Raw genomic sequence first — 112106 nt, forward strand, 5'->3', positions numbered from 1 at the left:
CTGGGGCGTGGCCGCCCTGGAGCACGCGATCGAAGGGCTGACGTGCGAGACAGCCGTGCACATCTGCTACGGTTACGGGATCAAGGCCAACACCGACTGGAAGCAGACGCTGGGATCGGAATGGCGCCAGTACGAGGAATCGTTCCCGAAACTGCAGGCCTCCAGCCTCGACATCATTTCGCTGGAATGCCATAACTCGCACGTGCCGATCGACCTGATCGAGCTGGTCCGTGGCAAGAAGGTGATGGTAGGCGCGATCGACGTGGCCTCGAGCGCGGTGGAAACACCGGAAGAAGTGGCCGACACCCTGCGCAGGGCGCTGCAGTTCGTGGATGCCGACAAGCTTTACCCCAGCACCAACTGCGGCATGGCGCCGCTGGCCCGCACCGTGGCCAGGGGCAAGCTGCGCGCGCTCAGCGAAGGGGCCAGGATCGTGCGTGAGGAGCTTTCGGCGTAGCGCTTGCCAGGGCTGTGGGCGTCCTGCCGGGTACCGACCACGCCTGACCCGTTAACTGCCCCAAGGGCCTGGCAGGCTGCCGCGGTGCGAGCGCCTGCTTGATGCGTGCCACCTCCCCTGTCCCGGCCTCGGCCAGGCGGCGCGCCTGCTGGCGCTGCTCCCGTGTGAGCGGCGGCGGCCGCGCCGCGCCTGCCGAAGGCGCGGCGCCCACAAGACAGGCGACCGCGTCGCGCAGCCGCAACCGGGGGCAAAGCCGAGCCGCGCACCAGCGCTCGGCATAGCGCCGGGCTTGCCGCGCATTCACCGCGTGCACCACCTTGGCCGGGGACATCCTGCGTGCATCCAGGTACACCTGGAAGCCGAGCACTGCGTGCGGGACGATGCTGGCCACGATGCGGCCGCTCCACCATAGATCCCAGCGCTCACCGCGTTGCACCCAGCCGGAGGACGCGGGGACTGCCGGGAGACCGCGAAGATCGGAGAAGGAATGCATGCAGGAAGGATACGGGCTGCCGTCGCAGGGGATGAGATTCGAATGGGCACGTAGCCGCGGCCGTGAATCGTTCAATGGAAACGCAACGGTGCAGTATGGTCGCTGCCCTCTCGGCACCGGCATGCATCATTGGCATGACACATCACCGGCGATCACCCGCCGGCATGCTCAACGATGCAACAGCCATTACCCCGGCGCTGGCCAGGTCGCGGCACGCAGACGCTCGGCCGGTGTCCGCTCCGTCGTTCAGATCCGCGTCGTGGCCAGGAACCGTTCACGATCCTGCTGCGTGCGCCGGCGGATCTCCTCCAGCGCCTGGCTTTCGGTCGCCTGCAGCATGGCCTCGAACAGGCGCTGGAAGTGATGGCGCATCGCATTGCGCGCGGCCACCGGATCACGTGCGCGCAATGCTTCGAAGATGGCCATGTGCTCGTCGGCACGGCTGGCGCCATCATCATGGCAGACCCGCGCATAGACTTCGGTTACCCGCGGCAACTCGCTGCGCATGCGCCAGATCTGCTGCACGAAGAACTCCACCACCGGGTTGCCGGAAAGGCGCGCGATGGTCAGGTGGAAGCGGCGGTCGTACTCGCCGGCTTCCGCGTCGCTCAGGTCGCGACGGCACAGCGCTTCGGCCAACGCCTGAAGCTCGGCAATGCCGGCATCATCCAGATTGCTTGCCGCCAGAGCGGCGGCCTCGGCCTCGAATACCGCGCGGGCAGCGGTGAGGTCGAAGGCGCTGACATCCGGCAGCCCGCCGGACGCCTGCGTCGGGCGCGGCTTCACGTGCACGCCCGAACCGATACGGATCGCAATCCAGCCCTGTGCCTCCAGTGCAATCTCCGCTTCGCGGATGGTGACCCGGCTGACGCCAAACCGTTCGGCCAGCTCGCGCTCGCCCGGCAGCCGCGAGCCCGGCGGGAATTCGCCGTCCTCGATCAGCTTGCGGAGCTTGGCAGCGATGGTCTGGTAAAGGCGGTTGGCGGACATGCGGCTGACCCTTGGCAATTCAATTCCTTCCGGGTCCCTGCCCTGCCACCGCGGCCGGCGAGGGTCCGGTTGGAGCGACGGCGCGGCCACTGGCCGCGCCGCCCTGTTCAGAACTTGTATCGTACACCGAAATACGCACGCCGCCCGTAGGTCACTACTTCGCGGAAGTTCCCATAAAGCGGCTGGTAGGCCACGCGCGGCTCGTTGGTCAGGTTCATCAACTCCAGCGACAGCGACAACTGCTTGTTCACCCGGTAGCGCAGGCGCAGGTCCACGCTGGTGTTGTCATCGTAGTAGCGGTTCTGCTGCGCGGCGTTGCCGGTGAAGTCCTGGTAGTAGTGCGAGCGGAACTTGCCGATGGCCTGGATGTTGAAGCGCCCGACGTCCCAGTAGATCGAGCCGGACAGGACGTGCCGCGAGAAGCCGCTGAGACCGGCCGGCGGCACGATCGCCGGAATGATCGTGCCATCACCGGCCAACTGCTCACCCAGCCGTGAATCCTGGGTCTGGTAGTCGGCATCGGCATGGTTGTAGCTGACCTTGAAGCCCAGCCCGTCGAACGGCTTGGGCAGGTGAGACAGTCGATGGGTGGCGGTCAGCTCGAAGCCGGTCAGCGTACTGTCCTCGTCGGTGGTTACCTGCTGCCGCACCGGCACGGTCACGCTCCGGCCGTCGATGGTGTAGGTCTCAGGCACCAGCGCGGTGGCGGTGCCGCCGTTGAACTGCTTCCAGTACACCGCGCCGGCCAGCATCGTGTCCGGGTTCGGGTACCACTCCAGGGAGAGGTCACCGTTCCAGGACATCAGCGGCTGTGCCGCCGGGTTGCCACTGGCGCTGATGTCATCCAGCGCATCGGCCAGATTGCCGTAGGTGGCATCACTACTGACGTTGATGGTGCGCCCGGCGCCCAGCGCGGCGATGTCCGGCCGTGACATAGCGCGGTATGCACCGACCCGCAGCAGTACGTCCGGGCGCAGTTCGAAGGCCGCGTTGAGGCTGGGCAGCAGCTTGTCGTTGCCCGCCTTGAACACCTGCGTGCTGTACGCACCGGTGGGTTGCAGGCGGATCGTGCCGTCACCGTTGTCCTCGATACGCAGCCCCGTACGCACGCCTTCGGAGCGAACGTCGGTCTTGACCCAGCGCAGGCCCAGGTTGCCGGTCACCGGCAAGCCGAACAGGCTGCTGCTGAACTCACCCATCAGATAGAGCGCGCGTGTCTTCTCGGTGATATCGACATTGTTCGGATCCTGGAAACCCGGATCCAACCCACTGTCGAGGCTGCCACGGAACGACTGGTACAGGCAGTCCGGATCGAAGTACGCCCACGAGGAGATCGTGTTGCCGCTGGCGGCATCCATGAAGTCATCCTGCGGGAACGGCGCACGGCAGGCCTGGTTGGCGGCGATGATCTTCGCCTTGTCGGCCGCCACGCGCTGGTCGTAGTCGGTTACCAGGGTGTTGTCGCGCAGGCGGTAGTCGGCCTGGCTGGCACGCACGCCGCCCTTGATGCGGGTGAAGAAACCGGACTCGGGCATGAAGCTGGCATCGAAGCGGCCGGCCCTGATCCTGTGGTCGTTCTCCGTTGCGCTGGACGTGACGCGCGCCGCGCCGGTGTAGGCGTCCCAGTTGTTGGGGTCGAAGTTCGGCGCCAGCGCAACACTGGGCACTTCGCCGCGCCAGTCCCAGTCATAGTCCACGTAGCCGGTGGCACCACTGCTGATGCCCGGCACGATGGCATTGTTGACGTCGCGCTGGTTGGCGCGCAGGCGGGTCATGCGCTCGCTGTCGAGGCGATTGGTGTGCGAGTACGAAAGATCGGTGGACAGTTCCCAGGCCGGGGTCGGTCGCAGGATCAGGTTCAGGCCACCCCCGGTGTATTCCTCGCCACGCCAGTAGCGGTTTGAGGTGGAATCAATCGAGGTGCTGCCATGCAGGTGGCGCACGATGCCGTCCTCGTCCACCTCGCGCCGGGTGATGCCACGGCGGGCGTTGGACAGGCTCAGTTCGCTGCGGTTCTCGTACCAGTTGCGCTCGGTGTGTTCGAAGTCGAGGTTCACTTCAACCACGTCATTGGGCCGCCACTGCAATGCGGCGAACTCGCTCTGCCGGTCGTTGCGCTCCTGCTTGAGCCGGTAGATGCGGCTGCTGGGCACCAGGTAATAAGGTGCGCCGTTGGCGATGGCCTGCGCGGACACTTCATTGCAGTTGGCATTGCTCACGTTCTGCGTGCCATCGCAGGCATACCAGGTGGAACCGCTGGTGATGCTCTCTTCCGGGTCGGTGCCATCCAGGCGCTGGAAGCCCAGCGAGATGCCCAGCTTCTGCCCGTTGCCGAACTCGAACTGGTCGATGTAGCTGGCGGTACCGCGATAGCCGATGCCGTCGTCGTCGCGGTACTTCTTGTCATACTCGGCCCAGCTGCCGCGCAGGTCCAGCTGCGCCGCACGCTTGCCGTACTCCAGTGGGCGCACTGTTTCCAGGCCGATGGTGCCAGCCACGCCGCCTTCGATGATGTCGGCACGCTGGGTCTTGTAGATGGCCACCGTGTTGATCAGCTCGGCCGGGAACATGTTGAAGTTCACCGAGCGGTCGCCGCTGCCATTGGTGATTTCGCGGCCGTTGAAGTTGGTGCTGCTGAGGAAGGCCCCCAGGCCACGGATGGAGATTTCCGAGGCGCCGGTCTTGTCGCGGGTCGAGGCGGCGCCGGTCAGGGTCTCGATCGCATCGGCCAGCGATGGCGCCGGCAGGTCGCCGATGTCATCGGCCGAGAGCACGTCGGCAATGACGGTGTCGTCGCGCTTCTTGTTGATCGAACTCTGCATCGATTCGCGGATGCCGGTGACCTGCACCTGGTCCAGCGTGGTGGGATCCTGCCCTGCCGCGTCCTTGCCGGATTGCGCGTGGGCAGCGGGCAGGCCAGCCAATGCGGCAAGCAGCGCCACGATCAGGGGTGTAGGGGACAACGAGATGCTGTGCACTGCTCCGGCGGGTCGCCGCATGGTTTCCTCCTCCCAAAGGATCGCCTGCATGGCAGGCGTGGGACGCAGCTTCGGCACGGCGACATGAAAATGTCAACCAATTGGTATGCGATTGTTCAAATGCCTTTGATCCATACCAGTTGATCGCAATTTAATGTGCTCATGCAGCATGACTTTGCGCGAAAGCTGGCTTACAACAGACCTGAAAGTGGTATGCAGGCCCACCCTGAAACGACGGCCCGGCCGTCCCTGGAAGGATTTCATGCGCATTCACTCGCTGGCGCGTCACCGATCCAATGGTTCATGGCTATTTTGCCTGACCACTGGTCTGGCAATGTGCCTGACCACTCCAGCAGCAAGTGCAGCCAGCTGGCTCGTCCACGATGTCGCGGAGTTCGCTACCGCCGCCTCGGCGCTGCAGCCCGGCGATGAGATCGTGCTGGCTGACGGCACCTGGACCGACGCCCGGCTGCTGCTGAAGGGCCAAGGCACGGCGGATGCCCCGATCGTGCTGCGCGCGCAGACCGCCGGCAAGGTCATCTTCAGCGGGCGCTCGGACCTGCGCCTGGCGGGGAGCTACCTGCAGGTGTCCAACCTGGTGTTCCGCAGCGGCTATGCGCCGGGTGATGCGGTGGTGGCATTCCGCGAGTCGAGCAAGGCCGTCGCCAGCAACAGCCGCGTCACCGGCCTGGTGATCGACGACTACACCAACCCCGATGCCAGCGACCAGGACTACTGGGTGTCGCTGTATGGCAGCCACAATCGGTTGGACCACAGCCAGCTGCGCGGCAAGACCAATGCGGGACCCACAGTCGTGGTGGTGCGCGATGCAACCCAGGGCCTGGACAACCAGCACCGCATCGACCACAACTGGTTCGGGCCGCGCCCGGCGCTGGGCGTCAATGGCGGCGAAACCCTCCGCGTCGGCACCAGCGATAGCTCACTGAGCGATTCCAACAGCACGGTGGAGAACAACTGGTTCGAAGGCTGCGACGGCGAGACCGAGATCATCAGCAACAAGTCCGGCGGCAACACCTACCGCGGCAACGTGTTCTATCGTTCCGCCGGAGCACTCACCCTGCGCCACGGCAATGGCAACCGGGTGATCGACAATGTCTTCCTCGGCGATGACAAGGCCGGCACCGGCGGCGTACGCATCATCAACGCCGACCAGACCGTCAGCAACAATTACTCCGAGCGGCTGGCCGGGTCCAGCAACCGTTCGGCACTGGCGGTGATGGATGCGCAGGCCAATCCGCCGCTGTCAGGCTATGCGCCGGTGGTGAATGCCACGATCAGCCGCAACACCTTCGTGGACGTGGCGAAGATCAGTTTCGGTGTCGGCCATGATGAGGCGAAGGGCATCGTGGTGGCCGCCAGCAACAGCCGCTTCACCGGCAACCTGATCGTCAACCGCGACAACCGGAATCCGCCCACTGCCGCCAGTTCGCTGGCCGGCATCGACTTCAGCGGCAACGTGCAGTCGCCGGCAGCCAGCACCGTGTTCCCGGGAGGCGTAGAGAGCCGTGGTGTCAGCCTGCAGCAGGCTGATAGCGGATTGTGGGTTGCCACGCCTGCCCTGCCCGCCGTGGGCGCCGATCCTGCCTTGACGATGACCGCACGCGAGGCGACCGGCGTCGACTGGTATCCCAAGGTGGGCGAAGCCACCCTCTCACGCACCCGCACTGGAGTTGATCGATGAGGTTGCAGCCGCTGTTCGTTTCCTTGGCTTTGGCCGCCCCCTTCGCCCTGCTGCCGAGCGCATCGCTGTTCGCATCCCCCACTGCTGCCGTGCGACAGGCAGATGCCGCGCCGGTGCTGGTCACCGCCGCACAATGGCAGCAGATGGCCAGCGAAGGCCGCCGCTACCCGTGGTTTGCCAAAGAGCAGGCACGCACCGAAGCAACGCTGAAGAAGATGATGAAGGCCGGCATCGACGTGCCGGTACCGAAGGACAAGGGCGGCGGCCGCACCCACGAACAGCACAAGCGCAACTACCAGGCGCTGCTGGCGGCAGGCACGCTGTACCGGCTGACCGGCGACAGGGCCTACGTGGACTATGCGCGCGACATGCTGCTGCAGTATGCCCAGCTCTACCCGACGCTGGGCCCGCACCCGGAAGGCCGTGGGCAGATCCCCGGGCGCGTGTTCTGGCAGGTGCTCAACGATTCGGTATGGCTGGTCAACGCCATCCAGGGCTACGACGCGATCCGCGACGCGCTGTCCGCCAACGACCGCAACACCATCGAATCGAAGGTGTTCCGGCCAATGGCCGAGTTCCTCGTCAGCGAGCCGAAGAACTACGACCAGATCCACAACCACGCCACCTGGGCGGTGGCCGCCACCGGCATGACCGGCTACGTGCTGCGCGACCCTGAGCTGGTGGAGAAATCCCTGCGCGGCAGCCGGAAGGACGATCAATTCGGCTTTCTTCGGCAGATCGACCTGCTGTTCTCGCCCGATGGTTACTACGAGGAAGGCCCCTACTACCAGCGCTATGCACTGGCGCCGTTCCTGCTGTTCGCCAATGCCATCGAACGCAACGAACCGCAGCGGAAGATCTTCGCGCGCCGCGACGGCGTGCTGTTGAAGGCCGTGGATGTGCTGGTGCAGTCCAGCTACAACGGCTTGTTCTTCCCGATCAACGACGCCATCCTGGACAAGGGCATCGACACCGAAGAGCTGGTGGCCGGCATCGGCATCGCCTATGCGCGTACCGGTGACGACCGCCTGCTGTCCGTGGCCCAGCAGCAGAAGCGCCTGCTCTTGTCGCCCGAGGGCCTGCAGGTGGCGCAGGCGCTGGCGGCGAACAAGACCAGGCCCTTCGACTATCGGCCGATGCTGCTGCGCGATGGCCCCGACGGCGATCGCGGCGGCCTGGCGATCCTGCGCATGAACGGCGAACGCGGCCAGGCGCTGGTGCAGAAGGACACGATGCAGGGCATGGGCCATGGCCACTTCGACAAGCTCAACTGGCTGTTCTACGACAACGGCAATCCAGTGGTGACCGACTACGGCGCGGCCCGCTTCCTCAACGTGGAAGCCAAGCGCGGCGGCATCTACCTGGCCGAGAACCGCAGCTGGGCCAAGCAGACCGTGGCGCACAACACCCTGGTGGTGGACGAGCAGAGCCACTTCAAGGGCGACTGGAAACGCGGCGAGGAACACGCGCCGCAGGTGCGCTTCTTCCAGGCCGATGCCGATACCCAGATTGCCTCGGCAACGATGCGCGACGCCTACCCCGGCGTGGTGTTCACCCGCACCCAGGCGCTGCTGCGCCATCCCGACCTGGGCCTGCCGGTCGCGCTGGACCTGCTGCAGGTGCACGGCGGCAAGGCCGCGCGCTACGACCTGCCGCTGCACTTCAACGGCCACATCGTCACCACCGGCTTCGAAGCCGAACACTTCCCCGCCCAGCGCCCGGTGCTGGGCAAGGACAACGGCTACCAGCACCTGTGGCTGGATGCACGCAGCAAACCCGGCAGCGAGCCGCGGTCGCTGACATGGCTGCTGGACGGGCGCTTCTACACCTACCGCTTCGGCAGCAGTGCGCCGGCACAGGCGCTGCTGGTGGAAAGCGGCGCGAACGATCCGGAATTCAACCTGCGCCGCGAACCGGCCCTGCTGCAGCGCGTGGACGGACAGAAGGACGTGACCTTCTTCAGCGTGCTGGAGCCGCACGGCGAGTACAACGGCACCGCCGAATACGTGCACGGCGCGGACAGCCGCATCAAGGACATCGTGCGCAGCCGGGGCAACGATGCCGAGGTGATCGAGCTGCGCCTGGCCAGCGGTGCACGCATCGCCCTCGGCGTGGCCGACGACAGCAGCGCCAAGGGCGAGCACAGCGTGAGCGTGGACGGCCATGCCTACCGCTGGAGCGGCAGCCATGCACGCATGGACCGCAGCAAGGTTGACGGCAAATGAACGGCCCTGCGGTGGTGGCCAACCTGCGCAAGGTGCCGCTACGGTCGGCCGTGCGCTGGCTGATCGTGGGCCTGATCGCCGTGGCCACGGTGATCAACTACATCGACCGCAACGCACTGGCGGTAATGTGGCCGGAAATCGCCAGGGAAGTGGGCGCCACCAAGGATGACTACGCCCTGCTGGTGACGGTGTTCATGCTGTTCTACGCCGCTGGCCAGTTCCTGTTCGGGCGCCTGTTCGACATGATCGGCACGCGCCTGGGTTTCGCCCTGTCGATCAGCGTGTGGTCGATCTCCATCGCCCTGCACGCGATCACCCATTCGATGCTCTCCTTCAGCCTGGTGCGGGCGATGCTCGGCATCAGCGAAGCCGGGGCGTGGCCGGGCGCGGTCAAGGCCAATGCCGAGTGGTTCCCGGCGCGCGAGCGCGCATTGGCGCAAGGCGTGTTCAACGCCGGCGCGTCGATCGGCGCGATCGTTTCCGCGCCGGCCATCGCCGGCCTCTACCTGTGGCTGGGCTGGCGCGGCACCTTCGTGCTGGTCGGTGCGATCGGCTTCCTGTGGCTGCTGCCATGGCTGTTTGTCTACCGCGCCGGGCCGGACAAGCATCCGTGGGTGAGCGATGCCGAGCGCCGGTTGATCCAGGAAGACCAGGCCGGGCAGCAGGCAGAGGTGGCACCGAAGGCCAGCGTTCGTGAGCTGCTGGCCCACCGGCAGAGCTGGGGCATGCTGGCCTGCCGCTTCCTGCTCGACCCGATCTGGTGGCTGTTCGTGTCCTGGCTGCCGATCTATCTGGCTGAAACCTTCGGCTTCGACATCAAGCAGATCGGCCTGTTCGCCTGGGTGCCGTTTGTCGGCGCGATGCTGGGCAGCCTCAGCGGTGGTTGGCTGTCCGGGCGGATGATCCGCGACGGGCACAGCGTGGACCGCGCCCGCAAGCTGTCCATAACGCTGGGCTGCGTGGTCATGGCTCCTGCCCTGCTGGGTGCCGTGCTGGCGAACCAGCCGCTGCTGGCGGTGCTGGCAATCGCTGCGGTCCTGTTCGGCTTCCAGGTGGCCATCGGCAACATCCAGACCCTGCCGGGCGACCTGTTCGACGGCCGCTCGGTGGGCACGCTGGCAGGCCTGGGTGGCCTGGCCGCCGTGGCCGGCACCTTGATCACCACCTGGCTGGTGCCGGTGCTGACCCGCCACTCCTATGCGCCGATCTTCATCCTCGTCGCCGCCCTGGTGCCGCTGTCGCTGGCCGCGCTGTGGTGGTGGACCGGCCCGATCCACAAGCTCGACCGCCGCGCCGGCTGAGCCTGCATCTCTCTTCAATTCCCCCGCAAACCAAGGAGTTTTCCGCATGTCGTTCCAGGACAAGGTGGCCATTGTCACCGGCGGTGGCCGCGATATCGGTCGCGCCGTTTCGATCAAGCTGGCTGCCGCCGGTGCACGCGTCTGCATCAACTACGCCAATGATGAAGCCAGTGCCCAGGAAACGCTGGCACAGATCCGTGCGGCCGGTGGCCAGGCCATCGTGCACCGTGCCGACGTCACCGACGCCACGGCCGTCGCCGGCCTGGTCGCTGCGGCACAGGCCGCGTTCGGCGAGCGCATCGACCTGCTGGTGAACGTGGCCGGTGGCATGGTGCAGCGCCGGCCGCTGGCCGACATCGACCCGGCGTTCTTCCACACCGTGATGGACCTGAACCTCACCTCGACCTACCTGACCACGCACGCGGTGGTGCCGCACATGCGCGAAGGCGCGGCCATCGTCAACTTCGCCTCGCAGGCCGGTCGTGATGGTGGCGGCCCGGGCGCATCGATCTACGCCACCGCCAAGGCGGCGGTGATGACCTTCACCCGCGCCATGGCCAAGGAGCTGGGGCCGAAGGGTATCCGGGTGAACGCACTGTGCTGCGGCATGATCGCCACCCGCTTCCACGATGAATTCACCAAGCCGGAAGTACGCACGGCCGTTGCCGGCGCCACCCCGTTGCGCCGCCAGGGTGCGCCGGACGAAGCCGCTGACGCCGCTGTATTCCTGGCCTCGGATGCGGCGGCGTTCATTACCGGTGCGAATCTGGACGTCAACGGCGGCACCTACTTCTCCTGACTGGAATCCTGCCCATGCAGCGCTGGACACTTCTGTTTTCATTGACGCTCTGCTCCGCCATGACGGCGCCCGCTGCGTGGGCCGCACCCGTGTGGGTCACTGCCTGGACGGCCGCGCCCGCGCCCGACCGCAAGGACGGAACGTCCGATGCGCCGGTTCAGTTCGCCGCGCAGACCGTGCGCCAGGACATGCGTGTCGGCAGCCGTGGCGATGCGCTGCGGCTGCGCATCAGCAACGAGCTCGGCACGGCGCCGCTGCGGGTCGAGGACCTGCGCGTGGGAGTGAAGAACGGCAAGGCCGCACCGCTGCCGGTAACGGTGGATGGCCGCGCGGTCATCGAGGTGCCGGTCGGAGCCGCGCTGCTGAGCGACCCGGTGCGGATGCCGGTGGCGGCGCTGCAGGAGATCAGCGTGAGTGCCTATTTCCCGCAGCCCACCCGCCCCGCCGTGCGCCGCACCGAGCTGCGGGTCGCAGATGGCAGGCAGACAGCCGTCGCCGACAGCGTGCGGCTGAGCTACCAGCAGAACGTGTTCTCGGCAGTGATGGTGCAGCGTGAAGATCGTCCCCAGGTAATCGTGGCGCTGGGCGATTCCATCACGGAAGGCGCCACCGCACGCCGCGGCACCTTCAACCAGTGGCCGGAGCGATTGGCGCAGCGCCTGCAGCAGGCCTGCCCGAACCGGTTCGTGGTACTCAACCAGGGCATCAGCGGCAACAAACTGCTTGACCATGGCCGCAGCCACAGCGCCCTGTCACGATTGGATCGCGATGTGATCGCGGTGGCCGACGCCGATCAGGTGATCCTGTTCGAAGGCATCAATGACATCCGCCACGGCGGTGGCGCGCAGCCGCTGCCTGGACGCAGTGCGGCGGACATGCTGCTGGGCTATCAACAGGTTGCGGCGCGGCTGCATGCGCACGGCATCCGCGCTTGGCTGGGTACGTTGACCCCGTTCGGCGGTTCCGAGCGCTACGAGCCCGTGTCCGCCGCCACCCGCACCACGATCAACCAGTGGGCACGCGGCGGCAACAGCGGCTTCGATGGCATCATCGATTTCGACGCCGCGCTGCGTGACCCGAAGGCAGCCGAATCGCTGCCCAACGAGATCACCCGCGACCATCTGCACCCCAACGACGAGGGCTACCGGCGCATGGCCGATGCCATCGATCTGCGCATGCTGGGCTGCACTACCCCCGAGTGAGAGAGAACCGATGAGCCACGTCGTTTGTTTCGGTGAGTTGCTGCTGCGCCTGGGCGCGCCCGGTCGTGAACTGCTGCTGCAGACGCCGCAGCTGCAGGTTCATGTGGGAGGTGCCGAGGCCAATGTGGCGGTCTCGCTGGCCAGCCTGGGCCACGATGTGCAGATGGCCAGCACTGTGCCCGGCAACGCGCTGGGCCGGCATGCCGTGGCCGAGCTGCGGCGGCATGGCGTGGGCGTGGCCGCCGTGCGTGAAGTGGCGGGTGACCGCATGGGCCTGTACTTCCTGGCGACCGGTGCGGTGCAGCGCGCCAGTGAAGTGGTGTATGACCGCGCCGGTTCTGCATTCGCAAACAGCAATGCCAGTGACCATGCGTGGCCCGCCCTGCTGTCCGGCGCGCACCTGTTGCATGTCTCGGGCGTGAGTCCGGCGCTGGGCGCCAACGTGGCCGAGTCGGTGCTGGGTGCGGTGCGTGCGGCTCGCGCGGCCGGTGTGCAGGTGTCCTTCGACGGCAATTATCGTCCGTCACTGTGGCGACGCTGGGATGGCGACGCAGCGGCGATCCTGCGCGAGGTCTTCGCCGAGGCCGACATTGTCTTTGCCGATCATCGGGACATCGAACTGGTGCTGGGGCTGCACTTCGCGCAGGACGATGCGGTCGCCCGAACCGAGGCCGCTGCGGCCGCTGCCTTTGCCGCGTTCCCGCACCTGCGGTGGCTGGCCTGCACCCAGCGCGAGGTGATCAGCGCCGACCATCACGTGCTCGGCGCGCTGCTGCTGGGGCGCGATGGAACCCGCGCGCAGGCTCCTCCGAGGCCGCTGCCCGGCACCGTTGATCGCATCGGCGGTGGCGATGCCTTTGCCGCCGGCATCCTGCACGGATTGCTGTCCGGGCTGGACGCAGAAAGCACCGTGCGCTTCGGACTGGCCGCAGGCGCGTTGAAGCACGCCATTCCCGGCGACTTCAGCCCTGCCCGCGAAGCTGAAGTCCGGGCACTGATGGAGAGCCACCCGTTCGACGTCCGTCGCTGATCTCCCCCCGGGAGAATCCCGCTAGAATCCAACGGGCGCTGGAATCGCGCAGGGATCGCCCATGGATTACACCGGATACACGCGCAAGTTTCCCAACAACCGCCCGCTGAATGCGTTTGAACGCGAGCACCGCCTGCTGCAGAAGAAGCGGCTGGATGTCGTGCCGTTGGCGCAGCTGTGCGTGGTGAAGATGAATTCGAACGGCCTGGTTTCGGTGGATCGCTGGTTCGCCGCGCGTGGCTTTGCAGCCCTGCTGGGCGCGATCGGCATTGCCTTTGGGCTGGGCGGCATGCTGATGCTGCTCTGGTCGCTGGTCGTGAACAGGCTACCCAACGAAAACGGCCTGTGGGAGGCGATATTCATCGGCATGGCGATGCTGGCCGCCTTCACTGCAGCGAGCATCTGGGTGGCTTGCCTCGAGCTGTTCCGCTGGACCTACTATCCGATCGCGCTCGATCGCAAGCACCGGCAGATACACGTGTTCCGGCTGGATGGCACCACCCTCAGCGTGCCCTGGGACCGGGTCCATTTCACGCTGGGCCGCGGAACCGGAACCTTCGGATGGTACAACTGGGATGTCCGCGGACTGATCCTGGACGCGGATGGCGTGACAGTACGGGAGACGTTCGCGTTCTGCATCGCGACCTCCCGCATCGAGAACGCGCATGCCCACTGGGAGTTCCTGCGGCGCTACATGGAAGAAGGACCGGCAGCCGTCGTGGACGCGGTGCACTGCTGCATGCCGCTGGACGGCAAGCGCGAGAGCTTCGCGTCCGGCAAGGAGCGCATCTTCGCCGAAGACGCGCGCCTCCCGGGTTTCATGTGGCTCACGATGCTGCCACTCAACTACCTGCACACGATCATGCGCTGGGTGGTGATGCAGACCAGCAGGATTCCGCGGTTTCCACCGGACATCGAGGCGCGCCTGACACCGGACGCCGGTGATCCCTGTGTCCGCGACGCTTCGATGAATCCACCGGACCTGCGATGACCCATCAGTGCAAAGGCAGCTTCAGTACCGACGGCGCGTTCGCCGGTGAACTGAAGGTTACCGTGCCACCCAACTGGCTGATGCCCGCATAACGCAGGTCCACCGTGTCCACCACCAGGGTCAGGCGACTGCCGGCCGGCACCTCCCAGCTGCTGGCCTCCAGCCGCAGGTCGATGGTCTTCGCCTGCCCCGGCGTGGCACCCCGCAGCGTATAGGGCTTGTGACTGATCAGCTGGCCATTGCCCAGCACGTCCTCGGCATAGAGATAGGCATACAACGTGGTGTCGGCGCGGCTTGGCGTGACCGTCATCCGCACTTCCGGCGCGCCATCCAGACGGCGCGCACTCCAGTAGATCGGCCCTTGCCAGACTCCCGCGGCGTTGCGTCCGACGAACGGCACATACGCGCCCGGTGGCAGGTTGATCATCTGCAGCGCGCCGGACGCCATCACCACGCCGGAGTTGGCGGCCGTCAGCAGGCCGCTGCCGATGCGGTAGCTCCAGCCGGTGCCGCCACCGTTCGCCACCAGTCCACCGGTGGGTTGTAACAACCCGCTCGGCGCGGTCAGCCCGTAGCTTACGGCGCCGGTAGAGGTGGCCTGCCAGTCCGGATAACGGCTCCAGCTGCCCTTCTGCGACTTCAACTGCACCGCCGGCTGGCGGTCGATGCCATTGGCCACGCCCTTGAGGTAGTGGTCGAACCAGTCGCCCACCGCGGCATAGACTTCATTGGGAATGCCGAGCGCACCGAAGGCCTCGTTGAGGGCGTGGTCGCCATGGCGCAGCTGCAGCTGCTTGGGGCCCTTCAAACGGTTGAAGAAGTCCACCAGCTGGCCCGGCGGGAACAGGCTGTCGTTGAAGGCGTTGGCGAGGAATACCGCGGGTTGGTTGGCATTGATCTCATCAAGGCTGCTGGCCGGGCTGCGCTGTGCCGCTACCGGCAGCAGCGAGTCCACCGCCCCCTGGTAGTTGCCGACCAGCACATTGCCGTTGATGGTGGCCAGCTCCGCCCCGGGGCGGCCAGTGGCCAGGCCGGCTGCCACCAGCAGGGCGATGCCCTGTGCGCTGGGCGTGTCATGGCTGTAGAGCGACGCCTGCAGGTCGGCCCAGCCGCTCAGCGCGGCAACGGCCTTGATGCGGGGGTCGCGTGCCGCCGCCAGCAGGCTGGTGCCGGCCCCGTAGGAGATGCCCGAGACACCGATCCTGGCCGGATCGGCCCGGGTGTTGGCCAGCGCCCAGTCGATCAGCGCACTGACGTCTTCGACCGTTGCGGGCCCGGCGATGTCGATGCTGCCGCCGGACTCCCAGAAGCCGCGCGAGCTGTAGCTGATGACCACATAGCCGCGCTGCGCCAGCGACTGTGCCACGCCCACGTACTCCACGCTGGGCACTGCCCAGCTGCTGGGCATCACCAGCAGCGGATAGCGGCCACTGCCGGCATCCTGGGGTTCGATGACGAAGGCCCCGAGGGGCGTGCCATCCCAGCTGGGGATGGTGCGATGGGTGGTCTTGACCGTGGCCGCCAGGACCGTGGGCGCCAGCCCGGTCAGCAGGATCAACAGCAGCAGAACCTTGCGCATCGTTGTCTCTCCCCGTCGGTGGTGGTGCAACGGATCGGACCGTACCAGTGCGAATGGTGGGCGGCACCTTGCGACGCAGCATGGCGCTTTCGAACCAGGCGCCCGGCTGGATCGATGCAGGACCACATTCAGGCGCGGTGGATCACCCACGCCACCAGGCCTGCAAGTGGCATCAATGCAAGTGTGCCAACGACGCCCAGGCATCCGGACGCCCCGCGGTGCGGCGCGGAAGCCTGTGGATGCGATCGCAGCCAAGCGGCATGACAGGCCCTGCAGTAGAAGCGCTGCTTCCCGGCGCGCCAAGCGCCACGGGTACGTTCGTCATGGAGGGCGGCGTTGCCGCAGCGCCCACACTTGAAACTGCGATGTGGCGGGCGTCTCTGCCGACGCAGCGCAGCCACGATTGCAACCCCGATCAGCGCAGCAGCAGCGCCCCCTGCAAGCAGTTCACTGTTGATCATTCGCCTTGCTCGATCCTGCGGTTTCCGGTCCTGCTGCGCAGGATATCGAGTCGTACACCCCCTGCGCTACGACGCCCTAGCACGCGCGCATGTCACCCACGCGCCGTGTGATCTGACACCTCTCCAGTGCTTGCGGGCGGTCACAGCTTCGTCTTTTCGTCGTTGACCGAAAGACGACAGCTTGTGACGCTTACGACACCGCAGGGCCTCCACAGCCCAACAACGCGGTCACGTCCCACCGCAATCCGCTGCACCCGACTCCGCACCGTCTCCCCGTGACCTCGCCCTGCCAGGTCGTGGCGGACGGCTGCGCCCTGAACTTCTGCTGGAGAACCGCAATGCGCCTTGCAAGCTTCTTCTTCGCGTTCGTCCTCAGTGCCTTCGCCAGCGCTGCCCAAGCCCAGGTCGTCACCCTCAACAAGGGCGGCTTCGTGCTCACCTACGACTGCAGCATCCACAGCGCCACCCGCTACGAATACACCCTGACCGCAGACACCGGTTCGGCCGCGCGCCCGTCCAGCTTCTACAAGGATCCGGACCTGCCGGCAGGCTGCCTCGGCCAGACCAGCACCGCCTCCTACGCCAGCATCACGTCCGGCTATGACCGGGGTCATCTGGTGACGTCCAATCACATGGACTACAACGCGACCTACATCCGCCGCGCCAACTACATGACCAACATCGTTCCGCAGGTCTCCAGCTTCAACCAGGGCATCTGGGTGAAGGCCGAGAACGTGGCCGAGTGCTACCGTGACATCGCACCGGTGGATGTCTATGGTGGCGTGGTCTACGGCGACGCCTCCAACGACTATTTCCTTTCCAGCCACGGCATCCCGACGCCGGAGTTCTTCTGGAAGACGATCATCACCCGTGATCCGAACACTGGCACGGCCAAGGCGATCAGCTGGATCATTCCCAACGAAGCCAATCTGGGCAGCCTCGACAGCTACCTGGTGACCATCGCCGATCTGGAGGAGCTGTTGGGTGCGAGCTACGTTGCGATCAACGCACCGGCCTCGCTGAAGAACATGCTGCCGGCCAGCACCTGGCCGCAGCCGGCGGGGTGTGATCTGGGCTGACCGGTCTGCCGGGAATGGGTGGCACCCGGTCCGGGTGCCACGCAAGGATGGCTGTGGGAAAATGGCGGGCAATTGCACCACCGCATTGCCCCCTGGAGCTGTAGATGTCCCGTTTCCCCTTCGATGCCGTGCTGTTCGACTGCGACGGCGTACTGGTCGATTCCGAGCCGCTGGTGGCCCGCGTGCTCTCGGAAATGCTGACCGCACGCGGCTGGCCGCTGACCCCGGCGCAGGCGGGTGAAGTCTTCCTCGGGCAGTCCGTGGCCCATCTGGCAGGGCTGATCGCAGAGCGCACCGGCAAGCCGTTCACCGAGGAATGGCTGGAGGAGTTCCGCCAGCAGCGCAACCGGGCGCTGGAACGGGATCTGGAGCCGATCCGGGGGGCGCCCGAGGCCGTGCGTGCGATCGCCGCAGCGACCGGTGGCCGCATTGCCTGCGCGTCCGGTGCCGACCTGATCAAGGTGAAACTGCAGCTGGGCAAGGTCGGCATCCTCGATGCATTCGGCGACCACGTCTACAGCGGCCAGGACATGCCGAACACCAAGCCGCACCCGGACGTCTATCTGGCGGCCGCTGCCGCGCTGGGTGTGGATCCGAAGCGCTGCGCGGTCATTGAAGACACCGTGACCGGCGCGACCGCCGGCGTGGCGGCAGGTGCCACCGTGTTCGGCTTCAGCGAGGGCGGCCCGCACCACAGCACACCCGACGCTCTGCGCGCGGCCGGTGCCCAGGTGATCTTCCAGCGCATGGAAGATCTTCCCGCACTGCTGGCGGCCTACACCGCCGACGCTGCCGCCTGACCCGGCGTCAACCCGCAGCGCCCTGCCCGGCGCTGCGGCACCTGCCGCTGTAGTGCAGCGCAAACAGGTACAACCCGGTGAACAGTTGCAGGAACAGCGGCGGCAGCGGCGCATAGGTGATCCACGCTGCAGGTTCGCCCTGCCCCAGCCCGCGAACGGCGAAGTTGGCGATCACCGCCAGGGTGAACACGATCGAGGTCCAACGATGCACGGGCCGTGCCCAGCCACCGCGGCTCATTGCCGGCGCCTCGCTTCGGAACGGGCTTCGATCATCTTCCAGCCATTGCCTGACGGGTCACGGAATCCGGCGTCGACGGCGCCATAGCGCTCGATCGGCTCCTGGGTGAATTCCACGCCCTGTGCCAGCCATTGCGTGTAGCGCGCCCGGCAGTCATCCACGGCCAGCACCAGCGGCGGCATTGCGCCCTTGGCCACCAGCTGCTGCAGCGCAAGTGCGGTAGCGGCGTCGTGGGTGGGCGGGCCTGGCACGAACAGGCCCAGCTGGAAACCGTCCTGGCCCGGGCTGCGGACCGTCAGCCATCGGTAGCTGCCATTGCGTACGTCGGTATGCACTTCGAAGCCGAGCTTGCCGACGTAGAACGCCAGCGCCTCATCCTGGTCGCGCACATACAGGCCGACCGTGTTCACAGTGTTCGTCATGGGACCTCCCTCAGGTGGGGTCCACGTTAGCAACCGCCTCGCGGCGGCGCTTCTCCAAAACTGCGATCTTCAGGTCCGGGCGCTGCGCGGCGCGTGCATGGCATTCCGGAACGCTGGCCGACGCCGCCCGGATTGCACGCTCACGCTCACGCACATTGCCCGGGCTGTCACCGGTGATGTCACGGAAGATTCGGCCGAAGGTACCCAGGCTGCTCCACCCGGTTTGCGCGGCGATTTCGGTGACCGGCAACTCGGTGTCACGCAACATCGCCACGGCCCGTTCGATGCGCCGGCTAAGGAGATAGCGGTGCGGTGGCAGCCCGAAGGCCTGCTTGAACGAGCGGGCGAAGTGCGCCGGCGACACTGCACTGACCTCGGCCAGGCGCGCGACCGGCCATTCCTCATGGCTGGCGCGGTCCATCCGGTCCTTGGCACGCAGCAGGCGCCGCAGCAGTTCGGGGCTCTGGTTCATGGCACCACCGCCTGGGCCAGGTAGTGGCGTGCCGCGTGCCGCGCCTCAGCGGCCTGCTCGACCAGCCAGTCACGCAATGCAATCACCTTGGCACTGCCATTTCGCGCCGTGGGTGCCACGAACCAGAAGCTGCGACCGTCGCTGGCGACACCCGGATGCGCCTGCACCAGCCGCCCGCTGTCCAGCTCGGCCTGGAAAAGGATCGGCGAACCAATGGCGATGCCTTGCCCGGCGATCGCGGCGCCGACATCCAGATGCTCGACGGCAAAGGGCGCGACGAAACTCTCCGGTGCCGGCGGTGGAATGTGCCCGTGCGCGGCAAACCACAGGGCCCACCAGTCCGGCCGCCCGAGCAGGGGAATCTCCAGCGCGCTGCTGCCCAGCCCACGCGCCTCGTGCAGCAGCGCCGGCGCACACAACGGTGTGAACACGCTGGGAAACAAGGGAGTTGCCTGAAGACCCGGCCATTCGCCCTGGCCATTGCGGATGGCGGCATCGAAGTGACCGGCGGCCAGATCCTGCGGCGCTGCCGACAGGTCCAGTTCCAGCACGAGCTGCCGGTGGCGGGCACGGAACGTGCCCAGTCGCGGCGTCAGCCAACTGGTGCCCAGCGTGGGCAGCACGGACAGGCGCAGTCGCGCCGCATCCATGTCTGCGGCGCGCATGAAGCTGGCGCGCAGTGCATCGAATGCCCGGGTGGCCTCCTGGGCGACGCTGGCACCCGTCGCTGTCAGTTCTACGTGCTGTGCATGGCGCAGGAACAGGCAGGTACCGGTCTGGGCCTCCAGCCGCCGCACGTGGTAGCTCACCGATGCCGCACTGGTGTCGAGCTCTTCGGCGGCACGCGCGAAGCTGCCCAGCCGCGCCGCCGCCTCGAAGGCACGGATGGCGGCAAGCGATGGCAGCTGGCGTTGGGTGACCATAAGTGTGACTTAGCCTGAGCCCCGATATCTGCGTGGTCAATCCCCCTGGTACGCGCAACGATGGAGGCACCTTCGACAGGGGATCACGCACATGGATCGACGGCAGTTCCTGGCCACCCTGGCCGCCGCGGCGGCATCTACGGCACTGCCCTCCGGGTGGGCCCTGCCCAGCCACAGCGAAGACTGGAAATGGTTGCAGGGCAACTGGCAGGTCCGGCACCGACGCCTGAAGGAGCGCCTGGTCGGCGATACCCGATGGGAGTCCTTCACCGGTTCCAGCGCGGTCTGGCTCACCCTGGGCAGACTCGGCACCATCGATGACAACGTCATGGCGCTGCCTTCGGGCCCCTACAGGGGCCTGGGCGTGCGTGCATTCGATCCGGTGTCTTCCACGTGGTCGATCTGGTGGATCGATGGCCGCAACCCTGCCCATATCGAAGCCCCTGTGCGCGGCGCTTTCAAGGGCGATGCCGGCAGCTTCCGCGGCACCGAGCGGATCGACGGGCGCCCCGTCGAGGTCTGGTTCCGTTGGCATGACATCCACGGCGAGGAGCCGTGGTGGGAACAGGCGTTCTCCGACGATGCCGGTGCGCACTGGGAAGTGAACTGGCGCAACTGGTTCCGCCGCACTGCTGCGGTCCCCACTCCGCTTCCGAAGCTGCCGGATGCACCGGGCGATTTTGATTTCCTGGTGGGCCATTGGAACGTGCGCCATCGTCGCCTGCGCGCTCGGCTGGCAGGCAGCGATGCATGGGACGCGTTCAACGGCACCCTGCACAACTGGCCGGTCCTGGGAGGATTCGGCAACGTGGGTGACAACCTGATGGACATGCCTGGAGCGCCGCTGGGAGGCATGGGCATCCGCGCCTGGAATGCGGCGAAGCGGCACTGGCTGAGCTGGTGGCTGGATGGCCGGGAGCCAACCCGGATCGGCGCGCCACTGCGTGGTGGTTTCCATGCCGGTGTCGGCCGCTTCTTCGGCGAAGACCAGCACGACGGTCGATCAATCCAGACGCGGGTGATCTGGTCACGCATTACCCCGCGCTCGGCGCGCTGGGAACAGGCGGCATCGACCGATGGCGGGCGCAGCTGGGAAACCAACTGGGTCAGCGACTTCGAGCGACAGGCATGAAGGCGCTGCTGGCCGTGATGCTGCTGGTTGCTGCGTCGCATCCCGCGTCGCCATCCAGGGTGCTGCGGATCGTCGGCCCCGCCGAGCGCTTTGCCCCGGGCGTTGCATCCACGCAATACGACGAGATTCGACTGACCTTGAGCCCGGACGGAAAAACCGCACTGTGGTTCAGCCACAACCGGCCCGGCGGGCCGGGTGGGTATGACATCTGGGTCTCCCGCAACGATGGGCAGCGCTGGCGGCCGGCGATGCCGGTGCCGTTCAACTCGCCGGGGCGCGACTTCGATCCCGCTTTTTCCGCCGATGGCCGCGTGGTGTATTTCTGTTCGGATCGCGCAGGCGGCCTGGGCGGCGACGATCTGTACCGGGTCAGCATGGGGAGCGACGGTCGATTCGGGAAGCCGGTCAATCTTGGCCCGGCAGTGAACAGCGCGGCCGATGAATTCGCGCCGATGCTCTCGCCGGACGCAGCCACGCTGCTGTTCTCCAGCGATCGCGCAGGCGGTGCGGGTGGCCATGACCTCCACGTCGCAGCGATGGTCCGTGACATGGCGCAGCCGGCACGGCCGCTGCCGGGAGACCTCAATACCGCAGCGCAGGAGTTCGATGCCACCTTCCTGGGCGACGGCCGGACGCTGGTGTTTGCCCGCGCCCTGGACTTCGGCAGTGCACCGGTACGCCAGTTCATCGCCTACGAGCGTGGAGGCCGTTATGACGCGGGCCTTGCATTGCCCTCCCCCTTGAACGAGGCCTCCGGCGACAGCTACGGCGCGATGCTGGATGGCTCGCAACCCGACACCTTGACCTATTCGGCGCGGCGCGCGGACGGTGCAGGGTTGGACCTGTACCGCATCCGCTATCGGATGATGCGCCCTTGAAGGCAGATGTTGTCGATTTTCCGCGCCCCGGTTCGTCGAGAGGATGACTCCCCCAGGAGAAAACGCAGATGGCCTCACACCAGTCCCTTGCCTGCGCCTGCGGCCAGGTACGCCTGACCGCCACGGGCCAATCCATTGCCACCGTCGAATGCTGCTGCGACAGCTGCCGCAAGGCCGGCGCCATGCTGCAGTCGATGCCCCGAGCACCGGACGTGCTGGGCCCGCACGGCCAGACGCTCTTCGTAATGCACCGCAAGGATCGCGTCAGCATCGATGCCGGGCATGCCATGCTGCGTGCCTTGCGATTGTCCAGCAGGGGCGGCAGCCGCCGCGTGCTGGCCGGCTGCTGCAATACGCCTCTCTTCCTGGAGTTCAGCGGCGGCCATTGGTTGAGCCTGTATGGCCTGTTGTGGCCGGCATCGACAAGACCTGCAGTGGAGATGCGGACCATGGTCAGTGATCTTCCTGATGCGTCTGTGCTTCCTGACGATGTGCCGAACCTGAAGACCCGGTCGCTGCGCTTCTATGCGCGGTTGATGAAGGCGTGGATCGCCATGGGCTTCCGCAGCCCACGCATCGAGGTCGCGGGAGATACCCATGCCTGAGCCAGGACGGATCGAGATCGAAAGCATCACCACGCCCGGGCACATCCAGCGCGTGGATCGCGCCAAGTACCTCGCCATGCGCCATGCCCTGCTGCGGGCGCTGCCCGCGCAACCGCCCGGCCTGACCGTCGCGCAGGCGAAACAGGCACTGCTGCCACACCTGCCCGCCGCGCTGTTCCCGGCAGGTGCCACCGCCGGCTGGTGGTTGAAGGCCGTGCAGCTGGACCTGGAAGCCAAGGGCGTGATCGAGCGCGTCGCGGGCAAACCGGTGCGCCTGTTCAAGCACCTCGCGGCCGGCTGATCAGCGCTGTGCAGGCAGTTCCAACCGGTGCTTGCGGCACAGGCGATACACCGTGACCCGCGATATCTGCATCTGCCGCGCGCACTCGGAGACGTTGTAGCCGGTCTGGCGCAGGGTCTGCAGCAGTACATCGCGCTCGGCCTGGCCGCGTGCATCGTGCAGCATCGCCGCGGGCAGGGCCGCTACCGATGCGCCCAGCTCCAGGTCACGCTCACTGATCAGCTCGCCTTCGGCCATGATCGCTGCACGCTGCACACGGTTCAGTAGTTCGCGTACGTTGCCGGGCCAGTCGAAGCGCCGCATCGCCTGCAGTGCGGCCGGTGCGAAGCCGCGTGCACGCACGCTGTGGCGCAACCGGAAGCAGCGCAGGAAGTGCTCGGCCAGCAGCTGCACGTCGGCACCGCGCTCGCGCAGCGGTGGCATCAGCAGGCGCAGCACGTTCAGGCGGTAGTAGAGATCGCTGCGGAACCGCCCCTGCGCCACCGCGTGTTCCAGTTCGACGTGGGTCGCGGCAAGTACCCGCACGTCCGCGCGCAGCGGCTGGCTGCTGCCCACCCGCTCGAAGGTCCCCTCCTGCAGCACGCGCAGCAGGCTGGTCTGCGCTTCTGCCGGCAGATCGCCTACCTCATCAAGAAACACCGTACCGCCATGGGCGGATTCGAACACACCGATCTGCCGCTTGTCGGCACCGGTGAACGAGCCACGTTCGTGGCCGAACAGCTCCGACTGCACCAGGCTGGCCGGAATCGCACCACAGTTCACCGCAATGAAAGGCCTGCCGGCGCGCCCCGACAGCGCATGCAGCGCATGTGCAGCCAGTTCCTTGCCTGTACCGGTTTCGCCGGTGACCAGCACCGGCAGTTCCACCGGCGCGAACTTGTGCAGCACCGTGCGCACCGCATGCAGCGCGGCGCTTTCGCCAATCAGCGCGTGCGGTCCGTGCCCACCGCAGGTTGCGTCGACAGGCGGATCATCCGCATCGAACTGCTGGCGCATTGCGCAGACCAGGTCCTGAAGGCCGAACGGCAGCGTGAAGCGCGCGCCACATCGCTGCAGCAACGGCAGCCAGGCCGGCGATGTGGGTCCGGCGCCCGGTGGCAGTACCGCCAGCCAGGGCAGATGCTGGTGCTGCTCGATCCACGGTTCCAGCAGCTGCAGCGACGCCGCATCGAGATGGCGCAGATCGAGTACGGCGAGCAATCGATCGCGCCCACGCAGGCCTATCGCCATGGCGGGATCGGGATGGATGCTGCGCACATACCAGCCTGCTGCCGCCAGCGCACTGCGCTCGTTCGCCAACGGCTCGCCAAACCAGAGCACGCAACGTGACGTAGAAGCCTCCGGGACCGCTGCCATGCTTCCCCCAGCATCCGGACACCGTCGGCGGACTGTCAGGCAATCGCCGGCGTGCCGCCCCCCCGCCGGGACCTCTACGGCCACCGGGGCGGCCTTTGTTGGGCGGATCCTAGCGCTTCCCTAAACGGCGGTGCAATGAGCAATGCGTCAAGAAATTCGTGGCTGAACCGGCACCGTTGCAGACGGCGGCGCCACCTGTAACACGCATGCAACAGTTGCCCGCCGCCCTTGCCCTGCGGTGCCTGGGGCTTCGAAATCCCAACGATTCCCCGACGTGCCTGTAACACCGTGGCAGCAGCACGGTCAGGTGCTGCACGGTCCCGACATTGGCGGCTGGGCACTTCCAGGTTGGCACGGTTGATGCGTGGTTCCGCCGCACCCATCGCGGGAGATCGGCATGGACGGCACCACCCTGGTTCGCGGCCTGGCCGCAGCACTGGCAATCGCCCCGCTGTTGGTTGGCACGGGCGCATCCGCGTCCGGCGCCCGCCAGGGCGTGAAGGCACAGCCGGGCGAAATCGTCCTGTTGCGGGACGTCTCCGCGCGGCCGGCCTATCGCATGGCACCACCGGGCATGGCCCTGATTGCCGACCTGAAGCCACAGCGCGAGATCGCCACCGCATTGGGCGCCGGTGGCACGACGAACGGCATGGACGAGTTGAGCGATGAGGACTATGCCGGCATGGGTGCCGGCCAGGCAGCGTCCGTCGCGACACCGGGCGGCACTACCGTTGAACGGGTCACCCAGCAGGCCCTGGGCGGCACGCTTGGCCGCGGTGGTGATGGCATGGTCGGCAGCAACCTCGGGGGCGCCATGAGCGGTCCGCTCGGTGCGGTCGGCAGCAGCACCCGCGGTATCGCCGATACCGTGCGCGGCGCACTGGCCCAGTTCCCCCTGCAGGGCACGGCCCCGGCAGGTGGAAAATGAAGGCCCTGCACGGCGTGCTTCTGCTGCTCGCTGCCGCGCCCTGGGCGACCCGGGCCGATGACTACGGCGGCATGCTCGCCTATCTCGACGTGGCCCGCATCGACGGCCACGCACTGGCCGGGGCGAATGGGGCCATCGCCGTCAACCAGGCCGCCGGCGACCTCAACGTGCAGGCCAACCTGCGGGGTATCGCCAAGGGTGATCGCGCCGACGTGGCGATCAATGCCCGGCAACTGCAGCAGGGCAACCGCGTGCTGTCCGGGCCGCTGCAGGCCACCGCGTTCATTGGCGGTGACGCACTGGCCGGTGCCAGTGGCATCGCATCCATCAACCAGGCCAGCGGCATCGCCAACACGACGCTCAACGTCGTCAGCGCGACGCTGGCCCGACAGGGCATACGCGAAACCGACGATACGGCCTTGGCCGCCGAGGGTTCCGCGTTGGCAGGGGGGCGGGACGACACCGGTTACGGCGTCGCGACGGGCACCCGCAGCGCCGGTGTAGCCAGCACCGCACTGCGGGGATTCGACGGGGTCCTGCAACTCAATCAGATCGCGGGCAACGGCAACGACACGGCCAACGTACTGGGCCTGGTCGTGCAGGACCGCCCGTGACAACCACCCAACCGATGCACCACCTGATGAGAGAGAGGGCACCATGAAAGCGACCGTCAAAAAGACCATGCTCGCCATGGCGATTGCCACTGCCTCGACCGCCGCTGCGGCCAATGGCTGGGACAACCAGAACGCCAACGCGAACATCAACCACAACCACACCGTCAGCGAGACCCGCAACGACACGCACAACCACACCGACAACGACGTGCGCAACCGCACTGTCAACGTCAACGTGCAGAAGCACAGCAACATCCAGGCCGACGAACGCAAGGAAAAGAACAACCACGGCGTCGACGTGAACCTGGAGAAGGACCTGCGCCTGAGCACCGACATCAATTTCTCCGGCGACCCGAACATCACCGGCGACATCGACCTCGACTCGGCGGCCATTGCCGTGATCGACAACCGGCAGTCGATCAGCAACAACGCCACCAGCAACAGCCTGGTCACCAACAGCGCGTCGATCGGTGACAGCGTCGGTGCCGGTGCCTCGGGCAATCTGGGCTTCAATGTCGTCTCCGGCGACAACAATGCGCAGGACAACGCGGCCTCACTATCTGCGGCCGATGCGTCCTTCAGCTTCGGCATGGCCGACGCCGAGGTGTTCGTCAACCAGGCCGGCTTCGGCAACGCCACCATGAACTCCGGTGTCACCAACGCCGCAGGTCTCAGCGGCAACGCCTTTGGCGGCGCGTCCGGCAACATCGGTGTAAACATCGCCTCGGGCAACAACAATGAGCAGAAGAACGCGCTCGCGGCGTCGGTAGCGACCACGGCGGTGGCCCAGTCGAGCATCAGCTCCAACCAGGTCTCCACCGGCAACACGGTCAGCAACGCCGGCTTCGTGCAGTCCTACACCGATACCGTGCAGGTCGGCATGCGTGGCGGCGTCAGCGGCCTGACACTGGCCTATGGCGCGGGCACCTACCGCGGCACCGGCAACGCCTACCAGATGGCCAACTACTACCTGGATACGTGGAGTGGCGAGCTGCCGCACCCGGGTGGCAACAGCACCGGCCATATCGATCTGGACAACCAGATCCAGAACGCCACGATGAACCCCAACCGGCAAGGGGTGGGCGGCCTGGGCTTCGATACGCGTGAGAGTGGCACCAGCCAGTTCGTCGAACTGGGCGTGGCTGACCTGTATGCCAGCCTCAGCGGCACGGTCAGCACCACGCGGTGGGTGAACGTCAATGCGACCAACACCTCGGCCTTGTCCGGCAGTGCCTTCTCGGGCGCCTCCGGCAACATCGGCGTGAACGTTGCTGCGGGCACCGGCAACCTGCAGGCCAACAGCCTGGCCCTGGCAGTCGCCCAGCCCAGCACCGGCGGCGGTGGTGGCAGCGGCGAGTAAGCGCAACACCCCGGCCGTCCGCCAATGGCCGGGTCCCCGGGAGCCCCTGTTCCTCCTCCCCCTTGGAACGGGGGCTCCCCCCTGCTGCCGGAGAACGTAGATGATCCGTTGCCCTCCATCGATGCGCCTGCTGGCCTGCCTGTGGCTGCTGGGCACCGCATGGGCGTGGGCCGGCGAGGTCCACTTCGCCGGCGTGCTGCCCAACGGCGCGCTGCTGCAGCAGAAGGTCGAAAGCATGCAGGAGCGGCGCTACCGCAACGTGGTGCGCCAGCACACCGATTACAGCTGCGGGGCAGCCGCATTGGCGACCATCCTGCGCCATGCCTATCACCTGCAGACCGACGAAGCGACGGTGATCGAAGGAATGATGGGGGTTTCCGATCCAGCGCTGGTGGCCGAACGCGGCTTCTCCCTGCTCGACATCAAGCGCTACGTGGAATCGCTGGGCATGCGTGGCCGGGGCTACCGCATCGATGAAACACGACTGCGCACCCTTCGCGTGCCAGGACTGGTGCTGATGGACGTGCGCGGCTTCCGCCATTTCGTGGTGCTCAAGCAGGTGCGCAACGGCATCGTGGAAGTGGCTGACCCGATCCTCGGCAACCGCAGCCTGGCGCTGCCGGAGTTCCTGGCCGCCTGGCCATCGCGCGCGGTCTTCGTGGTGATCGGCAGCGACTTCGATCGCAACACCGTTCTTCTGCAACCCAGCGAACGGCCAAGCGCCCGCGCGCTCTACGCGCGGCAAGGGCCGATCACCGATGCCGAACTGGTCGACTTCGGCTTCAGCCACGCCGACCTGTTCTGAGGAGGTACGACCATGTTCCGTCAACACGTATGGATGGCTCTGCTGCTGATGGCCCCTGCCCTGCCCCTGCAGGCCGCCGACGGCAGGACGGGGCGTGGACTCACGGAAATCCCCGACCCGGAGCTGAGCCTGATGCGGGGGCGCTACACCGTGGGTGGCAACAACGTTGCCTGGTTCGGGGTCACCATGGTGTCGCAGTGGCAGGCCAGCAACGGCACGACCCTGCAGGGCAGCCTGACCCTGGGCATGGACTTCCGTGGTGCTGGCGCGCCGAAGCTCAGCTTCCAGCCCAGCGTGAATGTCACGGCAGCCGATGCGCCGCTGCCCGATACCCACGGACGCAGCATCGACAGCAGCGGCCTGGCCAATGCCAGCGGCCTGGTGCAGAGCGTGCAGGTGGCCGGCGATGGCAATGTCGCGCGCAACGTCACCACGCTGACCGTCCGCGAGGGTGGCGTGCCGGCTGTTCTCTCTGATGGCGCAGGCAACGTCACCGCGCAGCCGGCCGGCGCCAGCGCGACGGCCGTGCTGGAAGGCAACCAGGCACACCTGCTGCTGCAGGTGGATGGCCAGGGGCTGGTGCAGCAGTGGATCCGCAATGGCAGCGTCGGCCAGGGCATCGCCCTTACCGGTGACGGCCAGATCGCCAGCAACCAGCTGCGGCTGGAGCTGGTGCGCAACGCCGTGGGCGGCAACCTGCCGTTGAGCCAGAACGTGGCCCAGGCGATTGCGTTGAACCGCGGCATGGGGCCGGGCCAGTAGCAGGGCCTGGCATTGGGGGAAACGCTCCACAACGCAGGACACGAACATGCACACCCTGATGAGGATCACCCCGTTGGCGCTGGCGGCGCTGGCGGGCACCGCCCTTGCCGTGCCGCCGACGCCTGACGATGGCGCAGACGTGCAGGCCCTGGCCAACCAGCTGGAACAGCTGAAAGCCAACTACGCACAGGAAGTGCGGCGGCTGCGCGAACTGGACATGCAGGTGCAGGCCATGCAGGCACGCTTGGGCGGGCGGGTTGGCCCAGCCTCGACCCCACCTGCCGCGCCATTGGCGCAGGCGGCGGCCGCCGCGGTTCCACCGAGCAGCGAGGGCTACGCCAGTACCGCTGCCGAGGCCCAGCAGGCCAGGCAGGAGTCGCGGCGCAGCGTGGACGACGTGAAGCAGCAGCAATCGGCCCTGTTCTCGCGTCGCTTCACCATCGAGAACAGCCTCACCTACGCCCGCTATGACCGCAAGCAGCTCACCCTCAACGGCTTCCTCGCGTTGGACGCCATCTTCCTCGGCAATATCGCCATCGAGAACGTGGAGTCCGACTCGCTGACCTATAACGTGGCGGCCCGCTGGGGCGTCAGCCCGAACCTGACCCTCAACCTGGATGTGCCCTACCTGGCGCGGCGCACCGTGTACCAGAAAGGCGGCGCCGGCGGTGCAGCGGCCGCCATCGCGCAGGAGCAGACCAACGGCAACGGCCTGGGCGACATTGGCCTGAGCGCGAACTACCGGCTGTTCGGCGAACGCGGCTGGCGCCCTGAGACCGTGCTCACGGCCGGTGTCACCGCCCCCACCGGGCGCGCGCCCTACGGCCTGGACTGGAAGGTGATCGAACGCGATGACGACGACTACATCCGCTTCGCCGTGCCGCGCGAGCAACCCACCGGCAACGGCGTATGGCAGGCCAACCTCGGCCTGTCGATGGTGAAGACCGCTGACCCGGCCATCCTGTTCGCCAACATCGGGTACGTGCACTCCATCCCTCGCGGCTTCAGCGACATCGACAGCAATCCGGATACGGTCAACCCAGGCGACGTGAAGCTGGGCGGCTCGGTGTACTTCGGTGCTGGGGTGGCCTTCGCATTCAACGAGCGGACCAGCCTGAGCCTGTCCTTCAGCGACCGCATCAGCGCCCGCGCCTCCACCCGCTTCCAGGGTGGCAAGTGGATGAAGGTGATCGGCAGTGACGCCAATGCGGCATCACTGAACCTGGGCGTGACCTATGCGTTGAACCAGCACACCACGCTGGTGACGTTGCTGGGCATCGGACTGACCCCGGACGCACCGGACTTCACGCTGGCGTTCAAGATTCCTTACATGCTCTAGCGGCCACTGCCCATGGCATGATGGGCGCTCTGCGGCCAGCGGACGTCCATCATGCGCATCGGATTCCTGGGACTTGGAGTGATGGGAACGCCCATGGCGGCCCATCTGGCTCGCGCAGGTTACGAGGTATGCGGCTGGTCGCGCTCCGACCGCAACCATGCGGCCGCGCGCACCGCCGGCATCAACGTCTGCGAGGCGGTGGACGAGGTATTCGCGGCCTGCGACACCCTCATCCTGATGCTGGCCAATGACGATGCCATCGACAGCGTGCTCGATCGGCATGGCGCGGCGTTTGGCGAGCGGGTCGAGGGCCGCCTGCTGATCAACATGGGTACCAGCTCGGCAGCGTACTCACAGGCGCTGGCCGAACAGATCCGTGCCGCGGGCGGCCGCTACGTGGAAGCGCCGGTGTCTGGCTCACGCGTGCAGGCCGAAGCGGCGCAGCTAGTGATCCTGCTGGCCGGTGCCGATGTCGACCTCGCGGCAGCCGCCCCACTGGTTGCACCGATGGGCAGGCAAACGGTGTGCTGTGGTGCAGTGCCGTCCGCACTGCGCATGAAACTGGCGGTGAACCTGTACCTGATCACCTTGGTCACCGGCTTGGCCGAAGCGGTGTACTTCGCCGAAGCACACGGCATCGAGCTTGACCGCTTCGCGCAGGTGCTCAACGCAGGGCCGATGGCCAGCGAAGTATCGCGAATCAAGCTGGACAAAATGATCCGTGGTGACTTCAGCGTGCAGGCGTCGATCACCGACGTGCGCAAGAACAGTGGGCTGGTAGCCGCTGCCGCCCATGAGGTGGGCATGCATGCGCCCTTGATCGACGCCAGCGACGCGCTGTTCGCACAGGCACTGGCGTCCGGATCGGGGGCGCTGGACATGGCGGCCGTGCTGCGGGCGGTACGGGCCGGGCCAACCGGCACTGGCCGGCGCTGATCCGGATTCATGTTCCGGCACTACTGCCGTCCTCCACCGCTGCTATATTCAGTCCAGCTCGGCAGGCATGGTGCCTGCCCTCGAATCACAGGGAGTTGGACATGGGTCTGGTACAGGCGGTGAAGGGGGCGGTTGGCGGTGTGCTGGCCGACCAGTGGAAGGACTTCTACACCGTGCCGGCGGGCCTGCCGTCCACGGCCGCCCTGTTCGCGGCGGTGCCGCAGGGCACCAATGCCGGCCGCGGCTCCAACACCAGCGGCTCGTCCAACATCATCACCAACGGCTCGAAGATCATCGTGCCCGAAGGTTACGGCCTGCTGCTGCTCCAGGACGGCGCGATCACCGCATTCGTCGCCGAACCGGGTGGCTACGAATGGCGTTCGGACGACCTGAACTCGCAGTCGATCTTCGCCGGCGACGGCCTGGTCAGCACCTTCATCAAGCAGAGCTGGGAACGCTTCAAGTTCGGCGGCCAGCCGGGCGCGCAGCAGGCGGCCTACTTCGTCTCGCTGAAGGAATTGCCGGACAACCGCTTCGGCACCCAGTCGGAAATCTACTGGGACGACGGATTCCTCAATACCCAGGTCGGTGCGATCACCCGCGGCTCGTACACGCTCAAGATCGTCGACCCGATCCTGTTCGTGAAGAACTTCGTGCCGGCCAGCTACCTGCGGCCGGGCCAGGTGTTCGACTTCACCGATCTGGACAACGCCGCTGCCAGCCAACTGTTCAATGAAGTGGTCGGTTCGCTGGCCCCGGCCTTCAGCCTGTATACCAACGATCCGGGCAAGGGCAACCGCATCACCAAGCTGCAGCAGGACTCGCTGGGCTTCGCGCAGAGCCTGTCCGCCGCCGTCGAGCAGGGTTACCAGTGGAAGTCCGACCGCGGCCTGGCCATCGTCAAGACCGCCATCGTCTCGATCGAGTACGACGCCAACACCCGCGAACTGCTGAAGACCGTGCAGCGCGCCGATGCGCTGTCCGGTTCGCGCGGCAATTCCAACCTGCAGGCCAGCGTCGCCCAGGGCATCCAGTCGGCCGGCGAGAACGGCGGTGCGGCGGGCCTGGTCGGTGTCGGCATGGCCTCGGGCATGTTCGGTGTGGGCGGCATGCAGCAGCCGGTCACCCCGGCTGCGGATGACCCGGTGGCCAAGCTGAAGAAGGCAAAGGAAATGCTGGACCTGGGCCTGATCACCCAAGGCGACTATGACACCCTGAAAGCCAAGGCACTGGGCCTGTAACAGCAGAACGCACAACCCACATGTCCGATCCCAGAAACGGCCCACCGCCGCTGCCCGGATCCGTGCCCGCGACGCCGCCGCCCCTGCCGGCGGCGTCGTTGGATGGGCCCGGTTCGCCGCAGGACGTCCCTCCCCTGCCCGGCAGCTTCCCGCTGGACACGCCGACTCTGCCACAGGCCATCCGCGATGAAGTGGAAGCGCCCGATCCTGTGGCCATCGATACCTCGGCCAGCGAGCTGAAAGACGGTCTCAACCGCTGCCCGAAGTGCGGCGCCACCGACATCCGGCCCAAGGCCGGCACCGATATCCTGGTCTGCCTGTACTGCCGTCACGAATGGCATGGCGCGCGCGTGGAGGAGGAATTCGGGCTGGGCGAGGCCATCGACCAGCTGCGCGGTACGGTCATCGCCTCCGGCGCGCGTGACATCGACGCCGACACCTCGGCGTTGATGACGTTCAAGTGCACCGGCTGCGGTGCCGAGGTCACGGTCAATACCGAAAGCACGATGACGGCGCGCTGCCACTGGTGCCGCCACGTCTTCGGCGTCAACGAACAGATCAGCAATGGCGCCGTGCCCGATGCGGTGTTGCCCTTCCACATCAAGAAGGACGATGCGGTCGCGCGCATCCGCCAGTTCGTCGACAAGCGCCGGATGTTCGCGCTGAAAGCGTTCAAGGACCAGTTCACCCCGGAAAACGTGGTGGGCGTGTTCCTCCCCTACATGATCGTCGACAGCAATGTAAGCGCGGCCGTGGCCGGCAAGGGCGAGATCAAGACGCGCGAGTACACGGTGGGCAGCGAGAAGAACAAGCGCACCCTCTACGACGCCGATGTCTACCAGGTCGAACGCCAGGTCGATTTCACCGTTGATGACCTGCCCCTGGAATCCTCGGCCGAGCGCGGCAATCTGGATACCCGGGCCAACACCAACAACATCATCAACACCATCCTGCCATTCGACACCAAGAACGCGGTGAAATGGAACGCTTCGTACCTGGCCGGCTTCACCTCTGAAAAACGCAATCTCGACGTGGAAAAGCTGCGGCCGCGGCTGGAAGACCAGCTTCTGTCGATTGCCCGCGCACAGGTGGAAGGTTCGGTGAGGCGCTACAACCGTGGCGTGCGTTGGGAACAGGAACAGCTGGAGGTGCATGGAACGCGCTGGGTGTCGATGTACCTGCCGGTGTGGTTGTACTCGTATCACCAGCCCGGAAAGAACGGCGGCATGTTGCACTACATCGCGGTGAACGGCCGTACCGGCGAAACCATGGGCAGCGTGCCCGTGCAGCAATGGAAGATGCTGCTGGCGGCACTGGCCACCGGCACCATCATTGAAGCCCTCGCAATTGCCTTCCTGGTAGCATCGACATGAGCGACGACAGTGGACTCTGGCTGTTGGCGGCAGGTCCAGCCGGCGCGACCGCGCTGTACTGGGCGCTGTACCGCTATTACCGCAACACCGACAAATCGCATTCCTTCGAGCACGAGACCGAAATCGAGGCACAGCCCGTGACCGGTTCGGACCAGCAGGTGGGCCGGGTCACCGGCACCGAGGACAAGCGCATCCGCGGTGACAACGTGTACGAGTACCGGAAACGGGTGGTAAGGGTGAAACCCGACCCGTAGCGCCAAGCCATGCCTGGCTGCGGGAGGTGCCGGCCGCGGGCCGGCATTCCTTCGGCTCTGGGCGTCAAAGGGGAGCCGGCCAGCGGCCGGCACTACCCTTCAGCGGACAGCACCTGTTCTTGGCTGGCTTGCCTCAGGGCGCGCCCTCACACCGTCTCCCACCCCACCGGTTCGATGCTCGCGCGATCCACCCTTCCGAGGATCCTGCGATGGCTGCTCTGCTTGCCCGTAGCTGCCTGTCGGCGCTGTACTTCCTGGCCCTGCCCGCCCTTGCCCAGGACGCTTCGTCCGGCTTCGGCGAACAGACCACCCACACCGACCAGACCACGCAATCCAGCAGCACCCAGACCCAGACCAGTGGTTCGATGACCACGCAGACCACCACCAGTGGCAGCTCCCAGTCCGAGTCGCGCACCGAAAGCAAGGAGATCGACGTGGGCTTCGGTTTCCACGACGACAACGACGACTGGAACCATGACCGCCACCGCGGCGACCGCGATGTGCGCGACAGCGATCTGTTCGGCAGCTGGACGCTGGGCCAGGAGAACGGCAGCACCTGCACCATCGAGCTGAAGAACAGTGAGTGGTTCGGTGGCTACAGCGCCTACGTGCCTGCCGGCTGCCCGGACGGCTTCTTCTCGGCCAACCGCTGGGTACTGTCGGGCAACCAGCTGCTGCTGACCGATACCAGCAATACGGTGTACGGGCGTTTCCGCGCGTCGGGCAGCGGGCGCTGGTCGGGGTTCCGCGAGTCGGATGGAGCCCGGCTTTATCTCAATCCCAGGGGGCGTTGACCGCGACGTGCACGCGATGGGCACGGGCAGACCGCGAAGATCAGCCGTCTACCGTGCCCCGCTGCTGACATGTCCGCTCCCACCGGTTCCCGCCTTGTCATCTATGCCGCGCTCGCGGGCAACCTCGCCATTGCGATCGCCAAGTTCATCGCCGCCGGCATCTCCGGCAGCTCGGCCATGCTCAGCGAAGGCGTGCATTCGCTGGTCGACACCCTCAACGAGGTGTTGCTGCTGTACGGGCTGCGCCGCGCCGGCAAGGCGCCGGACCCGGTACATCCGTTCGGCTATGGCCGCGAACTGTACTTCTGGAGCTTCATCGTCGCCCTGCTGGTGTTCGCTGCCGGCGCCGGTGTGTCGGCCTACGAAGGTATCCAGCACATCCGCCAGCCGGAGCCGGCCACCAACCACGCGTTGAGCTACAGCGTGCTGGGCATCTCCATCCTGTTCGAGGGTGCCTCCTGGTGGGTGGCGCTGCGCGAGTTCCGGCGTACCAAGGGCAAGCTTGGCTACTTCGAAGCCTTCCGCCGCAGCAAGGATCCTTCCACCTTTACCGTGCTGCTGGAGGATAGCGCGGCCCTGCTGGGCCTGGGTTTCGCACTGATCGGGCTCGTGGCCGCACAGATCCTGGACGTGCCGGTGCTTGATGGTGTGGCGTCGCTGTGCATCGCGGGCGTGCTTGCCGCCACCGCCTTTCTCCTCGCACGCGAAACCAAGGGACTGCTGGTGGGTGAGCCGGCCCACCCGGCGGTGGCCGATCGGATCATGGCCGTGGCGGAAACCGATCCAGACCTGCGCCGCGCCAATGGCGTGACCACCATGCAGATGGGCCCGGAACAGGTCGTGGCCATGCTCAGCGCCGAGTTCGAGGATGACCGGCGGACCCCGCAGATCGAAGCCTGCATCACCCGCATCGAAACGGCGGTGAAGCGCGAGTATCCGGAACTGGTGGCACTGTTCATCAAGCCACAGACGCCGGAGGTCTATGCCGCACGGAGAGCCGCACTGGCCGCCGGTCCTGCGCAGCAATGACACTGCGTCTGCGCCCGTTTCACCTGCCTGATGCCACAGTGCCATCACCGTTTGCCCGAGCCTGCCTCTACCGTGCCGGATTGGTTGCCTGCCTCTCTTCAGATCCTCCCGCGCAGCTTCTACCGGCGCCCGCCCGTCGAGGTTGCGCCCGAGCTGCTCAACAAGCTCCTGGTCCGTGACGATGGCCGGGCCGGTCGCATCGTTGAAGTCGAAGCCTACGCGGGCAGTGTCGATCCGGCCGCACACTCCTATCGCGGGCAGACGCCGCGCACGGCCAGCATGTTCGGTGAGGCCGGCCGCCTGTATGTCTATTTCACCTACGGGATGCACTGGGGCAGCAACGTTGTCTGCGGCGAAGTGGGTGAAGGCGTGGCGGTGCTGCTGCGGGCCATCGAGCCGCTGGTGGGCCTGGAGCGCATGCGCGAACTGCGCCCCGCTGCGCGCCGCGACCACGATCTGGCCAGCGGGCCCGGCAAGCTCTCGCAGGCCTTCGGGCTGGACCGCAGCTTCGACGGCGCTGATCTGGTGACCGGCAACCACGGCATTGTCATCGTCAGCGACGGCGTGCCGCCGCCGGAGGATCCAGTGGTCGGGCCCCGCATCGGCATCACCCGCGCTGTTGATTTCCCCTGGCGTTGGCACGTCCGTGATCATCGTCACGTATCGATACAGCCACGCCGCGCGCTCTCCCCGGCGAGGAAACGATGATGACCCCGCTCGACAAACCGCTGCGACGCGAACTGGACATCGATGGCCAGCCCTACACCCTCATCGTGGACCCCGAAGGACTGAAGCTGGTTGAAAAGGGGCGCCGCAAGGGCATCACGCTGCGCTGGCAGGACCTGGTGTCCGGTGATGCCGCGCTGGCTACCGCCTTGCAGGCATCGCTCCGGCAACACTGAGTCGGCGCGCGCGCCTCACGCCGGCATCACCCTGCCATGGCGATACATAACGCCGCACGCACTACCGTGATCCAAGACAGCCGCCGCAACCGCCCTCGCCACCCAGCCCTGAAAAGCGCCATGGACGAAGCCGAACGACTGCTCGAAATCGAAGGACTGCACCTGTTGGATACGCCCCCGGAGCCGGTGTTCGATGCCATCGTCGCCGCCGCCCGCGCCGCGACTGGCCTGACGATGGGCCTGATCACCGTGGTGGCCGAAGACCGCCAGTGGTTCAAGGCCAACATCGGCCTTGAGGGCGTCAGCGAGACGGCTCGCGAAATTTCCTTCTGCACCCATGCCATACGCCAGGACGAGCTGTTCGAGATACCCGATGCGCGCCAGGATCCACGTTTCTCCACCAATCCGCTGGTGACAGGTGGGCCGCGCATCCGCCACTACGCTGGCATCCCCCTGGGCTCGGCGCACGGCGCACGTATCGGCACGCTGTGCCTGCTCGACCCGATGCCCGGCGTGCTGTCCCCCTCCCAGCGCGAACTGATGGTGCATCTGGCGCGGGTCACCACCCAGGTGCTGGAACAGCGCAGTACCCTGATGGCGCAGGTGGGCCAGGCGAAAGCGCTGCAACGCGAGCTGAAACGCAGCGAAGACTTCCTGGAGCGCACCAACCGCGCGGCGCGGGTGGGCGGCTGGGAGATGGACCTGGTCACCAACGAAGTGCGCTGGACCCGCGAGACCAAGCAGTTGCACGGCGTGCGCAGCAACTTTGAACCGACGCTCGACACCGCGCTGTCGTTCTATCGCGAAGACAGCCGCAACATCATCCGCGCGGCAGTGCAGCGTTGCATCGACGAAGGCACGTCCTGGGAGGTGCAGCTGCCAATGACGACCGCCGACGGGCGCGCGATCTGGACCCGGGTGGTCGGCAGCCGGCAACAGGTCGACGGCCATCCGCGCCTGGTCGGGGCCATCCAGGACATCACGGACGAGCGGGCCGCGCTCGACGCGCTGGAAGCCAGCGAAACCCGCTACCGGCGACTGTTCCACTACAGCCTGGGCCTGATCTGCACCCACACGCTGGACGGGACATTGACCTCGGTGAATCCGGCGGCGGTGCAGTCGCTGGGCTTCGAGGAAAGCCAGATGATCGGGCGCAGCCTGTGTGACCTGATGCCACCGGAAAAGCGCGAGGGCTTCAAGGCCTACCTCGCCCGGATCCAGGCAAACCACACCGACGCTGGCGTGATCGAGCTGATTGCCGCCGATGGTACGCGCCACTACTGGGCGTACCACAACGTGCTCGACAACGAAGCCAGCCCGCCCTACGTGCTGGGGCATGCGCAGGACGTCACCGCGCTGAGGATGCAGGAGCAGCAGCTGCGCGACATGTCCTTCAAGGATCCGCTCACGCAGTGCTACAACCGGCGTTACCTGCACCGGCTGGATGAACTGATTGACGAGCGCTGGGCGTGCGTGATGTTCGATCTGGACCATTTCAAGCACATCAACGACACCCAGGGCCACCGCCGTGGCGATGCCGTGCTGGTCGAGTTCGCCACCTTCCTGCGCTCGCCGCTGGGCAAGGACGAGACCGTGGTAAGGCTGGGTGGCGACGAGTTCATGGTGGTGCTGGTCGCGCCAGCGAATGGCCGCCTGAGCGAACTGGAGCATTGGTACCAGGACCACGCCGCGCTTTCGCCCAGCGCGTTCTCGATGGGTGCGGCCATCAACACGCCCGGCGAACCCGTGGCCGACACCATCCAGAAGGCGGACAGCCGCCTGTACCGCACCCGCGCGCGGGTACGCCGCGAGCGGCGCGAAGACCCGGCCGCACGCTGATCACGCCCTGACCGTCACCCAGGCTGGCGCGTGGTCGCTGGCCTTTTCCTGCAGTCGTACCCAGCGGTCGACGCCGGCATCCTTCAGTCGCCCCGCCAGTATCGGATTCAACAGCAGATGATCGATGCGCAGCCCACGGTCGCGCTCGGCATGTTGGCGGAAATAGTCCCAGAAGGTGTAGATCGTGGCGTCGCCGTGCACCTTTCGCAGCGCATCGGTCCAGCCCTGCGCGAGCAGCCGCTCGAAGGCATCGCGAACCTCGGGCTGGAACAGCGCATCGCGGCGCCAGGCCTTGGGGTCGTAGACGTCGGCTTCGTTGGGAATCACGTTGAAATCACCCAGCAGCAGCGCCGGGTGCGGCAGCTCGACCAGGCTGCGCGCATGCCGGATCAGGCGTTCCATCCAGCGTAGCTTGTAGTCGAACTTCGGCCCGGGCTGCGGGTTGCCGTTGGGCAGGTAGAGGGCACCCACGATGACGCCGTGCACCGCTGCCTCAAGGTAGCGACTCTGCGTATCCTTGGGTTCGCCCGGCAATCGTCGGCGGCTCTCGACCGGCATGGTGCCCCGGGCCAGCAGCGCCACGCCGTTCCAGCGCGCCTCACCCTGCCAGAGTGCACCGTAGCCGGCCTCTTCCAATGCCGCAGCGGGAAACGCGGCGTCGGTGGCCTTCAGTTCCTGCAGGGCAACCACGTCCGGCGATTCCCTGTGCAGCCAGTCCAGCAGCTGCGGCAGGCGTGTGCCGATGCCGTTGACGTTGAACGTCGCAATACGAAGCGTTTTGCGGCGGGGCATGGATAAAGGTTCCTCGACGCAGCGGGACGAGCATTCACTCTGCGCGCCCAGGCATGCAGGGACCGTGGATGCCACGTCATGATGCGGTGCCGTCCGGTTCACGGACCGCTGCCATGTCGCGCAGCAGGCTGGTCACCCTTGAACGGTGCTGGAGCGGCCCAATGGCGGTGCGTCCGCTGCGTGCGATCTACCAGGTCGACCCCTACCTCTTCCGCGACAGCAATGGGCGCGGCTGGGGCACTCTGGATGGCATCACCGAAAAGCTGGACTACCTGCAGTGGCTCGGTGTCAGCCACCTGTGGCTGCTGCCGTTCTACTGCAACGCCGGCCGTGACGGTGGCTACGATGTCACCGATCACTACCGCATCGATCCACGCCTGGGTGACGAGGCGGCGTTCCAGCGCCTGGTCGATGCTGCCGCCGCACGCGACATCGGCATCATCGTCGAGCTGGTGATGCAGCACACTGCCAGCGCTCACCCGTGGTTCGTCGCCGCGCAGCGCGGCGACCCGGCCTGGCGCCGCTGGTACCTGTGGAGCGACCACGTGCCCGACGATGGCCTGAAGCCGATGTTCCCGCCGATCGAGGCGTCTGCCTGGACCTGGAACGCCGAGGCCGGCGCGTTCAACCGGCATATGTTCTACCGGCACGAGCCAGACCTGGAGCTGGCCCATGCGCCAGTACGCGACGAACTGCTGCGGGTGATGACGTTCTGGATGCAGCGCGGCGTGGCCGGCTTCCGCGTGGACGCGGTGCCGTACATGGCCGAGCGCGCGCGACACGCCGACCCCCGCGACGACGGGCTGTGGCTGCTGGAGGAAATGCGCGCCACGGCAGACGCGCAGCAGCCAGGCCTGCCGCTGATCGGCGAAGCGGACGTCCCCGCGTCGCGCTACGGTGACTTCCTCTGCCAGGGCCGGCGGCTTTCGCACCTGCTGGATTTCCACCTCAACAATCATTTCTTCCTGGCCCTGGCGCGCGGCGACGCCAGCGAAGTGGCCCGGGTCATGGCCGAATACGGACCGCAGGCGCCGCCGCACACCCGCATCGCCTGGCTGCGCAACAACGATGAGCTTGACCTGGAGCAGCTGGAGCCGGACGAGCGCGAAGCGGTGATGGGACGCTTCGCCCCTGAGCGTGGCATGCGAATCTATGGCCGTGGCATCCGCCGCCGGCTGGCACCGATGCTGGAGGGCGACATCGCATGGCAGAGTATGGCTTGGGCGGCATTGCTGTCGCTGGGCCAGGTACCGGTGATCCGCTACGGCGAAGAGATCGGCCTCGGTGACTGCCTGGAGCTGCCAGAGCGCAATGCCGTGCGCATGCCGATGCACTGGCACGGTGGACCAGCGGCGGGGTTTACCGATCAACCGCGGCATGCCTGGCGCGCACCACCGGCAGACGGCCCGTACGGTTACCGCACGGTGAACGTCGAGGCGCAACGCACGACGCCAGGTTCACTGCTGCTGCGGGTGCGCGAGCTGCTGCAGCAGCGCAATGCACATCCCGTGCTGCAGCAGGGTCCTCACACGCTCGACCCGCCATCTCCCGCGCTGCTGATGCTCCGCTACGGTGAGGCACCCCATCAGGCACTGGCACTGATCAACTTCGGCGACGAGCCGGTCGAGGTGGACGTGCCCCTGCGCGGTCCGTTGAACACGCTGGTGGGCCAAGGCGCCAAGCTGCAGGATCGCCGCTGTTACCTGCAAGGCCATGGCTATACGTGGCTGGCCGCCGAGGGTGCCTGAGTGCGCGGCGCAGGCAGTACGTGCTCGGCGAAATCATCGATGAAGCGTTCCTGCTCGCGGTTCACGTTGTGCAGGTAGATGCGATCGAAGCCCAGTCCCTGCAGCTCCTGCAGCCAGGCCCGATGCTGGCCCAGGTCTGCCGAGACATGCACGTGCTGGCGCACCACCTCGGCGCTGACCGATCGGGCCTGTGCTTCGAACTGTTCGGGCTGGTCCAGCCCTTCGGCCAGTTCCGGCGGCAGCACGTTGGCGCTCCACTGCTCCATCGCACCTTCCAGCGCCGCCTGTTCGGCGCGCGCGTAGGACAGCTTGGCCTGCAGGTACATCGGCTTGCCCCTGCCACCGCCGTCCTCGAACGCCGCCACCACACGCCGCAACTGCGCCAGTGGCTGGCTGATGGTGATCAGGCCATCGGCCCAGCCCCCTATCCAGCGTGCAGTTTCCTCGGTGACGGCCGCCCCCAGCAGCGGCAGGGGAAGCGCCGGGCGACTGTAGAGCCGTGCCTGGCGCACCCGGAAGCCACCGTCGTGGTCGACCTGCTCGCCGCCCCACAGCCGCCGCATCACCTCGGCCGCATCGCGCAGTGCCTTCTGCCGCTCGCGCTTGGCTGGCCACGGCTGGCCAGTGATGCGCTCGTTCAGGGCCTCGCCGGTACCCAGCGCCAGCCAGATCCGGCCCGGCGCCAACTGCTCCAGCGTCGCCGCTGCCTGTGCCACCAATGCCGGGTGCTGGCGCAGCATCGGGCAGGTCACCATGCCCAGGGTCAATGCGCTCTGCACCGCCAGCGCGCCGGCCCATACCCAGCTGTGGCCGGACTGCCCTTGCGCGGTCGTCCACGGGTGGAAGTGGTCCGAGCACATCAAAGCCTCGAATCCCGCCTGTTCGGCGCGCAGTGCCAGGCCCAGCAAAGTGGCGGGCGGGAACTGCTCATGCGATGCGTGGTAGCCGATGGTCATCACGGATGATGTGCGGGGACTGGACACGATGGCAACACCCGCCGGGCTAAAACGGCGTCATGGAAACGAACGCTTCCTGCATCGGGCATCGACGCTGGGCTATCCCCGAAGGCTACATTCCAGCCTGGAGCAACGGACCGTCACCGGAGATGCAGAGTCACGAAACCTGCTGTGTCCTCAATGCCGGCAACGAGGACGCGCATGTCACCCTGACCCTCTACTTCGAAGACCGAGATCCCGTGGGCCCGTACCGGGTCACCGTGCCGGCACGACGCACTTGTCACCTGCGCTTCAATGACCTGCAGGATCCGGCGCCGGTACCGCGCGGCACCGGCTTCGCTACCCTCGTCGAATCCGACCAGCCGATCATCGTGCAGCACACGCGACTGGATTCGCGTCAACCGGCCAACAGCATCATGACCACCATCGCCCATCCGCTGTGAAGTCCTGCGCGCACACATCCACGCCGCAACGACACCGCGCCCTCCGGCCGTTTACCGCCATGGAGGGACACTGGCCCCGGTTTCCTTCCGGAGAGTGACGATGGCCCTGCCCGACTACCCACACCCGCCCTTCCCCGCCCAACAGCAATCCTTCCCCGGCAAGACCGCGCAGATGCAGCCCCGGCCGGACCACGGCGAGGACAGCTACCGCGGGCATGGACTGCTGCAGGGCAAGAAGGCACTGATCACTGGCGGTGACAGCGGCATCGGCGCGGCGGTGGCAATCGCGTTCGCGCGCGAAGGCGCCGACGTTGCCATCGCGTTCCTCGATGGTGAGCAGGACGATGCCCGCCATGTGCAGCAGCAGATCGAACAGGCCGGGCGCAAGGCCGTGCTGGTGCCCTGTGACATCAGCGACCCGGCACAGGCGCGCTCGCTCGTGGACCGCGTGGCCAGCGAACTGGACGGTCTCGATATCCTGGTCAACAACGCGGCGTACCAGCGCTACTACGAGCACTTCGACGACATCACCCTGGATGACTGGAAGCGGACGTTCGATACCAATGTGCATGCCGTGTTCAATCTGACCCGGCTGTGCGTGCCACACCTGCGCGGTGGCGGTGCGATCATCAACACCGCGTCGGTCAACTCCAAACGGCCGACGCCCAACATCCTTCCCTATTCTGCAACCAAAGGTGCCGTCGCCAACCTGACGCTGGGGCTGGCCGGCCTGCTGGCCGAGCATCAGATCCGCGTCAATGCCGTGCTGCCCGGCCCGATCTGGACGCCGTTCATTCCCGCAGGCATGGCCGCCGAAGAGGTCGAACAGTTCGGCGCGCAGACGCCATTCGGCCGCCCCGGGCAGCCGGCCGAGCTGGCCTCGGCCTATGTGATGCTGGCTTCGGACACCGCCAGCTACACCTCCGGTGCACTGCTGACCATCTCCGGCGGCGCGGCAACACTGTGACCCCTCATGGCCGGATTGCCCGCCTGGATCCAGGATTGGCTGACCGTGGTTGTGCCGGTGGCCGAGGTGCTGGCCATCCTCGGCGTCGCGTGGGTGATGGTGCGCGCCCTGGCGTGGCTGCTGGTGCAGGCCCGGCAGCGCGGCAGGCTGGCTCCAGAGCTTCATGTGGGCCTGCGCCGCGGCGGTGCATTGCTGCTGTATCTGGCGGCCGCGCTGCTGATACTGGAGCGGCTGGGCGTTTCGCGCTCGGTGCTGTGGACCGCGCTGACCGGGTTCATGGCGGTCGGTGCGGTGGCGTTCTTTGCAGCGTGGAGCGTGTTGTCCAACCTGTTCTGTTCGTTCCTGATCGTGGCTACGCGCCCGTTCCGCATCAACGACACGATCGAAGTGCTGGAAAGCGTGGACAAGCCGGGCCTGTGCGGCCAGGTGGTGGACATCAACCTGATCTACACCACGCTGAGTGATCGTGGCGAAGGCGCGCGCGGTTGCCTGCTGCGCGTGCCCAACTCTCTGTTCTTCCAGCGCATCACCCGGCACTGGGGTGACGGCGGGTATTCCCAGCTGCCGGGAGGCGTGCCAATCAAAGGCAAGGCGCGCTGAGTAGCTGTAGAGCCGAGCGCATGCTCGGCTTGCTGCGTGCAGCGCTCGGTGCAGCGAGACCTGAACGGAGTGCAGCCGAGCGCGGGTTCGGCTCTACAGGTGCCATAGCGGGCGGCCCTATTCCGCCGTCAATGCCAAGATAGGGTCCAGCTGTGCAGCACTGTGTGCCGGGAACTAGCCGAAGCCCAGCCCGATCACAGACGAACACACCAACGCGGCCAGCACCAGATCGGCACCCATGCGCCGCTTGGCGCTACAGGAACTCCGCCATGCGTTGCAGCTCTTCGTCCAGCGCGCCACGAAACACCTTGTCGCGGGCCAGCGACTTGCCGGCATAACCCACGTTCGACACCAGCTCACCCTCGCGCACGCTGAGATTGGCCCAGCCCACCACCTGGTCGTGCCACAACACCGGCAGTGCGTAGTAGCCGTACTGGCGTTTCGGCGCAGGCGTGTACGCTTCGAACTTGTAGACCCAATCCCACAGCAACTCGAAACGGCGGCGGTCCCACACCACCGGGTCGAACGGCGCCAGCAGGCGCACCTGCTCGTCTGGCGCGTGCCTGCGCGAGCGTGGATTCTCGTCTGCCGGCCAGTACCAGGTGGTGCCTTCCAGCGTGCAGCTGGCCAGCTGCTGCTTGGCCAGCGCCAATGCCTTGCGGGTCTGCTCGGCCAGATGCGGTGCACCATAGCCCAGCAGGCGCACCAGATAGGTCAGGCTGGCCGACGGCAGCGGCGCGTATTTGCGCACCACCAGGTCGATCAGGGCGGCGGCGCGCTCGATCTGCGCTTGTTCGCTGGCATCTGGCTCGGCATGCGCGGCCACTGCATAGATGCGGGTGCCACTGTCGCGCCGCTGTACGCGCAGCAGGCCGCGGTAGTGCATGCCGTCCAGCAGGTGCGTGCTGGCATTGCTGGTGCCGCCCCAGTAGTTGGTCACCCGGCCATGCGCAAACGCCTGGTCAACCTCACGGGGGTGCACACTGCCGCGCTCGCGCACGAACGCCAGCACCTCGGCCGCGCGGCGATGGGTCTCGGCGTCCCACTCGCGCTTGGCCGCGCGCGGGTGCATCAGTGCCAGATGCTCGCGCGGCAGGAAGCCGTAGTTCACCAGGCAATCCTCTTCCACCGGCAGGCGGGTATACCGGCGCTCAAGATCGCCTGCGCGATAGCCCTTCACCCGGTGGCGCAGGGTCAGGTCCTGCGCGCGCGCCGGTGCCCTGATCGGGTCGGCCTGCACGAAGCCCAGGCGCCGGATCGCGGTCAGCAGCGTGGTCGGCTTGAACAGGGTGCGCGCCACCGCGTAGCGGCGAAGGTCATCGAGAGTGGGCGTGGCAGGCATGGCCGCATTGTAGAGCCACGCCATGCGTGGATGGGGTCACGGCAATCCGTCCCCGTCGTCCGCATCCAACAACTGCAACGACCCGATCACCAGCGCCCGCATGCCCTGCTTGAACTCGGTGATCACCTGCCCCTCCTCGTCATCCGCAATCGCGTAGATGGTGTCGGCGCCGGCGATGCAGTAGAACGCGATCGTGGCCAGCAGCCAGCGCGCCTTGTCCACCGGCAGGCCGAACACCTCGGCCACGTGGGCCTGGTGCGAGGCGATCTTTTCCAGCATCGGTGCGGTCGCCACCGTGCGCCGCAGCAGGTACGGGGGCAGCCCGGGATGCGCCTTCACCACCTCGCACAGTGACTCCACGAACACCGTCAGGTAGCCCTGCAGGCCACCCGCCGCATCGGCCGAGGCGCGGGGGATCTGCCAGCGCTGGAACACGGCTTCGGCCACCAGCCGCTTCAACGCCTCCAGGTTGGCCACGCGCTTGTACAGCGCCGCCTGGGTCACCGCCAGTTCGGCGGCCACGTTGGCCATGGTCAGGTTGGGCAGGCCCAGACGGATGCCGATGTCGGCCAGGCGCTCCGGGGTGATGGTGGGCGGGCGGCCACGGGCCGCCGCCAGGGTCTCAGGGTGCATGTTCATACCGTAGCGAGGGTGCCAGCAAAGGGACCCTCTTGTCCGCTTCATATGATTTAGTTTAATTTACTCAACTAATTAGGAACGCGTGTGGTTCGCAACCCCGCCGCCGTCCGCAATCGAGCCCATGGCTCACTTCCCGCCAGGTCCCCACCCAGCCGACAACCCTGCGCTGCGCCCTCCCCCGTGCTTGCCGTCGGCAGCGCGCCAGGCGCGCTCGCACCTGCGATTCACAGGAACCTGGCATGACCGTGCACCACCTTTCCTCTCCGCTGCAGCGTGCAGCGGCCGCCGCGACCCGCGCGCAGATGCATCCGCCAATGGCCCGGCGCTACCGGGTGTCGGCCTTGGCGCTGGGGCTGCTGGCCTCGTTTGCCGCGCTGGCCGACTCCGCGCCGTCCACCCTGCCCTCGGTGCAGGTGCAGGAACAGCGCCGGGTCACTGCAGACTATGCGGGCGGGCAAGTGGCCGCCGGCAGCCGCGTCGGCCTGCTCGGCGACAAGGACTTCATGGACACGCCGTTCAGCACGATCAGCTACACCGAGTCGTTCATCCGCGACCGCCAGGCCAAGGACCTGACCGACGTCATCGCCGCCACCGACCCCAACGTCTTCAGCAACGGCGTCACCGGTTCGTGGAGCGAGAACTACGCGATCCGCGGCTTCGCCTCCAGCACCAGCGATACCACCTTCAATGGCCTCAGCGGCATGGCGCCCTACTACCGCACTTCGCCGGAAATGTTCGAACGCATCGAGGTGCTGAAAGGCCCCTCCGCGCTGCTCAACGGCATGCCGCCGGGCGGCTCGGTCGGTGGCAGCGTCAACCTGGTCCCCAAGCGTGCCGGTGATCAACCGCTGCTGCGGGTCAGTGCCAACTTCGCCTCCGATGCGCAGTTTGGCACCCATGTGGATGTGGGGCGTCGCCTGGGCTCGAACAAGCAGTTCGGCATCCGCTTCAACGGCGCCTGGCGTGATGGTGACGGCGCAGTCGGCAAGCAGCGCAAGAAAGTACAGCTCGGTTCGCTGGCACTGGACTGGCGCGGCGAACGTGCGCGGCTGTCGGCGGATCTGTACAGCGCCGATGACCGTGTTGACGGCCCGGCACGTGGCGTCGGCCTGGCACCGGGCGTCGCCATTCCGCGGCCGCCGCGTGGCGATACGCTGATCAACCCGGACTGGGCCTACGTGGACAGCCAGGACAAGGGCGCGATGCTGCGCGGCGAACTGGACATCAACGATAGCCTGATGGCTTACCTGGCCTACGGCAGCAGCAGGACCGACTACCGCTACAACGGCTCGATCAGCGCGCAGATCCTCAATCCAGCCGGCGACTTCACCACAGTGATCGGCCAGCTCGCCTTCGATATCAGGAAGCAGTCCGCAGATGTCGGCCTGCGTGGCTCGTTCCACACCGGCAGCATCGGCCATCAATGGGCTGCCAATGTGACCCACTACCAGCACACTCAGAACGACTATGGCCGCCGCAGCGTGCCTGGCTGGGACTGGACCACCAACCTCTACAACCCAATGTGGGGCCCGGCCGCGCCGTTCGTAGCGCCGCACATCTCGCATACCGAACTGCGGCTGGACAGCATCGGCTTCGCCGACACCTTGTCCTTCGCCGATGAGCGCGTGCAGTTGACGCTCGGCGTGCGCCGCCAGCAGGTGGTCAGCGAGACCTTCAGCGTGGCCACGGGCGCACGCACTTCACGCTACGACGAGAGCGCCACCACCCCGGCTGCGGCGCTGCTGCTGAAGGCCACCGACACGATCTCCCTCTACACCAACTACATCGAAGGCCTCAGCCAGGGCGCCACCGCGCCGATGACCGCTACCAATGCCGGTGATGTGTTCGCACCGTTCCGCACCAAGCAGAAGGAGCTGGGCCTGAAGCTGGACCTGGGCACCTTCGCGCACACCTTCAGCGTGTATGAAATCAAGCGACCGAGCAGCTACACCGACCCGGTCACGAATATCTTCTCGTTCGGTGGCGAGCAACGAAACCGCAGCGTGGAATGGGGCTTCTTCGGTGCACCGATGGACGGCGTGCGCCTGCTCGGTGGCGTGGCCTATGTGCAGCCGAAGCTGACCCGCACGGCCGGTGGCGTGAATGAAGGGCGCATCGCTACCGCCGTGGCGCAGCGGCAGGCCAAGCTGGGCGTGGAGTGGGATGTGCCGACCTTGCAGGGCCTGACCTTGACCGGCACTGCCACGGCGATGTCCAAGCAGTACATCAGTGCCGACAACCGCCTGTCGGTGCCGGGGCGGACGTTGTTCGACGTGGGCGCGCGCTACAGCACCACACTGGCCGGCAGGCCGCTGGCGCTGCGCGCCACGGTGAACAACGTGACCAACAAGGCGTACTGGGGCATGCCGTTGCTTTCCAGTCTGGCGCTGGGAGCGCCGAGAACAGTCTTGTTGTCGGCGACGATGGATTTCTGAGCCGGCGACGTTCTCGCCCATGGCATCCACGCATGGCGTGGATCTACTGGGGCTTGCCACCGCCCGGGTAGGTGCCAACCTTGGTTGGCACTGCAGCATGCATCCACGCATGGCGTGGATCTACCGAAACCCAGTAGAGCCAGGCCATGCCTGGCTGATACCGTGGCGATCCGCCAAACATCCACGCATGGCGTGGATCTACTGAAGCGCACTGTCGGATTCGTACGAATCCGATAGTGTCCTTCCCGGCCGGACTGCACCATCGGCGTGACCCTCCTCACGCGGTGGTGCCATGCGCCTTCCAGCCTTTCCTTCGTTTGCCACGTCGTTGCGATACGTGCTGCTCGCAACACTCCTGCTCGTACCCCATCTGGCCAGCGCCGCCTCGGTCTGCGTCATGCGTTCGGGCGAGCGCATGCTGCTGGTGCAGGATGTCACCTCGCGCTGGCAGCTGCCCGGCGGAACAGCAGAACATGGCGAGTTGCCGCAGCACACTGCCATCCGCGAAGCGCTGGAAGAAACCGGGCTTGTCGTCGCCACCACCGGCCTGCTGGACGACGAGGCGGGCGTGCATGTCTTTGCCTGCCGCGCCCTCGAGCCGGTCCAGGTGCAGGGTAAGGCGGTGAACCTGCTGGATGCGCCGCACCTCGGGCGGGAGATCATCCAAGCGCGCTGGGTCAGCCGCGACGAGGCTCGTAGATTGCGCACGCGGTTCCCGCAGCAGCTGGAGCGCGCCTATCAGCAGCTGCACGCTGTACCCGCCAGCGAAGTGCACGCCGTCGAGCGCTTCGCGCCGGTATCGGCGTTTCGGCAGGCCGAGGTGGATCGCGTGCAGCGCACCCAGCAGTGGCCGGTGCGCGGGCTGGCGGTGGTCGGTAACGTCCTGGGCGAATTCTGGTTCTACCTGCTGGCGATGCCGGTGTTGTGGGTGGCGTTCGGTGCGCAGGCAACGCGCCTGATGCTGATGGCGTTGATGGTGGTCACGCTGGCCGTGCAGAGCATCAAGGTCTTCGCACCGGTGCCACGCCCCTTCAGCTTCGATGCCACGCTCAGCTTGGCCGGTGCCGCTGGCCCTTCCCTGCTCAGCGGGCACACCACCAGCGCTACCTGCTTCTTTGTACTGGCCGCGCTGTGGTTGTTGGCACGCCAACACATCACCGGAGGGTTCAAGCGCGGGGCAGTGCTGGGCGTCGCGCTGATGGCCGGGGTGATCGCCGGAATGGCCCGGGTCTGGCTGGGGGTTCACTATTGGAGCGATGTTGCCGCGGGGTTGCTGTTGGGTAGCGCGATCGCAGCTGGAATCCATGCGTTCGGGACATCGCCGGCACGCCACGAACACCCGGCGGTGCGCGAGCGGATCTGTTGGGCTGCCATTGCCTCCGCCAGCCTGGCGGTGGGTGTGGCCTGGCAGGCCGTGCCGCTGCTATTGCCGTTCTGCGTAGCAGCCGCCTGCGCGGTGGTGCCACGTGCAACCCAGGAGCGAGCGTCGGTGGGATCTGCGGCATTGCTGCTGGTCGGCCTGCTGGTGCTGGGTGGCGTATGCCTGCCGATGGCCCAGCACGTCGAGCCATTCGTGCTTGCGGCCAGCCTGCAGGCGCTGGTCTACATGGGGCTGGGTGCCTGGGTGGCCTGGGGCGCGGGCGCCGTTACCGCCTTGTGGCCGATGAAGCACCCACGGTAGCGTCCACGCATGGCGTGGCTCTGCTGTAGAGCCGAGCCATGCTCGGCTGCGTATTGTCCGGTGAGCCGAGCGTGGGCTCGGCGCTACCCGTCGTCAGGCGATCCGCCAACAGCATCCACGCATGGCGTGGATCTACTCGGGGTGCAGGCGGAAGATGGCGTGGTTGGTGAGCGCCAGCGCGGCCAGCTTCAGGCCTTCCATCACGCGGTCGCCCACGTAGTGTTCCGGGCCGCCGTTCTGGCGGGCGCGCTCGGCGGCCAGCAGGATCTCGTTGACGATACGCAGGCCGGCCAGGGCGCCATCGCTGTCGGCCAGGGCCAGGCAGCGGCCGGGTAGCTGATGGCGCTCGGGCCAGGGCTGGCCGTCGGCAGCGGCGCCCAAGCCAATCTGGTGCAGCAGCGCGATGAGGTTATGGGGATCGCGCGATGCGTCCTCGCCCTCTTCGGCATTGGCCGGGGCGTAGTGCGCGCGCAGGTGGGGAATATCCGATGCGTTCATGGCTGGTCTCCGTACAGGGATACGGTGCCACCGCCCTTAACAAGGGCGGCGGGACGGTACGTGTGTGGAAACCGGTAGCTAAGCGTCATTACCCGGTGGGTGCGCTTGCGCGCACCCCACGTACCGCCCGCCATGGAACGCGAACGGAATGCCAGCCGGCGCCGCGCAAGGCGACGCCGGCTGGCAAGCGTAAACAACGCATAGCTAAACGGGTTTCCACACCCGGCCACCCTTTTCCGGTGGCGATCCATCATGGGCACAGCAGGCTTGCCATCAGCAAGCGCTGCGGTGCACAGACGGAGACATTCATGCAGCAGGCGGCATTGTCGCATACCCGCAGACGCCTGTGTTTCAGGGGGTTTGGCGCACGAAGGCCAACGATCGCGCCCCCGCTTCCCGAGAGCCCGTTCCGCGCCACCCACCGCCCTTCAAGTCATCCGCAACGCCAATCCCGACATCACGAAAGCACACGGGCCAGCAGCACCAGCGCCGCCAGATGCCCCACGTAGTAGCCATAGAACGCCCAGCGCCAGCGTGGGATGCGCCACTGCACACGCGCCAGCGCCCACGCCACGGGAATGGCCAGCAACGCCCAGCCGTTGTGATTGGCCCAGCACACCGCCGCAAAGCCGATCAGCAACAGCCACCACGCGCGGTGCCGGAACGCGATCCAGCCCAGCACCACGAAGCCGACGCCGGCCCATTGGTAGTCCACCACGGCCGGCAACACCCCTGCGGCCAGCAGCAACAGTAGTGGCCGGTTGCGGGCCAGCGCGAACACCGCCAGCGCGGCTACGGTGAAGGTCAACAGGATGTTCAACGGCAGCCAAGCGCCGAAGGCCAGCGCATGCAGCGGCTGCGCGACCAGACCCCACAGGCCCAGACGGCGGATCGACCTGACCAGGTCGGCGCCTGGCCGGGCCAGGTTGCAGGCCATCACCAGTGCGAACAGCGGAAACGCCAGACGGCCCAGCTCGCTCAGCACTGGCACGTACCCGCCGCAGAGCACCTTGGCCACGTGGTCGCCGGTCATGGACAGCAGTGCCAGCCATTTCAGCGCTTCGATGGCGCTGCTGGTGAAGGCAGGTTGCATCGGGGCAGCAGGTGTGTCTCGGACAGGTGCGCGGGTCTCCATCTTGCGATTATGGACAGGAGACTCACTTCAAGGGAGGGCAACGATCACCGTCATCACCGTTCCTTCCCGTTCGGCGGACATCCGGGCCTGGGCCTTCGACCGCAAACGATACGTCAGGGGCGGGTCGCCACGTCCAAAGTTCGAGTGGCCGGGTGCAACTGCCCGTCGTCATCGATCCACTCGATGCGAACGTTTCGTGGATTTGCGGGAGCCTCGGCAGGCACTGCAATATCCACAGCCTGTCGAGGCGGCACTGCAGGATTGTCCAGTTCAACTTCGTTGCCGGTGTCACCCAAAGTAATGCGGCCCAGGTTGAAGTAGAACGGTGTCGCGTTGGTTACCTTCAACGCGCGCCGCTCTCCGTCGCCCTGCAGGGTGAAGGTGATCCCTTCGGTGCGATCCACAGGAGGCTTGGGCAGTCCTGCCGGCCGATACAACACCTTGTACCGGCTGCGCACCATGACATTGAGCTCATTTTCTCCGCTCTGGCCCGATTTCGGTGGCACCGCCATCACGTTCAACCAGTAAAGATGCTCCCGGTCGTCAGTGGGTGCCTTTTCGCGCAGTTGCAGTACACGCAGCTGGTTCTTCTGCCCGGGCTCCAGCCGCAGCAGGGGCGGACCCACGAGGAACGGCGCAGAAGAGGCTTCCGGCGCCTGCTCCGCGTCTTCGTCACCGATCCACGCCTGCACCAGCACCGGTACCTCGCTGGCATTTGTCAATGCAACTGCAACCTCCTTGCTGCTGGCCGGGAACACCACCCGGGTGCCATCCATAGCTACCTGCGCCCAGGCCGCCACGGGCACCACCGTCAATACCGCCCCCACTACGATCTGACGCCAGCGAGCGCAGGCAGACCGGCCACTATCAGTTTCGGTTCCAACCACGCGAATCATCTGCAGGGATCCTCTGGTTTCCAGTTCAACGGCACACTCTCATGGATAATCAATGCGGAAACGCACCGTAGCGTTCGCGTCACCGGGAATCAGATCCGCAGTCTTCACCGCAATGCGGAAGTAGCGTGCGCCAAATTTCTCAGAGCGAGCACCATCGGCCGCACTGTCGCCAAACCAGTAGGCCCTATCAAGATCGATGGGTTCACTAAAGATCCCCAGCAGTTGAATGCCGACACCTTTAGCCCCCCCCTCCACATTCACAATGCCCCGGCTACGGTCAAAGACCGTGGTAGTACCTGCTGGCTCCACAAAGTAGCGGACCCGACCGGCACCCGTTTCGCACGTTAGATCCACGGTGAACTGGCGGGTGGCGCCGTAGGAATCCACCGTTGGCAGGCGGGTGACTGAAGTAAGCCCCATCGGCACTGTTTTGGATGCAACACGGCAGAGTGGTCGATGGTCCACTTCAAGAGTCATTGCACTGAGCCGGTGTTGCTGGCGGAATCTGTCACTGCTCTGGAAATGCTGCATGTCCAGCACGTGCTGCCCCGGCAGCGCGTAGCTGTCTGGCATGGTGTTTCCGGTCTTGATGAAGCGAATGGCGATCAGACCGGAATTAACCTTGTTGCTGGCCGGACCTGACCGCACCCTCTCTCCGCTGCGTATTGCCCCATAGAGATACGAACCGGCTGAAGCCGGGTCAGCGCGCACTCGGATCACCATACCGATGCCAGGGGCGCCCGTCTCGAAGACACTATAGGTACGCCCCCCCTCGTGGTATGTACCCGCTTCCGGCAGGACGCCGATATGGTAATTGATGTACGGCGCCCCGCCGCTGGTACCGCAATTCATGTACTCCTGAGCACCCGAGTCAATCCAGGGGCCCAGTGCTTCGCCAATCTCCACCGTGTTGGCTACAACGCGGGTTGTTGCCGGCAATGGAAAGGTAAACTCCGAGCCCCAGGAAATACAGGCAGCGGCCGCCATTCGAGGCAACAGAAGCGCCACGATGACCAGTCCTGCCTGCAATCCACTATAGATATGCCTTCCGAGACTGCCATTCATGATCCCTTGCCTCGCTCCCGATTCAGTGAACCCATCGGTGAAGGGGGACTAGCAAGGTCGCCTGCCCCAGCAGCCCCCAACCTAACGGCTAGTGTCGCCGCAGATCATAAAGCATCCAGTATCGTCCGGCAGGGGGGTCAGGGGTAGTCCACGCGGAAGCGGACTGTGGCATTGGCATCGCCAGGACTCACATCCTCATTCTTCACAGCAGTACGGAAGTAGCGCGCACCAAAATCCTCACTGCGAATCCCATCTGCAGCGCTGTCACCGAACCAGTATGCGCTGTCGAGATTGATGGGGTTGCCGTCGATACCCAGCAACTGGATGCCGATGCCATTAGCCCCGCCTTCCACATTGGCAATACCCCGACTACGGTCAAAGATGGTGGTGCCACCTGTAGGCTCTACGAAGTAGCGCACTCGTCCGGCGCTCGTCTCACAGTTCATTTCGACGCTGAAGCGGCGAGTAGATCCATAGGTATTGACCGATGGCAATCGAGCGACCGCGGTCAAGCCCATCGGCACGGTTTTGGATGCTACATGACAGAGGGGGCGATGGACCACCTCCAACGCCATCGAACTGAGATGGTGTGCTTGCCGAAATTTGTCACCCCGCTGATAGTGCTGCATGTCCAGCACATGTCTTTCCGTGAACGTGTAATGCCCTGGCGTGGTTGCGCCCGTCTTGACGAAGCGGATGCTGATGAGGCCGAAGTTCCGCTTGTTGTCAACCGCTCCCGCCCGTACCCGCACCCCTTCGCGAATTGCAGCGACAGGATTCGACCCGTAGTCCGGGTCAGCTCGAGCGCGTACGACCATTCCGATCCCGGCGATGCCTGTATCGAAAATGCCATAGGTACGTCCCCCCTCTTGGTAGGTGCCCGTTTCCGGAAGAACCCCAATGTGAAAATTCTCCTGCAATATTCCGCCGGACGGCCCACAGAAGATATAGCCCTGTTCCCCCGTGCTGATCCAAGGCCCGATTGTTTCACCGATTGCGGCAGAATTTGCCACAACGACGGCTCGAGCTGGCAGCGGAAATGTGTATGAACCCCAATCGGGAGAGCAAGCTGCAGTGGCCAGTCCAGGCAGTGCCAAGGCTGCGAACGTCAACAATGCGGCGCAGCTACGGTGGGTGGAATTTCTTGAAGCAGTCTTCATTAGTTTCGTCCTCGATTTGATCGCCGACTACTTGGTGACATCAACCAGCCTGCGCTCCTCACCCGGCGCACAGCTGCTCTGATGCAACACACCGGCCTCGACGCCACGCAGGTCATACGGAATGCGGCACTGGTCTGAGACTGCGCTGCCGTAGCGCACCGTCAGTTCCCCTACCTCTTCAACACCGCGCACCCACAGGCGGCTGCTCTGGCCCACCACGCCGACCACATCACCGGCTTCATTGGTCACATCGTTGCCAAACGGCAAGGGCTTTCCATCCGGCAGCAGCGCCTCGATCAATGCGCTGCGCCCCACCTGGGTTGGCAGCACCATCCGCACCACTGCACCGGCATTGGGTACAGCCGAAACGGTCCCCGAACTCAGCTCGACATCCAGCGGCAGATTGGTGGGATCCACATCGAACGCGTTTCGACGGAATGGAGACAAATAGGGCAATACGGCATAGCCACGGGCATCGGTTTTGACGCCGGTCATGCTGTCCAGCGCCGCACCTGCCGCACCCGGGATGTGCACCACGCCCACGGTTTCCCCCAGGCGCTGGGCCAGCGTGAGGCCGCCCGCGTGCAGCACCAGGCCACCACTTGCACCCATACTTAGCTGACTGGTGGAGCCACGACGGCTGTAGCCACCGCTCACGTATACCGTAGGCATTTGGTAGTACGCGCCCAGGTCGTAACTTGTCTGGCCGCCGTCGCGACTGACCGATGCGTTGTAGTTGCCCAGATACTGCTCACCAATGGCACCAGACACACCTACGCGCTGCGTGCTCCGCCCATTGCTCTCGCGACTGATGCTGGTATCCAGGCGCGGTGCCGCAGCCGGTACGCCCAGCGGAACGCTGTAGCTCAGGTAGAGGCTGTTGCTGGTATGGCTGACGCCGCCGGAGAACAGCGACGACTCGGTCGCCCGGCGGGCGCTGACCGAATAGGTGCCCCGCCCCAGTCGATTGCTATAAGTCGCAGAGAACGATGTCTGACGGCGGTTGTCGGACCAGTAATCGGTCATACTGCCGGTGAAGTGCAGCGTACCCTTGCCCTCAGTAAGGCGCTGATTGACGGTCAGGTCCAGACGGCTGCGCTGACGGCCCACAAGATCGTAGCCATCGCTCAGGTCCTTCTGGGCGCGCAGGCGGATTGCATCACCCAGATTCAGGAAGTCGCTGGTCGAGTAGCGATAGGCCGCCAAGGTGATGTTCGTGCTGTCTGAGAACAGCGCCTTGTTGAAGGCCACGCGATAGGACTGGCCACGGCGCCGCTCGCTGGCCACCCCATCCGCTCCCGGAAGACGAGCATCGCTGAAGGTGACGTCACCGGAGAACGCGCCCAACGGAGTATTCCAGGCAGCGCCAAGTACCGCCCCGGAATAACCTTCCGCAACGGTCAGGCCAGCATAGCCGGTGAACTGATTGCTCAGGCCACGGCGCAGGGTGGCTTCCAAGAAGCGCGGATTTTCCCCGCCGAAGTCGTCACGGAGTTCACCTGCGGTGACACTGAAGCGCTGCTGGCCCGGCCGCAGCAGCTGCGGCATGGCGGTGAATGGAATGGTGAACTGCTCTACCCGGCCATCGGCTTCGGTGATCTCCACTTCAATATCGCCACTGGAGCCGGCCGCATGCAGATCATCAATCTCAAACGGGCCCGGCGCTACCGTGGTCTCGTAGATCACATAGCCACGCTGGCGGATGGTGACGCGGGCATTGGTCTGCGCCACACCGGTAACAACCGGCGCGAAATTGTTCAGCGTATCCGGCAACATGCGCGGGTCGCTGCTGATGTTCACGCCCCGGTAGTTGACACCCTGCAGCATGTCGCCGTTCGTCGACGACTCGCCCAAGGTCAACTGCGCCCCCCACTTCGGCAGGTTGCGCTGCAGGTAGCTACGGCCAGCCGCATAGTCGGTACCGGCAGCATCGGTGTGCTGCAGATAGCCACTATGACGCAGACGCCATTCGCCCAGATTCAGGCCCGCGTCGACCGTCATGCTGGTGTGGCTGGCCTGCTGGCCACCATTACGCTGCCGATTGTGACTAACGCTATACCCAAGTGTGGCCGCGTTGATGCCCTTTTCCCAAAGCGCAGGATCCACCCAGCCGCGCGGGGTACGCAGCAGGTAGATCTGGGGAACCGAAATGACCAGGCTCTGCTCGCCTGAATCGAATTCGGCCGACGCACCCGGCACATAATCCGAGAGAGGCCGACAGGCTGCCTCGGTGGGCAACGGCAAAGGACTGGCAGTGCCCGCTTCCGGCGCATCACGCATTGCGTCCAGGCGCGCATGATTCAGGCCCAGCATTTCAAAGAGCGCCGGGGTCAGGCAGATGCGGACAGCATCATCCTCAGCAACGCGCGCCACCAGATCCAGCCGCCCGACCAATGTGCCATTGAGGAGGATGTCGGCGTTGTAGGTACCCGGCAGCAGGCTGCCTTGCTCGAAACGCTCCAGATCGATACCGCTGGCATTGCCGAACAGCATGTCCGCACTGAACTCAACGTTGGGCGCAGCGAAAGCCGACACCGGCAACAGCGCTGCCACGACAGCGGCAACCAAGGGTCGGCGTCGCGAAAGGGTGTGCTGGGGATGACGGTTCATGTCGAACTTCCTTGGGCATGAGGACGCCTGCCCCGTCCATAACCGGACAGGCGCCACTCAAAGAATGGGAATCGGAGGTTGCGGGCTCAGGGGTTGCGCAGTGGCACCGTGTGCTCGATCAGAGCACCATGCTCGCTGGCAAACTTGAACTTCACGCTTCCAGAGCGTGCATTTGCGTCACCCGGTAGTGCGAAGTGCTGCGTGGTCAGAGGAGCAATCATGGCAATGCCCTTCGCTTCCGCGCTGTTGTTGCCGTTGATGACCTCGGCACGAATCAGGCTCACGTGAAAGACACTGGGGTTTCGCACCTGCAATGCCCAGCCACCTTGGTGCGGCACAACCGACCATTCCAGATTCTCGATCACTCCGCTGACCGATTGCTTGGCCAGCGACTGCGGGCGATAGAAGAGCTTGATTCGGTTGCGCACTGAAATCTGAAGCTGTGCCGAGCCTGACCCACGCTTTTCAGCGGCCGGAGCGTCCAGGATATTGAGCCAGAATGCCGACTCACGGTCCTGCGGCAACTCGCCACCGATTTGGCGCAGGCGCAGCACCTGGCTCTTTCCTGCGTCTACACGCAGCAACGGTGGTAATGCGACGAACGGAGCACGCGTGGTGCTTGGGTCGGCCTTGACGTTGATTTCATCCACCCAGACCTGCACCAGGCTCGGGACCTGCCCGGTGTTCTGGATCCGAACGGACGCCTCCTTCATGTCGGCCGTGTAGATTACCCGGGTGCCTTCCACCACCACGTTGGCATGCGCCACCAGCGAGGTGGCAAGCAACGGCATGAGAGCAGCATAGCGAAGGGCGTTGCGGAAGAAGGTCTTCATGGCACTGTCTCCTGGATCCGGATGGCAGGACCGTGAGGTTCATGACTCACGGCCCTGCGCTCACCCGTCTGTGGGTCAGATCAGTAGTTCTCGACGTCGAACATCAGCTGCGAGGTGAAGCCACCCGCCTTGGTAGCGCCTGCTGCAGCCGTGGCCTGATAGCGGGTGGCGAACTCGTATTCGAACTCACCCGAAGCCTTGGTCGCTTCCAGCTCGGCCGTCTGCAGATTGATTTCAGTCTCGGTGCCAGATTCGATGCGCGACAGCTTCAGTGCGACATCGGACGCCGGGTCATCAACTGCATCGGTATACTGATTCGCGAGGTGACCGTTGGCGTTGACGGTGCTCTTGTAGACGTAGAGCTTCGCAGTGTCCTTGTCACAGGCCGCGCCGGAACCGGTGTCGGCCGACAGCTTGATCTTGAAGGTACGCTTACCGGCGTCAGGGCCATCGACAGCGCCGACAGTGACGTCCGGCAGTGCCACGGTGGCAGTGGAGCCGCCGCCGTCGCCGATTTCCACCTTGCAGGTGGCAGCCACGATCTTGCCGGTGAAGGTAATGGTGCCATCAGCCGCCGAGGCCGAAGCAGCAGCACCCAGCGAGAGCGCGGCGGTCAGAGCAATTGCAAGCTTGTTCATGATGTTGAATTTCCTGTTGGGTTTGGTTTTTGGCGTTCAAGCCGCGCTGTGCTGGGCCTGAGCGAAGGGCATTCCCTTCGAGAGGAAATGCTAGGGATGCCGGGCATTTCCAGGCATAGGACAACGACTAGTTTTCGCTGGCCCCACCCTGCCCGGCCGATCGGTTCAGAATGCATAGCGCACGCCCAGCGTCACTTCGCGCGATGCCAGATCCAGCTGCATCTTTTCGTCCTGCAGGCCGCGCGCGTTGGCGAAGCGGTTCCATCCGCTTTCGGTGGTGCCCAGGTCCGTGTAGCGGTAGCCCAGGTCCACCGTGGTGTTGGTGCCTGCCGCAACCGAAATGCCTACGCCCGCCGACCACGCCAGTTGCGTGCGGGTGGACTTGCCGTACTGGCGGTTCGGGTTGCCCTGCCAGCCACCGGACTGCAGGTGCGACAGGCCGGCGCCGGCCATGCCGTAGACCGACCATGCATCGTTGATGGCGATATCGCGGTACGCGTTGAGCATCAGCCGCTGCGAACGCACGTCGTGGTTGTTGAAGCTGGTAGCAAAGGCGCTGGAGCCGCTGGTGTAGGTGTCGGTGCGGCGAACCACATACTCACCTTCGGTGCGCCAGCCATTGCCGTGCGCGTAGCCGAAGGCCGCCGAACCGGTGGCGAAGTGCTGGCGCTGGTCGCCGGCGACGAACTGGCCGATGCCCGGGCGGGCACTGGCATCCATGTTGCGGGCCTGGTGGTGAGCGTCGATGACGCGGATGCTGGCGTAGTAACCCGCGTCGTCGCTGGCCAGAGCCACTGCAGGCACGCAGATCGCTGCCGCGACGCAGGCCGCAGAAAGAAGGGTCTTCATGTGATACCTCGGTGAATGAGTCGATACGAACCCAGGCCGCTGAGCGGCCTGGGTGGTCTGCGTGCGACGGCCGGTTACTTGACGCGCTGGTGGATCCAGCGGCCCTGGGCACCATCGAAGCGGAAGACGTAGCGATGGCCCTTGCGGATCAGCGCACTGTTCTTCAGATCGGTGTTTTCCGCCGACACGCGGGTGAACTGCGCAGTGTCCAGATTGGTGAACTGGTAGACGTCACCACAGACCGCTTCGCGCGGCAGGCGCATCTCCTGCGGCAGCAACGGGTCATCGGCAGGGCTGCTCAGGAACACATCGGTCCAGCGCTTGGCCGGGGTCGGCAGCGATTCGGTGGCCTGTTGGCGGCCATTGCCCAGGCGCACGTACCACACGCCATCGGCACCGTACACGAACGCGCAGTTGCGGCCCGCTTCGCAGGTGCTGGCACTGCCCTGCGCCTGCACGCCGCGCACCGTCACGTCCGCACTGGAGGCGTTGGCCACCACCAGCAACGAGCCGTTGCGGGCCAAGGTCGGCAACTGCACCGTTGAAGCACGCTTGGTGTCGTACAGGCCAACCTGGGTGAGCGTGTGATCCGAGTCTGGAATCTGCAGAGTGTCGGTGTTGCGGCCGGTCACCAGGCGCGCGGTCAGCCCACCCACCACGTCCCAACGGCTGTAGGCCGCGCTCCAGCGGAACTCGGCATTGCTCAGGCTGTCGACCGGGATATGGACCTGCTCTTCAAACACGGTCTTCCGGGCGTCCAGAATCGCGTAGCTGTCGGCCAGCGAACTGAGCGTCACGCGGTCACCGGCCTGCGGGCGCCCCGGCAGGGTGACGATACGGGCGAAGTCATCCTCCGCCAGTACGAAATTCAGGTGCGAATAGCCTGAGGGCATCTTGCCGCTGCCGCCATTCGTGCCCGGGGTCAGGTAGCCATCCGCCGCGGCGGCGGAAAGCGGGGCGACGCATGCCAGCACGGCAGCGCAGAGGAGCTTGCGTGAAATCATGATGTCTCGCTGTTGATGGGTGGAATGCCGCTCCACCACCTTCGTGGCGGTCGGCATCCGAGACAATGACGTCGACTTGCCGCTCAATCTGTCTGACGAGTACGATTTTCACGTACGCTTCACATTTGTAGCAGAAGGGGAAACCGGAACCGGCATGCAGCCCTCATTTGCTGCACGCTCAACCGCAGATCTACGGAGAGCCGGGCTCGTCCTCATGGCAGGTGCAGGGTTCGATCACGAAATTCGGCCATTGACGCCGGAGCTGCCTGCGCTGCGCTGCCGAGGCGTACAGGTACTCATTGAGCTGCTCAAGGAATCGCTTCTGCGCCTGTGGCTTGAGCTGGGCGAAGCTGGACATCAAGGCAGCAATGTGGCCATCAAGCGGGCGTGGCACGGCGGCTCCGGTGTGGAAGGACAGGATTCTCCCCACCCTACCGCTTGGATCTGGCGTAGCCATCGGACGATGCCTGTTTTGCGCATGTTCCAGCATCAATCGGATCCACCACGCCGAAGGTGCGAGGCCTGCGATGCAGAGACCAGGCCTTCGCGTACGGCATACTCGAATATGTCCGACGTGCGCTTCAGGCCCAGCTTGCGCATGGCCGAGTGTTTCTGCGTGCTGATGGTCTGGCGGCTGCGTTGCAGCTGTTCGGCAATTTCTTTCTGCGAGCGCCCCTCGGCGATCAGGCGCAGCACCTCGGTTTCGCGCTTGGTCAGCGCTGCCGCCGATACCGCCTGGTCCAGGCTGCCGATCTGGCGCTCGATGTCAGGCGAGAGATAGCCTTGACCCTTGTGTGCTGCCTGGATGGCGCATACCAGGTGATCGATGAGATCGGTCTTGGCCACGATGCAGCTTACTTCCGCGCGGCGCAGGCTGGTCAGTATCTGGGTGCCGCCAATGCCGGTCAGCACCACCAGCGGCACCTTGGGAAAACGGCGCTTCAGGAACCCCAGCAATGCCACGCCATCGCCATACTGGCCGCCGGGCATCGAAAAGTCAGTGACCGCCACATCGACGGGAGTACCACTCAACGCCTCGACCAATGACGTAGAATCGGTGGCGCTGGCGATGATCTGGATGCCCGGCACCTTCGCCAGTGCCTCCTGCGCACCGGCGATGACGACCGGGTGGTCATCGGCCACGACAATGCGAATGCTCATGCAGTAGTTTCCTTGTGTATGTGCGACCGGCTGTTGAACCACTTCCATTCCACCAGACCCAGGGAACAGCGCCCCATGAATCATCTGTTGATCCGCGTGGCCCTTGCTGACGACCACCCGGTGATCCGCTTGGGCGTGCGGGCCGCGCTGGATGAGGCGCCGGCCATCCAGTGCATTGGCGAGGCCAAGGATTCGTCCGAGCTGGTGAAGCTGCTGGAACAGGCCGAGAAGGACGACGCGCCCTGCGACGTCGTGGTGACCGACTATGCGATGCCTGGCGGCGATCATGGCGATGGCCTGGAGCTGCTCGACCATCTGCAGTCGCGCTTCCCGGACCTGCGCATCGTGGTGATGACCGGCCTGGACCAGCCAGGGCTGCTCAACCGGCTGAACAGCCTCGGCGTGGCAGGCATCCTCAGCAAGGGCGATGACCTGCAGCATGTGGCATCGGCGGTGATGGCGGTCTATGCGCAACGGCGCTACCTGTCGCCCAGCGTGGCCGAGCACCTGCAGCATCTGGAAAAGCGTCGCGTGACTTCGCTCTCGCCCAGCGAGAAGAAGGTCATCGCCCTGTTCATTTCCGGCCTGAGCGTTGCCCAGATCGCGACGGCCCTGGGCCGCAAGAAGCAGACCGTCAGCACGCAGAAGATCAATGCCATGCGCAAGCTGGGCATTGCCGGCGATGCCGAGCTGCACACTTTCGCGGCCGATCTTGGCCTCAAGGCGGACTGAGCGCCCCGCCACTCTACAGCACGCCCTCATGATTCCCGCTCCAGCCTCTCGCGGTAGGCCTGCAGGCAGGCCGACAACGCAGACTGCAGCGTGTCGAGCGTGCCCGGGTCGACCGTACGGCCATCACGCAGCTGCTGCTCAACCTCGCCGCACTGCGCACCCAGCTCCCGTTCGCCGATCATCTGCAGCACGCCCTTGAAGGCATGCACGCGATCCAGCAGGCGCTGCGCATCGTTGTCGCTGCGAGCCTCGGCAATGGCGGCCAGGTCCTTGTCGCCGGTTTCGACGAACAGCCTTCGGATGGCGACAGAGATCCCTCGGGGGCCCCCGGTCTCCGCTACGACCGGCGACTCCTGCACAGGTGGGGCAATCGGCCGCAGTCGTGACAACCCCGCCTCCAGCCGTTCCAGGTTCAGGGGCTTCAGCAGCAGATCGTCGATGCCGGCCGCCAGGCAACGCTCGCGCTCACTGGCCAACGCGGTGGCGGTGATCGCCAGGATCGGCAGCGATTGGCCACGCGCACGCAGTTCCCGCGCCAGCGCGTAGCCATCCATGACGGGCATGTTGATGTCTGTCAGTACCGCCATGAAGGCATTGTCACGCCAGAGGGCCAGTGCTGCCTGGCCATCCTCGGCAGCCTCCACCGCGTACCCGAGTTCTTCCAGCTGCTGCTGGATCAGTTCGCGGTTCACCGCGTTGTCTTCCACCAGCAGCACGGTGCCCCGCGACCGCGTGGGTGCTGCCGCGGTTACGGCACGTTCGGCGGCCGGTGCGCCGTCACCTTCCAACGCCAGCAGCAGTGCATCGCTGGCATAGCAGGTGACCTCAACGCGCGTACCGTGTTGCTCCGGCGTCAGCGGGCCCTGCGCATGCGCAAGCACGGTACGCCGATGCAGTGCCTGCAACTGCTGCTCTTCGTCCTCGTTCCATGCCCGGTGATCGCCGACGATCAGCAGCACATCGCCGCTGTCATCCGCATTCGGCCGATCCAGCGCAGTCACCTCCGCGCCCCAGCCCGCCAGCAGGCGCGTCATCTCGGCACGCCATTCAGGTGTGGTCGACAACACGGTCACCTGCTGCCCCGCCAGTGGCGCCGCAGCGGGCGGGGCCGCCTGCAGCTGCATCGGCAAGATGAGGGTGAAGCTGCTGCCCACGCCCTCGGTGCTGTCCACGGCCACCTGCCCGCCCATGGCCTGCGCCAGCTGCTGGCACAGTGCCAGGCCCAGCCCGCTGCCACCGAAGCGGCGCGAGACGCTTGCATCGGCCTGCTGGAACGGCTGGAACAGCTGCGCGGCCTGTTCTGCATTCATGCCGATGCCGGAATCGATGACCTGTACCCGCAACGTGTTGCCCGCCTCGCCCGGCCGCAGCTCGGCGCGCAGCAGGATTCGCCCGGATTCAGTGAATTTCACCGCATTGCTGACCAGGTTGTTGAGGATCTGGCGGATGCGATGCGCATCACCGATGCATTGGTGGTCCGCCGGCGCTTCCACGGCGTAGTAGAGGCGTACGTTCTTGCGCAGCGCATCGGGCGCGTACAGCAGGGCAACGCTTTCAATCAGCGGGCGCAGCGCGAACGGCGCCGGTTCCACGTCCAGCTGGCCGGCCTCGATCTTGGAGAAGTCCAGCACGTCACTGATGATCCGCATCAACGCATCGGCCGAGAAACGGATGCGATCCAGGCGCTCGCGTTGCCCGGCCTGCAGCGGCGAGCGCGCGAGCAGTTCCAGATGGCCCAGCACACCATTGAGCGGGGTGCGGATCTCATGGCTCATGGTCGCTACGAAGGCGGACTTGGCCCGGTTGGCGGCCTCGGCCGAGTGCCGGGCCGACTCCGAGTCTTCGCGCGCCCGGCGCAGGTTGTCTTCCAGTTCGCGCTGCGCGGTCACGTCACGCATGGCGCAGACCCATACCGGCTGGTCGTGATAGGTGGCACGCGACAGACTGACCTGTAGCTGGCTGCCAGCCCCGCCCTGCTCCGGCGACCATTGCAGCTCCACGATCTCGTCTTCGGCCGCATTGCGCCCCAGCTCCACCAGGCGTGCATACAGCGGCGTAATGCCCTCGTGCCGCGGCGATGCGCCCGCCGTACCGCCCACCAGGTGGCGCGCGGCCTCGTTCTGCAGCAGCGCCGCCCCGCTGTCGCGCGCCAGCAGTGCCAGCCCGATCGGCGCGGTGCCGATGATCACCCGGCTCAGCGCCTCGCTTTCGTACACGCGCGAGGCATCGGCCAGCGCCGGGGTGAACACGCGGCGGTCGATGCGCCGCAGCAGCCACCACAACAGGCCGATGATCAGCAGCGCACTGAGCCAGCGCGCCAGCAGGTAATAGCCTTGGCTGCGCCAGATATCGCCCCAGTCGTAGACATGGCTTAGGGTCCAGTTCACCCCTGGCAGGCTGCAGGTGAGGATGAAACGGCCCTGCACATACTCGCGCTTGGGCTGGCTGGCGGCCGTGCCGCCCAGCGTACCCAGCAGGATGGCCTGATCCTGCGCGGACAGGCCGCCAGTGCTGAACACCACCTGCTGGTTGCTGGACGCCACCAGGTAGCGCCCCTGCTCGCGGGACTGCAGGCGGGCGCGGATGTTGTCGATGGACTCGAACACCACCCGGCGGAAGTACGGGGTGGTGCCCTCGGCCATGGTCACCATGCCGATCAGGGCCGGCTGGCCAGTCAGCGGGTTGGTGCCGTAGTGCGACAGCAGGCGCCCCTCGCGGGAGGCGGCGCGGATCGGGCCCGGCCGTGGCGCCAGTTTGCGGATCTGCGGTTCGTTGCTCAGCAGCCGCGCAAACGCCTGGCGCCGGGTCGGTACACCCAGCATCTGCAGCAGCTGGGCCTCGTCACGCACATTGGCCACCGCCACCAGCCGCCCCTGCGGCTCGTAGGCGTACATCAGCACCGGACCACCTGCGTCCTGGGCGGTGATCGAATCTGCGGTATAGGCGGAATAGATATCCACCATGCCGAGGTAGGCACGCAGCTCGGCCTCGGGCAGCGGGTTGTCGCGCGCGCCAAGCACCAGCCATGGCACGGCGGTACGGCCCTGGGCACGCACCACCACCTCGTCACCCTGGCCGTGGAAGCGCTCGGCCAAGGGTGTTCCCACGTGCTGCAGGGCCGGGCGCTGGTCGCGCCACAGCACGTCGTTGCCATTGATGGATGTGGCGTACGCACGGTCGCGCTGGAACAGGAAATAGTCCACCGCGGCGCGCGCTTCGCCGAAGGACTGCCGTTCGCGCGCGTGGAACTCTTCCACATCGGCCACCGAACTGACCAGTGTGGCCAGCAGCACCAGCACCGCGATCAGGACACCGCCGCCCAGAAGCAGGCGCCGCCGCAACCGGCGCAGGTCGTCCAGGCGTGCGGCCGCCCGGCCCGTACCGTCTGCGGTGTCGGCGTCTGCCATGACCTTGATCCTCAGCTGAGTGCACATGCAATTTATCCGATTGCGCCAACAACTGACGTATTCGACTCTGCGAGGCCGGGGCCTGCCGTCAGTGCCTGGCGCAGGGCCTCGCTGGCGTAACAGGACACTTCAACGCCACGGGGCAAGCGGTGGGGTCGCAAAGGTCCCTCCCGACCGACCCAGACCAGTGGGTGGCCCGCGTCCTGCACGGCCTTCAGCCCTGCTGGGGAAGGCTCGAAGACCACCACCGGCGTGCCTGCGCGCAGATCACCCAGGCCACCCTCGGTGCCCGGACAAAGCAGCCTGACCTGCCCGCCCCAGCCGCGCAGCCGGCGTTCCAGTTCACCGCGCCAGGGCCCTGCGGCGGCCAGCAGTCCAATCTCGCGGCCAAACAGGGGCAGTGCTGGTGGTGTGGTGATCGAGGTCAACAGGGGCACTTCGAATACGAAGCGGCTGCCGACACCCGTGGTGCTCTCTACCCAGATGCGCCCTTGCATGCGCTCGCACAGCTGTTGGCACAGGGCCAGGCCCAGGCCTGAACCGCCAAAGCGCGACAGGATGCTGGCGTCGGCCTGCATGAACGGCTGGAACAGGCGCTCGCACTCGGCTGCGGTCAAGCCGATTCCTGAGTCGGTCACGTCCAGGCGCAGCCGCGCCTGCCCTCCCTCGCGGCGGCAGGCCAGCCGCAGCTGCACGCGGCCAGAGGCCGTGAATTTCAGCGCGTTGCTGGCCAGGTTGCGCAGCACCCGTTCAATCGCCGCCATCGGTGCCACGGCCACCTCCGGCACCTCCGGGTCCACCACGCAGTCCAGCTGCAGGCCCTTGGCCTGCGCCATTGGCGCATACAGCACCGCCACCCGTTCCAGCAGCGCCGCCGGCGCGAACCGCTCGGGGTTGAGCGTCCATTGCCCGGACTCGATGCGAGACAGGTCCAGCACGTCGGTGATGATGTCCATCAGCGAGTCGGCTGACTGGCGCAGGCGGATCACCCGTTCCAGCTGTTCCGGATGCAGCGCCGCACGGGCCAGCAGCTCCAGATGGCCGATGATGCCGTGCAGCGGGGTACGAATCTCGTGGCTCATCGCGGCAACAAAATGCGACTTGGCCTGGCTGCAACGCTCGGCCTCGCGGGTGCGCTCCTCCTGCTCCCGAAGCGTATGCACCTGATCGGTCACGTCTTCCACCACCAACAGCACACTGCCCGGCCAGGTGCGGCCACCCGGCCGCAAGCGGGCGCGATGGTGCCGCAACTGGCGTGCGTCGTGGATCGAGGGTAGCTCGCTGTCGATCAGACCCGCAGCGGCAGGATCGTTGCGTAGTGCCGCTTCACACAATCGCGGCAACAGGCGGGCGCCTGTCCCCAGGTCCATACGGCGCAGCGTTCCGTTCTGGTCCTGTACCGCGCCGCTGCGTGCGTCCAGCAGTGCCACACCCACAGGCAGGTGTTCGAGCAGCTGCTGCAGGCGTTCATCGCGCGCGTAGATGTGCTGTACCTGCTCCAGCGCCGGCGTGTACATGCGTCGATGCAGCCATATCAGCAAGGCCCACAACAGCGCCAGCGCCGCCATCAACAACAGGCCACCGGCCACCAGCACCGGCGCGATGCCCTGCAGGATGTCGCGCCAGCAGTAGGTCTCCACCAGCGTCCACGGCGTGCCGGCCACACCCAGCGCCAGGGTAAACCGGCCCTCATGGAAGCGCGCCCGGGTGGCATCGCCCAACAGCACCCAGTCGCCCTCGGACAGCGGCGACTGCGGGGCGGCGCCCGGCTCGCTGGACGCCAGCACGCGCATTCCGTCGCGGTCCACCAGCGTGATATGCCCCTGGCTGTTGCGCCGGAGCAGCGCCTGCAATCGCTCGATCGGCTCGTAGGCAACGAAGGTCGCAATGGGCGAGGCCCCGTCCAGGGCCTGGAACACCGATACCAGCGACGGCTCACCGCTGATCGGGTGGCGCGCGAACGAGCGCCTTGGCTGGCCACGCTGGGTCACGCTTTCCAGCAGCGGCACCTGGTCATGGCTGGAGGCCGGTGCCAGCAGTTGTGCCGGTGCACGCAGATGTTCGAACACCTGCTGCCGGGAGTCGACCGCCAGCGCGTCCATCAGGCTGCGCTCGGTCAGGCCCCTGTCCAGTGACAGGTACTGGCCACTGGGATCGAAGAAATAGGAGGCACTGGCGGGCTCACCGTCGGTGGTGCTGGCGGTCAGGCGCTGGATCAACGACACCGCCGCACTCAACTGCAGATACCGCTGAAGTTCGGCGGCTGGCCAGTCAGCCGTGGCAAGACCCAGCGCCATCTGCGGGCGGCTGCGGTCATCGGCGACCACCATCAGCCGCTGGCCGCCCTCGAGGTAGGCCCGGCGCATGGCCTGCGGCGGCGTATCGCCCAGTGAGATATTGCGCCCCCACGCGTAGCCCGCCATGTTGGCCACGCGCGCGTAGCTGGCATCCTGCCGCGCCAACTGGATCTGCAGTGCATTGTGCGCGCGGCGGAAATCGGCAATCCGACGTGCTTCGAACCGGTTCACCTGCACCACCAGCAAAGTGATCAGCACGCTGATCGAGAGCAGGCTGAGCACGGCACCGCAGGCCAGCATCAGCCGGCGCGGGTAGCGCTTCAGCGCACGCAGCTCATCGGCATCGGTGGCAGCTGCACGTGCACCTGGAAGGGCGCGGAACGGATCAGCAGCAGTGGAAGGAGCAGGGGGGCGCATGAGCGTGGCCAGGGGCGACCGGAGCGTTTGGGTGGATGAAGAGCATGCAAGCCGGTGTTCGCCGCAGATGTAGGACGATGTCCAAAAGAGCCGGATGCGGTGTCGCATTCGTCCTGATGTGAACGCCACATTTCGAACTTGTCCGGTTCTTCCCCATGGCGACGTTGCCGAAGCTGGGTTCCTCTGTGAAGAAGGGCCACGCAATGACGTCACGACGACTGGGAGAACTGCTGTGGGCGCTGCGCCTGATCGGCCACCATGCCGGGCTGGAAGCGGGCTGCGCGGCGGCAGCCGTGCTGCCGCTGCGGGTGCACGCCCGGCTGGCGGAGTGCGCTTTCCGGCAGTTCGGGCCCTGGCTGTGCAGGCAGCGCCTGAACCGCACGCGGCACGCCCTGCTCCGCCTGGGCTGCCCCCCCGAACATGCTGCCAACCTGGCCCCGCACGTGCTCGCACGAGACTGGCTGCGCCGTGTCACCCGCAAGCGGCTGCATGCACTGCCTTTCGATGCACAACAGCAGTGGCTGCGCGGCATGCTCTGGCGTGATCCGCAGGCGCTGTGGGCCGCCGCCGGCGGGCGGCGCCGCGTGGTCTGCCTGCTGCCCAGTGGTGACCCGGAGCTGGCGATGGCTGCCCTGCTCGATCGCCCCGGCGCGCCCGCACACTACTTCCTCAACAGCCCCCATCGCGAGAACTCGCCGCCACATCGCGCGTTGAAGCAGCTGCAGCGCCGCGGCCACAGGCTGGACATCGGCCAGCCAGGCCAACACGGACGCGCATGGCGTCAGCTTCGACAAGGCGCGACCGTGCTGACCGTGCTGGGCCCGGAGCTGCTGGTGGCATCGTCGCCGGAACCGGCGCCGATCCGCCTGGCACGCCTGGCCGGGGTGCCGCTGATGCTGCTCGGACATCGCCAGGAGACGTCCGACGTCGGCACTGTGCACGTGCTGCGCGAATTTGCCCCGCACGAACTGCACGCCGGCACGCATGCCCTCCAGAGCGTGGCGCGCGCCTTCCTGGCCGATGCGCCGCACGACTGGCCGGATCTGGACCGGTAAAATGCAACGGCCGCAGCGTTGCCACTGCGGCCGCGGCTGCCCTTGAGCCGTGGCGTCAGGCCAGGATCAGAGCGACATTGATGTTGTTGCGGGTGGCGTGCGAATAGGGGCACACCACGTGTGCCTTGCGCACCAGGTCGTCGGCCACTTCACGGTTGACGCCCGGCAGCGATACGGTCAGGGCGACGTCGATGGCAAAGCCGGTGCTGACCGCGCCGATGCCCACGCGGCCGGTGACTGCCGCAGTGTCCGGAAGGGCCACGTGTTCCTGCCCGGCCACATAGCGCAGTGCGCCCAGGAAGCAGGCCGAATAGCCGGCGGCGAACAGCTGCTCCGGGTTGGTACCCGTGCCACCGGTACCACCCAGCTCCTTCGGCGTGGACAGCACGATGTCGAGCGACCTGTCAGACGACGTGGCATGACCCTCGCGGCCGCCGATAGCGGTGGCCTGGGCGGTGTAAAGGATCGATTCAATGCTCATGGAAGCTCCAATCAGAAAGGGTGGTCAGGTGCCCGCACATGCGGCACCCCTGCATCCTGTAGGGTGATACCCGGCACTTCCATCGGACAGCGACGATTGCCAATGCGTGGTGCGTCGACCTCCAATGGCCGTAGAGACAGCACGCATTGCTCATCCCGGATGGATGGCCTGGCAAAGAACACGCGTCAGCCCGTGCCGTGCCCCTTGCTGCAGCGCTATGCTGCCCGAAGTCCCTGAAGGCACCTGCCATGCGCTCTCTCTACCCCGCCATCGAGCCCTACCGCCAGTTCACCCTGCAGGTGAGCGATCTGCACACGCTGCACATCGAAGAGTGCGGCACGCCGGAGGGAATCCCGGTGGTGTACCTGCACGGTGGCCCGGGCGCTGGCGTTTCACCCACCCATCGCCGCTTCTTCGACCCGGCGCGCTACCGCATCGTGCTGATCGACCAGCGTGGCAGCGGCCGCTCCACGCCGTTTGGCGAACTGCGCGACAACACCACGCAGGACCTGGTGGCCGACATCGAGAAGGTGCGCGAGCACCTCGGCATCGAGCGTTGGTTGGTCTACGGCGGCTCCTGGGGTTCGACGCTGTCGCTGGCCTATGCACAGGCACATCCCGAGCGCGCCACGGGCCTGATCGTGCGTGGCGTGTTCCTCGGTCGTGAGATCGAGAACCGCTGGTTCGCCGAGGCCGACGGTGGTGCGCGCTGGATCTTCCCGGAGCGCTGGGACCGCTACGAGGCCTACATCCCGGAAGCCGAGCGTGGCGACTTGATCGCGGCCTATTGGACGCGCATGGATGGCCCGGATCAGTCAACCCGCATCGAAGCCGCGCAGGCCTGGCTGGGCTGGGAAGACAATGCGGCCACCCTGCAGCACGATGTGGATGCCGAATCCACCGACGACCCGCTGGATACGCTGGCGAAGGCCCGAATTGAAGCGCACTACTTCCGCAACGGCATCTTCCTGGAACAGAACCAGTTGCTGCGCGATATCGATCGCATCCGCCACCTGCCCGGCGTGATCGTGCAGGGGCGCTACGACATCATCTGCCCGCCGCGCAGTGCGTGGGATCTGGCCAAGGCCTGGCCGGAAGCCCGGCTGGAGATGGTGACCTCCGGCCACAGCGCGAACGAGCCGGCCACGGTGGATGCGCTGGTGCGGGCGACGGACGCCTTTGCCGACCGTTTCTGAGCAGATGGTAGTGCCGGCCGCTGGCCGGCATGCCACCGTTCGAGGGTTGCGTCGACTCCGCGCAATCGCTGCTGCGCGGCCCGGTGAATGGCGGCCCACCGGCAACGGTCCACGGCCCCATTCTTCGCAGCCCGCTTACAGCCACGCGCAGAAGATCCGGCGGTGACCACCGCACCGGTGGTTCGCCCTTTCCTCAGGAGCACACCATGACCGGTTATCGCTGCCTTCCCATCGCTCTCTCGCTATGTGGGGGCCTGCTGCTGGGCGCCTGTTCCAATCCCCAGGAGGCCAGCAAGGCCACCGCCGCCGAGGACGTGACAGAAGTAAGGCTCATCCCTGCCTACGAATCGCTGGACAAGGACAAGGACGGCATCGTCACGCTGGCCGAGGTGGATGCCGTGGCACCGGACTGGGCCGAACGACTGCACGCCTGCGACACCGACCGCAACAAGACGCTGAGCCGCGGCGAGTACGACGTGTGCAAGCAGACCAGCGCTTCGCATTGATCCATCATTGAGCCCTCGACTGGCGCTGCGCATGCCGGCTATACCAAGGTATAGCCGGGCTAACCCACGAGCCTCTAGGCCTGCCCCATTCAGGGGCGGACAATAGCGCCACTGGCCAGGGCAACCCTGGCTGGCACCCTCCCCTCATGGAGACGCAGATGGACCCCGACCCTGCTGGGCGCACCGCGCCCCGGATGACCGCTTGTTGCCTGTTCCTGGCGCCTGCCCGCCGGTCCCTGCCTGCCTGAGTGACGGGGGACCGCCAGGCGCCGCCTGTCTGGAGATCGCCCCATGTCCTACAAGATCCTCTACATCACCCTGCGCCGCCTGATCGGCGAGCGCGATGTCGCCGCCCTGCGCAGCCAGCTGCTGCAGCACGGCCCCGTGATGTTCGCCCGTTCGCTGTCACTCGGTTCGCCACGCGTGGTGGCCGACGCGCTGTCGCTGCTGCCGATCAGCGAGCGCATCACCGTGCTGCGCCACCTGCCCTATCCCCTGCGCGATGCAATGAAGCCGCTGTGCATCGGCGGCAGCCAGCGCCTGCACATGCAGCCGTGGTCGCCGGCAGTGCTGGCGATGCGCCACGCCTGATCTGCCTCACTCATTCCGTTCGTGTCCCGGCTGCGGCCGGCTCTGACATTCGAGGAGCGTCCCATGAGCCTGCTCAATGCCTGGTTCAACGCCTTCCTGCGCAGCCGTCGCGCAGGCAACCTGTTCCGCCGCCGCGCGATGCCCGAAGCCGGGTTTGGCCCGGGCAGCGCCGAAGCGGCGCCGTTCGCGCTCACCACCGGCCTGGTCACCCTTGCCCAGCAGGATGAAACCCAGCTGCTGACCACCTTGGAATCGCATGCCGATGGCCTCAGCCCGCATGAGGCCGAGGAGCGACTGGCCACGCTCGGCCCCAACGAGGTGGATCACGAAAAGCCGCTGCCGTGGTGGCGCCATCTGTGGCAGTGCTACCGCAATCCGTTCAACCTGCTGCTGACCGTGCTGGCGGCGGTGTCCTGGCTGACCGAGGACATCAAGGCGACGATCGTGATTGGCGCGATGGTGCTGTTGTCGACGCTGATCCGCTTCGTGCAGGAAGGTCGCTCGAACCGCGCCGCCGAGCGACTGAAGGCATTGGTCGGCAATACCGCACGCGTGCTGCGCCGCAATCCGGGCACCGAGGCTGCGGATGTGGCCGACCAGTACTTCGGCGCGCACCTGCACAGCCGGCGCCCGGCGCGCCTGCTGGACCTGCCGATCCGGGAACTGGTGCCCGGTGACCACATCGTGCTGTCGGCCGGCGACATGATTCCGGCCGACTGCCGCGTGCTGACTGCCAAGGACCTGTTCGTGGCACAGGCCGCGATGACCGGCGAGTCGCTGCCGGTGGAGAAGTTCGCGCACCCGGGCGACGGCCTGGCTGGCCTGCTGGAACAGCACAACCTGCTGTTCATGGGCACCAACGTGGTGTCCGGGACTGCCACCGCCGTTGTGCTGGCCACCGGCAACCGCACCTATTTCGGCACGCTGGCCCTGCGCAGCACGGCCACCGACCGTGCACCGACCGCGTTCCAGGCCGGCGTCAACAGTGTCAGCTGGCTGCTGATCCGCTTCGCGCTGGTGATGGTGCCGTTCGTGCTGCTGATCAACGGCTGGACCAAGGGCGACTGGACCGACGCATTCCTGTTCGCGCTGTCGGTGGCGGTGGGCCTGACGCCGGAAATGCTGCCGATGATCGTTACCTCCACCCTGGCCAAGGGTGCGGTGCTGCTGTCGCGGCGCAAGGTGATCGTCAAGCGCCTGGATGCCATCCAGAACTTCGGCGCGATGGAAGTGCTGTGCACCGACAAGACCGGCACCCTCACCCAGGACAGGATCGCGCTGGAGCGTCATACCGATGTGTTCGGCCAGGATTCGGAAGACGTGCTGAAGTTCGCCTATCTCAACAGCCACTTCCAGACCGGGCTGATCAACCTGCTGGACCGTGCAGTGCTGGAGCACGTGGAGCTGCAAAGCTCGCTGCGGCTGTCGCAGGACTACCACAAGGTGGATGAGATCCCGTTCGACTTCGAGCGCCGCCGCATGTCGGTGGTGGTGTCCGAGCGCGAGGACCATCATGAGCTGATCTGCAAGGGCGCGGTGGAGGAGATGCTGGCGGTGTGCAGCACCGTGCGCGAGAACGGCCAGGACATGCCGCTGGATGAACATCGCCTGGCCCGCGTGCGGCAGACCACCGAAGAGCTGAACGAACAGGGCCTGCGCGTGGTGGCGGTGGCGATGAAGGAGACCGCCGCGAGCCAGACCACCTATTCGCAGGCCGACGAATGTAGCCTGACCCTGGTCGGCTACGTCGCCTTCCTGGACCCGCCGAAGGAATCGGCAGCGCAGGCGCTGCAGGCGCTGGCTGCGCATGGCGTGGAGGTCAAGGTGTTCACCGGCGACAACGAACTGGTGACCGCCCGCGTCTGCGCGCAGGTGGGGCTGGACGCCGATACCATCCTGACCGGTCCGCAGATCGAGCGCATGGATGACGGCGCGTTGTCGCGGGCACTGCACCACCACCGCGTGTTCGCGCGGCTGACGCCGCTGCACAAGGAACGGCTGGTACGCGAGCTGCGCGCCAAGGGCAAGGTGGTCGGCTTCCTCGGTGACGGCATCAACGATGCCCCGGCACTGCGTGCGGCCGATATCGGCATCAGCGTGGACAGTGCAGTGGACATCGCCAAGGAGGCGGCTGACATCATCCTGCTGGAAAAGAACCTGATGGTGCTGGAGGAAGGTGTCATCCAGGGCCGGCGCACGTTCAACAACATGCTGAAGTACATCCGCATGACCGCCAGCTCCAACTTCGGCAACGTGTTCTCGGTGCTGGTGGCCTCGGCCTTCCTGCCGTTCCTGCCGATGCTGCCGCTGCAGCTGCTGGTGCAGAATCTGCTGTACGACATCTCGCAGATCGCCATTCCTTTCGACAACGTGGATGAGGAACTGGTACGCAAGCCGCTGAAGTGGAACCCGGCGGACATCGGCCGCTTCATGGTGTTCTTCGGGCCGATCAGCTCGCTCTTCGACCTGACCTGTTTCGCGCTGATGTGGTACGTGTTCGATGCGCGCACCGCCGGCGACCAGAGCCTGTTCCAGTCCGGCTGGTTCGTGGTCGGCCTGCTGACCCAGACCCTGATCGTGCACATGATCCGTACGCCGAAGGTACCGTTCCTGCAGAGCATCGCCGCGCCGCCACTGCTGCTGATGACCGGCCTGATCATGGCCATCGGCGTGGCTCTGCCAATGAGCCCGCTGGCCGGTTACTTCAAGCTGCAGGCGCTGCCGGCTGGCTACTGGCCGTTCCTGGTGGCGATCCTGTTCGGCTATGCGGTGCTGACCACCGCGCTGAAGAAGTTCTACATCCGCCGGTACGGCTGGCAGTAAACGCCCGCCGCTTGTCCAGGGAGAAACACAATGGACATCAATCCCAACCTGCCGGCCTTCAACGCCGGCGCGACCTTGAGCTCGCTGATCAGCCTGTCGGTGGCGTTCGTGCTGGGCACGGTCATCGGCCTGGAGCGGCAGCTGCGCCAGCGCACCGCAGGCCTGCGCACCAACACGCTGGTGGCGGTGGGCGCGGCAGTCTTCGTCGATCTGGCGGTGCGCTTCCATGACCTGTACGGTGGTCCACCCTCGCCGCTGCATGTGGTGGCCTATGTGATCTCCGGCGTCGGCTTCCTCGGCGCCGGTGCGATCATGAAGGACGGCGCCCAGGTGTCCGGCCTGAACACCGCCGCCACCCTGTGGGGCTCGGCGGCGGTGGGTGCGTGTGCCGGCATCAAGCTGCTGCCCGAAGCGGTGCTGGCGGCAGTGTTCGTGCTGGCCGCCAACACCCTGCTGCGGCCGGTGGTGAACCGCATCCAGCGGCAGCCGCTGCCGGAAGCGTTCAGCGAGGCGACCTATGCGATCAACGTGGTCTGCCAGCGCGAGCAGCAGGCCGAGGTACTGGACCGGCTGTTGCTGCTGCTTGAGCAGGCGCAGTACCCGGTGCGCGCGGTGGACCAGCGGCCATTCGGCGAGCGTGACGTGGAGATCGAAGCGGTGCTGTATGCCACCACGGTGGATGCCGGTGAGCTCGATGCCGTGCTGGCCACGCTGGCGACCACGCCCGGTGTGCTGCAGGGCTTCTGGAACGCCAGCCTTGAGGAGTAGTGCCGGCCGCCGGCCGGCAACCCCATGATCCCCGGACGCACCGCGCATCGCTTTGGTGGGTGCCGACCGTTGGTCGGCACAAACCCTCATCGCCCCCGCCATTCACTTGCTGTGCCGACCAACGGTCGGCACCTACCAGGAGTCGGCACCCACCGCACGAGAGCACGCCGACCAAGGTCGGCATCCAACGGTGATGGCTTTGCTATCCTTTTCCCCCACGCAAGGGAGCTCCCCGATGCCATCGCTGTCGCCCCGCCGCCCGCTGGTGCTGCTGGCCCTGATCGTCGTGATGGCGGCGATCTTCCTGATCGACACCGTCACCGATTATGCGGTTGCCGCGGCCTGCTTCTATGCAGCGGTCATCCTTGCGGCGTCGCGCGTGCTGGGCGCGCGCGGGCTGATCACCCTGGCCATCGCCTGCATCGCGCTGACCGGGTTGAGCTTCTTCCTGACCCGCTTCGGCACCTACCGCATCGGCCTGGTCAACTCGGTGATCGGCATGCTGGTGATCGGCATCACCACCTATCTCGCTCTGAACATGGAAGCGGCCAAGGCCGCAGTGCAGGAAGCGCAGGGCCGCCTGCTGCGGGTGGCACGCGCGTCCACCGTGGGCGAGCTCACCACCTCCATCGCCCATGAAGTCAACCAGCCACTGGCCGCAATCGCCAGCAGCGCCGAAGCCTGCCAGCGCTGGCTGGCGCAGGACCCGCCGAACGTGGACAAGGCCCGGCAGACCGTGGCCCGCATCCTCGCCGACGCGCACCGCGCCGGTGACGTGATCGCCCGCATCCGCGGCCTGACCCAGGGCGCGGCACCGGAACGACGCGCCTTCGACCTGAACCAGGCGGTGGAGGAAATGCTGGCGCTGTCGCGCAGCGAACTGAACCGGCATGGCGTGGCCGTAGCCCTGCTGCTGGACCCCGACCTGCCACAGGTACACGCCGACCGCGTGCAGGTGCAGCAGGTGATCGGCAACCTGATCCTCAATGCAGTGGATGCAATGGAAGCCATACCCGCAGGCGACCGGCGTCTGTCGCTGCTGACCCGGCGCGACGGCCAGCGTGTCAGCCTCAGCGTACGCGACCGTGGCGTCGGCCTGCCCGCCGACCATCCCGAACGCGTCTTCGATGCGTTCTGGACCACCAAGTCACACGGGCTGGGCCTGGGCCTCAGCCTGAGCCGTTCGATGATCGAAGCCAACGACGGCCAGATCCGCGCCGAACGGCCGGCAGGCGGCGGTGCCTGCTTCGTGTTCGACCTGCCCATCGTCACGGATGCCCAACATGCGTAGGCCCGCTACCCCTGCCGTCGATCCGGCACCCATCGTGTATGTGGTCGACGACGATCCGTCGGTGCGCGCGGCGCTGGAAGACCTGCTGGCATCGATGGGCTTGCGGGTGCACGCCTTTGCATCGACCCAGGCGTTCCTTGAACACGACCTGGTAGACGCACCGGCCTGCCTGGTGCTGGACGTGCGCATGCCCGGCCAGAGCGGCCTGGAATTCCACCGCACGATGGGCAACCATGGGTTGCGGCTGCCGGTGGTGTTCATCACCGGCCACGGCGACATCGCCATGGGTGTCAACGCAATCAAGGACGGCGCCATCGAATTCCTGACCAAGCCCTTCCGTGACCAGGAGCTGCTCGATGCCATCCACAGGGGCATCGAGATCGACCGCCAGCGCCGCCGCGACGGCGACGTGCTGGGCGCCCTGCAGCAGCGCTGGGATTCATTGAGCGCGGGCGAGCGCGAGGTGGTCGATGGCGTGGTGCGCGGCCGCCTCAACAAGCAGATCGCCGCTGACCTCGGGGTCAGCGAGATCACGGTCAAGGTGCGTCGTGCGCAGGTGATGCGCAAGATGGGCGCGCGCACCCTGGTTGACCTGGTACGCATGTACGACCGCCTGCAGGCGGGGACGCCATGAACGCCTACGTCGCCTTGCTGCGCGCGGTCAACGTCGGCGGCACCGGCAAGCTGCCGATGCGCGAACTGGTGGAGATGTGCGAGGACGCAGGCTTCGCCGATGTCCGCACCTACATCGCCAGCGGCAACGTGGTGTTCCGCACCTCGCTCGACGAGGCGGGCGTGCGCCAGGCCCTCGGCGAGCGGCTCAAGGTCTATGCTGGCAAGCCGGTGGGCGTGCTGGTGCGCTCGGCCAACGAGATCGCCGGCGTGGTGGCGCGCAATCCGTTTCCGCAGGCCGCCGGTAACCGTGTGGTGGCATTGTTCCTCGATGCCAGCCTCCCCGCCGATCCCTTGGACGGCGTGACCGGCCGGCGTGACGAACAGCTCGCACTCGGCACGCGCGAGATCTTCGTTCATTACGGTGCTGGCATGGCCGACTCGCGCCTGCGGATGCCCTATGCCCAGCAAGGCACTGCCCGCAACATGAACACGGTGGGCAAGCTTGCCGCGATGGTCGCCGCGTTGGCCTAGCCTGCCAGCATTTCTTGTGCAGCGGTGCTGAAGTCGAGTGTCAGTTGACTGCTCGGCGCTTGCGCTCGATGGCGGCTGGAGCGCTTTGCTGACGCAACGGATCACGCCCGCTGCAGGCGACGCTTCAACCGCGTATCCATCAACCCCACGGCCAGCAGCACCGCACTGGTCAGCCAACCGGCGGCCAGCAGATGGCTGTGCGGCAAGACCACGCCCAACACGACCAGCGCCATGGCACCGAACAGATGCGAATACGGGGCGCGCCCGTACACAACGCGCTTGTAGAGGGCGCTGCCAAGCAGGTAGATCAACGGCCCGGCGGCCAGCACCGCTGCATACACCGGCGTCACCGCCGCTTCCGGGTGATCCATCACCAGGTCGTTGCCCACCGCGGTGGCGATGATGCCGGCGATCAGCAATGCATGCACATAATGGAAGTTGGCCCCCATCCGTCCGGGGTCTTCCGCGTGGGTGATGGCCTCTGTGGCATCGTGGCTGGAGATGCCGAAGTACAGCCACCACATGGCAATCGTGCCGGCGAAGGTGGCCAGCACCGCCGATACCACTTCAAGGTCCCAGTGCTCGACGTCGCTGAGCACACCCCCGGTGGCCAGCAACGTCTCACCCAGTGCGACGATGACGAACAGCTGGCAGCGTTCGGCCAGGTGCCCCCCCTCAATGGTCCAGTCGCGAGTGTGCGAACGACCCATGCCCGGGAACGCGAAGCCAAACATCGGCGAGATGTATTCGCAGGCCACCGCCATCGCCCACAGTGCCAGCCGCAGGTGGCCCTCGGCCGCCGCGCCGGCCAGCCAGAAGCAGGCCGACACGCTGACCCAGGCCAGCATGCGGCGGAAGTTCGGAGCCAACGGATGGTTGCGGCCGACCTCCAGCAACACGAACGCGGTGCGTCCGACCTGCATCGTGGCGTACGCCCCGGCGAAGATCCACGCACGATCGGCGAATGCCTCGGGAATGGACGAGGACATCAACAACGCCAGCAGCATGGTGGCGAACATCAGGCCCCGGATGCGCGGCGCCTCCGGGTCGAACCAGTTGCTGACCCAGCACGCGTATTGCCAGCCGAGCCAGACCGCGAACCACAGCACCAGGGTCTGCAGCACGCCGGCCAGGTCCAGGTGATGCAGCAGATGGTGGCTGAGCTGGGTGACCGCGAACACGTAGACCAGGTCGAAGAACAGTTCTTCGTAGGTCACGCGGGCATGATGGCCATCGCGGTGGCGCAGCGCGGGCAGGCGCAGTCGGGTACTCATGCAACTCCTTCAGCGCGCCAGGCGCCAGTACAGGAAACCGGCCAGCAGCGACGGCACGGCGAACACCAGCAGCAGGATCGGCAGCTCTTCGCGTACTGCGTAACCGGCCCTGCTGACCCCCACCCACATGTTGGCCACGGCCACCAGAAGCCAGGTGGCGATGAAGGCGATCAGCGCCGTGGGCAGCTGCGAGGTGCCCACGCTCCAGAGGCGGCCAAACAGCAGGAACACCCCTAGCAGGAGCACGCCACCCAGCATCACCATGAGCACATGCATGGTCCACCTCCTTGAGACTGAAAGCAGGCTAGCCCCGGCCGATTCTGCGCTCCAGCCTGTGGAGATGGATTCACAATCCACAGCAAGCGAACAATCCCTGCATCGACTGCGGCGGAGCTTATCGCAGCCATGAATTATTCGCGAAACGGCCCGCCCAGGGTACGTGCTAGCTTCATCGGCCCCAGTCCAGACACCTTTCTGCCATGCGCCTCTGCCTGACTACCCTCGCCCTGGCTGCCACGCTTGCCTTTGATGTCACTGCCGCCGACGAACCGCTGCCCCAGCTCCGGGCCTACACGGTGGACAGTTCATGGCTGCAGCCGATGGCACCGCTGCAGATTGCCGACCACACCTGGCAGATCGGCACCGAGGACCTGACCGCGCTACTGGTGCAGACCGCCGACGGTGCGGTGCTGCTGGATGGCGGCATGCCGCAGATGGCCGGTCATCTGCTGGACAACATGAAGGCACGCGGGGTGGCAGCACAGGATCTACGGCTGATCCTGCTCAGCCATGCGCATGCCGACCATGCCGGCCCCGTGGCGGAACTGAAGCGCCGTACCGGTGCAAAAGTGGTGGCCAACGCCGAATCGGCCGCGCTGCTGGCGCGCGGTGGCAGCAACGACCTGCACTTTGGCGACAGCATCACCTTTCCGCCGGTCAGCACCGACCGCATCATCATGGATGGCGAGGTGGTCAACGTGGGCGGCATCGCGTTCACCGCGCACTTCATGCCGGGACACACCCCGGGCAGCACTGCCTGGACCTGGACCGATACCCGCGATGGCAAGCCGGTGCGCATCGCCTATGCCGACAGCCTGAGCGCGCCGGGCTACCAGCTCCAGGGCAACGCCCGCTATCCCCGCCTGGTCCAGGACTACCGACGCAGCTTCGCCATGGTGCGCGGCCTGCCCTGCGACCTGTTGCTGACTCCGCATCCGGGCGCCGGCAACTGGAACTATGCTGCTGGCAGCAACGCCAGCGAGAAGGTACTGAGCTGCAAAGCCTACGCGGATGCGGCCGAGAAGAAGTTCGACGCCCAGTTGGCCAAGGAAACGGCCACGGCACGCTGATCCTGTAGAGCCGAGCCCATGCTCGGCTTGCCGGCCAAACACAGCCGAGCATAGGCTCGGCTCTACACAAGACGCGTCGGAGAGTGCCGGTCAGGACGACCGGCACCCTCCGTCCATCAGCCGCCCTGACCGTGCTGGGCAAACGGCTCGGTGCTGCCGTCGGTGCGCACCAGCTCGACGGTGTACGGCTGCACGTAGCCGTCCGGCATTTCCATGCCCGGCGAACCGGCTGGCATGCCGGGCAGCACCAGCCCGCGCGCGGCCGGGCGTTCGGCCAGCAGGCGCTTGATGTCCTCGGCCGGGATGTGACCCTCGACCACGTAACCGCCGATCTCGGCGGTATGGCAGGAGGCCTTGCCGACCGGCACGCCCAGGCGGACCTTGATTGGATTCATGTCATCGGTGTCGCGCACATCGACCTGGAAGCCGGCGGCCTTCAGGTGGTCGACCCAGATGCCGCAGCAACCGCAGCTGGCGGTCTTGTGCACGATGGCGACCGGCAAGGCTGGATCGATCTTGGCCGGGCTGGCCTGGGCCGGTGCCGGTGCTTCGCTGGCGACCGGTGCCGCGGAGGATTCTTCGGCGGCACGAGCGCAGGCGGTCGTGGCCAGCACGGTGCCCAGCAGCAGGCCGAGGGAAAGAGTACGGTTCATTGAGTGATTCCTTTGCAGAGGCGGGCAAAGCGGCCCGCCACCCACGCATTGAAGGCGCAGGTAGCGTTGAGAGAAAGTCGAACAGTCATGGCAGGCGCTTGAGGCCTGCAGGAATTCACGCGATGGGGGGACGCAACGGATCCGGCATCAACGGGGGCGCGCGTTGCTGGCTACTGGCTGGAGCGGGCGCCTCGCGCCAAAGGGAGGCTGGTGTCCCGTTCAGCGTTGCCAACATGCCCAAGCACGCCGGCGGGCATTCGCACTGGCCACTCTGGCAAGCCGCCGGACCTGCATCATCGCAACACCCCGCCGAAGCTATCCCGGCCGAGTGCGGTGCCACGCAATGGTCCTGGCTGGCCGGACCGCTGTAGGAAGACGCGGCGAGCGCCAGCGCCGGTGCATTCAGCACCAGGGCAACAAGCAGCATCCATCGCAGCAGCAGGCCAGGCAGGTTCACCCGCCGATGATAGCCGATGCACAACTGCACAGCATGGGGTGGCAGCGCCCACGCCCGCCTGGCAGCCACGCTGCCGACTTGCGCGACGGCCCCTGCTATGGCGAGATGGCGATCGTGGCCCACTGCCTTGCCATGCCCCTGTCCCTGACACGGAGTTTCTCCCATGAATGGATTCATGCGAACACTGCTTGTGATGCTGTTGTTGTCGTGCGCGACCATCGCCCACGCCGGTGCATCCGGTGAAGATGAAGCAAGCGAACGCGCCGAAGTCTCCCGGCAGGCAAAGCAACTGCTGGAGAAGCAGGATTTCGCCAGACTGGAGCAACTCGCCAGTCGTTACCGGGATACGGATCGCTACTTCAGCAGCGGTGTCTGGAAGCTCTCGGCGTACTACGTTGGCATCGGCTATGCCTTCAGCATGAGCAACCGTGACCCGGCCTACTGGCAGGGTCGCGAGAAACTCGTGCAGGCATGGATCTCGCGCTACCCCAGGTCGCCGTCGGCGCGCCTGGCCATGGCTGAGATGCTCAGCCGCCAAGGCTGGAGCATCCGCGGCCCCGGCTATGCAAATACGGTGAAGGAAGAGGACTGGGCACCGTTCAAGGCGCTGCAGCAGCAGGCCGTTGACTACCTGCTGAAGTACAAGGACATCGCCAGCACGGACCCGTACTGGTACGAGTCGATGGAACACCGGGCGATCGAACAGAGTTGGGATGCAGACCGCTTCTTCGCATTGCATGACGAAGGCATCGCGCGCTATCCGGGCTACTTCCCGCTCTACTTTGCTGCCGTGCGCTATTTCGCTCCGAAGTGGGGCGGCGATCCGGCTGGCCTGGAAGCCTATGCACGCAGGGTCATGGCTGCGGCCCCACCGCAGGACCAATACATGCTGTACGCCCGTATCTACTGGGTCGCCTCGCAGCGGGAGTACGAGGACCGTTTGTTCACCGAGTCGAAAGTGAACTGGCCGACCATGAAACGCGGCTTCGAAGACGTGCTGTCACGTTATCCCTCGCCATGGAACCTGCAATCATTCGCCTACTTCGCCTGCCAGGCCAATGATCCCGTCAAGGCCCGTGAACTGCTGGCACAGATCCAGGAACCGATCGTGGGCGCCTGGCGGGATAGCGCCAACTATTTCCGTTGCTCCTTTGCGCTGGATGAACCCAATCCACATGCCGGAAGCCCATAGGACTGGATTGATCCACTGCTAGGTGACCGCCGGCATCGCCCGCATCCGCACCGGGATCGACTTGGCTGCGGGGGTGCCGCTGATCCGGTCGTGGTAATCCAGCGGCAGCAACGGGTTCAGTTCGGGGTAGTAGCCGGCCAGCGCGCCGCGCGGCATCGGGTAATCGAGCACGGTCAAGCCTTCGATGCGTCGCTGCACGCCATCACTGCTGATCGTCTCCAGGCTGACCAGCGCCTCCTTCCGCAGCCCGCGCGCCAGCCGGTCCTCGATGTTCATGAACAGCACCATGCGATCGTTGTACACGCCGCGATAGCGATCGTTGTAGCTGTAGATGGTGGTGTTGTACTGATCGTGCGAGCGCACGGTGGCCAGCCGCAGCATGTCGGGGTCGTGAACCGGATCATCCACGTCCAGGCCAGGCATCACCAGGATGTTGGCCTTGCCATTGGGCGTGGGCCAGACGCGGCGACGCGGCGGGATATCCAGATGGAAGCCGTGCGTCTGCTGGATGCGCTGGTTGAAGCCGGTGTAGATCTCCGGGTACACGGCCGCGATCAACTCACGGATGTGTGCGTAGTCGTGCATGCAGCCTGCCCAGTCGACCCTGCTGCGTGGCAGCGTGGCCATCGCCATGCGACAGACGATCTCGACCTCGGGCAACACATCGGGGCTGACCGGCTCGAGTACGCCCCGCGAGGCGGTCACATTGGACATCGCGTCTTCAATGGTGATGAACTGCTCGCCGGCCGGCGTGACGATGCGCTCCGAGCGCGCCACCACCGGCAGGATCAGCGCATCGCGGCCATGAACAAGATGCCCACGGTTGAGCTTGGTAGCGATGCCCACGGTCAGGTCCAGGCCACGCATTGCCTCGTACGCGCGCGGTGTATCAGGCACCGCATGAATGAAGTTGCCACCCAGGCCGATGAACACCTTGGCACTGCCATCCAGCATCGCCTCGATCGACTCGACCACGTGATGGCCATGCTCGCGCGGCGGGTCGAAGCCGAATACCTGCTGCACGCGGTCCAGGTAGGCCGGCTTCGGCTTTTCATCGATGCCGACAGTGCGGTCGCCCTGCACATTGGAATGGCCCCGGATCGGCCCGATGCCAGCACCGGGCTTGCCGAAGTTGCCACGCAGCAACAGCAGGTTGGCGACCTGCTGCAGCAGGCGCGAGCCGTACTGGTGCTGGGTCAGCCCCATGCCGTAGCAGATCACGGTGGCATTGGAGCGGATGTAGATCTCCGCACAGCGACGGATCTGCGCCTGCGAAATGCCGGACACCTGTACGATCTGATCCCAGTCCTGCGCCATCACGTCGTCGCGCAGCGCCACCAGGCCCACCGTGTGTTCGGCGAGGAATGCATGGTCGAGCACGCGCTCGCCCTGCGCCTCGCGCTCGAACATCACCTTCATCATGCCCTTGATCAGGGCCAGGTCGCCGCCGATGCGGATGTGCACGAACTCGCTGCTGATCTCTGTCGAACCGAACGTGGCCATCTGCACCACGTCCTGCGGTTCTGCGAAGCGGATCAGCGCGCGCTCGGGCATCGGGTTGACCGCCACGATCGGAATGCCGCGTTTGCGTGCCTCCACCAGGTTGCTCATCATCCGCGGCGAATTGGTGCCGGTGTTCTGGCCAATCACGAAGATGGCCTCGGCGTGATCGAAATCCTGCAGCACGATGGTGCCCTTGCCCACCCCGATGGCCGGCGGCAGCCCGCGGCTGGTCGGCTCGTGGCACATGTTCGAGCAGTCCGGGAAATTATTGGTGCCGAACTCGCGCACGAAGATCGAATACAGGAACGCCGCTTCGTTGGGCGTGCGCCCGGAGGTGTAGAACTCGGCCTGGTGAGGACTGTCCAGTGCCCGCAGGTGACGGCCGATCAGTGCGAAGGCATCGTCCCAGCTGCACGGCACATAGTGATCGGTCGCAGCGTCGTAGCGCATCGGCTCTGTCAGCCGCCCCTGCATCTCCAGCCAGTAGTCGGTCTGCGCCATCAGCTCGGTCACGGTGTGCCGGGCGAACAGCTCACGACCGGCACGGAACTGCGTGGCTTCCCAGGCCAGTGCCTTCGCGCCGTTCTCGCAGAACTCCAGCTTCCTGCGTTCGTTGGCATCGGGGAACGCACAGCTGGGGCACTTGAAGCCACCGGGCTGGTTCATCGCCAGCAGCGCCTTCGACCCCTTGCCGATGACACTCTGCTGCAGCAGCACCTTGGCCGTGGCACCAGCGGCACCCCAGCCTCCGGCCGGCTGGTTGTAGGGCTTGTAGCGCGGCGGTTTCTGCTCGGACATGTTCGGGAACCTGGCGGAAGGAACGCAACAACGAACGGCACAACGCGGTCCGGCGGTGCATTCAGTGGCACGACCAGCCGCACAGTCAAGCACGGCCCGCGGCGCTTCGCCAGAGGGCACAGGCTGTTTTCAGCACAACCTGCCATGGCAACGGTTACAGCCGAGTCTGCGCGCGACCACTGCGCTATCCTCGAAACCGCAGGCGGTGGCCCGCCCGCGTTTCTCCCCTGTCCGGACGCGCTGCATGCCTGATTCGATCCCGCTGCACACCCCGCCTGCCGGCACCGCCCAACGCCCGTTGCAGCGCTGGCGCGGCGGCACGCAACAGCAGCAGGTCGACGTGGTGGCCGAGGAAGTGCCGGTGGCGCTGCGCTACAACGATGCCGCCTTTGCCGTGATGATGGCCACACCCTGTGATCTGGAGGACTTCGCACTCGGATTTTCGCTCAGCGAAGGCCTGATCAGTGCGCCCTCGCAGCTGCTGTCGATCGATATCCACCCACAGCTGGAAGGCATCGAGCTGCAGATGACCGTGGACGAGGCTGCGCCCGGCGCAAACCTCGACCCCGACAAGGGGCGCCTGCTGCCCGGCCGTGGTGGCTGTGGCCTGTGCGGCACGCGCCAGCTGGAAGAAGTGCTGCGCCCACTGCCGCAGATCCGCGAGCGCCGCAGCTATTCCGCCACCGCCCTGCAGCGGGCGTTGGCCAGCCTGGCGCAGCGCCAGCCGATGAATGCGGCAAGCGGCTCGATCCACGCCGCGGCCTGGGCCGACGCCAGTGGGCGCATCGGCTGGGTACGCGAGGACGTGGGCCGCCACAATGCACTGGACAAGCTGATCGGTGCCCTGCACCACAATGAACACGCCATCGAAGGCGGCCTGCTGGTGATTTCCAGCCGGGCCAGCTACGAGATGGTCAGCAAGGCAGTGCGCGCCGGCGCCAGCGTGCTGGCGGCGGTGTCCGCGCCGACCGCGCTGGCGATCGATCTGGCCCGCAGCGCCGGCCTGTGCCTGGTCGGGTTCGCGCGGGAAAGCGGGTTCAATGTGTATACCCATCCGGAGCGGCTGCAGGCGCACGACGGCCACGCCCGCTGAGGATGGCCGGGAGCACTGCGTCCCCCGGCCCGGTACACCTCAGCGCAGCGCGACCTTCGGGAAGTCCACCGGCACGTCGAACGCCACGTTGACGTAGTTGGTGAACAGGTTGAGCGCCACATGCGCGAGGATCTCGACGACCTGCTCATCATCGAAGCCAGCCGCGCGCAGCGCCTGCACGTCGCCGTCGGCGATCTGCGCACGCTGCTCGACCACCTTCAACGCGAAGTCGAGCGCCGCCGCAGTGGCCGGGTCGCTGGACTGGCCGATCTGCGCGGCAGCCATCTGCTCGCTGCTGGCGCCGGCCTTGCGGCCCAATGCCGTGTGCGCGGCCAGGCAGTACTCGCAGGCGTTGCGGTTGGCGATGGCCACGGCGATCTGCTCGCCCAGCAGCGGCGACAGGCGACCGCCGCCCAGCGCGCCGAACGAACCCCACATGCTCTGCAGGGCAGCCGGCGAGTTGGCCACGGCGCGGAACATGGCCGGGGTGGCGCCGAAGGCAGCGTGGACCTGGCCCAGCAGGGCCTGGCGGTCGGCGGTGGTGTTGGCGGCATCGATCAGGGGGACACGGGACATGGTGGATCTCCTTGGGAAAGCGCCCGGGATTGGACGACCCGCCCATCCTAGGTAGACTCCCTGGACGTAACATCCTCAATGCGCCACATATGTTGTCCATACGTCCATGAGCATGCGCGCCGCCACCCCTGCGCCAGATCGACTCTCCTCCCTGCTGGAACGCTTCCGGGTGCAGGCGGCCCTGTTCCACAGTGGCCCGCTGTGCGGGCAGCATGTCTTCGAGCCGCAGCCCGGTCGTGCGTTCCTGCACATCCTGCGCCAGGGTGAGATGGAAGTCCGTCATCCTGGGGGCGATAGCACGCTGCCCCGGTTGAAGATCGATACACCCAGCCTCCTGCTGTATCCGCAGCCGCTGCACCATGTGTTCTTCAACGCTCCGCTGGACGGCCCGGATTTCACCTGTGCCACGCTGGATTTCGATGGTGGCGCGCGCAATCCGATCGTGCAGTCACTGCCACCGGTGATGGTGGTGCCGCTGGCCGCGATCACCGAACTGGATGACACCCTGCAGCTGCTGTTCGCCGAAGCCGATCGCCAGCGCTGCGGGTCACGGCTGCTGACCAACCGCCTGTTCGAGGTGGCGCTGATCCAGATCCTGCGCTGGGTGATCGACCACCCGGATGCAGCCGGCGTCAGCCACGGGTTGATGCGGGGGCTGTCCGATGCGCGGCTGGCACGCGCGCTGGTGGCGATGCACCAGGCACCGCAGGACGAATGGACGCTGCCGCGCATGGCCGCGACCGCCAGCATGTCGCGCAGCGCGTTCGCGGCCGTGTTCAAGGACGTGATGGAGGCAACGCCAGCCAGCTACCTGCTGGACTGGCGGCTGAGCCTGGCCTGCGCGCAGCTGCGGGCAGGCGTGGCGGTCAAGCAGGTGGCGATCGAGGTGGGGTTTGCCGATACCGCCTCGCTGTCGAAGGCGTTCCGCAAGCGATTGGGGGTATCGCCGAGGGCGTGGCTGGCCGCGAGCGCCGCGCAGGCTGGGCAGACGCGCGAGCGGTAGAGTCGACTGTCAGTCGACTAGCGCGCGAAGCGCGGGGTTTTCGTTGTCTGACCGAAGGGCAGTCGACTGACAGTCGACTCTGCCGAAGCGCATTTTGGTGGCCTGACCGAAGGGCAGCCGACCAGCGGTCGGCTCTACCACGAGCGATGTCTGCGCGCCGGCGGGCCGCTCAACTGGACGTTCCGTCATTCTCGCTGTCGAAGGCGTTCCGCAAGCGGCTCGGGGCCAGGCTGGGCAGACGCGCGAGCAGTAGAGTCGACTGTCAGTCGACTAGCGCGCGAAGCGCGGGGTTTTCGTTGTCTGACCGAAGGGCAGTCGACTGACAGTCGACTCTACAAGTGCGGTGATCCGTCAGACTTCGCCAACAGCCCGGCGATGCGCTCGGCAACACGGGCGCGCACGCCTGCATCCAGCTGGCCTTGGTACATCGCCTCGTAGATCCACAGGCCATCGGCGGCCAGCCGCGCCACGAAATTGTCGAGCGCTGCGCTGTCTTCCGCTGTACCCGCCTCCGGCGGCAGCGGTGCCCAGCGACGCACCGCCGGTCCCCACGGGCGCTCTTCGGCGTCCGGGTCGGCCGATTCGAGCATGAACATCAGCTCGGCACGGGTGGCGCTCTGGGCAGACACGCGCACGAAGGTCTGGTAACGCTCCAACGCAGTGGCCTGCTCGGCGGTCTTGCCCAGCAATGCTTCCATCGACGTCTCCCAGGCCTGTACCAGGTGTTCGTCGATCCCCCGCAGCAGCGCCTCGCGCGACGGGAAGTGGTACAGCAGGCCACCACGTGTCAGCTGGGCCTCGGCCGCCACCGACTCGAAGGTCACCGCGCGCACGCCGTCACGATTGATCACGTTGACGGCGGCGTCGAGGATGCGATCGCGCTTGCTGGTTCTCATCGCTTCATTTTACGCGATCGGCCGCGCCCTCGCGGCTGCCGACGCGGCCGCGCAGCAGGCGCGCGATGATCGCCGCACCCAGCGCCAGCATCGCCATGATCACCAGCAGCACGATCTGGTAGCCACGGTCATACGCGGCCGCAGCCAGTGCGAACCACTCGCCCTGCCCGCTCTCGCACGCGGCATGCAGCGCCTGGGTGAAACCCTCGCGGGCAAGCGCCGGCATATCGGCCGAGACCGGCAGGAACGCGCTGTACATTGCGGCACTCAGGCTGCCCAGCATCGCCACCGCCAGCAGGCCACCGAACTCATAGGACACTTCTTCCACCGACGAGGCCATGCCCGCACGGTGCGCCGGCACGTTGTTGAGGATGGCGGTGGACGCCACCGAGATGGCCGAACCCATACCGAAGCCGGTGATGGCCATGCCAGCCACCACCCAACCAAGGCCGTGCGGGAAGCCGAAGGCCACCACGCCGACGCCCAGCGCACCCGCAGCCAGGCCGCCACAGATCAGCGGGCGCAGGCCCACCCGGTGCAGGATGCTGCCGCCCAGCAGCGCACTGGGCAGGCTGCCCAGCGCCGCCACCGACACCAGCAGGCCCGCCTGCAGCGGCGTAAAGCCTGCCACCAGCTGGAAGCGCTGGGTGGTGACCAGCTGCAGGCCGGCCATCGCGAACAGGGTGAACACCGCCGACAGCGTGCCAGCCAGGAACGCCGGATTGCGAAAGATCGCGAAGTCCAGCAGCGGGTACGGCAACTGCTGCTGGCGGCGTGCGAACGCCGCACCGCTGATGACGGCCAACAGCAGCGCGCCTGCACCCAGCGCATACGACGGCGGCGTAGCGATCAGCGACTTGATCGCCAGCACCAGGCCCGACAGTGCAGCCAGAGCCAGCAGCGACGAAACCAGGTCCCATGGCCGCGAGGTGTCGCGCTGGCCTTCCGGTGCCAGCAGCAGCGTGGCCACGAAGGCGACCACCACCACCGGCACGTTGATCAGGAACACCGAGCCCCACCAGAAGTGCCGCAGCAGCCAGCCGCCAATGATCGGGCCGAGCGCCGCACCGACGATGGCCACCGAACCCCAGATCGCGATGGCGATGTTGCGTTCGCGCTCTTCGTGGAAGCTCAGGCCGATCAGCGCCAGCGTGGCCGGCATCATCGCGGCCGCGCCGACCGCCAGGAACGCGCGTGCGGCAATCAGCTGCGCTGCGGTGTCGGCGAACGCCGCCGCCAGCGAGGCCACGCCGAACACCACCAGGCCGATCAGGAACATGCGGCGGTGGCCGATGCGGTCGCCCAGCGTACCCGCACCCAGCAGCAGGCCGGCCATCACCAGCGGATAGGCGTTGATGATCCACAGCGCCTGGCCGGCACTGGCCGAGAGTTCTTCGGTCAGCGTGGGCAGTGCGGTGTAGAGCACGGAGTTGTCGAGCGTGACCAGCAGCAGGCCGGCGGCGACGGTGAACAGCAGTGCCCAGCGACGGGCACGCGACAGGGCCGGAGCACCGGCCAGGGGCTGGGACAAAGCCATGGGAGAACCTGGTGGGGTGGAATACGGCCATAACTATACCGGATGTCCTGTATAGTTATGACCTTCAAAGCCCACCGATTCAGCTTTTGTAGAGGCGGGCTTGCTCGACTGCGCCGCCAGCCAGGCATGGCCTGGCTCTACTGAAGCGGGCCAGGGGTGGCCTGGCACTGTGGGTGGACGCTCACCGGCAGTCTTCGGGCAGCACGGCAACCGCCGACACCACCGCGCTCTGCATGCCCTGCCCCACGGCGGCGTCCAGCTCGCCGCCGATGCCACCGTGCTGGCGCCGCAGTTCGTCCTCGCACAGGCCGCGCACCCGCGCACGGGCATTCGCGCGCAGGCTGCTGCACCGCCAATCGGTACCGCCCAATGGCAACACCGAATACACCACGCTGTTGCAGGCATTGCCGGCACGCTGCTGCAACGGCAGTCCACCAAAATCCCGCGGTTCGCTGCTGCGCTGCGGGTCGAAGTAGCTGTCCGGAAACGTGCGCGCATACTGTTCGATGTCCACGGCCATGCTGCGCCCACCGGCCAACGGCATCTGCAGCGGCTGGCCGCATGGCGTCGCATCGGCGCGATGCTGGATGTACTGGTAGATCGGTCGGTCCAGCGCTGGATCCTGCTGGGTCACCGCACTCACCGCCGCCAGCACCGGCAGTGACGCACGATTGGCCATGCGCGCCAGCAGCCCGGCCTGCGCCGGCTGGCAGCGGTCGCGCAGGGTCGCCGCGAGCAGGAACAGCACGTCGTTGCGGAACGCGGGGTCATCACCCAGACGCTGTTCGATACGCTGGCTGGCATCGGACGCCGGTGCCGGAAACGCGACCGCCGGCGGCGCGGTGGGTGCGCGCTGCCGCTGCCACCACACCAGCAGCACAACTGCGCCCAGCAGCACCCCGGCAGCCATGATCCGGCGCCGGCGCATCAGTTGTGGATCGCCGTCAGCGTGGCTGCCGCGGCATCGTAGGACGCGCTGGCGATGTCCGCGTCGAAACGCTTCACCTGCAGGCGGCCGGCAAGCCGGTACGGATCCCACAGATCGCCCAGCGCGATCGGCGTCGCCAGGGTCACGTGGATGATCTGGTTGGGTGGCGGCGGCGGCACGTGGATGCAGGCCCCGTAGAACGGCACGAACAGCAGTTCATCGACCAGGCCGGCATCGTTGGTGCCGAGCGGTACCACGTAACCATCCAGATCCACCACGCGACCATCGACAGCGTCGACCACGCGCGAAGAGCCGAACTGCTTGGCCCGGTCCGGGCTGGAATGGTCGATCTCCTGCCCCGGCGGCGTGCCTGAGCCGGTGTCGTCGATCAGCCCGCCCACGCCGTCCATGCCACCGCGTGACAGGCCGATCTGCGGCGGCGGGCGCTGGTAGGTCACTTCGTCGGGCCGCAACGCGTCCCAGCGGTCGATGGGGGCTTCGGCCGTGGCGGAGGGCGCCGGTTTGTCCTGCGGCGTGACCACCACGGCGTCGCCGCCCGGCGCCGTACAGCCTGCCAACCCGACGCACCCCAGTACCAGCAGCAGGCAACTACGGTTCATAGGGCCTCAACTGTGCGTCACGCATGGTGTAGGCCGAACCGGCCAGATCGTCGTCCAACCGTTCGGCGCGCAGGGTGCCGGCCAGGAAGAACGGCGAGTACATGTCGGGCATCTCGATCGGGCGCGGCAGCACCACGTGCACGATCTGGTTCGGTGGTGGTGGTGGCACGTGGATGCAGGCGCCGTAGTACGGCACGAACAGGAATTCGGTCAGCCGCCCGTCCTGCGCGTTGGCCAGCGGTACCACGTAGCCCGGCAGGCGCACCGGTCGCTGCAGCACCGTCTCCACCGTACGGAACGTACCGAACTGCGGCATGCGCCGGTTGCCGCTGTGCTCGACCTCCGGGCCCTCGCCCCGCTCCAGCGCGGCCAGTTCGTCCTTGGGCATCATCTGCAACCAGTCCAGCTCCTGCTCCACAGCGCCTGCAGGCTCATCGCGGTCGACGACCGGCGAGGGTGGCAAGGCCTGTACGCCGGTATCCACCGGCCGCTCACAGGCGGCCAGCGCCAGCACCATTGCCGCTACCCGCATCCATCGCATGCTCAGCCTCCCGGTGAAAGGCCATCGGCCAAGGTGCGCCGGTAAGCGAGCAACGCCGGGACCAGCCCGGCTACGGCGCTGATCAGCAGCACGCCCGCAGCCCATGCCAGTTCACGGCCATCCGGCCAGACATGGGTGATCGACAGACCGAAGGTGGCCAGTACCCAGCCGCGCCCGGCAATGCTGGCGACCACCAGCAGCGACAGGGCCAGCACGCTGGCCACCGCACTGGTCGCCACCGCTTCCACCACGAGCAGGCCAGCGATGTAGCCCGGTCGCGCGCCGGTGGCACGCAGGATGGCCATCTCGCGCCGCCGCTCCTGCAGGGTGGAGACCAGCAGCGCCACCAGCGAGACCATGCCCAGCAGCACCACCATTGCACTGATCAGCTGCAGGGCTCGCTCGGCGGTGCCCAGCGACTGCCACAGCTGCTGCAGGGTCACGCCGGGCAGGATCGCCAGCATCGCCTCGTCCGGATACTCGTTGATCCTGCGCTGTACCGAGAACGTGGCGATGCGCGAGTTCAGGCCGAGCATGAAGGCGGTGATGCTGGTCGGGGTCAGGTCCAGGTGGCGCGCCTGCTCGGCGCTGACGCTCTGGCTGCGCAGCTGCACGCCCGATCGCCAGTCAACATGGATCGCCTCGATGGCCGGCAGCGAGACCAGCAGCGACGAATCCACCGGCGTGCCGGTGCGCTGCAGGATGCAGGCAACGCGGAACGGCTTGTCGGCATGCGTGGCCAGCGTGACCGCGCCGGTGCCGTGCGCCAGCACGATCTCGTCGCCGAGGCCGACCTTCTGCGCGCGAGCCACCTCCGCGCCGATCACCGCGTCATACAGATCATCGAAGGGCCGCCCCTGTGCAAAGGCCAGCGCGTGGCCGGAACCATAACGATAATGTTCAAAGTAGCCGCCAGTGGTACCCACTACCCGGTAGCCGCGCCAGGAATCGCCCAGCGACAACGGCACCGACCACTTCACCTGCGGCAATGCGGACAGCTCCTGGTAGGACTGCCAGGACACGTTGTTGGTCGGGTCGCCGATATGGAACACCGAATACAGCAGCAGGTTCACCGGTCCCGAACGCGCACCGACGATCAGATCGGTGCCCGATACGGTGCTGGCAAACCCCTCGTGCGCCTGCGTGCGTACACGCTCGACGCCCAGCAGCAGCACCACGCTGAGGGTGATGACCAGCACGGTCAGGCCCACGCTCAACGCGCGGCTGCGCAGGCTGGCCCAGGCAAGCTCAAGCATGGCCGGCACCTGCCTGGTTGATCTCGGACAGTGAAATGGTGCGGTCGAACAACGGCTGCAGGCTGTCGTCATGGCTGACCACCAGCACCGTGGTGCCGGCCGCCTGGCACTGCGCGGACATCAGCTGCAGGAAGGCGGTCGCCGCTTCGCGGTCGAGCGCCGAGGTAGGCTCATCGGCCAGCAGCAACATCGGACGGCCGATCAGGGCGCGCGCTGCCGCCACGCGTTGTTGCTGGCCAACACTGAGCGTACCCGCCCGCCGCTGCATCAGCTCAGGATTGAGCTGCAGGGCCTGCAGCAGGCGGGCGATCTCGGCATCCAGCGGCCCGCTGATGCGTGCGCTGCGCAGGCGCGAGAAGCGCAGGCCCAGCGCGATGTTGTCGCGCACGGTGAGGAACGGCAGCAGATTGAACTGCTGGAAGATCACGCCCAACTGGTCGGCACGGAAACGATCCCGCGCCGCACCCCCCATGTCCTGCAGTGCGTGGCCGGCCACCTCGACACGGCCCTTGCCGGGCAGCAGCACGCCCGCCAGCAGGCCCAGCAGGGTGCTTTTGCCGCCACCGCTGATTCCGCGCAGCAACACGCTGCTGCCCTGCTCGACCCACAACCGCGGGATGTCCAGCACCAGCCGCGTGCCGTAGCCGAACTGCACGTCTTCCAGCGAGATCACCGGTGCCGCGCTCACGGTGCCAGCACCACGCGCAGGTTGTCGGGCGTCAGCACACTGCGGTTCTGGCCATTGGCGGTTGCACTGTTGACGATGACTTCGTGCAGGCCCGGGAACAGCACGGGCAAGCGCACGACGATCGCCCGCAGCTCGGCAGGTTTGGCACAGTGGTACTGCAGCGTCGCGCTGAAACCTGCGTGCCGGTGCTGTCCCGGCGGCGGCGCGGCGGCCGTCGCGTCGAAGCCCTCCGCATCGGCTTTACTGGTGGCCAGACGGCAGCCCGCAGCGGTGGGCAGGGTGACCCAGCTGCCTCCCTTCAGCACTGTCGTAGCCCGTGCCAGCGCGGCCTGCTCGGCTGCATTGGCCGGCGGCCGCTCGTAATCGAGGATGCCGATGCCGGGGGCCTGAAGGGCGAATTCCAGGGTTTGCTGGTCAAGCGCAACCTCGACGGTCGCCTGGCCATGCACGTGCGGTGCGTGCTGGCGGATGTCATGGGCCTGTGCGGCGCTGGCAGCCAGCAGCAGGAATAGAACAGCAGGAAGCTTCATGGGGGAGTCTCCAAGTGTTACTTTGTAACATTATGGACCATATCCCCACGACGCCCGCAAGGGCCTTGGCCCAGCCGCCAACTTCGGCACGCTGGCACCCCCGCTTCGATCTTGCCGGTGCCTGGCTGTCCCTGGCCTGCGCCGCCCACTGCATCGCCCTGCCCCTGCTGCTGGCCTTCGTGCCGGCAGCGATGATGGCGCTGCGCTCGTTCCAGCATCCCGGCCATGGCGCGATGACATTGCTGCTGATGATGTCGCGCTGGGAGTGGCTGTTCGCGCTGCTGGCCTCCTCGCTGGCCTTGGCGAGCACCTCGGCCGGGGTGCACCGGCACGGGCGCTGGCAGCCCCTGCGGCTGGCCTGCGCCGGCGCCATCCTGCTGCTGTCGGCCTCTCTGTATCTGCCGCTGAAGGAATCGCTGCTCTGGCATGGCGTAGCGACAGCCAGTGGTGGCGCGCTGCTGGCGTTCGCTCACATCGGCAACCGGCGGGCGCTGCGCAACCGCTAACACCGGCCGCAGGTCGGTTGGAACACGCCATCCACGCATGGCGTGGATCTACCGATGCGCTCGACGCAGCCAACGGTAGTGCCGGCCGCTGGCCGGCAGCTGCGGTGATCCGGCAGGTGGGGAAAGCCGGCCAGCGGCCGGCTCTACCCTTCTCTACTCGTCGAACGGTCGCTGTCCCAGCGTCTGCGTCACGTGGTCGACGAAACACGTGATGCGCGCGGCCAGCGCGGTGTTGCGGTAGTACACCGCATTGATCGGCTGCCGCACCTCCTGCGTCTGCTTGGCCAACAGCTGCACCAGGCGGCCATCACGCCGGTCCTGGCGGGTCAGGAAATCAGACAGGCAGGCGATGCCCAAACCGGCCACCGCCATCTGCCGCAGCGTCTCGCCGCTGGATGAAGCGATCGCCGGCTCGATCACGAAAGGCCCGCCATCGGCATCGTGCAGCGGCCATTCGTTCAACGAACTGGGCTGGGTGAAGCCCAGCAGGTCGTGCTCGCGCAACTGCTCCACGCGCGTTGGCGTGCCGCGGCGGCGCAGGTACTCGGGGCTGGCCACCACGCGGATGCGGCTGTGGCCGATCGGCCGCGCATGCAGGGTCGAGTCGCGCAACACACCGATGCGGAACGCCACGTCGGTGCGCTTTTCGATCAGGTCGGTGATGCCCTCGTTGGAATTCAGCTCCAGCTCCACCTGCGGGTAGCGCTCGCGAAAGCCCTCCAGCAGCGGCACGATCACGTGCAGCATGAACGGCGTGGCGGCGTCCACGCGCAGGCGCCCGACCGGCTGCAGCCGCCGCGCGGCCATCTGTTCCTCGGCCTCGTCCACCGTGGCCAGGATCGTGCGCGCGTACTCCAGGAACGCCGCGCCCTCTTCGGTCAGTTCCAGCCGCCGCGTGGTCCGCCGCAGCAGCGTGGTCTGCAGCTTGTCCTCCAGCCGCGCCAAGGTGCGGCTGGTGGCGGAGATGGTCAGCTCCAGCTCTTCGGCCGCGGCCGTGATCGAACCGCTGTCGACCACGGCCACGAAGGCCTTCAGCTCATCCAGGGTGGTTTTCATTTTTTACCTCGGCGCAAAAGCATTTCCCGTATACACGGCTTAATCAACAAATGTAAAGCGCCCACACTTCGCCCTGTCCCGAGCCCACCGGCTCTCAACGAAGTCCCTGGAGTCCATCATGAGCGTTCCTTCCTTTGGCGTCGGCACCTTCCGCCTGACCGGCCAGACCGTCATCGATTCGGTGCGCAACGCCCTCGACGTCGGCTACCGTGCGGTCGATACCGCGCAGATATACGGCAACGAAGCCGAGGTCGGCCAGGCCATCGCCGAATCCGGCGTGCCACGCGACCAGCTGTTTCTGACCACCAAGATCTGGGTGGACAACTACGCCGCCGACAAGCTGATCCCGAGCCTGCGCGACAGCCTGGCCAAGCTGCGCACCGACCATGTCGACCTGCTGCTGATCCACTGGCCGGCGCCGGGCAATGGCGTTGAACTGCGCGAATACATGACCGCGCTGGCCGACGCCAAGACGCTGGGCCTGACCCGCCAGATCGGTGTGTCCAACTTCAACATCGAGCTGACCCGGCAGGCCATCGAGGTGGTCGGTGCCGGCGAGATCGCCACCAACCAGATCGAACTGAGCCCCTACCTGCAGAACCCGGCACTGACCACCTTCCTGCAGGAACAAGGCATCACCGTCACCTCCTACATGACCCTGGCCTACGGCAAGGTGCTGAAGGACCCGGTGCTGGCCGCCATCGCCGGCAAGCACCAGGCCACCGTGGCCCAGGTCGTGCTGGCGTGGGCCCTGCAGCGGGGTTACTCGGTCATCCCGTCCTCGACCAAGCGCGAGAACCTGGCCAGCAACCTGCTCGCCCAGGACCTGCGCCTGGATGCCGATGACATGGCCGCGATCGCCGCGCTTGACCGCAACGGCCGCGAAGTCGATCCGCCGGGCCTGGCCCCGGCCTGGGACTGAGGCGCCTCGCCATGGGTAGTGCGTTGGCGCGGCTGCAGGCCGGTTTCAGCATCGGCATCGAAGCACCGCTGGACAATGACTGGACGCCGCTGGGCGAACAGGCACGACGCGCCGCGCGACGCCTGCCCGGCGAACCGGACCTGCAGCGCCATGCAGAACTGGCACGCTTGGCCGACCGCCTCGGCTTCCGTGCGCTGTGGGTGCGCGACGTGCCGGTTTACGACCCAGCCTTCGGCGATGCGGCGCAGGTGTTCGAGGTATTCAGTTACCTCGGCTACCTGGCCGGCATCACCAATGACATCCTGCTGGGCACCGGTGCGGTGGTGCTGCCGATCCGTGAGCCGTTGCTGACCTTGAAGTCGGCGCGCAGCGTGCAGCGGCTGAGCGGAGACCGCCTGCTGCTGGGCGTAGCCAGTGGCGACCGCCCGGTGGAGTACCCGCTGTTCGGCCGCGATTTCGACACGCGGGGCAGCCGCTTCCGCGAGCAGATCGCATTGCTGCGCGAAGGCGCCGCCGCGCACCTGCCGCAGGGCTTGGACGTGCTGCCTGCGGTTGGCCCAGCCCTGCCGTTGTTCGTGGCCGGCCTGGCCCAGCAGCAACCGGCGTGGATCGGCCAGCACATGGATGGCTGCCTGGCCTACCCGGGCACGCCACAGGACCATGCGCAGCGCGTGGCGGCCTGGCGCGCCGTGGCCGGCAACAAGCCGTATGCCAGCTTCATCCACCTGGACCTGGTGGCCGATGCCGATGCCCCGCTGCAGCGCTGGCGCTTTGGGCTGCGCGGCGGCCGCAAAGCCGTGCTGGCCGAGCTGCACGCCATGCAGGCGGCCGGTGTCGACCACATCGGCCTGCAGTTCCGCCGCAACGAACGGCCGTTGGCCGAAACCTTCCACGAAATCGCCGAGTACGTGCTGCCGCACTTCCCGGCCCATGCCCGCGCCGCCGCGACGGTCTGACAGTTACCGGAGCTTTGCCATGAAGATGAAGACCCTGGCCGCGCTTGCGCTGGCCACCCTGCCGCTGTCCTTCCAGGCCACCGCCGAGGACTGGTATCCCTCCGCCTACGGCGCCGACGACGAGATCGGCGCGGCCAACCTGCTGACCGCCGACGTGGTCAAGCACGCGGTCTCGCTGGTCAGGACCGGCAAGACCTATCCGCTGGCGGTGCCGGTGGACAAGAACCTGCCCGCGTTCCGCCACCGCAGCTTCCGCCTGTACAACGTTCAGGTCGGCCAGCAGGCCGGCAAATCGCTGGGCCCCAACAGGTTCACCTTCAACGATGAACTGGTGAACGCCTGGACCGGCGTTGGCACCCAGCTCAACGGTATCGGCCATATCGGCATCGACAACGTCTACTACAACGGCAACAAGGCCGCCGACTTCGTCACCGTGGACGGTGTGCGCAAGCTCGGCGTCGAGAAGGTGCCGCCAATGGTCACCCGCGGCGTCGTGCTGGACATGACCGCGTACTACGGCAAGGCGATCGTGCCCGGTGGCACCGAGTTCACCGTGGCCGACATCCAGGCCGTGCTGAAGAAGCAGGGCCTGAGCCTGCGCAAGGGCGACGTGGTGCTGTTCAACACCGGCTGGCTGGAACTGATCGGCAAGGACGACAAACAGTTCCTGGAAGTGGAACCGGGCATCGGCATGGAGGCGGCGAAGTGGCTGGCCGACCAGGGCATCGTCGCCTTCGGTGGCGACACCTGGGCCTCGGAGGTCTACCCGAACCCGGACGGTGCCGAGGAATTTCCGGTCAACCAGTACATGCTGGCCAAGCGCGGCATCTACAACCTGGAGCTGATCGACAGCCGTGCCCTGGTGCGCGACAAGGCCTGGGAATTCCTGTTCGTGCTCGGCCAACCGCTGTATGTCGGCTCGACCCAGGTGAACATCAACCCGGTGGCGATCCGATGAACACCGCCGCTGACCTTCCCGTGTTCGCCGGCCGCCGCTTCCGCGTCCGCTATGACGGCCTGGCCGCCGACAATGTCTACAGCGCCGATGGCCGCCACGTGCACTACGCCATCGTCTCCGGCGCCTATGCCGGTGCGCAGGGTGAAGCCGCCTGCGAGTGGCAGCAGATCAGCGACGGGGTCTATGCCATTTCGTGGCAGGAAGCCGATGGCGCTACGGTCGTGCATGTCGATGACTTCGCGTGCGGGCATTCGCTGGCCTGGTTCACCGCCACCGATGGCAGTTTCCATCGCATGCAGGGGCCGCTGCACGCGCTGTGATGCCGGCCAGCGGCCGGCACTACCCCCTGCGGTCGGACAGCTTCGCGTGCCGCTCCGGTAGTGCCGGCCGCTGGCCGGCAACCCCGGTCTGCTCGAACACCCCGGCCACCCAGTCGATGAACACCCGCAAGCGCGGCGACGGCGTGCGGTTGCGCGGGTAGACCAGGCTCAACGGGCTTGGGGTCGGCGGCGCGTCCGGCAACAGCTCCACCAGCTGCCCGCGCGCGATATACGGGTCCATCCGGTAGCGCGGAGCCTGGATGATGCCCAGGCCCGCCAGCGCGGCGCCGAGGAACGCATCCGCACCGGACACACGCACCCGCGCCGGCAGCGGCACGTAGCGTACCTGCCCGCCCTGCTGGAACTCCAGCGGAATCAGCTGGCCGGTGGCGCTGGAGCGATAGCCGACCATCTGGTGGCCGTCCTGCAGGGCATCGATGCTGCCCGGCGCGCCCCTGACCTGCAAATAGCTTGGCGAGGCCACCGTCACCTCGCGCAGCATCGTCAACCGGCGCGCCGCCAGATCGCTATCGGCCAGCGTCCCCACCCGCAACGCTGCATCCACGCCTTCGCGCAGCAGGTCGACATAGCGGTCGCCTTCGCTGACGTCCAGTTCGATCTCCGGGTAGCGCTGCAGGAAGTCCGGCAGCTGCGGAAACAGCAGGTGCCGGCCCAGCGTGCCGTGCACTTCAATGCGCAAGGGGCCGCGCGGCGGCGCGTCACGGAAGGCGGCCTCGGCATCGTCCATGTCGGCGATCAGGCGCAGGCAACGGCCATAGAAGGCCTCGCCTTCCAACGTCGGCACCACCAGCCGCGTGGTCCTGTGCAGCAGGCGCACGCCCAGCCGCTGTTCCAGCGCCTTGATCGCGTCGGTCACCGTGGCCCGCGGCAGGCCGAGGTCCTCGGAGGCCCGGGTGAAGCTACGGCGCTCGACGATACGGACGAAGGCGCGCATGGCCGTAAAGCGGTCCATTGTTCGGCTATCCGGATGATGTTGGCGGATTATGCAGGATTATCCGAACGTGCGATGGCGCGAACATGGCCCTGCGCCGCTCCGGCGCGCCCCAGTGGAAGCCACCATGACCCTCTCCCCCGCCCGCTCTGTCGCTCTGGTCACCGGCGGCTCCCGTGGCATCGGCGCGGCCATCTCCCGCCGCCTGGCCGCCGATGGCCACGCGGTCGTGATCAACTATGCGGGCCGCCGCGACGACGCCGAAGCCTTGGCGGCCGAACTCGACGCAGCCGGCGCGCAGGCCATCGCGCTGCAGGCCGATGTGGCCGATCCGCAGGCGGTCTACCAGCTGTTCAACGCCATCGAGGCCCGTTTCGGCGGCATCGACGTGGTGGTCAACAGCGCCGGCGTATTGCAGCTGGCGCCGCTCGCCGACACCGACGACGCCCTGTTCGAGCGGGTGATCGGCATCAACCTCAAGGGCGCCTTCAACGTGCTGCGCGAAAGCGCGCGACGGGTGCGCGACGGCGGGCGCATCGTCACGCTGTCCACCAGCGTGGTCGGGACCCGGCTGGAGAACTACAGCGTCTATGCGGCCAGCAAGTCGGCGGTGGAGACCATGGGCGCGATCCTCAGCAAGGAGCTGCGCGGGCGCAACATCACCGTGAACGCCGTGGCGCCGGGCCCGACCGCCACCGATCTGTTCCTGGATGGGAAATCGCCCGAGCTGATCGAGCGGTTGGCGAAGATGAACCCCCTGGAGCGGCTGGGTACGCCGGAGGACATCGCCGGTGCGGTGGCGTTCCTGGTTGGTGCCGATGGCGGGTGGATCAACGGCCAGGTGCTGCGCGCCAATGGCGGGATGGTGTAGTCCGCACAGGTGGCATCCACGCATGGCGCGACGCCCTTGTAGAGCCGAGCCCATGCTCGGCTGCTCTTCGCGCAAAGGCCAGAAGCAGCCGAGCTTGGGCTCGGCTCTACAGGTAGGTCAGGCGATGCGCGCCTCGCGGCGGCGATGCACCCAGTAGTACAACGTGGGCAGTACCAGCAGGGTCAGCAGCATCGCCGACAGCAGGCCGCCGATCACCACCACCGCCAGCGGTTTCTGGGTCTCGGCACCAATCGCATGCGAGGTGGCCATCGGCAGCAGGCCGAACATCGCCAACAGTGCGGTCATCAGTACGGTGCGCAGGCGCTGCAGCGAGCCCTGCACGACCGACTGCAGCAGGTCCATGCCCTGCTCGCGCAGCTGCGCGAAGCGACTGAGCATCACCACCCCGTTCAGCACCGCCTGCCCGAACAATGCAATGAAGCCGATCGCCGCCGACACCGACAGTGGAATCCCAGTCAACCACAGGGCGAGGATGCCCCCGATCATCGCAAGTGGCACGTTGGCCAGGATCAGCGCGGCGCTGCTGATGTCCTTGAAGGCATCGAACAGCAGCACGAAGATGATCAGCACCGACAGCGGAATCACCCAGCCCAGCCGCTTCATCGCACGCTGCTGGTTCTCGAACTCGCCAGACCACTCCAGCCGGTAGCCGTCCGGCAGCTGCACGTTGGCGTCCACGCGCTTGCGCATGTCGGCCACCACGCTGCCCATGTCACGGCCGGCGATGAAGATGCTCACGGCCTTGACGCGCTGTGCGTTCTCGCGCGAGATGTTGATCGCGCCGCTGGCCATGCGGAAATCGGCGACGTCGGACAGCGTCACCGTGTGGCCATCGCCGATGCCGACCGGGACCGTGCGCAACTGTTGCAGGTCACGGTCGGCGTCGTCCAGGCGCAGCGTGATCGGGAACCTGCGGTCACCTTCCCACAATTCACCGACCTGGCGCCCGCCCAGTGCGGTCTCGATCACCTCGTCGATGTCGCGCACGTTCAAGCCATAGCGCGCGGCGCGGTCGCGATCGATCTCGATCTGCAGCTGCGGCAATGAACCGTCACGGTCGATGAAGGCACTCTCTACGCCCTCCACGCTACGCACCTGTCCCAGGATCGCCTGCGCCTGCTGGTTGAGCACGTCCAGATCCGAGCCGCTGACCTTGATCACCACCTGGCCCTTGATCTGCGAGATGCTCTCCAGGATGTTGTCGCGCACCGGCTGCGAGATCGAGAACTCCGGCCCCGGAATGCGCTGCTCCAAGGTGCGCTGCAGATCGCTCACCAGCTGCCGCTTGTCCACGCCCTTCGGCCATTCCTTCTCAGGCTTCAACGCCACCAGCGCCTCGATCTGGTTGGCGCCCTTGGCATCGGACCCGTCTTCCGGGCGCCCCAGCTTGGCCACCACGGTCGATACCTGCGGGAACGTGCCCACCAGCTCGCGGATGCGCCGCGACTGCTGCTGCGCTTCGGCCAGGCTGGTGCTGGGGTCGAGCGTGGCGGTCAGCCAGATCGAGCCTTCGTCCAGCTCCGGCAGGAACTCCGAACCCAACCGGGTACCCAATGCCAGCGTGCCGACCAGCAGCGCAACTGCGGTCAGTACCACCGCACGCGGGCGGGCCAGTGCGCGCTCCAGGACCGGCCGGTACCAGCCGGTCAGGCGGTCCATCAGCGGATTGCCGTCGCGCATGCGGTCGCTCCGCAGCCACCAGTAGCAGAACAACGGCACCACGGCCAGCGCCAGGATCAGCGCGCCGATCAATGCCGAGGTCACCGAGTACGCCATCGGCGCGAACATGCGGCCTTCCTGGCGCTGCAGGGTGAAGATCGGGATATGCGCGGCGATGATGATCAGCATCGAGAAGAACGTCGGCCGGCCCACTTCCGATGCAGCTGAAAGAACGGTCGAGAACCGTGTCTTACGATCGGCCGCAGGGGGCAGCTTCGACAATCGCGAGACGATGTGCTCGGTCACGATCACCGCGCCATCGATGATGATGCCGAAGTCCATCGCACCCAACGACAGCAGGTTGGCCGGTACGCCCCACAGATGCAGGCCGAGGAAGGTCGACAGCAGCGCCAGCGGCATCATCGCCGCCACGATCAGCGCGGCACGGGCGTTGTACAGGAACAGCCACAGCACCAGGAACACCAGCACCGCGCCTTCCAGCAGGTTGCGGAAGACCGTCTTCAGCGTGGTCGAGACCAGCCATGAGCGGTCGTAGAACGGCTCGATGCTGACCCCGGCCGGCAGCTGGTTGGCCTCGATCTCGGCGATGCGCGCATGCAGCGCGTCGAGCACGTCGGACGGGTTCTCGCCCTTGCGCATCAGCACCATGCCGAACACCGCATCGTCATTGTCGTCCTGGCCGACCAGGCCCTGCCGGGGCAGCCCGGTATCGGCGATGCCGGCCAGGTCACGTACCAGGATCGGCGTTCCCCCGCGTTGCGCCACCACCACGTTGCCGATGTCGGCCGGCGAGCGCATCAGGCCCACGCCACGGATCAGGAACTGCTGCTGGCCGCGTTCCACGTAGCCGCCACCGGCATTCGAGCTGCCCCTCTCCAGCGCCTCGGCGAACTCACCCAGGCTGATGCCGCGGTCACGCAGCTTGTCCAGGTCCGGCTTGACCTGGAAGGTACGCGCGAAGCCGCCGAAACTGATCACATCGGCCACGCCCGGCACGGTGCGCAGGCTGCGCTCCATCGTCCATTCCTGCACGGTGCGCAGCTGGGTTGGCGTCATGTGCGGGCCTTTCAGCACATAGCGGTAGATCTCACCTACCGCCGAGCTCATCGCCTCCAGTTCCGGGGTCACCCCTTCCGGCAGCTCCACGCCCTGCAGGCGCTCCAGGACCTGCTGGCGTGCGAAGTAGTCATCGGCCTTGTCGTCGAAGGTCAGGATGATCATCGACAGGCCGAACTGCGTATGCGAGAACACCCGCACCGAATGCGGGATGCCGGACAACGCCACCTCCAGTGGCATCGTCACCTCGCGCTCGACCTCTTCGGCGGCACGGCCCGGGTGCAGCGACACCACGGTCACCTGGGTGTCGGATACATCCGGGAAGGCTTCCACCGGCAGTACGCGGAACGCGGCAATGCCGGCACCCATGAACAGCAGCAGTGCCAGCATCACCATCAATGGCTGGCGCAGGCAGTAGGCAATCAGGCGATCGATCATGGGGCGGCGTGCCCCGTGCCGGTGCTGGCGGCGGCCGGTGCGCTGTCCGCCAGCTGCTGCAGCAGCAGGCCGCCTTCTACCACCACCCTGGCGCCTGCGGCCAGGCCCTCACGCACCCACAGCCGGCCATCGCCCAGCTCCTCGGCATGCACCGCGCGGCGCACGAAGCGGCCCTTGCCCTCCTCCACGAACACCACCTGCTTGCCGTCGATCAACAACACGGCCGCATCGGGCAGCGAGACACCACCCTCGGCCGGCAACGCCACCTGGGCGCGCACGTACTGCCCCGCCTTGAAACCGCGTGCGCGGTTGTCCAGCTCGGCGCGCGCCTGCACCACGCGGCGTTCGCTGTCGACGAAGTCATCCACGTGCTGCAGGGTCGCCTGCAGCGGCTGTCCATCGGCCCCGGGCACGCTCACCTGCATGCCCGCCTTCAAACGTCCGGCCAGGCCCTCCGGTACATCCAGCTGCAACCACAGGCGGTCCGGATCGCCAATCACCGCCAATGGCCGTTCGCTGTCGGGGCTGACCGCCATGCCCGGGCTCATCCGCCGCTCCACCAGCACGCCATCGATCGGCGCGCGCAACGGCAGGCGCTGATCGACGTGCTGGCCATTGCCATAGGCCTTGGCGAAGGCGGTCGCACGCGCTTGATCGGCCTGGCTGCCGGCGAAATTGGCCTCTGCCTCGTCCAGTTCGCGGCCCGACGCCACACCTGCCGCATGCAACTCGCGGGTGCGCTCCAGCTCCTTGCGGGCCTGCTGCAGCTGGGCACGGCCGCGCACGCCCTCCGCCTGGGCTTGGCCGAATTCGGGCGAAGTGATCCAGGCGATCACCTGGCCCGCCTTCACTTTCTGCCCCGGCTGTGCCTCGATGCGCGCCACCTGCCCCGCCAACGGCGTGCGCAGCGCGCTGGAGCGCGTCTCGTCCCAGACCACCCGGCCCGGCAGCTGCAGGCTGGCGCTGGCGCCGGCGGTGACCGCCTCGCTGCGTAGCACGTCCAGCTGGCGGCTACCGGCAGGAAACTGGATCTGGCCAGCACTGACCGTCGGCCCGTCCTCGGTATACGGCGCCGGTTCGCGGCCGCAGCCGCCCAGCAGGGCCAGCGCCAGCAAGGCCGGCAGCACGGCCTGTCGCGCCTGCGGTCGATAAGCGACGGTGGACTTCATCGGGACTCTCCTTCAGCAACGGATGTGGCCGCTTCCCAGCGCGCCAGGGCAATGGCATGGTCGGCACGCGCATCGATCAGCGCCGTCTCGAAGTCGCGCCAGCTGCGGCGCGCATCCAGCAGATCGGTCAGGCTGGCGGCGCCGCGCCGGTACGCCAGTTCGATGCCCTGCACCGCCTTGCGTGCGGCGTCGGACTGCAGTCCCTCATAGTCGCTGCGGCGCTGTGCGGCGGACTGCGCGCTGGCCTGCAGCTGGTCCAGCTCGGCGCGTGCTTCGCGCTGCAGTACCTGCAGCTCCAGCGCGGCGCTGTCACGGTCGGCCTCGGCACGCTGGATCGCGCCGCGTGCACGTGACGGGCCGCCGAGCGGAATGGTCAATGACACTCCCCAGGTGACACCGCTGATGTCGGTCGGCTCGCGCTCAGCCTCCACACCCAGCTGGATGTCGCGATGGCGCTCACTGCGCGCCAGTGCCACACCGGCGTCGGCCGCGGCCAGGCGCGAACGTGCCGCGCGCAGATCGGCACGCTGCTGTGGGTCGAACGCACGCGTATCGACCCTGCCCGCGGGGTCTGGCCACGGATCATCGGCGCTGAGATCATGGCTGTCGTCGCGGCCGAGCAGCAGCCCCAGCGCATGCCGTGCATCGCGCAGATCCAGGGCCGCCTCGCGCGCCGCATCGGCCACCGCCAGGTCGTCCACTGCCAGCCGCGCGCGATCCACCGGCGCCATCGCCCCGGTGGCCACCTGCTTGTCCGCCGCCGCCATCTGTTCGGCCGAACTCTGGCGGTTGGCCTCGGCAATCTGCGCCCGCTCCTGCGCGCCCTTCAGGCCGAAATAGGCTTCATGCAGTGCCACCTGCTGCCGGCGCCGGATATCGAGCATGTCCAGCCCGGCCACTTCCAGCAGCGCATCGGCCTGGCGGATGCGCAATGCGCGCTTGCCGCCGCGCTCCCAGGTCCAGCCCAGGCCCACGGTGCTGTCCACCCGCTTGTCCTGCCAGCGTCCGGAGCCGATGCCATGCTTGGGGCTGATCTTGCTGGTGCCGATCAACAACTCGGTGGCCGGGCGCAACGCCGCCGTCTGCACATCGCCCTGCACGCCGCGCAGCTCCAGTGCCGCCGCACGCAGGTCCGGGTTGTGTGCTTCCATGGCGCGCTGCGCTTCCTGCAGGGACAGCGCCGAAGCGGTGGGCGCGCACAGAAGAGTGGCCAGCACGGCCGCAAAACGAGGGGAGAAATTCATGCACGTCACGGTAAGGTGATGCACTTGCGCCAAACTTGCCCCAACCTTGCACGAAGCTTGCAATGCGAATCCTGCTGATCGAAGACGACGCCGCGCTGGCCGATGGACTGATCCGCGCCCTGCAGGGCGCCGGCCATCTGTGCGACCACCTTTCGCGCGGCCTGCACGCGCCGGCGGCACTGGCCAGCGCGCCGTATGACGTGATGGTGCTCGACCTTTCATTGCCCGATGTCGACGGCCTCGACCTGCTCTCGCGCCTGCGCAACGACGGCGTCACCCTGCCGGTGCTGATCCTGACCGCGCGCGACGGTGTGGAGGACCGCATCCTCGGCCTCGACCGGGGTGGCGACGATTACCTGGCCAAGCCATTTGCACTCGGTGAGCTGGAGGCGCGCCTGCGTGCGCTGTCACGCCGCCGAAGCGACGCACCGGCAAAGAAGCGGCTGGGCCGGTTGTGCTTCGACAGCATCCGCAATGAAGTGCAGGTGGAAGGCCAGCGCATCGAACTGACCGCGCGCGAGCTGTCGCTGGTCGAGGCACTGATGCAGCATCCCGGCCGCACCGTCACCAAGCAGCGCCTGTTCGACGCGCTGTACAGCTGGGATCACGAGGTCAACCTGTCGGTGATCGAAGTGCATGTCAGCCGCCTGCGCCGCAAGCTGGAGCAGGCACGCGCCGGCGTCGGCATCCGCATGTTGCGTGGGCTTGGATACCGGTTGGAGGCCGGGGGTGACTGAGCGCGTGCACAGCCTGCGGGGGCTGCTGCTGCGCCGCCTGTGGCTGCCCCTGCTGGTGCTGCTGCTGTGCAGCGCAGTCGGTTCGTTCGCGCTGGCCCGCTTCTACGCCGGCCAGGTCTATGACCGCTGGCTGCTGGACTCGGCGATGTCGTTGTCCGAGCTGGTGAAGGTGCAGGACGGGCGTGCCTCGATCGAGATAACGCCTGCGGTGTCGCGCATGTTCACCTGGGATACCGCTGACGAAGTGCATGGCGAAGTAGTCGACGCCGCGGGCGGGCGCCTGTATGGCGACCTGCCCGAGGCATTGCCACGCCCGTCGATGTCCGCCGGCAGCGACGACCCGGTCTACTATGATGCGCGGCTGCGTGGGCAGGCCGTGCGCATGGTCGAAGTGGTGGTCAGCGCCGGGCCGGGCCACGATATCCGCCTGCGCGTGGCCGAGACGCTGCGCAAGCGCCACCGCCTGGAGCGCAAGCTGCTGCTGGCCAGCATCCCGTTCCAGGCCGCGATCCTGGCGCTGGCTGCGTGGCTGGCCTGGTCCGGTACCGGCGCGGCTGCACGCCACGCCAACCAGGTGGCACGGCGGTTGGCCAGCCCACGCCCCGACCCGCTGGCGCCGCTGGAGCCGGCGCAGGAGGCGCCGCGCGAACTGTGGCCGGCGGTGGAGGCCTACAACGCGCTGCTGCAGCGCCTGGACGCCATGCAGGCCGCGCAACGGCGCTTCGTCAGCAATGCCGCGCACCAGCTGCGCACGCCGCTGGCAGCGATGCAGGTGGAGCTTGAGAGTTCATTGCGCCAGCACGATCCGCACGCCCAGCAACTGGCGCTGTCCGGCACGCTGGCCGGGCTGGCGCGGCTGCAGCACCTGGTCAACCAACTGCTGATGCTCAGCCGATCGGAAGATCCACACGGCAGCGCACTGCCGCTGCAGCCGCTGGATCTGGCCGCGCTGGCGCGGGGCGTGGTCGAGCGCTACGCCGACCGTGCGTTGGCGGCGGGCGTGGACCTGGGTTACGACGGACCCGACGACGGCGTGCAGGTACAAGGCGATCCGCAGCTGTTGCGCGAGGCACTGGGCAACCTGCTGGACAACGCGCTGCGCTACGGCGCCGTGCCCGGCGTGATCACCCTGGGACTACAGCGGGATGCCGAGGGCGTGCAGGTGTGGGTGGACGATGACGGTACAGGCATCGCCGAAGCCGAACGCGCGCGCGTCACGGAACGCTTCTATCGGGCGAGCAGCGAGGGCGACGGCTGCGGGCTGGGGCTGGCGATCGTGGCCGAGATCGCGCAGCGGCATGGCGCGACCTTGATGATTGATACCGCCCCGATCGGCGGTGCGCGGGTGGGGTTGCGGTTTCGCTGACCTTTGTCGAATTGCCCTTGTAGAGCCGAGCCCATGCTCGGCTGCCGTTGACGCGATACCTGAGCCGAGCATGGGCTCGGCTCTACAGGTTCAAGGTCAGCCGTGAAGCGTGCCGACCAAGGTCGGCACCTACCAATCATCACCGGCTCATCGAATAGGGCGCCTGCGCGCCCTGCCCCGGCCAATCCTTGTTCGGCTCGGCCTGCATCGTGAAACGCAGCTCGCCACCTGCCAGGATCTCGTCATGGCGCAGGAAGGTGCGCTGCAGCGGCTTGCCGTTGAGGCTCACGTTGCCGACGTAGGTGTGCCTGTCATCCAGCCCATCGGCCACGATGGTGAACGCCTTGCCGTTCGGCAGGCGCATCGCGGTCTTAGGCAGGAACGGGCGGCCGAGGATGTACTCGCCCGAGCCCGGGGCCACCGGATAGAAGCCCAGCGCGGTGAACACGTACCACGCCGACATCTGGCCGACATCATCGTTGCCGGCCAGCCCATCGGGGCGGTCGGCATACTGGGTGTCCATGATCTGCTTCAACCGCGCCTGGGTGCGCCACGGCTGACCTGCATACGAATACAGGTAGGCCACGTGGTGGCTGGGCTCGTTGCCGTGCGCATACCAGCCGATCAGGCCGGTGATGTCTTCCATGTGCTCGAAGATCGATGGATCCACCTTGGCGTTGAACACCTCGTCCAGGCGCGCGAGCAGCTTGTCGCTGCCCCCGTGCGCCGCCGCCAGGCCGGCGACGTCCTGCGGCACGTACCACGAGTACTGCCAGGCGTTGCCCTCGGTGTAGTCGGTGCCATAGCCGCTGGCGCTGGGGTCGAACGGCGTGCGGAAGCTCCCATCGCGCTTGCGCGCACGCATGAAGCCGGTGTCCTTGTCGAAGGCATTGCGCCAGTTGCCGGCACGCTTGTCGAAGGTCGCCGCGATATCGCCCTTGCCCATCGCCTGCGCCATGCGTGCGATGGTCCAGTCATCAAAGGCGTACTCCAGCGTCTTGCTGGCGGCCTCGCCTTCCTCGTCGATCGGCACATAGCCCAGCTCGCGGTACTGCGCGATGCCGTCATAGGGGCCGTAATTGGCGGTCTCGACCATCGCCTTCAGTGCCTTGTCGGCATCGAAGCCACGAATGCCCTTCACGTAGGCATCGGCAATCACCGGCACCGCGTGGTACCCGATCATGCACCAGTCTTCCAGGCCATGGAACGACCACACCGGCAGCATGCCGTAGGGGCTGTGCTCGTGGTGGGCCAGCATCGAATTGACGAAGTCGCTGTTGCGCTTCTCCGGCTGCACCAGCGTCAGCAACGGGTGCAGCGCACGGTAGGTGTCCCACAGCGAGAACGTGGAATAGTTCGTGTAGCCCTCGGCCTTGTGCACGGCATTGTCCGGCCCGCGGTACTGGCCATCGGCATCCATGAACAGCGTCGGCCCCAGCAGGGTGTGGTACAGCGCGGTATAGGCACTGCGGCGGGCGTGCTCGGGCGCATCGATATCGAGCACCGACAGCGCCTGCGTCCATTCCTGTTTCGCCTGCGCACGCACGCGGTCGAAATCAAAGTCGGCCACTTCCGCGTCGAGGTTGGCAATGGCGCCGGCTTCGCTGACCGGCGAGATCGCGACCTTGACCACCAGCGGTGCATCCAGCTTGCCGAATGCGAAGGTACCGACCAGCTGGCGGCCCTCGACCTGTGCGCGCTGCGCTGGATCCTTCTCGCCCGGCGGCGGGAAGCCCTTGTAGACGATGTCCTGCTCGGTGTTGTGCAGCTCATGCCGGGAAAGCGGCCGCGAGAAACGCATCGCGAAGTACAGCTGGCGACCTGGCGCCCAGCCGCGCGTCTCCCGGAAGCCGGTCACCGTACCATCGGCGCGCACCCGCACCCGCGACCACAGCACTTTGCCCGGGTAGTCGTACATGCTGGTGCGCATGTCCAGCAGCACCTTGGCGTCGGCGCCCTTGGGGAAGGCGTAGCGATGCACGCCCACGCGCGCACTGGTGGTCAGCTCGGCGCGCACCTTGTAGTCGTCCAGGGTGACGGCGTAGTAGCCCGGCTCGGCCTTCTCATCGTCATGGCGGAAGCGAGAGGCATAGCCGCTGCCCGGCTTCTCAGGATCGCCACGCTCCAGGCCGGGACTGCCGGTGAACGGCATCAGCAGGATGTCGCCCAGATCGGAATGGCCAGTGCCGGAAAAATGCGTGTGCGAGA

The 112106-nt window shown here is 66.6% G+C and carries 102 protein-coding genes and 1 pseudogene (2 of these 103 only partly in view); 57 read left to right on the plus strand and 46 right to left on the minus strand.

Annotated features, from left to right (window positions below):
• Window positions 1-457, plus strand: partial view of a methionine synthase gene (locus AC5P9W_RS09090; RefSeq protein ID WP_495219090.1) — the 3' portion only. The gene continues 572 nt to the left of window position 1, outside the view; only the last 457 of its 1029 coding nucleotides appear in the window; the start codon falls outside the window, past its left edge; its stop codon occupies window positions 455-457.
• 739 nt (window positions 458-1196) lie between these two features.
• Here AC5P9W_RS09090 and AC5P9W_RS09095 read toward each other — a convergent pair.
• Entirely contained in the window at window positions 1197-1940 is a 744-nt protein-coding gene (locus AC5P9W_RS09095) for a FadR/GntR family transcriptional regulator (protein ID WP_021202377.1), read from the minus strand.
• A gap of 107 nt (window positions 1941-2047) precedes the next feature.
• On the minus strand, window positions 2048-4939 hold the full coding sequence (locus AC5P9W_RS09100; protein ID WP_495219092.1) for a TonB-dependent receptor: 2892 nt from the start codon (window positions 4937-4939) through the stop codon (window positions 2048-2050).
• A gap of 241 nt (window positions 4940-5180) precedes the next feature.
• Between AC5P9W_RS09100 and AC5P9W_RS09105 the strand changes: the two genes are divergently transcribed.
• The 7 genes from AC5P9W_RS09105 (at window position 5181) to AC5P9W_RS09135 (ending at window position 14168) form a co-directional block, all read left to right on the plus strand.
• The gene (locus AC5P9W_RS09105; protein WP_495219093.1) at window positions 5181-6620 is read left to right on the plus strand and encodes a polysaccharide lyase 6 family protein; all 1440 of its coding nucleotides are present in this window, start codon (window positions 5181-5183) and stop codon (window positions 6618-6620) included.
• Window positions 6617-8845 (plus strand): oligoalginate lyase, encoded by a 2229-nt coding sequence (locus tag AC5P9W_RS09110; RefSeq protein ID WP_495219097.1) that lies wholly within the window; start codon window positions 6617-6619, stop codon window positions 8843-8845. The genes AC5P9W_RS09105 and AC5P9W_RS09110 overlap by 4 nt, the downstream gene beginning before the upstream one ends.
• Window positions 8842-10146: an MFS transporter gene (locus AC5P9W_RS09115; protein WP_495219099.1), complete on the plus strand. Its 1305-nt coding sequence runs from the start codon at window positions 8842-8844 to the stop codon at window positions 10144-10146. The genes AC5P9W_RS09110 and AC5P9W_RS09115 overlap by 4 nt, the downstream gene beginning before the upstream one ends.
• Window positions 10147-10192: 46 nt before the next feature.
• A complete protein-coding gene (locus AC5P9W_RS09120) occupies window positions 10193-10945 on the plus strand; it encodes an SDR family NAD(P)-dependent oxidoreductase (protein WP_021202372.1) in 753 nt (250 codons plus the stop codon).
• Window positions 10946-10959: 14 nt separating this feature from the next.
• A complete protein-coding gene (locus AC5P9W_RS09125) occupies window positions 10960-12147 on the plus strand; it encodes a GDSL-type esterase/lipase family protein (protein WP_031269477.1) in 1188 nt (395 codons plus the stop codon).
• A gap of 10 nt (window positions 12148-12157) precedes the next feature.
• Window positions 12158-13177, plus strand: a complete 1020-nt coding sequence (locus tag AC5P9W_RS09130) for a sugar kinase (RefSeq protein WP_021202370.1) — start codon at window positions 12158-12160, stop codon at window positions 13175-13177.
• Between the two features lie 61 nt (window positions 13178-13238).
• Window positions 13239-14168, plus strand: coding sequence for a DUF6708 domain-containing protein (locus AC5P9W_RS09135; protein WP_111098478.1), 930 nt, complete (start codon window positions 13239-13241; stop codon window positions 14166-14168).
• A 4-nt stretch (window positions 14169-14172) separates the two neighbouring features.
• On the opposite strand, the gene AC5P9W_RS09140 is transcribed toward AC5P9W_RS09135, so the two are convergent.
• Window positions 14173-15747 carry a S15 peptidase family protein gene (locus AC5P9W_RS09140; protein ID WP_111098479.1) on the minus strand — a complete coding sequence of 525 codons (1575 nt, stop codon included), beginning with the start codon at window positions 15745-15747 and terminating at the stop codon, window positions 14173-14175.
• Between the two features lie 799 nt (window positions 15748-16546).
• Between AC5P9W_RS09140 and AC5P9W_RS09145 the strand changes: the two genes are divergently transcribed.
• Window positions 16547-17287, plus strand: a complete 741-nt coding sequence (locus tag AC5P9W_RS09145) for a DNA/RNA non-specific endonuclease (RefSeq protein WP_111098480.1) — start codon at window positions 16547-16549, stop codon at window positions 17285-17287.
• 104 nt (window positions 17288-17391) lie between these two features.
• Entirely contained in the window at window positions 17392-18087 is a 696-nt protein-coding gene (locus AC5P9W_RS09150; protein ID WP_111098481.1) for an HAD family hydrolase, read from the plus strand.
• Window positions 18088-18094: 7 nt separating this feature from the next.
• Here AC5P9W_RS09150 and AC5P9W_RS09155 read toward each other — a convergent pair whose 3' ends face one another.
• From AC5P9W_RS09155 to AC5P9W_RS09170, 4 genes are read right to left on the minus strand one after another with little or no spacing between them, the layout of a single operon-like run.
• The gene (locus AC5P9W_RS09155) at window positions 18095-18325 is read right to left on the minus strand and encodes a hypothetical protein (protein WP_021202364.1); all 231 of its coding nucleotides are present in this window, start codon (window positions 18323-18325) and stop codon (window positions 18095-18097) included.
• Complete coding sequence (locus AC5P9W_RS09160) at window positions 18322-18747, minus strand: VOC family protein (protein ID WP_021202363.1); 426 nt, start codon at window positions 18745-18747, stop codon at window positions 18322-18324. Before AC5P9W_RS09160 ends, AC5P9W_RS09155 begins: the two co-directional genes overlap by 4 nt.
• 10 nt (window positions 18748-18757) lie before the next feature.
• Window positions 18758-19219: a helix-turn-helix domain-containing protein gene (locus AC5P9W_RS09165; protein ID WP_111098482.1), complete on the minus strand. Its 462-nt coding sequence runs from the start codon at window positions 19217-19219 to the stop codon at window positions 18758-18760.
• Entirely contained in the window at window positions 19216-20142 is a 927-nt protein-coding gene (locus AC5P9W_RS09170; protein ID WP_021202361.1) for a LysR substrate-binding domain-containing protein, read from the minus strand. The genes AC5P9W_RS09165 and AC5P9W_RS09170 overlap by 4 nt, the downstream gene beginning before the upstream one ends.
• 91 nt (window positions 20143-20233) lie before the next feature.
• Here AC5P9W_RS09170 and AC5P9W_RS09175 point away from each other — a divergent pair, with 91 nt between their 5' ends.
• The 4 genes from AC5P9W_RS09175 (at window position 20234) to AC5P9W_RS09190 (ending at window position 23058) form a co-directional block, all read left to right on the plus strand.
• Complete coding sequence (locus AC5P9W_RS09175; protein WP_495219102.1) at window positions 20234-21274, plus strand: hypothetical protein; 1041 nt, start codon at window positions 20234-20236, stop codon at window positions 21272-21274.
• Entirely contained in the window at window positions 21271-22152 is an 882-nt protein-coding gene (locus tag AC5P9W_RS09180; protein WP_495219103.1) for a TolB family protein, read from the plus strand. Before AC5P9W_RS09175 ends, AC5P9W_RS09180 begins: the two co-directional genes overlap by 4 nt.
• 68 nt (window positions 22153-22220) lie before the next feature.
• On the plus strand, window positions 22221-22757 hold the full coding sequence (locus tag AC5P9W_RS09185; protein WP_111101928.1) for a GFA family protein: 537 nt from the start codon (window positions 22221-22223) through the stop codon (window positions 22755-22757).
• On the plus strand, window positions 22750-23058 hold the full coding sequence (locus AC5P9W_RS09190; protein WP_111098486.1) for a DUF6958 family protein: 309 nt from the start codon (window positions 22750-22752) through the stop codon (window positions 23056-23058). The genes AC5P9W_RS09185 and AC5P9W_RS09190 overlap by 8 nt, the downstream gene beginning before the upstream one ends.
• On the opposite strand, the gene AC5P9W_RS09195 is transcribed toward AC5P9W_RS09190, so the two are convergent.
• Window positions 23059-24414 carry a sigma-54 dependent transcriptional regulator gene (locus tag AC5P9W_RS09195; RefSeq protein WP_111098487.1) on the minus strand — a complete coding sequence of 452 codons (1356 nt, stop codon included), beginning with the start codon at window positions 24412-24414 and terminating at the stop codon, window positions 23059-23061. It abuts the gene before it with no gap.
• Between the two features lie 397 nt (window positions 24415-24811).
• On the opposite strand from AC5P9W_RS09195, the gene AC5P9W_RS09200 reads away from it, so the two are divergent.
• The 15 genes and pseudogenes from AC5P9W_RS09200 to AC5P9W_RS09270 all read left to right on the plus strand — a co-directional run bounded on the left by AC5P9W_RS09200 (window position 24812) and on the right by AC5P9W_RS09270 (window position 38590).
• Window positions 24812-25342: a FapA family amyloid fibril periplasmic chaperone gene (locus AC5P9W_RS09200; protein ID WP_021202355.1), complete on the plus strand. Its 531-nt coding sequence runs from the start codon at window positions 24812-24814 to the stop codon at window positions 25340-25342.
• Window positions 25339-25956, plus strand: coding sequence for a FapB/FapC family functional amyloid domain-containing protein (locus AC5P9W_RS09205; protein WP_111098489.1), 618 nt, complete (start codon window positions 25339-25341; stop codon window positions 25954-25956). The genes AC5P9W_RS09200 and AC5P9W_RS09205 overlap by 4 nt, the downstream gene beginning before the upstream one ends.
• A 43-nt stretch (window positions 25957-25999) precedes the next feature.
• Window positions 26000-27316, plus strand: coding sequence for a FapB/FapC family functional amyloid domain-containing protein (locus tag AC5P9W_RS09210; protein ID WP_495219106.1), 1317 nt, complete (start codon window positions 26000-26002; stop codon window positions 27314-27316).
• Window positions 27317-27416: 100 nt separating this feature from the next.
• Window positions 27417-28121, plus strand: a complete 705-nt coding sequence (locus tag AC5P9W_RS09215; RefSeq protein WP_134729190.1) for a C39 family peptidase — start codon at window positions 27417-27419, stop codon at window positions 28119-28121.
• A gap of 12 nt (window positions 28122-28133) precedes the next feature.
• On the plus strand, window positions 28134-28883 hold the full coding sequence (locus tag AC5P9W_RS09220) for a hypothetical protein (protein WP_197574998.1): 750 nt from the start codon (window positions 28134-28136) through the stop codon (window positions 28881-28883).
• A gap of 46 nt (window positions 28884-28929) precedes the next feature.
• Window positions 28930-30222 (plus strand): transporter, encoded by a 1293-nt coding sequence (locus tag AC5P9W_RS09225; protein ID WP_111101922.1) that lies wholly within the window; start codon window positions 28930-28932, stop codon window positions 30220-30222.
• A 45-nt stretch (window positions 30223-30267) separates the two neighbouring features.
• Window positions 30268-31158, plus strand: a pseudogene (locus AC5P9W_RS09230) (NAD(P)-dependent oxidoreductase); the annotation flags it as partial.
• Window positions 31159-31259: 101 nt separating this feature from the next.
• Window positions 31260-32399: an SPFH domain-containing protein gene (locus tag AC5P9W_RS09235; RefSeq protein WP_180832457.1), complete on the plus strand. Its 1140-nt coding sequence runs from the start codon at window positions 31260-31262 to the stop codon at window positions 32397-32399.
• Between the two features lie 20 nt (window positions 32400-32419).
• Window positions 32420-33772: a TFIIB-type zinc ribbon-containing protein gene (locus tag AC5P9W_RS09240; protein ID WP_180832459.1), complete on the plus strand. Its 1353-nt coding sequence runs from the start codon at window positions 32420-32422 to the stop codon at window positions 33770-33772.
• The gene (locus AC5P9W_RS09245) at window positions 33769-34026 is read left to right on the plus strand and encodes a hypothetical protein (protein WP_329858968.1); all 258 of its coding nucleotides are present in this window, start codon (window positions 33769-33771) and stop codon (window positions 34024-34026) included. Before AC5P9W_RS09240 ends, AC5P9W_RS09245 begins: the two co-directional genes overlap by 4 nt.
• Window positions 34027-34235: 209 nt before the next feature.
• Window positions 34236-34820 (plus strand): AprI/Inh family metalloprotease inhibitor, encoded by a 585-nt coding sequence (locus AC5P9W_RS09250; protein WP_021202346.1) that lies wholly within the window; start codon window positions 34236-34238, stop codon window positions 34818-34820.
• 69 nt (window positions 34821-34889) lie between these two features.
• On the plus strand, window positions 34890-35849 hold the full coding sequence (locus tag AC5P9W_RS09255) for a cation diffusion facilitator family transporter (protein WP_206621474.1): 960 nt from the start codon (window positions 34890-34892) through the stop codon (window positions 35847-35849).
• A gap of 72 nt (window positions 35850-35921) precedes the next feature.
• Window positions 35922-36557 (plus strand): DNA-3-methyladenine glycosylase, encoded by a 636-nt coding sequence (locus AC5P9W_RS09260; protein WP_111101921.1) that lies wholly within the window; start codon window positions 35922-35924, stop codon window positions 36555-36557.
• Window positions 36557-36751, plus strand: coding sequence for a hypothetical protein (locus AC5P9W_RS09265; RefSeq protein ID WP_019659790.1), 195 nt, complete (start codon window positions 36557-36559; stop codon window positions 36749-36751). The genes AC5P9W_RS09260 and AC5P9W_RS09265 overlap by 1 nt, the downstream gene beginning before the upstream one ends.
• Before the next feature lie 120 nt (window positions 36752-36871).
• Window positions 36872-38590 carry a sensor domain-containing diguanylate cyclase gene (locus tag AC5P9W_RS09270; protein ID WP_111101920.1) on the plus strand — a complete coding sequence of 573 codons (1719 nt, stop codon included), beginning with the start codon at window positions 36872-36874 and terminating at the stop codon, window positions 38588-38590.
• Here AC5P9W_RS09270 and xth read toward each other — a convergent pair whose 3' ends face one another.
• Window positions 38591-39382: an exodeoxyribonuclease III gene (gene xth / locus AC5P9W_RS09275; protein ID WP_111098498.1), complete on the minus strand. Its 792-nt coding sequence runs from the start codon at window positions 39380-39382 to the stop codon at window positions 38591-38593.
• Between the two features lie 113 nt (window positions 39383-39495).
• On the opposite strand from xth, the gene AC5P9W_RS09280 reads away from it, so the two are divergent.
• The gene (locus tag AC5P9W_RS09280; protein ID WP_495219109.1) at window positions 39496-41130 is read left to right on the plus strand and encodes an alpha-amylase family glycosyl hydrolase; all 1635 of its coding nucleotides are present in this window, start codon (window positions 39496-39498) and stop codon (window positions 41128-41130) included.
• Here AC5P9W_RS09280 and AC5P9W_RS09285 read toward each other — a convergent pair.
• Window positions 41100-42086, minus strand: a complete 987-nt coding sequence (locus tag AC5P9W_RS09285) for a TIGR03885 family FMN-dependent LLM class oxidoreductase (protein ID WP_021202341.1) — start codon at window positions 42084-42086, stop codon at window positions 41100-41102. The genes AC5P9W_RS09280 and AC5P9W_RS09285 overlap by 31 nt on opposite strands.
• A 59-nt stretch (window positions 42087-42145) precedes the next feature.
• On the opposite strand from AC5P9W_RS09285, the gene AC5P9W_RS09290 reads away from it, so the two are divergent.
• The 3 genes from AC5P9W_RS09290 (at window position 42146) to AC5P9W_RS09300 (ending at window position 44096) form a co-directional block, all read left to right on the plus strand.
• A complete protein-coding gene (locus AC5P9W_RS09290; protein ID WP_111101918.1) occupies window positions 42146-42529 on the plus strand; it encodes a sensory rhodopsin transducer in 384 nt (127 codons plus the stop codon).
• Window positions 42530-42629: 100 nt separating this feature from the next.
• On the plus strand, window positions 42630-43496 hold the full coding sequence (locus AC5P9W_RS09295; RefSeq protein WP_111098500.1) for a glucose 1-dehydrogenase: 867 nt from the start codon (window positions 42630-42632) through the stop codon (window positions 43494-43496).
• Between the two features lie 6 nt (window positions 43497-43502).
• Window positions 43503-44096: a mechanosensitive ion channel domain-containing protein gene (locus AC5P9W_RS09300; RefSeq protein ID WP_111098501.1), complete on the plus strand. Its 594-nt coding sequence runs from the start codon at window positions 43503-43505 to the stop codon at window positions 44094-44096.
• Between the two features lie 253 nt (window positions 44097-44349).
• On the opposite strand, the gene AC5P9W_RS09305 is transcribed toward AC5P9W_RS09300, so the two are convergent.
• Together AC5P9W_RS09305 and AC5P9W_RS09310 are read right to left on the minus strand one after the other, a co-directional pair.
• Window positions 44350-45438 carry a DNA glycosylase AlkZ-like family protein gene (locus AC5P9W_RS09305; RefSeq protein WP_180832463.1) on the minus strand — a complete coding sequence of 363 codons (1089 nt, stop codon included), beginning with the start codon at window positions 45436-45438 and terminating at the stop codon, window positions 44350-44352.
• A gap of 36 nt (window positions 45439-45474) precedes the next feature.
• Window positions 45475-46077, minus strand: a complete 603-nt coding sequence (locus AC5P9W_RS09310; protein WP_111101915.1) for a TetR/AcrR family transcriptional regulator — start codon at window positions 46075-46077, stop codon at window positions 45475-45477.
• Between the two features lie 239 nt (window positions 46078-46316).
• Between AC5P9W_RS09310 and AC5P9W_RS09315 the strand changes: the two genes are divergently transcribed.
• Entirely contained in the window at window positions 46317-48512 is a 2196-nt protein-coding gene (locus tag AC5P9W_RS09315; RefSeq protein WP_206621588.1) for a TonB-dependent siderophore receptor, read from the plus strand.
• 292 nt (window positions 48513-48804) lie between these two features.
• Window positions 48805-50193 (plus strand): NUDIX domain-containing protein, encoded by a 1389-nt coding sequence (locus tag AC5P9W_RS09320; RefSeq protein WP_495219111.1) that lies wholly within the window; start codon window positions 48805-48807, stop codon window positions 50191-50193.
• 132 nt (window positions 50194-50325) lie between these two features.
• On the opposite strand, the gene AC5P9W_RS09325 is transcribed toward AC5P9W_RS09320, so the two are convergent.
• From AC5P9W_RS09325 to AC5P9W_RS09380, 12 genes are all read right to left on the minus strand, one after another.
• On the minus strand, window positions 50326-50691 hold the full coding sequence (locus AC5P9W_RS09325) for a hypothetical protein (RefSeq protein WP_329858979.1): 366 nt from the start codon (window positions 50689-50691) through the stop codon (window positions 50326-50328).
• 457 nt (window positions 50692-51148) lie between these two features.
• A complete protein-coding gene (locus AC5P9W_RS09330) occupies window positions 51149-51784 on the minus strand; it encodes a TraX family protein (RefSeq protein WP_188249865.1) in 636 nt (211 codons plus the stop codon).
• A 155-nt stretch (window positions 51785-51939) separates the two neighbouring features.
• Window positions 51940-52722 (minus strand): fimbrial biogenesis chaperone, encoded by a 783-nt coding sequence (locus AC5P9W_RS09335; RefSeq protein WP_111101910.1) that lies wholly within the window; start codon window positions 52720-52722, stop codon window positions 51940-51942.
• A gap of 39 nt (window positions 52723-52761) precedes the next feature.
• Window positions 52762-53787 (minus strand): fimbrial protein, encoded by a 1026-nt coding sequence (locus tag AC5P9W_RS09340; protein ID WP_111101909.1) that lies wholly within the window; start codon window positions 53785-53787, stop codon window positions 52762-52764.
• A gap of 137 nt (window positions 53788-53924) precedes the next feature.
• On the minus strand, window positions 53925-54947 hold the full coding sequence (locus tag AC5P9W_RS09345; RefSeq protein WP_111101908.1) for a fimbrial protein: 1023 nt from the start codon (window positions 54945-54947) through the stop codon (window positions 53925-53927).
• Window positions 54948-54974: 27 nt separating this feature from the next.
• Window positions 54975-57557, minus strand: coding sequence for a fimbria/pilus outer membrane usher protein (locus AC5P9W_RS09350; RefSeq protein ID WP_111101907.1), 2583 nt, complete (start codon window positions 57555-57557; stop codon window positions 54975-54977).
• Window positions 57558-57643: 86 nt separating this feature from the next.
• A complete protein-coding gene (locus AC5P9W_RS09355) occupies window positions 57644-58390 on the minus strand; it encodes a fimbrial biogenesis chaperone (RefSeq protein WP_111101906.1) in 747 nt (248 codons plus the stop codon).
• Window positions 58391-58470: 80 nt separating this feature from the next.
• Window positions 58471-59028, minus strand: coding sequence for a fimbrial protein (locus AC5P9W_RS09360; RefSeq protein WP_111101905.1), 558 nt, complete (start codon window positions 59026-59028; stop codon window positions 58471-58473).
• Window positions 59029-59193: 165 nt separating this feature from the next.
• Window positions 59194-59877, minus strand: a complete 684-nt coding sequence (locus AC5P9W_RS09365; protein ID WP_180832477.1) for an outer membrane protein — start codon at window positions 59875-59877, stop codon at window positions 59194-59196.
• Between the two features lie 74 nt (window positions 59878-59951).
• Window positions 59952-60881 (minus strand): hypothetical protein, encoded by a 930-nt coding sequence (locus tag AC5P9W_RS09370; protein WP_180832479.1) that lies wholly within the window; start codon window positions 60879-60881, stop codon window positions 59952-59954.
• 190 nt (window positions 60882-61071) lie between these two features.
• A complete protein-coding gene (locus tag AC5P9W_RS09375) occupies window positions 61072-61275 on the minus strand; it encodes a hypothetical protein (RefSeq protein ID WP_146268403.1) in 204 nt (67 codons plus the stop codon).
• A gap of 95 nt (window positions 61276-61370) precedes the next feature.
• Window positions 61371-62042 carry a LuxR C-terminal-related transcriptional regulator gene (locus tag AC5P9W_RS09380; protein ID WP_180832481.1) on the minus strand — a complete coding sequence of 224 codons (672 nt, stop codon included), beginning with the start codon at window positions 62040-62042 and terminating at the stop codon, window positions 61371-61373.
• 75 nt (window positions 62043-62117) lie between these two features.
• Here AC5P9W_RS09380 and AC5P9W_RS09385 point away from each other — a divergent pair, with 75 nt between their 5' ends.
• Window positions 62118-62774 carry a response regulator gene (locus AC5P9W_RS09385; RefSeq protein WP_180832483.1) on the plus strand — a complete coding sequence of 219 codons (657 nt, stop codon included), beginning with the start codon at window positions 62118-62120 and terminating at the stop codon, window positions 62772-62774.
• Window positions 62775-62800: 26 nt separating this feature from the next.
• On the opposite strand, the gene AC5P9W_RS09390 is transcribed toward AC5P9W_RS09385, so the two are convergent.
• Both AC5P9W_RS09390 and AC5P9W_RS09395 read right to left on the minus strand, forming a co-directional pair.
• Entirely contained in the window at window positions 62801-66181 is a 3381-nt protein-coding gene (locus AC5P9W_RS09390; protein WP_206621586.1) for an ATP-binding protein, read from the minus strand.
• A gap of 32 nt (window positions 66182-66213) precedes the next feature.
• Window positions 66214-68895 carry an ATP-binding protein gene (locus AC5P9W_RS09395; RefSeq protein WP_180832487.1) on the minus strand — a complete coding sequence of 894 codons (2682 nt, stop codon included), beginning with the start codon at window positions 68893-68895 and terminating at the stop codon, window positions 66214-66216.
• 203 nt (window positions 68896-69098) lie between these two features.
• On the opposite strand from AC5P9W_RS09395, the gene AC5P9W_RS09400 reads away from it, so the two are divergent.
• Window positions 69099-69950 (plus strand): hypothetical protein, encoded by an 852-nt coding sequence (locus AC5P9W_RS09400; RefSeq protein WP_206621585.1) that lies wholly within the window; start codon window positions 69099-69101, stop codon window positions 69948-69950.
• A 55-nt stretch (window positions 69951-70005) separates the two neighbouring features.
• Here AC5P9W_RS09400 and AC5P9W_RS09405 read toward each other — a convergent pair whose 3' ends face one another.
• The gene (locus tag AC5P9W_RS09405) at window positions 70006-70431 is read right to left on the minus strand and encodes an organic hydroperoxide resistance protein (RefSeq protein WP_180832489.1); all 426 of its coding nucleotides are present in this window, start codon (window positions 70429-70431) and stop codon (window positions 70006-70008) included.
• A gap of 248 nt (window positions 70432-70679) precedes the next feature.
• Between AC5P9W_RS09405 and pip the strand changes: the two genes are divergently transcribed.
• The 8 genes from pip (at window position 70680) to AC5P9W_RS09445 (ending at window position 78752) form a co-directional block, all read left to right on the plus strand.
• Window positions 70680-71627, plus strand: a complete 948-nt coding sequence (pip, locus tag AC5P9W_RS09410; RefSeq protein ID WP_495219116.1) for a prolyl aminopeptidase — start codon at window positions 70680-70682, stop codon at window positions 71625-71627.
• Between the two features lie 206 nt (window positions 71628-71833).
• Window positions 71834-72133, plus strand: a complete 300-nt coding sequence (locus AC5P9W_RS09415; protein ID WP_021202331.1) for an EF-hand domain-containing protein — start codon at window positions 71834-71836, stop codon at window positions 72131-72133.
• A gap of 291 nt (window positions 72134-72424) precedes the next feature.
• Window positions 72425-72724, plus strand: coding sequence for a hypothetical protein (locus tag AC5P9W_RS09420; RefSeq protein WP_005413574.1), 300 nt, complete (start codon window positions 72425-72427; stop codon window positions 72722-72724).
• 63 nt (window positions 72725-72787) lie between these two features.
• Window positions 72788-75547: a magnesium-translocating P-type ATPase gene (mgtA, locus tag AC5P9W_RS09425; RefSeq protein ID WP_206621582.1), complete on the plus strand. Its 2760-nt coding sequence runs from the start codon at window positions 72788-72790 to the stop codon at window positions 75545-75547.
• Window positions 75548-75577: 30 nt separating this feature from the next.
• Complete coding sequence (locus AC5P9W_RS09430) at window positions 75578-76315, plus strand: MgtC/SapB family protein (RefSeq protein WP_021202328.1); 738 nt, start codon at window positions 75578-75580, stop codon at window positions 76313-76315.
• A 235-nt stretch (window positions 76316-76550) separates the two neighbouring features.
• Window positions 76551-77606, plus strand: a complete 1056-nt coding sequence (locus tag AC5P9W_RS09435) for a sensor histidine kinase (protein ID WP_019659806.1) — start codon at window positions 76551-76553, stop codon at window positions 77604-77606.
• On the plus strand, window positions 77599-78240 hold the full coding sequence (locus tag AC5P9W_RS09440; RefSeq protein ID WP_021202327.1) for a response regulator transcription factor: 642 nt from the start codon (window positions 77599-77601) through the stop codon (window positions 78238-78240). The genes AC5P9W_RS09435 and AC5P9W_RS09440 overlap by 8 nt, the downstream gene beginning before the upstream one ends.
• Entirely contained in the window at window positions 78237-78752 is a 516-nt protein-coding gene (locus AC5P9W_RS09445; RefSeq protein ID WP_206621581.1) for a DUF1697 domain-containing protein, read from the plus strand. The genes AC5P9W_RS09440 and AC5P9W_RS09445 overlap by 4 nt, the downstream gene beginning before the upstream one ends.
• 101 nt (window positions 78753-78853) lie before the next feature.
• Here the strand turns inward: AC5P9W_RS09445 and AC5P9W_RS09450 are convergent, their stop codons facing one another.
• Both AC5P9W_RS09450 and AC5P9W_RS09455 read right to left on the minus strand, forming a co-directional pair.
• Window positions 78854-80026: a low temperature requirement protein A gene (locus AC5P9W_RS09450; protein WP_171953039.1), complete on the minus strand. Its 1173-nt coding sequence runs from the start codon at window positions 80024-80026 to the stop codon at window positions 78854-78856.
• Window positions 80027-80035: 9 nt separating this feature from the next.
• Window positions 80036-80302, minus strand: coding sequence for a hypothetical protein (locus AC5P9W_RS09455; protein ID WP_021202324.1), 267 nt, complete (start codon window positions 80300-80302; stop codon window positions 80036-80038).
• 203 nt (window positions 80303-80505) lie between these two features.
• Here AC5P9W_RS09455 and blaL1 point away from each other — a divergent pair, with 203 nt between their 5' ends.
• Window positions 80506-81375, plus strand: coding sequence for a L1 family subclass B3 metallo-beta-lactamase (blaL1, locus tag AC5P9W_RS09460; protein ID WP_206621580.1), 870 nt, complete (start codon window positions 80506-80508; stop codon window positions 81373-81375).
• Window positions 81376-81491: 116 nt separating this feature from the next.
• Here blaL1 and AC5P9W_RS09465 read toward each other — a convergent pair whose 3' ends face one another.
• On the minus strand, window positions 81492-82028 hold the full coding sequence (locus AC5P9W_RS09465) for a DUF411 domain-containing protein (RefSeq protein WP_019659812.1): 537 nt from the start codon (window positions 82026-82028) through the stop codon (window positions 81492-81494).
• A gap of 632 nt (window positions 82029-82660) precedes the next feature.
• On the opposite strand from AC5P9W_RS09465, the gene AC5P9W_RS09470 reads away from it, so the two are divergent.
• Window positions 82661-83677: a DUF4034 domain-containing protein gene (locus AC5P9W_RS09470; RefSeq protein ID WP_021202322.1), complete on the plus strand. Its 1017-nt coding sequence runs from the start codon at window positions 82661-82663 to the stop codon at window positions 83675-83677.
• Window positions 83678-83695: 18 nt separating this feature from the next.
• Here AC5P9W_RS09470 and AC5P9W_RS09475 read toward each other — a convergent pair whose 3' ends face one another.
• Window positions 83696-85978 (minus strand): FdhF/YdeP family oxidoreductase, encoded by a 2283-nt coding sequence (locus AC5P9W_RS09475; protein WP_206621579.1) that lies wholly within the window; start codon window positions 85976-85978, stop codon window positions 83696-83698.
• 244 nt (window positions 85979-86222) lie between these two features.
• On the opposite strand from AC5P9W_RS09475, the gene fdhD reads away from it, so the two are divergent.
• Complete coding sequence (gene fdhD, locus AC5P9W_RS09480) at window positions 86223-87071, plus strand: formate dehydrogenase accessory sulfurtransferase FdhD (protein ID WP_206621578.1); 849 nt, start codon at window positions 86223-86225, stop codon at window positions 87069-87071.
• A gap of 39 nt (window positions 87072-87110) precedes the next feature.
• Here fdhD and AC5P9W_RS09485 read toward each other — a convergent pair whose 3' ends face one another.
• A complete protein-coding gene (locus AC5P9W_RS09485; RefSeq protein WP_019659816.1) occupies window positions 87111-87647 on the minus strand; it encodes a carboxymuconolactone decarboxylase family protein in 537 nt (178 codons plus the stop codon).
• Between the two features lie 106 nt (window positions 87648-87753).
• On the opposite strand from AC5P9W_RS09485, the gene AC5P9W_RS09490 reads away from it, so the two are divergent.
• On the plus strand, window positions 87754-88650 hold the full coding sequence (locus tag AC5P9W_RS09490) for an AraC family transcriptional regulator (protein WP_206621577.1): 897 nt from the start codon (window positions 87754-87756) through the stop codon (window positions 88648-88650).
• Window positions 88651-88982: 332 nt separating this feature from the next.
• On the opposite strand, the gene AC5P9W_RS09495 is transcribed toward AC5P9W_RS09490, so the two are convergent.
• The 8 genes from AC5P9W_RS09495 to AC5P9W_RS09530 all read right to left on the minus strand — a co-directional run bounded on the left by AC5P9W_RS09495 (window position 88983) and on the right by AC5P9W_RS09530 (window position 95646).
• Complete coding sequence (locus tag AC5P9W_RS09495) at window positions 88983-89546, minus strand: TetR/AcrR family transcriptional regulator (RefSeq protein ID WP_019659818.1); 564 nt, start codon at window positions 89544-89546, stop codon at window positions 88983-88985.
• Between the two features lie 4 nt (window positions 89547-89550).
• The gene (locus tag AC5P9W_RS09500) at window positions 89551-91083 is read right to left on the minus strand and encodes an MFS transporter (RefSeq protein ID WP_111098512.1); all 1533 of its coding nucleotides are present in this window, start codon (window positions 91081-91083) and stop codon (window positions 89551-89553) included.
• Window positions 91084-91264: 181 nt separating this feature from the next.
• A complete protein-coding gene (locus AC5P9W_RS09505) occupies window positions 91265-92011 on the minus strand; it encodes a hypothetical protein (RefSeq protein ID WP_111098513.1) in 747 nt (248 codons plus the stop codon).
• A complete protein-coding gene (locus AC5P9W_RS09510; RefSeq protein ID WP_206621575.1) occupies window positions 92011-92631 on the minus strand; it encodes a DUF3299 domain-containing protein in 621 nt (206 codons plus the stop codon). The genes AC5P9W_RS09505 and AC5P9W_RS09510 overlap by 1 nt, the downstream gene beginning before the upstream one ends.
• The gene (locus AC5P9W_RS09515; protein ID WP_021202315.1) at window positions 92621-93172 is read right to left on the minus strand and encodes a DUF3299 domain-containing protein; all 552 of its coding nucleotides are present in this window, start codon (window positions 93170-93172) and stop codon (window positions 92621-92623) included. Before AC5P9W_RS09515 ends, AC5P9W_RS09510 begins: the two co-directional genes overlap by 11 nt.
• A 2-nt stretch (window positions 93173-93174) precedes the next feature.
• Entirely contained in the window at window positions 93175-94428 is a 1254-nt protein-coding gene (locus AC5P9W_RS09520; protein ID WP_495219119.1) for an ABC transporter permease, read from the minus strand.
• Complete coding sequence (locus AC5P9W_RS09525) at window positions 94421-95116, minus strand: ATP-binding cassette domain-containing protein (RefSeq protein ID WP_021202314.1); 696 nt, start codon at window positions 95114-95116, stop codon at window positions 94421-94423. The genes AC5P9W_RS09520 and AC5P9W_RS09525 overlap by 8 nt, the downstream gene beginning before the upstream one ends.
• A complete protein-coding gene (locus AC5P9W_RS09530) occupies window positions 95113-95646 on the minus strand; it encodes a ZrgA family zinc uptake protein (protein ID WP_111101886.1) in 534 nt (177 codons plus the stop codon). The genes AC5P9W_RS09525 and AC5P9W_RS09530 overlap by 4 nt, the downstream gene beginning before the upstream one ends.
• Window positions 95647-95678: 32 nt before the next feature.
• Between AC5P9W_RS09530 and AC5P9W_RS09535 the strand changes: the two genes are divergently transcribed.
• Window positions 95679-96152 carry a MerC domain-containing protein gene (locus AC5P9W_RS09535; protein WP_021202312.1) on the plus strand — a complete coding sequence of 158 codons (474 nt, stop codon included), beginning with the start codon at window positions 95679-95681 and terminating at the stop codon, window positions 96150-96152.
• A gap of 153 nt (window positions 96153-96305) precedes the next feature.
• Here the strand turns inward: AC5P9W_RS09535 and AC5P9W_RS09540 are convergent, their stop codons facing one another.
• The gene (locus tag AC5P9W_RS09540) at window positions 96306-97208 is read right to left on the minus strand and encodes a LysR substrate-binding domain-containing protein (protein WP_495219123.1); all 903 of its coding nucleotides are present in this window, start codon (window positions 97206-97208) and stop codon (window positions 96306-96308) included.
• 118 nt (window positions 97209-97326) lie between these two features.
• Between AC5P9W_RS09540 and dkgB the strand changes: the two genes are divergently transcribed.
• The 4 genes from dkgB to AC5P9W_RS09560 are packed head-to-tail and all read left to right on the plus strand — an operon-like array spanning window position 97327 to window position 100364.
• Complete coding sequence (gene dkgB, locus AC5P9W_RS09545) at window positions 97327-98130, plus strand: 2,5-didehydrogluconate reductase DkgB (protein ID WP_495219124.1); 804 nt, start codon at window positions 97327-97329, stop codon at window positions 98128-98130.
• 11 nt (window positions 98131-98141) lie between these two features.
• The gene (locus AC5P9W_RS09550; RefSeq protein ID WP_495219125.1) at window positions 98142-99086 is read left to right on the plus strand and encodes a TIGR03571 family LLM class oxidoreductase; all 945 of its coding nucleotides are present in this window, start codon (window positions 98142-98144) and stop codon (window positions 99084-99086) included.
• Window positions 99087-99105: 19 nt separating this feature from the next.
• Window positions 99106-100044 carry a cyclase family protein gene (locus AC5P9W_RS09555; RefSeq protein ID WP_111104676.1) on the plus strand — a complete coding sequence of 313 codons (939 nt, stop codon included), beginning with the start codon at window positions 99106-99108 and terminating at the stop codon, window positions 100042-100044.
• Entirely contained in the window at window positions 100041-100364 is a 324-nt protein-coding gene (locus tag AC5P9W_RS09560; protein ID WP_329841916.1) for a MoaF-related domain-containing protein, read from the plus strand. Before AC5P9W_RS09555 ends, AC5P9W_RS09560 begins: the two co-directional genes overlap by 4 nt.
• Window positions 100365-100383: 19 nt before the next feature.
• Here the strand turns inward: AC5P9W_RS09560 and AC5P9W_RS09565 are convergent, their stop codons facing one another.
• Window positions 100384-101337 (minus strand): LysR family transcriptional regulator, encoded by a 954-nt coding sequence (locus AC5P9W_RS09565; RefSeq protein ID WP_019659832.1) that lies wholly within the window; start codon window positions 101335-101337, stop codon window positions 100384-100386.
• Between the two features lie 106 nt (window positions 101338-101443).
• On the opposite strand from AC5P9W_RS09565, the gene AC5P9W_RS09570 reads away from it, so the two are divergent.
• Window positions 101444-102187 (plus strand): SDR family oxidoreductase, encoded by a 744-nt coding sequence (locus tag AC5P9W_RS09570; protein ID WP_329841917.1) that lies wholly within the window; start codon window positions 101444-101446, stop codon window positions 102185-102187.
• 117 nt (window positions 102188-102304) lie between these two features.
• On the opposite strand, the gene AC5P9W_RS09575 is transcribed toward AC5P9W_RS09570, so the two are convergent.
• Genes AC5P9W_RS09575 through AC5P9W_RS09585 form a run of 3 tightly spaced genes read right to left on the minus strand, consistent with a single transcriptional unit; the run spans window position 102305 to window position 107795 of the window.
• The gene (locus tag AC5P9W_RS09575; RefSeq protein ID WP_495219126.1) at window positions 102305-105382 is read right to left on the minus strand and encodes an efflux RND transporter permease subunit; all 3078 of its coding nucleotides are present in this window, start codon (window positions 105380-105382) and stop codon (window positions 102305-102307) included.
• The gene (locus AC5P9W_RS09580) at window positions 105379-106551 is read right to left on the minus strand and encodes an efflux RND transporter periplasmic adaptor subunit (protein WP_197574948.1); all 1173 of its coding nucleotides are present in this window, start codon (window positions 106549-106551) and stop codon (window positions 105379-105381) included. Before AC5P9W_RS09580 ends, AC5P9W_RS09575 begins: the two co-directional genes overlap by 4 nt.
• Window positions 106548-107795 (minus strand): TolC family protein, encoded by a 1248-nt coding sequence (locus AC5P9W_RS09585; RefSeq protein WP_206621568.1) that lies wholly within the window; start codon window positions 107793-107795, stop codon window positions 106548-106550. Before AC5P9W_RS09585 ends, AC5P9W_RS09580 begins: the two co-directional genes overlap by 4 nt.
• A 62-nt stretch (window positions 107796-107857) precedes the next feature.
• Here AC5P9W_RS09585 and AC5P9W_RS09590 point away from each other — a divergent pair, with 62 nt between their 5' ends.
• On the plus strand, window positions 107858-108532 hold the full coding sequence (locus tag AC5P9W_RS09590; protein ID WP_329841922.1) for a response regulator: 675 nt from the start codon (window positions 107858-107860) through the stop codon (window positions 108530-108532).
• Window positions 108525-109898, plus strand: coding sequence for a sensor histidine kinase (locus AC5P9W_RS09595; RefSeq protein WP_329841923.1), 1374 nt, complete (start codon window positions 108525-108527; stop codon window positions 109896-109898). The genes AC5P9W_RS09590 and AC5P9W_RS09595 overlap by 8 nt, the downstream gene beginning before the upstream one ends.
• A gap of 139 nt (window positions 109899-110037) precedes the next feature.
• Here AC5P9W_RS09595 and AC5P9W_RS09600 read toward each other — a convergent pair whose 3' ends face one another.
• Window positions 110038-112106: the 3' portion of a GH92 family glycosyl hydrolase gene (locus AC5P9W_RS09600; protein WP_329841924.1), read on the minus strand. 283 nt of this gene lie beyond the right edge of the window; only the last 2069 of its 2352 coding nucleotides appear in the window; its start codon lies beyond the right edge, outside the window; its stop codon occupies window positions 110038-110040.

The sequence above is a fragment of the Stenotrophomonas sp. YJH_SMC_33 genome, from assembly GCF_059372295.1.

Bases quoted from the DNA above. Each gene is read 5' to 3' on its own strand.
- AC5P9W_RS09325 (WP_329858979.1), bottom strand. From the start codon at position 50,691: ATGAACGCATCGGATATTCCCCACCTGCGCGCGCACTACGCCCCGGCC.
- AC5P9W_RS09160 (WP_021202363.1), bottom strand. From the start codon at position 18,747: ATGACGAACACTGTGAACACGGTCGGCCTGTATGTGCGCGACCAGGAT.
- AC5P9W_RS09560 (WP_329841916.1), top strand. From the start codon at position 100,041: ATGAACACCGCCGCTGACCTTCCCGTGTTCGCCGGCCGCCGCTTCCGC.
- AC5P9W_RS09585 (WP_206621568.1), bottom strand. From the start codon at position 107,795: ATGAATTTCTCCCCTCGTTTTGCGGCCGTGCTGGCCACTCTTCTGTGC.
- AC5P9W_RS09555 (WP_111104676.1), top strand. From the start codon at position 99,106: ATGAAGATGAAGACCCTGGCCGCGCTTGCGCTGGCCACCCTGCCGCTG.
- AC5P9W_RS09495 (WP_019659818.1), bottom strand. From the start codon at position 89,546: ATGAGAACCAGCAAGCGCGATCGCATCCTCGACGCCGCCGTCAACGTG.
- AC5P9W_RS09175 (WP_495219102.1), top strand. From the start codon at position 20,234: ATGGATCGACGGCAGTTCCTGGCCACCCTGGCCGCCGCGGCGGCATCT.
- AC5P9W_RS09400 (WP_206621585.1), top strand. From the start codon at position 69,099: ATGACGTCACGACGACTGGGAGAACTGCTGTGGGCGCTGCGCCTGATC.
- fdhD (WP_206621578.1), top strand. From the start codon at position 86,223: ATGCCTGATTCGATCCCGCTGCACACCCCGCCTGCCGGCACCGCCCAA.
- AC5P9W_RS09210 (WP_495219106.1), top strand. From the start codon at position 26,000: ATGAAAGCGACCGTCAAAAAGACCATGCTCGCCATGGCGATTGCCACT.
- AC5P9W_RS09105 (WP_495219093.1), top strand. From the start codon at position 5,181: ATGCGCATTCACTCGCTGGCGCGTCACCGATCCAATGGTTCATGGCTA.
- AC5P9W_RS09470 (WP_021202322.1), top strand. From the start codon at position 82,661: ATGCGAACACTGCTTGTGATGCTGTTGTTGTCGTGCGCGACCATCGCC.
- AC5P9W_RS09310 (WP_111101915.1), bottom strand. From the start codon at position 46,077: ATGAACATGCACCCTGAGACCCTGGCGGCGGCCCGTGGCCGCCCGCCC.
- mgtA (WP_206621582.1), top strand. From the start codon at position 72,788: ATGAGCCTGCTCAATGCCTGGTTCAACGCCTTCCTGCGCAGCCGTCGC.
- AC5P9W_RS09520 (WP_495219119.1), bottom strand. From the start codon at position 94,428: ATGCTTGAGCTTGCCTGGGCCAGCCTGCGCAGCCGCGCGTTGAGCGTG.
- AC5P9W_RS09240 (WP_180832459.1), top strand. From the start codon at position 32,420: ATGTCCGATCCCAGAAACGGCCCACCGCCGCTGCCCGGATCCGTGCCC.
- AC5P9W_RS09200 (WP_021202355.1), top strand. From the start codon at position 24,812: ATGGACGGCACCACCCTGGTTCGCGGCCTGGCCGCAGCACTGGCAATC.
- pip (WP_495219116.1), top strand. From the start codon at position 70,680: ATGCGCTCTCTCTACCCCGCCATCGAGCCCTACCGCCAGTTCACCCTG.
- AC5P9W_RS09510 (WP_206621575.1), bottom strand. From the start codon at position 92,631: ATGAACCGTAGTTGCCTGCTGCTGGTACTGGGGTGCGTCGGGTTGGCA.
- AC5P9W_RS09130 (WP_021202370.1), top strand. From the start codon at position 12,158: ATGAGCCACGTCGTTTGTTTCGGTGAGTTGCTGCTGCGCCTGGGCGCG.
- AC5P9W_RS09180 (WP_495219103.1), top strand. From the start codon at position 21,271: ATGAAGGCGCTGCTGGCCGTGATGCTGCTGGTTGCTGCGTCGCATCCC.
- AC5P9W_RS09570 (WP_329841917.1), top strand. From the start codon at position 101,444: ATGACCCTCTCCCCCGCCCGCTCTGTCGCTCTGGTCACCGGCGGCTCC.
- AC5P9W_RS09165 (WP_111098482.1), bottom strand. From the start codon at position 19,219: ATGAACCAGAGCCCCGAACTGCTGCGGCGCCTGCTGCGTGCCAAGGAC.
- AC5P9W_RS09265 (WP_019659790.1), top strand. From the start codon at position 36,557: ATGACCCCGCTCGACAAACCGCTGCGACGCGAACTGGACATCGATGGC.
- AC5P9W_RS09385 (WP_180832483.1), top strand. From the start codon at position 62,118: ATGAATCATCTGTTGATCCGCGTGGCCCTTGCTGACGACCACCCGGTG.
- AC5P9W_RS09300 (WP_111098501.1), top strand. From the start codon at position 43,503: ATGGCCGGATTGCCCGCCTGGATCCAGGATTGGCTGACCGTGGTTGTG.
- AC5P9W_RS09330 (WP_188249865.1), bottom strand. From the start codon at position 51,784: ATGCAACCTGCCTTCACCAGCAGCGCCATCGAAGCGCTGAAATGGCTG.
- AC5P9W_RS09500 (WP_111098512.1), bottom strand. From the start codon at position 91,083: ATGGCTTTGTCCCAGCCCCTGGCCGGTGCTCCGGCCCTGTCGCGTGCC.
- dkgB (WP_495219124.1), top strand. From the start codon at position 97,327: ATGAGCGTTCCTTCCTTTGGCGTCGGCACCTTCCGCCTGACCGGCCAG.
- AC5P9W_RS09270 (WP_111101920.1), top strand. From the start codon at position 36,872: ATGGACGAAGCCGAACGACTGCTCGAAATCGAAGGACTGCACCTGTTG.
- AC5P9W_RS09485 (WP_019659816.1), bottom strand. From the start codon at position 87,647: ATGTCCCGTGTCCCCCTGATCGATGCCGCCAACACCACCGCCGACCGC.
- AC5P9W_RS09465 (WP_019659812.1), bottom strand. From the start codon at position 82,028: ATGAACCGTACTCTTTCCCTCGGCCTGCTGCTGGGCACCGTGCTGGCC.
- AC5P9W_RS09150 (WP_111098481.1), top strand. From the start codon at position 17,392: ATGTCCCGTTTCCCCTTCGATGCCGTGCTGTTCGACTGCGACGGCGTA.
- AC5P9W_RS09565 (WP_019659832.1), bottom strand. From the start codon at position 101,337: ATGGACCGCTTTACGGCCATGCGCGCCTTCGTCCGTATCGTCGAGCGC.
- AC5P9W_RS09120 (WP_021202372.1), top strand. From the start codon at position 10,193: ATGTCGTTCCAGGACAAGGTGGCCATTGTCACCGGCGGTGGCCGCGAT.
- AC5P9W_RS09405 (WP_180832489.1), bottom strand. From the start codon at position 70,431: ATGAGCATTGAATCGATCCTTTACACCGCCCAGGCCACCGCTATCGGC.
- AC5P9W_RS09255 (WP_206621474.1), top strand. From the start codon at position 34,890: ATGTCCGCTCCCACCGGTTCCCGCCTTGTCATCTATGCCGCGCTCGCG.
- AC5P9W_RS09115 (WP_495219099.1), top strand. From the start codon at position 8,842: ATGAACGGCCCTGCGGTGGTGGCCAACCTGCGCAAGGTGCCGCTACGG.
- AC5P9W_RS09355 (WP_111101906.1), bottom strand. From the start codon at position 58,390: ATGAAGACCTTCTTCCGCAACGCCCTTCGCTATGCTGCTCTCATGCCG.
- AC5P9W_RS09245 (WP_329858968.1), top strand. From the start codon at position 33,769: ATGAGCGACGACAGTGGACTCTGGCTGTTGGCGGCAGGTCCAGCCGGC.
- AC5P9W_RS09435 (WP_019659806.1), top strand. From the start codon at position 76,551: ATGCCATCGCTGTCGCCCCGCCGCCCGCTGGTGCTGCTGGCCCTGATC.
- AC5P9W_RS09445 (WP_206621581.1), top strand. From the start codon at position 78,237: ATGAACGCCTACGTCGCCTTGCTGCGCGCGGTCAACGTCGGCGGCACC.
- AC5P9W_RS09135 (WP_111098478.1), top strand. From the start codon at position 13,239: ATGGATTACACCGGATACACGCGCAAGTTTCCCAACAACCGCCCGCTG.
- AC5P9W_RS09155 (WP_021202364.1), bottom strand. From the start codon at position 18,325: ATGAGCCGCGGTGGCTGGGCACGGCCCGTGCATCGTTGGACCTCGATC.
- AC5P9W_RS09370 (WP_180832479.1), bottom strand. From the start codon at position 60,881: ATGATTTCACGCAAGCTCCTCTGCGCTGCCGTGCTGGCATGCGTCGCC.
- AC5P9W_RS09365 (WP_180832477.1), bottom strand. From the start codon at position 59,877: ATGAAGACCCTTCTTTCTGCGGCCTGCGTCGCGGCAGCGATCTGCGTG.
- AC5P9W_RS09455 (WP_021202324.1), bottom strand. From the start codon at position 80,302: ATGCATGTGCTCATGGTGATGCTGGGTGGCGTGCTCCTGCTAGGGGTG.
- AC5P9W_RS09580 (WP_197574948.1), bottom strand. From the start codon at position 106,551: ATGAAGTCCACCGTCGCTTATCGACCGCAGGCGCGACAGGCCGTGCTG.
- blaL1 (WP_206621580.1), top strand. From the start codon at position 80,506: ATGCGCCTCTGCCTGACTACCCTCGCCCTGGCTGCCACGCTTGCCTTT.
- AC5P9W_RS09220 (WP_197574998.1), top strand. From the start codon at position 28,134: ATGTTCCGTCAACACGTATGGATGGCTCTGCTGCTGATGGCCCCTGCC.
- AC5P9W_RS09140 (WP_111098479.1), bottom strand. From the start codon at position 15,747: ATGCGCAAGGTTCTGCTGCTGTTGATCCTGCTGACCGGGCTGGCGCCC.
- AC5P9W_RS09315 (WP_206621588.1), top strand. From the start codon at position 46,317: ATGACCGTGCACCACCTTTCCTCTCCGCTGCAGCGTGCAGCGGCCGCC.
- AC5P9W_RS09280 (WP_495219109.1), top strand. From the start codon at position 39,496: ATGTCGCGCAGCAGGCTGGTCACCCTTGAACGGTGCTGGAGCGGCCCA.
- AC5P9W_RS09145 (WP_111098480.1), top strand. From the start codon at position 16,547: ATGCGCCTTGCAAGCTTCTTCTTCGCGTTCGTCCTCAGTGCCTTCGCC.
- AC5P9W_RS09540 (WP_495219123.1), bottom strand. From the start codon at position 97,208: ATGAAAACCACCCTGGATGAGCTGAAGGCCTTCGTGGCCGTGGTCGAC.
- AC5P9W_RS09170 (WP_021202361.1), bottom strand. From the start codon at position 20,142: ATGGTCACCCAACGCCAGCTGCCATCGCTTGCCGCCATCCGTGCCTTC.
- AC5P9W_RS09350 (WP_111101907.1), bottom strand. From the start codon at position 57,557: ATGAACCGTCATCCCCAGCACACCCTTTCGCGACGCCGACCCTTGGTT.
- AC5P9W_RS09380 (WP_180832481.1), bottom strand. From the start codon at position 62,042: ATGAGCATTCGCATTGTCGTGGCCGATGACCACCCGGTCGTCATCGCC.
- AC5P9W_RS09345 (WP_111101908.1), bottom strand. From the start codon at position 54,947: ATGAAGACTGCTTCAAGAAATTCCACCCACCGTAGCTGCGCCGCATTG.
- AC5P9W_RS09420 (WP_005413574.1), top strand. From the start codon at position 72,425: ATGTCCTACAAGATCCTCTACATCACCCTGCGCCGCCTGATCGGCGAG.
- AC5P9W_RS09475 (WP_206621579.1), bottom strand. From the start codon at position 85,978: ATGTCCGAGCAGAAACCGCCGCGCTACAAGCCCTACAACCAGCCGGCC.
- AC5P9W_RS09285 (WP_021202341.1), bottom strand. From the start codon at position 42,086: ATGACCATCGGCTACCACGCATCGCATGAGCAGTTCCCGCCCGCCACT.
- AC5P9W_RS09215 (WP_134729190.1), top strand. From the start codon at position 27,417: ATGATCCGTTGCCCTCCATCGATGCGCCTGCTGGCCTGCCTGTGGCTG.
- AC5P9W_RS09295 (WP_111098500.1), top strand. From the start codon at position 42,630: ATGGCCCTGCCCGACTACCCACACCCGCCCTTCCCCGCCCAACAGCAA.
- AC5P9W_RS09530 (WP_111101886.1), bottom strand. From the start codon at position 95,646: ATGAAGCTTCCTGCTGTTCTATTCCTGCTGCTGGCTGCCAGCGCCGCA.
- AC5P9W_RS09195 (WP_111098487.1), bottom strand. From the start codon at position 24,414: ATGGCAGCGGTCCCGGAGGCTTCTACGTCACGTTGCGTGCTCTGGTTT.
- AC5P9W_RS09505 (WP_111098513.1), bottom strand. From the start codon at position 92,011: ATGCGCCGGCGCCGGATCATGGCTGCCGGGGTGCTGCTGGGCGCAGTT.
- AC5P9W_RS09185 (WP_111101928.1), top strand. From the start codon at position 22,221: ATGGCCTCACACCAGTCCCTTGCCTGCGCCTGCGGCCAGGTACGCCTG.
- AC5P9W_RS09535 (WP_021202312.1), top strand. From the start codon at position 95,679: ATGGACCATATCCCCACGACGCCCGCAAGGGCCTTGGCCCAGCCGCCA.
- AC5P9W_RS09320 (WP_495219111.1), top strand. From the start codon at position 48,805: ATGCGCCTTCCAGCCTTTCCTTCGTTTGCCACGTCGTTGCGATACGTG.
- AC5P9W_RS09125 (WP_031269477.1), top strand. From the start codon at position 10,960: ATGCAGCGCTGGACACTTCTGTTTTCATTGACGCTCTGCTCCGCCATG.
- AC5P9W_RS09225 (WP_111101922.1), top strand. From the start codon at position 28,930: ATGCACACCCTGATGAGGATCACCCCGTTGGCGCTGGCGGCGCTGGCG.
- AC5P9W_RS09095 (WP_021202377.1), bottom strand. From the start codon at position 1,940: ATGTCCGCCAACCGCCTTTACCAGACCATCGCTGCCAAGCTCCGCAAG.
- xth (WP_111098498.1), bottom strand. From the start codon at position 39,382: ATGCCCCGCCGCAAAACGCTTCGTATTGCGACGTTCAACGTCAACGGC.
- AC5P9W_RS09450 (WP_171953039.1), bottom strand. From the start codon at position 80,026: ATGAGTACCCGACTGCGCCTGCCCGCGCTGCGCCACCGCGATGGCCAT.
- AC5P9W_RS09515 (WP_021202315.1), bottom strand. From the start codon at position 93,172: ATGCGATGGATGCGGGTAGCGGCAATGGTGCTGGCGCTGGCCGCCTGT.
- AC5P9W_RS09415 (WP_021202331.1), top strand. From the start codon at position 71,834: ATGACCGGTTATCGCTGCCTTCCCATCGCTCTCTCGCTATGTGGGGGC.
- AC5P9W_RS09290 (WP_111101918.1), top strand. From the start codon at position 42,146: ATGGAAACGAACGCTTCCTGCATCGGGCATCGACGCTGGGCTATCCCC.
- AC5P9W_RS09440 (WP_021202327.1), top strand. From the start codon at position 77,599: ATGCGTAGGCCCGCTACCCCTGCCGTCGATCCGGCACCCATCGTGTAT.
- AC5P9W_RS09490 (WP_206621577.1), top strand. From the start codon at position 87,754: ATGAGCATGCGCGCCGCCACCCCTGCGCCAGATCGACTCTCCTCCCTG.
- AC5P9W_RS09395 (WP_180832487.1), bottom strand. From the start codon at position 68,895: ATGCGCCCCCCTGCTCCTTCCACTGCTGCTGATCCGTTCCGCGCCCTT.
- AC5P9W_RS09100 (WP_495219092.1), bottom strand. From the start codon at position 4,939: ATGCGGCGACCCGCCGGAGCAGTGCACAGCATCTCGTTGTCCCCTACA.
- AC5P9W_RS09205 (WP_111098489.1), top strand. From the start codon at position 25,339: ATGAAGGCCCTGCACGGCGTGCTTCTGCTGCTCGCTGCCGCGCCCTGG.
- AC5P9W_RS09430 (WP_021202328.1), top strand. From the start codon at position 75,578: ATGGACATCAATCCCAACCTGCCGGCCTTCAACGCCGGCGCGACCTTG.
- AC5P9W_RS09110 (WP_495219097.1), top strand. From the start codon at position 6,617: ATGAGGTTGCAGCCGCTGTTCGTTTCCTTGGCTTTGGCCGCCCCCTTC.
- AC5P9W_RS09335 (WP_111101910.1), bottom strand. From the start codon at position 52,722: ATGATTCGCGTGGTTGGAACCGAAACTGATAGTGGCCGGTCTGCCTGC.
- AC5P9W_RS09235 (WP_180832457.1), top strand. From the start codon at position 31,260: ATGGGTCTGGTACAGGCGGTGAAGGGGGCGGTTGGCGGTGTGCTGGCC.
- AC5P9W_RS09360 (WP_111101905.1), bottom strand. From the start codon at position 59,028: ATGAACAAGCTTGCAATTGCTCTGACCGCCGCGCTCTCGCTGGGTGCT.
- AC5P9W_RS09390 (WP_206621586.1), bottom strand. From the start codon at position 66,181: ATGGCAGACGCCGACACCGCAGACGGTACGGGCCGGGCGGCCGCACGC.
- AC5P9W_RS09575 (WP_495219126.1), bottom strand. From the start codon at position 105,382: ATGATCGATCGCCTGATTGCCTACTGCCTGCGCCAGCCATTGATGGTG.
- AC5P9W_RS09550 (WP_495219125.1), top strand. From the start codon at position 98,142: ATGGGTAGTGCGTTGGCGCGGCTGCAGGCCGGTTTCAGCATCGGCATC.
- AC5P9W_RS09305 (WP_180832463.1), bottom strand. From the start codon at position 45,438: ATGCCTGCCACGCCCACTCTCGATGACCTTCGCCGCTACGCGGTGGCG.
- AC5P9W_RS09340 (WP_111101909.1), bottom strand. From the start codon at position 53,787: ATGAATGGCAGTCTCGGAAGGCATATCTATAGTGGATTGCAGGCAGGA.
- AC5P9W_RS09590 (WP_329841922.1), top strand. From the start codon at position 107,858: ATGCGAATCCTGCTGATCGAAGACGACGCCGCGCTGGCCGATGGACTG.
- AC5P9W_RS09250 (WP_021202346.1), top strand. From the start codon at position 34,236: ATGGCTGCTCTGCTTGCCCGTAGCTGCCTGTCGGCGCTGTACTTCCTG.
- AC5P9W_RS09190 (WP_111098486.1), top strand. From the start codon at position 22,750: ATGCCTGAGCCAGGACGGATCGAGATCGAAAGCATCACCACGCCCGGG.